This is a genomic window from Methylophilus sp. TWE2, assembly GCF_001183865.1.
GTDB lineage: Bacteria > Pseudomonadota > Gammaproteobacteria > Burkholderiales > Methylophilaceae > Methylophilus.
The window spans coordinates 855,062-968,644 of sequence record NZ_CP012020.1; the positions used below are offsets into that span (position 1 = coordinate 855,062).

Below are 113,583 nucleotides of genomic sequence, written 5' to 3' on the forward strand. Positions count from 1 at the left end.
TTAAGGATGTTCTAATGTGATTGGCGTAAACGAAGCCCCGTCGGAGACGAGGCTTCGTTATACTTCAACCATGAATCATTCACTTGCTGTTAATGGGCGGCAGCTTCTGCACGCGCGGCATCCCGCAAGCGTTTGACCTCATCATGGTTGCGTTTGGCGCCTTCAAGCTGGCGCACCACGACAAAGCGTACATGGGTAGGCAAGTCTTTTTCAGCTGCCCTGCGGTAAGTGGCCAGCGCCACATCTTCACCGCGCTCTGTTTCATTCAAGACTGCCAGGGTATCGTTACTGGTGAGGGCCGTTTTGATATCTATCCAGCGTCGGTGCAATGCACCGCTCAAACTGGTAGAGGAAGCGGGTTCACCCCCCAGTGAGCGCACCAGTTCCTGTAACTCCTGCACACTGGCAGCCACTTCCTGTGACCGGCGAAGGAAGAAGGCTTTTAATTGTGGGTCATCGACATTTTCAGCCGAAGAACGGAAACCTTCTTCCCCATCTTTGGATACCTCGATCAAGTCATTGAGGGTGGAAATAATCTCTTCATTGTCCATCTTGCGTCTCCAAAACTATTTAGAATGATAATGAAGTTTTAGTATGCCTACGGCGCCGCTAAGCCTGCATCGGATGAATACGTAAATGGGTGTAGGAATTGCTTTATGCCCCTCATCTGTTTACTGTTTGGCTGACCCACTTTTCCGCCTTGATGGATGGCCGTGCTGTGTTGTTTTGAGCATTGTCCCTGGGCAGCTCAGGCAGGTTGATGGTCATGGTTGGGAATGCAAAGTCAACCCCGTGTGCCTGGAACGCTTTCATGAGGTAAAGGTTAATGCTTTGCTGGACATCCATATACACATTAAAGTCAGTGGAGGTAATGAAGTAGACAATTTCAAAGTCTAGCGAGCTGGCGCCGAATGCCTTGAAGTGGGCCCGGTCAAAACGGGTATTGCTGGAAGCCTCTACCGCTTTGCGGACGATGCCGGGGATGTCGGCAATCGTCTCTGGCGGCGTGGCGTAATTAATGCCAAAGGTAAATACCACGCGCCGTTCTTCCATGCGCTTGTAGTTGTGGATGGTATTTTTCAACAGCTCTGTATTGCCGCAGATGACCTGCTCACCGCTGATGCTCCTGATCCGGGTTGTTTTCAAGCCCACGCGTTCAATCACCCCGGCAATCTCCCCAAACACCACAAAGTCACCGACTTCAAAAGGTTTGTCCAGGCCAATCGATAAGGAAGCAAACAGGTCACTTAGGATATTTTGCACGGCGAGGGCAACCGCCACACCGCCCACACCAAGACTGGCAACAAATGCCGTGATATTGACGCCAACATTGTCCAGCACAGTTAACAATGCCACTGACCAGATGAAGACGCGTAGTATCCATGACAATACCGTCGTCATCACCGGATTAGCCCCGGGCGCGGGGCCATCAATGGACGACAGGTGTTCACGCGCCCAGATGCCGACGCCCCTGTTGAGCCAAATCGCTACCTGGATACCGATGGTGATAAATAACACATGGTCCAGTCGCGCCGCCCATTTTTCTGGTAACTCCAGCACGTGCAGCCCCATCAATGTGGCCAACAGTAATAATGTCAATTGCTGTGTGCCTTGCAGAACCTCTATGGCGATGTCATCCAGCCTGGTGGAGGTGCGTTGCGCTATTTTAGACAGCCTGCTGATGGCTATTTTCCATCCCTGGTAGAAAACCAGGTAGAGCAGGGAAGAAATCAGTGCGGCATATAACCATTCATAAAGGGGGATGCCTAACCAGGCATGTGTGTGTAACCATTGTTCCATGAGGTTTCCTTATTTAAATCAATAGGCAAGTAGTTAAATCAATAGGCAAATCAATTCGTTGGTCAGTCAATGCATCACATTTTAAGTAACTGGGTGGGGGCAGGCCGTAGGAATAGGCTGATTTGGTTATCAGACCTTTCCTGGGGCACTGCTGCGTTTTCCTACAGCCAAATCAGTCATTGACTTGTAGTGTCTGCTGCTGCCCTCTCTACATAATGGGACGTGTCTGTGGCCGCTTGGTTCGCCACAATTGAATTTATATCAATATTTTAATTGATGAGAAGGAGCACGACATGAATCCTATTCGCCTGTTTTACTTTGTTTCCCCAAAAAGCCATGACGCGAAGCTGCTAACTGCCGACAAGCCGGATGTTTCGCAATTAATGCTGCTATATGTATTGCCGCTGTCATTGATTCCTTGCCTGATGATGTATTTGCGTCTTTACAATAGCTATCCGCAGTTGTTCTTTGACAACTTGCCGGGTAACCGCTTGATGGTGGTCAGCCTGGAGTTATTGGTGTTGCAACTGGTGGTGGTGCTGACCATGGCTTGGATCACGCAAAACCTGGCCGAAATGGTCAATGTCAAGCCCAGTTTCCGCGATGCCTTGCTGGTCATGGCGCTAGCAACCACACCATTGTGGCTGACCTCCTTGTTTTTTTTGGTGCCCAGTTTAAGCTTTAACGTGGTGGTGCACGCGGCCGCCGTACTGATCTCTGTCCTGCTAGTCTATCGCGGTGTAAGATATATTTTTGGTATCCGCGAGCGGGGAGCCCTTTTTAGCTTAAGCCTGGCTATTGTGTGTACTGCCGGCCTGGGGTTTGCAGTAATTCTGATCGGTTCCCTGATCTCCTGGGAAGCCATTGAGCAGCTACAGTTTGCGATCAAAAAGATGTAAAGCCTGCCTCAGGCAGTCAGCCTAATAGATTTGCTGGCTGCCCCCATGGGCGGAATCAGCTGGTGAGCCAAGGCATAATGGATGAGTGCAGCATTATTGGGCACCTCCATTTTTTTGAGTATTTTCGAGCGGAAGACACTCACCGAGCCTGGGGCAATTGCCAATTCTAAGGCAATGGCGTTGACAGCCTGGCCTTTGATCAGTTTGAAGAACACCTGCAGCTCGCGTAATGACAGCCGCTCATGCACCATGGGATGCCTGTTGCTTAATGTTTCCTGCTCGGGTAACAAATAAGGACGGCCATGCGCAATGGTTTTAATGGCTGCCTGGACTTGATGGCTGCTTGCCGTGTAGGGCAGGTAGCCCGCACATCCCAGGCGGATAAAGTGAGCCATGCGATCCATGTGGTCACTGCCGTTGATCACCAGAATGGCAAGTTCGGGCGCCCGTTGCTTGAGATCGCAAAACGTTTCCAGCCCATTTTTTTCCGGGGCTGACACATCCAGGATCACCAGGTCATAGCGTTGTTTGCGTATATTCGCAATGGCTTCACCGACGCTGCCCACTTCATCGGCCAGGTGCAGGCTGGGATCGGCATTCACCAGTTCCCGCAACGCACAATGGCTAAGTGCATGGCCGTAAACCAACAATATGTTTTTCATGACATTCTCATCTTCCAGTGATGTACTTCATCAGAAATTATCTTTGTTGTAATAATCGCAGCATGCTTTGCTCTGCGGGACTCAATGCAGGCCAGCCATCCTCGCTCTGTTGTCCCGGCATGTTCCATTCGCGGCCAGCCAGATAGCTGTCAATAATGTAAGGATGCACATAACTGTTGCGACAAATGGCCGGTGTGTTGCCCAGTTTGGAGGCTGCTAGCCGGATAGCCTCCACCACGTTCTTCTTGCCCTCGGTTTCATTGCTGCAAGGCGGGCATTCACTCAAGGCCTGTAACACATGCAAGCTGCCAAACCAGGTGCGGAAATCCTTGGCCGTGATGTCGTCGCCTGTCACCTGTCGCAAATAATCGTTCACATCTGTAGAGCTGATTGCATGCTGTTCACCATGCTCATCCACATATTGGAATAATGCTTGGCCGGGTAGCTCACGCAAGTGGCGCAACATGCGTGCCAGGCGCCGGTCATGCAGGCGTATGCGATGCATTACCCCGCTCTTGCCACGGAAACGAAACCGTACCTCACTAGACTCGATCACCACGTGACGGTGACGCAAGGTGGTCAGGCCAAATGACTGGTTGCTCTTTGCGTAGGCGTCATTGCCTACCCGGATCAAGGTGTTTTCCAGCAGGTACACCATCATGGCCAAGACCTTTTGCCTGCCAAGGCCGGGGGCTTTCAAATCTTTATCCACTTGCTGGCGGATGAGGGGCAGTTGTGCGCCAAAAGCGAGCATGTGCTCGTATTTTCTGGCCTCACGTAATACCCGCCATTGGGCATGGTAAAGATACTGTTTGCGGCCTTTGGCATCGCGACCGGTGGCCTGGAGATGCCCATGCGGATGCGGGCATATCCAGACCGATTGCCAGGCCGGTGGAATCTTCAGGCCAGCAATCCTTGCCAGATGCAGTTCACACTGAATGCATTGGCCATCTTCATCCAGGTACCTGAACTTGCCCCTCACCCGCTTGCGACTGAATCCCGGGGTGCCGTTTTCCTGGATGTAGTGCAGCTTGTGCGGATGAATGGTGGCTACCCGCTCAGTTTTCTGTGATGTCGATGTCAGTGTGTTCGGCTTCGCCAAGGGTTTGCCGTTCCAGCGCTTGTTGTGCTGTCTTGCGGCTGTTATTGTTGCCTTTGACATTCCAGATCACATTGCCTACATCATCTGCCACTAACAAATGGCCTTTTTTATCCACCAGCACGCCGACCGGACGTCCTTGTGCCTGACCATCCGCATTGAGGAACTCGGTCAGAACGTCAATCGGCTGGCCCGCCGGTTTGCCCTCTTCAAACGGCACAAAAATCACCTTGTAGCCGCTATAGGGACGGCGGTTCCAGGAGCCGTGCTGGCCGACAAACATGCCATTCTTGAATTGTTCCGGCAACTGGTTGCCCTTGGCGGGTGTCAGGCCCAGGGAAGCAGTGTGCGATCCCAGGGCATAATCCGGTTTGACCGCCTTGGCGACCAGTTCGGGTTTCTGCGGCTGAATACGGTCATCCACATGCTGGCCGTAATAGCTGTAAGGCCATCCGTAGAAGCCCCCTTGCGTCACAGAGGTCATATAATCAGGCACCAGGTCGCTACCCAGTTCATCGCGCTCATTCACCACGACCCATAACGCGCCACTGTCTGGCTCCCAGGCCATGCCATTAGGATTGCGCAGCCCTGACGCATAAATGTTGTGCTGGCCGGAGTTGGGGTCCACTTCCCAGATGGCAGCCCGTTCTTTTTCAATCTCCATGCCGTTTTCGCCCACATTGCTGTTGGAGCCGACCGTGACATAGATTTTGCTGCCATCCTGCTTGGGCAGGATATTCTTGGTCCAGTGATGATTGCGCTCAGCAGGCAGATCTGTCACTTTGATCGGGGCCGCCTTGATTTCTGTTTGCCCTTCCTCATAAGGAAACTTCACCAGCGAATCGGCATTGGCAACATAGAAAGTATCGCCAACCAGTGCCATGCCAAACGGGGAATGCAGATTCTCGATAAAGATATGACGCTCATCGGCGACGCCGTCGCCATCGTTATCGCGCAACAGGAGGATACGATTCATGCTCTCTGCCTTGGCACCGCCGTCTTTCATAAACTTGCTGGCAATCCAGCTCTTGAGCTCGAATCCCTCACTTTTTTCATGATGGTTGGTTTCCGCGACCAGGATGTCGCCATTAGGGAGCTCATACAACCAGCGTGGATGCTTGAGGTCACTGGCAAAGGCAACGACATTGGTGCCTGGCGGCGAGGTGGGTTTCTTGCCTTCTGGCCAACCTACTGCCTCAGCTACGTGTATCGTCGGGAACCAGCTTTTATTGTAGGCAGATAAATCGGGGTCTGGTCCATAGCCGGCACTTTCAGGTAATTTTGCCGGTTGCGAACAACCAGTCAAGACGATGATGCACGCAGAAGCAATCAAAGAAAGGGGTGGGTGAGAAGGTGATTTCAATGGCATCATTCGCTCCTTGTCATTTTCATCGGCGTGTCGCCACAATTTGGTGGATGCCTGTCACACCCTGTTCAAACTGAATGGCACTGGCTGTCATATACAGGCGCCAGAGTCGGTAGGTCCTTTCACCGACGATGCTGGCGATGGTTTCGTGATTCGCCTCCAGTCCGGCCAGCCACTGGTGCAGGGTCATCACATAATGCCGACGTAGTCCCTCGACATTGAATACGTCAAATTTGGCTGCATCCAAGTGCTGTAGCAGATGGGGGAACGTGGTCAGTGCTCCCTGCGGATACAGCTGGCGGTTGATAAATTCGCTGGAAGCATCCTGGGTAGATTCATTGGTAATGCCATGTGTCAGGAACAACCCGCCTGGTTTAAGGGCGGCATGCACTTTGGCCAGGTAATCGGACAAAGATTGCTCGCCAATATGGTCGGCAATGCCAATGCAGGCGGCTTTGTCGTAACTACCCGTGGCTGGCAAGTCGTGGTAGCTAGCGAGTTCTATCTTGACCAGGTGTTCCAGGCCTTGCCTTTGCACTTGCTTGACCGCATAGGCATATTGGCTGGGGTTTTGGGTGATGCCATGGACAAACACGCCGTAATGTTTGGCAGCCCAGCAGGCGAGCCCACCCCAGCCGCAGCCAATATCCAGCAGCGAGTCACCGTGCTGTAAATGCAGCTTCAGGCAAATCAGGTCTAGCTGGTTGCGTTGCGCTTGTGCCAGTTCACGTGTGTTGCCTGAAAAATAAGCACATGCATGCAACATGTGCTCGTCTAGCCAGCACTGGTAAAAATCTTCGGGGACTTCGTCATAACTCAGGGCGATGGATAACGCGTCTTGTGTTGCAGGTGAGACGTTGTGGTATAGGCTACTGCCTTGCGGAAGACTGTCCTTAGGGGCATTGGAAACATCCCCATCAGTCGCCAAGGTTAATGCCCTAAAGACCAGGCCTAATTTTTCATGCAGCGGCAAGGAGAGGGATTCAAAGTGTTCACGTAATTGCATGGCGGCATGAAAGTCACCCAGAATCTGGAGCTGACCGGCAAGGTAAGCTTCTGCCAGATGTTTGGGATCAGTGAACCAGACCATATTGCGCAGTACGGATGCTTGCTCCAGACAAACGGTAAATGCTGGTGTGCCTTCGCCGATATGGAGCATGGTGCCGTTCCACAATCTCACGGCAAATGCGCCACTGTAATCCTGAAATAAACGGTTGAGAATAAAGCGGGCTTGTGTGGTATCACTGTCAGTCTGTTGTGGGGCAGTGGATTGTGAGGCTGAGTCCTCCCTTGTCCAGAATGGATCCCGTACAGTCTGGTTCAGCAAGGCCTGATCAAGAATCGTTTGATCCAGCTGCAAGGGATTCACGGGATATTGACTCATGGTGCACTCCTACTCAATAAAACAAAAGACGCAATTTTTAAAGTGGCCAGCGACATCCGCAAGGGATTCGCCAGCTTCAGAAATATATAGTCATCAATGGACTGTCTGGGACTGAAGTGTAAGAACTGACCCTGTTGTCAAACATCGGGGAGTGGCTGATTGTGTTGTCAGACCTGTCTGACAGGAGAATGGAAGCGACACCTTGAAGCGGGTGGTGTGAAGCAGACAGCGCCTTTATTGCATTTCTGACGCTTTGTTTGACACATGTCCTACAGTCAAATCAGTGCATTGCCTACGGCCTTTCTGCCAGGCCTGCCATACAATGAATTCATCAACGTGCATCACTCAGCGTGGATTGAGCCACGCACGAATTCAGTGTCACGTTTAGCTGTATGGTCAAAACTATTTCTTAAACTGAAAGGAGTAGAAGGTATGCAAAAACCGATATCTCTCTTATTAGTAATCAGTGCGTGTTATGGCATGAGTTTGAATGCAGTGGCAGCGCCCCCGGTCAACAATGCAGTGCCTCCCTGTGATGAGGCGGCACGTTCCACCAAACCATCCTGCAACATAGACTCGAATAGTGTTAACCAGCCGCCAAAAATGCCACATGAACGCGGGGTGATTGTGCCGCCAGAAGTCCCGGCAGAGGGGTTGCCCAATCAGCAGCAGCGCCAACAACAGCGCACATTGCCGGGCGATCCAGCCCCAGTGGATCCAGCCATACCGGGAAACAATTTGAGAAACTAGCCATTTTGCAAAAGGCATGAACATGCCAGCAGTGCATCGTGCAAAAGGAGTGAATATGGAAGCCGTTGAAGAAAAAATTAATCCGCCCCAGCATCAATACGTCCAGCCTGGGCGGGAATCTGATATGGAACCGCAACCGAAATATATCGAAGACGAATATGTCGGGAGCGACAAACTAAAAGGCAAGGTGGCCATTATCACTGGTGGTGATAGTGGGATTGGCCGATCGGTCGCCGTGCACTTTGCGGCCGAAGGGGCGGATGTGGCCATTGTTTACCTGGATGAACATGAGGATGCCGCAAAAACCAAGCAATTAGTGGAGTCGTATGGCACCCGCTGCCTGCTAATTCCTGGTGATGTGGCTGATGAAGGTTTTTGTGAGCAGGCAGTGCATGACACGCTGCAACAATTTGGCAAGCTGGATATTGTCATTAACAATGCGGCACAGCAGTTTCCGCAGACCAGTATTGTCGAAATCAGTCAGCGCCAGCTGGAACACACCTTCAGGACTAATATTTTCTCTATGTTTTATATGGTCAAGGCGGCGTTGCCTCACTTGCCCAACAAAAGTCATATTATTAATACCGCCTCGGTCACTGCTTACCGGGGCAGCCCGGAATTGCTTGATTATTCCGCCACCAAAGGGGCGGTGGTTTCTTTTACACGGTCCTTGTCAAAGCAGTTGGTGCATAAGGATATCTACGTCAATGCCGTGGCCCCCGGCCCGGTGTGGACGCCCTTGATTCCTGCCAGTTTTGATGAGAACAAGGTGAGCGAATTTGGTAACCAGGTGCCCTTAAAGCGGCCTGCCCAACCATGTGAGATCGCCCCGGCCTATGTGTTCCTGGCCAGTCAGGCCTCTTCTTATATGACCGGCCAGGTGATTCATCCCAACGGCGGCGAAATTATTAATGGTTGAGCCTTCCAGCTTTTAAAGCTGAGGAAAGTCACAAGGAGAATACCCATGGTAAATTTACACAAGCATCAACCCTCCAATGAGGGTGAAGCCGTGCAGATTCTGCAGGATGAGCTGGACCATCAAGCTCTGGCACCGAATCAAAACCAGATCATGCCTGACCAGTCCCACCAGAACCCGTTGCGCAACCAAGCCCGCCAGCAGGCGCAAGATCTGGAAGAACAACATCAGTCACGGCTCTGTCGATTAAAAGAGGATACCTTGGACGAAGGCGGCTTGGACCAAGAAGGATTGCATGAAGCCGAGCTGGATAAAGACGGACTGGATGAAGGGGATTTAAGGCATGTGAAGCTGGACGAAAGCAAACTGGACCCGCAGGAAAGGCAAGTAAGCAATACCCAGCGCTACGCCCCTGGGCCCGACCATGCCAGCCCTGAACAGCAGAAGCAGGATCAGCTTAACTTGGAAAAACATACGGCTAACGAACAGGTGGAGGAAGCCAATAAAATGGAACAGGCCGACAAGAATCCTCAGGTGCTGGGTAATCAGCAACATCAATCGCCGGGCAGTGCGCCGCTCAATGATGTCAAGCAACAGCAGGGTATAGATACCTTGATCGATAACACCTAGTGATAAAACTGCTAGCAGAAAAAGTCTGGTTTTTGACCAGACTTTTTTATTGCTTACTGTCCGAATAATCCTACAGCAGATTCCGCCATTGTTACATGGGCGCAAGTTTTCCTTTTATTCATAATGGGTCGCACTCAAGAACACTCAACCATTAAGGAGAATATGATGAACCATACTTTAGGATGTAGCCTGCTTTTGCTGGCATTCGGACTGACTGCGTGTGACAAACAAGCAGATACCAGCGGCCCGGCTGCGGATACTGCTGCCAGTGGCGAAGCGATCCAATTTGTCAAAACCCAAGATGGCTCACCGCTTGAAATCAAGCATGAGTTGTTTGATACCCCTGCCGCCAAAGAATTTTTAGCCACGGGTAAAAACCCTTATATCGGAAAAGAAGATGCCATCGCTGAAGGGAAAAAGATTTTTCAGCTCTATTCATGTACCCAATGCCACGGCCCGGACGCAGGTGGTCAGGTAGGGCCTGCATTGACCGGGCCGAACTATAACTATGCCAAGGATGCGACCAATAAAGGCATGTTTGAAACCGTCTGGAACGGGACTAACGGCGGCATGGGCGCCAAAGGCAAAGGTCTCATGGATCCTTCAGATCCTAACAACGGCATTAGTCCGGACGAGTTACTCAAAGTGATCGCCTGGATCCGCAGCCACAACAGTAGCCTGACAGGCAATGAGGATGCTTCGTGATTATCCTACAGTTAATTTGTAGGACGGCCGACATACAGGGGTAGTAGAGACCAGTAGCATAAAGTTAATCCTGCGATATAAGCAGGTCATTCAAATGACGATTGAGGAGACTTTATGATGAAGAAACTACTACCTATGTTGTTAGCCAGTACGCTGGTGTGTTCTGTCAATATTGCCACGGCGGCGCCACAAGATAATGCGCCACCGGCACACCAGCAAAAAAATCAGGTGCCAGACACCACCCAGAACGGTAACTACCTGGAGCAGCAGCAAGATAACAATAACGATACCAAAGGCTCTGCCAATACCCAGCAACAGAACTCCACCAATAAGCCATCCAAAGCTGGCAACATGGAGAAAAGCAAACGCTTTCATCAAAAACCGGATGAGGGTGGTACAGGTGTGAAACAGCCATAGCCATCCTTAAACACTCCCCACCCGGGGAGTGTTTGTTTCTGCTGGTAAAATGAATAGATGAGGAGAATGGAAATGACTGATCACGACTTGAATATGTGTATGGAACTCTGTAAAAAATGTGCAGATGCTTGCGAAGCTTGTGCGATTGCCTGTGAAAAGGAAGCCAATCCTATGCTCAGGACTTGTATTGAACTCGATATGGACTGCGCGGATTTTTGCCGCTTAACCGCTTCATTTATTGCGCGCCGTAGCGACTTTACGGAGTTGGTCTGCCAGGATTGCGCCGAAATTTGTACCACTTGTGCTGTGGAGTGTGAACAACATGGCTATGGGCATTGCCGTAGCTGTGCCGAGGCTTGCCGTCGTTGCGCCGAAGAGTGCCTCAAAGTGGGCGCAGCTGCCTTTGCTTAATGAAAGAGGCTCTCGAATCAGGCAGCGGATTGTTTCTGCTTCATTCTCAATACCATAAATTCGGCTGGCCGTACGACGGCCAGGCCGATCTCAATCAGTAGCAAGCCTTGCGCAATATCATTTGACGTCATGGTTTTTCCCAAGCCGACATGAATAAAAAAAGCGTGCTCAGGTTTGCTGCCTTGCAAGGCGCCTTGCCGCCAAAGCAAGTTTAAAAAGTTTTCTATCATGGCTTGGGCACGCATCCAGGTATTGACGTCATTAGGTTCAAATACCAGTGCCTGCAAGCCCTTGCAGGCTGAGGCTTCTATCCAGCGGCAAAATCGCCGCACACTGATATAGCGCCACTCGTTATCATTGCCTGCTAGCGTCCTTGCCCCCCATACTCGCGTGCCTTTGCCCTGAAATATGCGGATCAGATTGATGGATTTACCGCTGTTAACATCCACATTGTACTCAGCCTGTTGCTGGTCATTGAAGTTAAACACAGGATGACTCACCTGTTGTAGCGATTCATTGGCAGGCGCTTTCCAAATGCCGCGCGCCTGGTCAGTGAAAGCATACACTCCGGCCACGGTCCCACAGGCTGGGAGGGTATTTAAGGCGGTATTGGCTGCATCTATCCATTGCCTGGCCTGTGCGTGCAAGGCATACAGTTGCTCATTTAACAGCGCGCATTTGGCGCTTGTCTCTGGAGAATTCTCTACCTCACGAATTTGCACAATCAAGGCCCGCATGCTTTCATCCTGGGCCAGGCTTTCAGCAGTGACAATGGAGCCCTCCAGTTTAAACGTCAGCTGGCTCAGGAGGGTGGTTCTTGGCAAACTCGTGACCAGCCAAGGGCCATATGCGGCACCATTGTTGAGATAATCGCTGCCCACGCGTTGTTTAAAGCGGGTGGCTTCTTGCGCGAAGTCCACTGTATTCTGGCAGTGACCCAGGTCAAAGATGGCAAAACGATTGGGCGATTGTGCACACTGCGCGAGTACCTTTGCCTCCAGCGTATGCGGCTCAGGGCAAAGCGTCAGGTCGGGCATGGCGATGAGTGTGGGGGCGGGAAGGGGGGCGATGGCACTCAAACCATATGCCAAGCTTTCGCTAGAGACCGCATTGCTGTAGTCGCCAACTGAAACGATCATGCATTGAGTGCCTCCATTGGCAAAAAATAGCCGCACGCTGTCGTAAAGATAAAAGGGCTGGTCTATCGTGGTGTTGGAGATATGCTGTGCCGCATCGAGCCATAGCGTGACTGTGCTGGCAGGCCCGGCCCCAAACAAGGCCTCATACTCAAGCAAAGACGTCACCGTGGTGGGGATGCCTACTAATGGTGTGTCCTGCGTGCCGGTTTTTTCCGTATAGCCTATGAACGCGGGCAAGGAAGTTTCAAGTGACGGGATAGAGGGTGGGAAGCTGCTGACTTCCTCAATATAAACGCCAGGCGTTTTGTAATCAGGCATTGTGCTCTCCCCAGTGGCCAGCAAGCGCTGAAATGTATGATTACTACCAATGTGCATTATAGGCGGATTATCACCCGGCGAGGGAAGACGGAGGGAGGAATATGGGGGCTGAAAATGAAACTGCCCATAGGAATCGCGACGATTCCTATGGGCAAGATACACGGGCGGCAAATTTATTGCGCAACCACAATATCGTCTTTTACGGCAGTCACACCTTTCACTTGTTTGGTCAACTGCACCGCTTTATCTGCTTCAGCACGTGACTTGGCATGGCCTGTCAATTGCACCAGGCCATTGCTGTCGGTTTCCACTGAAATGTCTGTTGCGCTCACTGCTTTGTCTTTGGCAAATGCCGCTTTTACTTTGGCAGTGATCACGGAGTCTTCCACTTTAGTCCCAATGGAGTCGCCATCCGCGGCAAAGCCAGCCATTGGCATTAACAAAGCACTAACCAGCAACATAGATTTGAGTGTGTTTTTCATGATTCTTTCCTTGTTTGAATTTAACGAGACCTCATTATCAAAAAATCAAAAAAATCGGGGTATACATCAAACTCTGATACTGTCGTAGGAATGGGCTGACTTAAAAAAGTGAGCGTTGATTACAAACCGTTCTGCCTGTATTCTTCACTAGCTTATTCCGCCTATACTGGTCATTGAAACGTACAACATGCAGCTTCATTTTTTGTCAGCCCTTGCCATTTTTATTAGTGGATATGCCCCACTCGGCTTGATTCTGGTGGTCAAGGATCTCAATGAAAATACGGCCTGGTTTGAACATCCAGCCAGGGCTGCTGCGATTGCGGTATTGTTTGTCGTCTGCGCGCTAATTACATTAAGTGCGGCGAGAAATATCAAGCAGGGTGTGCCGGTCAAAATCAATCGGGTGTCCAATAAATCTGCCGATATGTTTACCTACACCATTCCTTACATGATGTCGTTTTATAAATTTGACCTTGGCGACTGGAAGCTGCTGGTCTGCCTGTTTATTTTCCTGGCACTGTTGTTCGTTTTGTCTTACCGCACGCAAAATGTATTTGTAAACCCGGTGCTGGCACTGGCAGGGTATGGATTATATGATTGCCAGTTCAAAGAAGGGGCGCAGGAAAAGCAGGGCCTATTATTGTCCAAAGAGCATTTTCAGGTGGGCGACTATTGCGCGATCAAACGGCTTTCAAACTTGATGTATTTTGTCACACAGGTAGAAAAGAAAGGAAATGACAGTGACGACTAGTGCCAATCAAAGCTTGCAGACACTACGCGGCACTGATTTCAAACATTGGCTGACCACGTTTTGGCTGGTGAAAAGGAAATTGAGCCAGCAACAGGCCAAATACTCGGTATTTAAAGTCGATACGGATGCCAGGCTGGAGCAGAAACTCAAGCATGCCGTCACCGCTAAAATAAGCGATCAAGGCTATCAGCTGGATGCCTATGACTTTCTGACCGCTGACCAGGATAATGGCTTATTGACCATAGAGTCCGCTGCCACCGATGTCACCTTGATCCAGGCCGAGATCGATAAAGGCACCGCCAATCCCAAAGTGGAGAAATATGAGGATTTGCTCGATTCCTGGGCCATGGTCATCAAGCTGGAGCACCAGGATAAAGCCTTGTATGCCTACCGTAAAATCCATAAATTCACCAACCCTGCCAAACTGGCGCATGTTTCTTTCCTGCAGTTTAAGGACCAGGAACTCAAGGACCTGGATCAGCAGGAGATTTTTACGATTGATACGCAGGTCGATTTTTTCAGCTATGAAGGCACGACTTTTATCGCCAACAAGAAAGAATTCGAGAGCACGCTCAATTTCCGGGCTGGCATGGAAAAAAACCGCGATGTGGTACTACAGGAATTTGTGGACCTGAACATATTCAGCGATGCCAGTTTGCTCAAAGAGCATATAGGCACCAATTTAAATTACCTGCGCAAAGTCTCCTCTATCCAGAAAAGCGGCTATTACAAAGATGCCAAATTTCTTGAGGAACTGGTCAAAGTCAATGCGCAAAAAGGCTGGGGCCTGGTCATAGAAAACGGGGCGATTGTCATCAACGAAGCGTCTATCGATCTCGTCCTCACCTTACTCAATAACGGCCGCCTGGAGTCACCCATCAACCATGAAATGTTTGATGCGCCAGTCAAGAAAAAAGTCACCTAGTCACCAATTCCTGGTTTTAAAACATGCAATTACATTACCAAACACTGGGCCAAGGCCAGCCGCTCGTCCTGTTGCACGGTTTATTTGGCTCTGCTGATAACTGGGGAAGTATCGCCAAACACTTTGCGCAGCACTACCAGGTGATCAGTGTTGATCTACGCAACCATGGCCGCTCCCCGCACAGCGACTCGCAAACGTACCCTGAAATGGCAGATGACTTGTCAGCGTTATGTGACGCATTAGGGTTAGCGCAAATTCATTTGCTCGGCCATTCTCTCGGTGGCAAAGTTGCCATGCAATTTGCCACGCAATATCCCAAAAAAGTCAGCAAGTTGATTGTCGTGGATATGGCGATGCGTGCTTATCGAGACAGATATACGCAGCTCATGGATCACATGCTGGCCGTCAATCTTAGCCTAATGGCATCACGTAATGAGGTAGATAAGGCCTTAGCAGATACTATCCCTAATGTGAGGGTGCGGCAGTTTTTACTGACCAACCTGGTCAACAACGAAGGGCAGTTGCAATGGCGGATTAATTTGCCGGCGCTTAAAGCGAATTACGCAACATTGATCGCGGCGGTGAACGTGCACTTTGACCAACCTAGCCTGTTTATTCGTGGGGAACGCAGTGATTATGTGAATGATCGTGACATCACCGAACTGCAACAGCATTTCTCCCAGGCACAGTTTGTGACCTTGCCCACGGATCATTGGGTGCATGCAGAGCAGCCGCAATTGTTTATACAAACGGTAGAAGAATATTTACGCTGAGTGCCGACGATTAAACTGCTTAGCGTGTGAATAAGCGGGTCCGAAAGCTTTTTGTAGTGCGGGCAATATGATGGTTTAAATGCTCTACCATGGTTTTTTCAGAGCCTGCTGCTGCCATATGGCTGATTTCATGAGTCGTTTCATCAAGCTTGTCTGCCAGCGAATTCGCAATCTGCTCCGCAATTTTGAGCACATACTGGGGTTTAAATCCCAGTTGCCTGGCCATGTTGACTATATGTTCCTTTTCTATGCTCGATGGTGTGCTTTCACCGCCAATGCTAAAGGCGAACCTGCGTGAGAGGCCTGTGTATATTGAGGTGGATAACAAGTCATAAAATGGCGTCAACCTGGTGCCATGTTGTGGCAAAAGGTAAATTGAGAGATTTTTTGCATGGCTATCGTTATTGCCAACATACAGGTTAAAAAATACCCATTGTATAAATCGTTTGGTATCTGCTGCAACCACGCCACTTTGGCCGATCAACTCGCGACATCTGGCTAATGTTGGTCCACCATCTGCTTCATATTTGATGGTGGATGGCTTGCCATCCAGCTGGCAGAGATCAAGCTGGTGTAGTCTTTTAATTTGTCCGTCGTGACTTGTTATCCGGTCATATCTTTTAATCACACATGCTTTTGCTGTTGGCTGGTAGCTCACCTCGGCTACCCCCAACCCTAGCGTGGCGGCTAATCTCATCACCATGGTTTCATTGATAGCAGACGCCCACACGCCGTCTATTCCCTGAATATCCGGTTTAACGATATAGGTAGAAGGTGAGCTTTCTAATGGTAATAGCGGATTCCCCGCCGCATCCATACAAATGCTGAGTTTTCTCTGGGCGCCTGCTAACGAGATCCTGAGCCCGGTTTCTTCTTGAAGATGGCGGATCACACCTGGTTTTTGTGTGAATTGATCTGCAATGTCTTGCCAGGTAATGGCTTGATAAGATGGCGGCTTGGGGGTCTCACCTTCGGGTAATATTGTCAGGTCACTGGCGGTATCGCCACCGGTGGCATTCAGCAAACCAAAGGTGCTTGTGACCTGAAATTTGAATTTTAATAGCTCCCGGATGCCAGCTTCTGGCAGCAGGTTCTCAAAGTAAGATTCCACCGCCATCCCAGTATGCTCTGCTTGAGTCACACTAATATGCGGTGAAATAGACCCCGACTCACGTTCGCGCCAAGCAGCGTCATAAATAAACTTGAGTGGCACTTCGTCCAATAGTGTCCCGACCAATGTATGGTCTCTATACACCGCCAGTTTTTTCACGGCCATTAGAAACTACCTTTTTTCTGTACCACTAATTCCAGGCCAAGCACATCCAGCACGTCCAGCACTTTTTGTAGTTGCACCGTGGGCTTGCCACTCTCCAGTTCAACGATAAACCGGTTGCCCGTATTGGCCAAGCCTAGAATATCTGCCTGAGTGAGGCTTTGTGACGTCCTGAATGCCCGCACAAAATCCCCCAAGTCTTTGCTTGATTTGATAGTGACAGCGTCAAATATAGTCTGTGCTGAAGTCATGAAGATGTCCTTTAATTACCTTTCGGTAATATATCATAGGATTTAATCCATTTTTCAATAAAATATTACCGAAAGGTAATATTTATGGTGTAACTGTGCCTGTTTTGGTTAAATATTACCTTTCGGTAATATTTCTATGATGGGTACAAATAGCCGCCATTCTGCACAATATGTCTTTAAAAAAGATATTTCAAAGGCCGTACAATATTTCCACACCTGAAACGTCTACACAGCATGGACATACATTTAGAAAACAATTTACTCATGACGCAGCAAGATTCTGTGATCACAGAAACCTTCAATAAAGAAAAAGCGAGGTTACGCAATTTCATCCGTAAAAGCGTACCGAATACCGGGGATGCTGAAGATATTTTGCAGGATGTGTTTTATGAGTTTGTCTCTGCTTACCGCCTGCCAGAGCCACTGGAGCAAGTCGGCGCGTGGCTATACCAGGTCGCCAGAAACCGCATTATTGACCGATTTAGAAAGCAAAAGCAGAAGGTCAACCTGGACCCCGACGAGGATGAGGATTCCCTCTGGCTGGAGTCTATCCTTTCAATCGAACATGAAACCCCGGCCACGCTTTACGAGAGAAAACGCCTGGTTGAGCAGGTGGTAGAAGCACTCAATCAATTGCCTCTCGAACAACGTCAGGTATTTATCGCCCACGAACTGGATGGCAAAAGCTTCAAGCAAATTGCCGCAGAGACGGATGTTTCTATCAACACCTTATTAGCCAGGAAACGGTATGCAGTTTCGTTTTTAAGAGAACAATTGCAATCCTCTTACTAAAATCAATCAATTGGAGAAATAAATGAAAAGATGTAGAAGTAAATGTGCTGCCATCGCAGCGTTGATGGTCGTCGCAATCGCCGCTTTATCTTATGTCGTCATGCTGTTGTGGAATCATGTGGCTGTTTCATTGGCCGAAGGTATTCATGCGATTGATTACGGCCAGGCAGTGGGGCTGTTAATCCTCAGCAGGATTCTTTTTGGCGGATTCAGAGGCCGTCATGGACATCATCACAAGCATTGCTGCGATGGCGCTATGACAGCAGAGGAGGCAGAAAAAGTACGTTGTGGCCTGTTCAGCCGTTTTAAATCCAAACAAGATGACGCGTAACGCCCACGGCAGCACTTTTGATTTTAGTCGTGATCGTCACCTCGATTGATAGATTCATGGCCGTTAACTCACTCGACATGGTCTGCGTCATGCATGGATGCGTTTTATTTCTCTAAACTGCATCCAATTAAAGCTGTTTGTCGTACTTAACATCGGGTGCAATTTAAATATCAAAAGAAAATTTGGAATGAATTGTGAAAGATGACATCGAGGATTTGATAGCTCGAATAATAGATAGGCATGAGGATGCTTTTAACGAGTTGTATGAAGCTACTTTTAGCAAAATCTATAGTTTGGCTTTGAAAATCACCAAAGATCCGAGTACTTCTGAAGAAGTGGTTGAAGATACTTATTACCAGGTATGGCAGGAAATTTATCGCTACGATTTCAACAAATGCCCGCTGTATAACTGGATGTTAATCATTTGCCGTTCTCGTGCCATTGATGCGGTAAGAAAGCGTAATGCAGTGCCTGAAATGGTGGTTAATTTCGATTGGGAAATAGAGTCAACAGACTTGTCAGCAGACGATAGGCTGCAGGGTAAACAGGCGTCGCTGGCAGTCGTGAAAGCTTTGTCAGAAATTAAACCCTTGCAAAGGCAGTTGTTGCATCATGTTTTTTATTATGGATTATCGCATCAAGAAATATCTCAGTTGATGAATATGCCGCTCGGATCCGTGAAATCAACCATTAACCGAGCACAAAAATCATTAAGAGAGAAACTCAAAGGTGAACAGTTTTGAATAAAGAGATGACAACCAATAAACCTGAATCATTGGATTTTGATTTATTTCTTGAGCTGTTTGAGGCGACGCCAGATTTGGCACCTAAGCACGAGACGAAAAACCAGATCAAAAAGAAATTGATGCAACGGGTTTCACAAAGCCGTGACGCACAATTTTTTGTATTTTCAGAGCAGGGTCAGTGGAAATCTATCAAGCATGGCATTCAAATCAAAGTATTGAAAAGCGATGACGAGGCCAAGTCATTTCTGCTCAAACTCGAACAAAATACGAGTATTCCTTATCACGATCATCAAAAAAATGAAGAAACGTTTGTGATTGATGGCGAGGTATGGCTGGACGGGATTCATTGTAAAAACGGTGATTATCACTTTGCAGGAGCTGGGACCTATCACAAAGAAATCCGCACTGAAAACGGCTGCACATTGCTGATCAAGACTTATTGATGCGCCAGCCACCTAAACTAATGAGGGTAATTTATTTAATCCTGACCATGGCAGCATGTATATTTTCTGCTTCAACCTGCTTGGCAGCCAATGAATTTAAGGCGCCGATATGGCAAGTCGGAGGGCATCTGCAAACCATCGTTCCCTCACTGTTCCCGCAGGTTGCAAAGCTGTTGTATGTCAGGGAGCGCTGGGAATTGCCGGATGGAGACTTTGTGGATGTTGATTGGACCGAACCGCCCGAGAAGTTGGATCGCACGCAGAATAAACCAGTATTGGTGTTATTTCATGGCCTGGAAGGGAGCTCGCAAAGTCATTATGCGCGGGTGATCATGTCCTCTGCCAAACAACGCGGATGGATTGGCCTAGTTGTACATTTTCGCGGTTGCTCTGGCGAGCCCAATCGGCTGCCCCGCGTATACTATGCCGGGGATGCTGAAGAGATCAATACCTTCATTTCAATCATTCATCAAAAACTCCCCGAAAAGACTCTTTATGCGGCAGGCGTGTCATTGGGAGGCAATGCACTCTTGAAGTGGCTAGGTCAATATCCGAATGAGGCGCGTCAGTTAGTCAAAGCGGCGGCGGCCATTTCAGCGCCTATCGATTTGAAACAAACAGCTCACAGCCTTGATAAAGGCGTTAATTATTTGTTATACAGCAAACACTTTGTCGCGACGATGAAGCCAAAAGCATTGCTAATGGCCGAGCGCTTTCCGGACTATTTGGATGCCAGACGTATACGGGCAGTCAGTACAGTTCAAGACATGGATAACGCTGTTACCTCAGTGCTGTTTGGTACAAAGAGTGCAGACGAATACTATGACGTGAATTCCTCCAAGCCCTGGTTGCATGCCATACAAACGGAGACGCTCATTTTAAATGCCAAAAATGATCCTTTTGTCCCCTTTGAAAGCTTACCCTCAGAAGCAGAGGTATCAAGCATGGTTCACTTGGATTATCAAGCTGAGGGTGGGCATGCAGGCTTTTACGGGCGTGGCGATAAAGAATCGCCATGGCTTGCAGAGCGCATCTTCAATTTTTTTGATGCCTCCGACCATACGCAATTAGACGCTGTGGTCGATCCACTAATGTATTTTCATCCTGCCTCGCTTTATTAGTAATCTCTCAAAATCAACAATCTGGCTCACCGGTTCGCGAGGTCATCTCTTCGATCTCATTTTCTAATGATTAATCAACACTAGGCTAAATAATGTAGTGCTGAGTGCATCCATTTTCAGATGCATTACGTATATCTGGTACGAGAAAAGTTTTTCACTTTACGAAGTAAGCATTGGGTGAATTAGCGCATTTATGCGCACGATTACTGCTAATTTGTTAATGCGATAATTTGTTACGTGGGAATCTTTATTGAAGGTGTTCTCTCTAAGCCGTTCAGGAATTGATATAAAAACGGTTTTTTGTACTGGTTGTTGGGAGCGTAAGTGGTGTGTGTCCTAGCTTGGTTGGGTTTGTTTGGATAAAGCCAGTCCTAGTTTAGGTCACACGGTTTTGTAAGTCATTTTAATAACTGAAAATATATTTTTGAGAGGTTAGCATGAAGAAAAGTGTAATTTACAAGGCAATATTGGGCACGAGTTTGCTACTGGCGGCTTCCCAGGTATATGCGGATACATTGTATGGCGTGAATAGCAGCAGTATTGCTGTGATTGATACCTTGAATTTAGGTGCAGTTTCCTACATCAATATTTCAGGGTTGGCAGCGAATGAAAGATTGCTGGGCGTTGACCTCAGACCAACAGATGGCTTGGTTTACGGGCTCACCAGCCAGAACAGGTTGTATACCCTCGACACAACTACTGGTGCAGCAACCTTCAAGAGCAACCTCACAGGGGCTTCCCTGGCTGGGCAATCTATCGGTATCGACTTTAACCCGGTTGCAGATTTTGCTGGTAATGCTTCGCTACGTGTAGTCACAGGGACTGGCAACAACTATGCGGTCAATGCCAATACAGGCGTGGTAGGCAATACCGCTGGTGCAAACATTGGCAGTGGTTATACCGCCGTTGCTTACACTAATTCAGAGCCGGGGGTTACCCCTGCCAGCACTGGGCTGTATTACGTGAATTCGACCACAGACTCGTTAAACTTTCTCGCGAGTGGGTTTAATAATCCAGCCGGTGCGGGTGGCATCCAGACAGTCGGTACATTGGGCGTAGATGTGTTGTCTGCGAACGGCTTTGACATTCTTGGCAACGGTAAGGCCTATGCCTTGTTTAACCTGGATAATGGTACCCTGGATTCCCAGTTGTTTTCGATTAACCTGATGACTGGCGCTGCGACATACATCACCACTCTAAACGGCACTTTCAATGGTTTGACCGGCGTAGCCGCCGCTGTGCCTGAACCGACAAACTTTGCATTCCTGCTGGCAGGCTTGGGTCTGATGGCTGGCGTGGTCACACGTCGCGCTCGTCAACGCGCATAATACACAGCTAAATCACTAAGCCTTAACAGGCCGATGCTTACTGGCATCGGCCTTTTTTATGTGGATGTGACAAGATCTACAACAGTCCAAGTGAGTAATGCCTGGATATACGGAAAGCAGCAGAGGTTAGGCTGGCGTAAAGAGCAAGGGTTTGTTTAATGTTACTCTGCCCCCAACTATCTGCCCCTGTCATGAAATTCTGCACGGATAAATGCAAACCCTTCTTTTTGCTTATTAATGTAGCCAATCCCTGGATACGGCAAGTGTGGTGCCGCAATCATGGAGCCGCTTTTAGCTAATTGTGCGAATTGAGCTTGGCGCTGTTTTGCGGCGCTGGGCTGGTCAACATCGTAAGTAATCGTGATGTCAGGATGAGGAAACTGCACCGCTTCCACATGCACGGAGTCGCCAATAAACGTGATGGACTGACCCTGGCTTTCCAACCGGTAGTAGTAATGCCCAGGCGTATGGCCGGGTGTAGGGTAGGCATTAAAATCATCCAATATCTTTTGTGCGCCACTTAATGGTTTTACGTGGCCCAGCGCCACATAAGGCTGCATCGCAGTTTGTGCCTGCTGGAAATAGGCTTTCTCATAGCCTTTCACCCCGTTTTGATTTTTAGCATCCAGAAAAAAATCTATATCAGCTTTACCCACGTAGATATTTGCATTGGGGAAAACCGCTTTGCCCTCATGCACCAGGCCGCCCGTATGGTCGGTGTGTATATGCGTGATCAAGATGTCCGAAATATCCTCTGGCTTAAGCCCCAACTTGCCTAAACGCTCACTAAATTTGCCGCCAAACCCTTTGCCAAAGAAATCCCCCGCGCCCGTATCTACCAGGATGAATTTTTTGCCTGTGTTAATCAAAAAAACATTGATCGAGGCTTCTACAGGGTTATGTAAATGCGCTTGGTTTAGCAGGCCATCGACCTGTTGCGGCGCAGCCCCCTTTAGCAATACATGTAAATCTTGCGGCACCGTGCCATCTGAAATCACGGTGATGTCATACGCGCCTAATTTAAAATTGTAGTAACCCGTTTCCGCCTGATATTGAGCCACTGAAGGTGTGTGGGTTTCACCGCCAGCCATCGCAGTGTGGGAGATTGGTTGTAAAAGTAACGCAATCGCTAACAGCGTGTGTTTAAGTGCAGCTGCTTTTCCAAGTGCAATATTCTTCATTCGTATACTCCGTCTGATTTAAATTGCTATCAGAATAGATATAATTAATGATTATTTAAAATTGAATATTTGTATTGGATGTATAAATATTATGGATATTAAAAGAGCAGACTTACCTTTATTGATTTCGCTCGATATTCTTCTTGAAGAAAGAAATGTCACCAAGGCAGCGCAAAGACTCAATATCAGTCAACCCGCGTTATCTACGCAGTTAGCAAGGCTTAGGGTGTTGTTTGATGATCCATTATTGGTTCCGGCGGAAGTAGGGCGCGGCATGGTGCTGACTGAAAGAGCGCTAAACCTGCAACATAAATTACGCGCATCGATTAACGAGCTGAAATTTGCAGTTAACTTCAAATCCAGCTTTGATCCGCTCACCTCACGCCGCAAATTCACCATTGCCACCAACGATAGCGTGTTCACAATTCTCGGCCTGCCAGTCTTGAAAAAAGTGCTTTCCTTTAATAATCCAGGCCTGCAAATTTCATTTGTGTCCGTGTTTGGCGTCAACGTGAAAGAAGACCTGGAAAAAGGCAATATTGATTTATACATAGGCGACATCAACAAAATGCCAGACAGTGTCAAAGTCAGGTATTTAATGAAAGACAGCTTTATCATGGCCCAGAAAAAAGGTCATGCCAGAGGCAAAAAGAAACCAACGCTCAATGAATATTGCCAGTTGGCGCATGTGATTGTATCGGCAAAAGGTGACCTATCCAGCTCAATTGATCACTTGTTATCCGAACAGTCGCAAACCCGTAATATTGTCGCTTCAGTCCCTAGCTACAATCAGATTGCTTTGGTGCTCACCAATAGTGATTGTGTCGCCACCTTACCTAAGCAATTACTCGAAAAGTATGAAGACACGTTGGATTTGATAGAGCTGCCATTTGCAATTCCGCCTTTCGAGCTGGGCATGGCGTGGCATACGAAATCACAGGATGATGAAGCGATGATTTGGTTAAGGCAACAGTTTGTGAGTGTGTAGTTGAAGTATTTAGCTATGCGCAAAGTTGTGTGCCAGACAATGCCATCAAAATGTTATTTTGCAAGACTTCACCCTCAAGATAAATGCGTAAAAAGGAATGATTTAGTGATGTAATGAAATTTTGTCATCATTTTACCAGCTTCAATTTACCCGCTGGTTTATTGGTCGCTAATTTAGAGGAGTCGCTGGTGCTGCTTAAACCTGTCAGCACGAGTCCAAAAGTTAGAGAGTCCAGATCTTCGGGCAATATTGAGAGATCTCGAGCAATATCTATCTTTGAAGTATTTTCAGCTTTCATCATCTCAAAAACTTTGGCTAGCATTTTTGAGGTTTCTCTCTGCATGGGATTAGGTTCTTCTGTCCTATAACCGTTCGTTGCTATTTGTATGCACAACGTCCTATGAGTCCACTCGGTAAACAATCCTAGCTGATTCATCCTATAAACAAGAGCTGCTAGAGATACGCCCCAAAAAGATTTTAATTTAATAAGGGTAGATAGATCAGTAGATATTGGCCTATGTCCGATTACACTGTTTCGAGGCATGAGAAAAGCAGATGCAAAAGCATTCGCAGCTTTTTCCATTTCTGGATTGTGTGCTGCTTCTGCATGCATCATGCTGTAGCTATCCCTAACCAAGTGGCCTAGCTCATGAGCAGCATCAAAGCGACTATGCTCTGCTGACTTAAAGGTATTTAGAAATATAAATGGTTGATTTTTATGCCATACGCTAAATGCGTCAACCTCTCTTGCCTCCAAAGCTAAAGAAAATACTTTAATACCTTTTGACTCAAGTAAGTGGATGAGATTAGGAATGGGAGCCTCACCCAAGCCCCATATTCTTCTCAAGGTAATTGCAGCATCTTCTGGAGAGAGGTCATGTAGATTAGGGACATTAACATCAGGTAATGTGAATCTATCACCAATCCATTCATTCAAAAGAAATGCAACAGACCCTGAGCTTAGTGCACTTTGCATTAAGCTCTTGGACATTTTGGACATTGAACGAAAGCTTGCTGTGTGCTCTGCGATAGTAGGCAAATCTTCACCAAAGAAAAACGAAATGGGGAACCTTAGTTTCTCAGCGATTTGCTCTAATTTTTCAATTTCAGGAATGTACTCCCCAGCTTCATAACCCTGTACCGATCTTACATCTACTCCCAATTCGCTTGCTAATCTAGCTTTAGTCCATTTGCGTCTGATACGCGCGAATTCAATCCTAGTTGGATTTAAAACATTCATTTGAATACTCTTTAAACCTTTTTACGTATTACGTCAAAATCTAAATCATCGGTTGGTGAAATCGGAAACACATCAGGCTGTGAATTAAACTGCATTGAACCAAGCAAGATTCTTTCGGACCATCCAGTAATTTTCCCCCTGTAGAATGAGTTGGGGATAGATAGTTCTCTTCGTACTTCAGCTCCGACGACATGATAAAGCAAGACCCATAGTTGGGTGCCATCCTTATTAGCTTTATTTTTTGCAGAGAAAAGTTCTAAATTTTTTTGTATTGCGCCACTAAGAACTGTACCTTTAGCACCTTGATTTCTTGGATCGCCAAACTCCATTCCTGTGTCCTTATCACCAGTCATGATTGCTATCATTATGTTTTTATCAGGAGATACAATAAGTGGGCAGTTTCGAGTATCTACAATACGCCACTTTCTTAAAGCAAGCTGTGTTCTAAGAGCGAATACGGTTTCATGCCACTGCAAACTTCCTGCTGCAGTTGGCGCATGCGCAGGCGTTGCTTCGAGGCGGGCTGTAAATCCAGCATCACTAGCCTCTTTGAATACATCCTCATTAAGTGTGTCATGCAATTGTCTTAACCGTCGCTGTACCAAATCACCTTTCACGATTATTGGATTTGGGGAATATGATGGCGTAAGAAACATTTTGAAAATCTCCCTTTTTACTTCCGGATAATCTACCACAACATGAGGTAAAAAAACCAGAAGTTTATGAGGTCTTAGTAAAAAAGTTAAATACGATCTGGAATAAGCAATAGTTGGATCAGAGTAAGGTTTAGTGAAAAAATAATCTGCTTGTTATGGCGAAAATGAAAAAATCTCCAAGTAGGCGTAGCCTGAATTAATAAATGGAACCAGAGTGGAGTTTCGTGCAAGTCCAGTCCTATGTTGATGGCGGACAAGCGCAGATTCAGGTCTGTTTAAAAGGTATAAATGAAAAACGGCTCCAATCAATGGAAGCCACTTTTGTATTTGGCGGGGAAAGAGGCACTGCACCCTCGATCCCAAAATTAATAGCGCTTAAAAATACTTACCAGTGATGTGAAATTATGTCCGCCAAGGATGCTTAGGCACATCACAAACACCAGCGACATTCACGCCAGCCTGCGCAACTAAGTGATCATTTTCAACTGTGTCACCACTGACGCCGATTGCGCCAATCAACATTCCCTCTTCATCCACTATCGGTAGTCCACCAGGGAAAGTGATTAAGCCATCATTTGAGTGCTCGATGCCATATAAAGGCGAACCAGGCACTGAAAGTTTGCCGATTTCGCCAGAAGGCATGGCGAAGTAACAGGCGGTTTTGGCTTTTTTGATGGCAACATCGATACTGCCGACCCACGCATCATCCATTCGAGTGAAGCTTTTCAGGTTGCCACCAGAGTCCAGTACGGCGATACACATCTTGACGCCAATTTGTTTGGATTTCTCCACTGCTTTTTCAATGATTTCTTGTGCGACTTCAAAGCTTACGTGCATGTGATTCCTTTTTGTTTAATTGATTGGTATAAATGTGACTCTGGGCGCAGGTTTAAATTCATTTAAACTTTGCATTCGCTGGAAATAAGCTGCTTTGCAGACGCAGCGCACAAATAAAAACGGCTCCCATTGCTGGAAGCCGTTTTTGTATTTGGCAGGAAAGAGTCAACAAAATACCCGCAGTGAATAAGCATCATGATGCGTTAGTCACTGCCTGCTGACGGCTTAGGCATTGTTGTATGCGCGTCTTCAATGCGTGGCTTGCGCCAAAATGATCAGCGATATTCATGAGCTGATGATGGATGGTTTCATGAATCGTGCGAATGATATCTTTTGCCTCATTTGAACTCAGCCCGAAGTGTGGCGCTGCATTCAGTGCTAATCCTAAACTGGAGTTGTGATTACCTGGTGTGATTGCGAGCTGCTGATAGCCTAGGTTGGTGAGTTGCATGACAACATCAAATGCCGGTGCCAGTTTGTACTGACCTTGGCTCACATGCAGCATGCCATGGTTTTTCACGTGATCGTCAGTATTGTCTACCATCAAATTGAAAATCAACCTTCTATATAATTGATCTAAATCGTGCGTCGGATGGATTGAAATCTTTCGAATGGTCTGGGCCAATTCAATATAACTTCCGCCATCGCTCTCATAGGGCACATTCAAGATTGCAGAGGCAGATAAGTAATGGATACGGCGCTCACGATGAATATCGCCCTCACGGTCAAAGCGCTTCAGCAGCAGTGCGTGCCCATGCTGAATTTTTTCAAGACGAGCCGGGGAGACTTCAATCCCGCACAGTTCAGCGAGTTTTAAGAGGCATAGCTCTAGTAACTCAACATCATGGTCATCGCCTTGCGCAGGGAATTTTGCAATCCATCGTTGATTATCGTGCACAAAAGTCGCTTTTGGTCTGGCACCACCAAGCGTCCCCCCGCGTTGAAGTAGTCGACGCATTTCTGGCGTCACTTCCATTGAAAGCTCAAGCATCCTTACCGCAGTAGACATTTCCTCAAGAGTAATCAACGTGGGTTCAGGATCGGACGCACTAAATGGGAGTGCTTCACTAAAACACATGGCACCCACTCGATTGGTGTTTGTAAGTAGCAAAGCATCAACATCACTTAGTGCATGACCATATTGTGCCTCTAGCACTCTACGGCCCCAGCTATCAGGTAATGCATCGCGAAGAGTCAGCGGCAAAGCACCACCATCTCGAATCCGGCGCTCAGGCAATGCCATAATCGCACCACTCAACGGCATGAATTCATTATTTAAGGCAATGGCGTGGGGGGAGGCGAGGTATTGTGACCCATACGCATACTCCCCTGATTCAATCACGCCTCTACGAACTATTTTTAGCAGGCCTACCGGAGTAGGCGCTTGGTTCGGTTCATTTGCCAGACCTACATATATCCTGCGATCAGAAGTTTCGCTCATCATCTGAGATCACTCCTGCAATCGGTTTCGTTTTAGATTTTCTAACGCGAGTCGTTGAATTAGCGCTCAAAGGTAATGGTGCCACTGCGTTTAAAGAGTCAATCTGACCAAATAGCCATAAAGCATTGGCTATGATGCCAATGCTCGCCGTTGGCTTGCCAGCCTCAATCGCTCGGTAAGTGTTTTGAGAGCAAAAGAGACGGTCTGCCATGTCTTTTATTGTCCACCCTTGTGCTACGCGGCTAGCGCGAATTCTGAGCCCAAGATTTTCCAAAGACTTAAGCGTCTCTGGGTGTGCAGTAATTATTGAATTTGAGTTTTTAGGCATCAATAAAATGATATTAAAAGCATTTAATGTTCATTTTATTGAGTATTTATTGAAAAGCAAGCTGATTCGTAAAATACCATCAGCTTGCCATGGTTGAGTGATGTTTTGTTGGATTTATATCACTTTGAGGTTAAGTTCTAGACCTAATTTAAAATAAGAAGCGTTCGTACAACATTCAGTCAAATAGTCTATTTGTCATGAAGTTTTGCAAGATATAGATTTGGAACGTAGATGTGAGCAAGGGCTTACATTTCTGTAAGCCCTTGCCTGTATTGGTGGTGAAAGAGGGACTTGAACCCTCGACCCCAGGATTATGAATCCTGTGCTCTAACCAGCTGAGCTACATCACCAGATTTGAAAGACCGCGATTATAGCAGTTGTATCAGGGCACGACAACAATCCTTTGTAGCCTTTTGCTACGCATTTTCTTGAATTGTGGTTGTTAGGGTTTTCAGGGGAATAATTTTGGGAGTATGCTAAACCGTATAATCAATTAAAACTCGGGAATGCGATGAGCGAGGCTGTTAGTAAACACAGCGGGGTATTGCATTTGGGCAAGGTCTTTGCCGATGCTTTGCGTATGCGCGATGCTTATACCCGCTTGCATAGCGACCGTGTGATGGCGCTTTCTCATGGGATCGGACTGGATATTGGTTTGACTCGCCAGGAACTGGATGCCTTGGAGCTGGGCGCTTGTTTGCATGACATTGGCAAGATTGTGGTGCCGGATGCGGTGTTGATGAAGCCAACCCGGCTGGATGCTGATGACCGGGCAATCATGCAGGTGCACCCTGAGGTGGGGGCGAATCTGATTGCAGCTTACGCGCATAATGAGGCGAATAAGGTTGCGCAAGTCGTGCGTCATCACCATGAGTGGTTTGATGGTAGCGGTTATCCTGATCGTTTGGCTGGAGAGGCGATTCCGTTATTGTCACGCATTGTGACGGTGGTGGATAACTATGATGCAATGGCGGTGCGGCGCGTGTATCAGGAGGCGCGGCCACACGATGAAATTTTGCGCATTATGGAGAGTGAGTCTGGCAGCAAGCTGGATTCCGAGTTGTTCCAGCGGTTTGTTAAGGTGATTCATGATCCAGGCTATGCCGAGTTCAAGGCGTCGTGAGGCATAAAAAAGGCTGGAAATCTCCAGCCTTTGATTTTTAGCTTGACACTTGGTTAGACGTTGAATCTGAAGTGCATGACGTCGCCGTCTTGCACAATGTACTCTTTGCCTTCGAGGCGCATTTTACCGGCTTCTTGCGCACCTTTTTCGCCTTTGTATTGCACGTAATCGTTGTAGGCAATCACTTCGGCGCGGATAAAGCCACGTTCAAAATCGGTGTGGATAACACCAGCGGCTTGCGGGGCAGTGGCACCTTTTTTCACGGTCCAGGCACGGACTTCCTGCACACCTGCAGTGAAATAGGTTTGCAGGCCCAGCAGGTCATAGGCGGCGCGAATGACGCGGTTGAGGCCTGGCTCTTCCTGGCCGAGTTCTTGTAAGAATTCGAGTTTATCGGCATCGTCCAGCTCAGCGATTTCGCCTTCAATTTTGGCGCAGATGGTGACGACGGGGGCTTTTTCGGTTTTGGCCAAGGCAAGCACTTTGTCTAAATGCGGGTTGTTTTCAAAGCCGTCTTCGGTCACGTTGGTGATGTACATCACGGGTTTGACGGTAATCAGGCACAGCGGTTTGAGTAAGTTGAGTTCTTCGGCATCCAGATTGAGGGTGCGCACAGCTTTGGCTTCGTTGAGGCAGGGCAGCACTTTATCCAGCACTTTGATCAGGGCAATGGCGTCTTTGTCGCCGCTCTTGGCTTTTTTGCCTTCGCGCTGCATGGTTTTTTCGACAGTTTCCATGTCGGCCAGCGCCAGCTCGGTGTTGATCACTTCAATGTCGGCGAGTGGGTCTACCTTGCCTGAGACGTGAATCACGTTGCCGTCTTCAAAGCAACGCACCACGTGTGCAATCGCGTCCGTCTCACGGATATTAGCCAGAAACTTATTGCCCAGGCCTTCACCCTTGGAGGCACCTGCGACCAGGCCGGCAATGTCTACAAACTCTACAATCGCCGGTTGGGTTTTTTGCGGTTTGACAATATCAATCAGCGGTTGCATACGCTGGTCGGGCACTTCAACAATGCCGACGTTAGGCTCAATGGTGCAGAAAGGATAGTTTTCTGCCGCAATGCCCGCTTTGGTGATGGCGTTAAACAGGGTGGATTTGCCTACATTGGGCAGGCCGACGATACCGCATTTCATAGTGGATGAACCCTAGCGTGAGTGTTGCCGCCGTATTAGTTGCGGCAAAGATTGAATAAAACCAATATTTTACCGTTAGTAAGGAGATAGAGCCAGAATGAATCTTGATCTGTATTAAATTGTATGAAAGATTTAAGTTTTATTATAAATTAGAAAACGCATGCTAGCGGGGGCATAATTGTTATCGTCATGCGCCTTCCTGCAAAGGATGAGAAATGTTAGGTTTCAATATGGCATCATTACAACCGTTGTTGTCGTCACGATGGATTGCCGCGCTGATATTGTTTTGCGCATTGCAAGCCTCATTTTTGCTATGGCTGAGCGAGCGCCATCACGCCGAAGCATTGCAGGCTGTTAAATTCAAGCAGTACACATTGTCTGCTTCCGAGAGTGTGCAGCAACGCCTGAATGCCTATCGGCAAATTCTCAAGGGCGTAGAGCAGCTCTATATTTCCTCCCAGTTTGTATCGGCTGAAGAGTTCAGGCTGTATGTTGAAGACTTTACCCAGAGTACTGAATACAACAGCCTGAATGCCCTCGGTTTTATCAAGTATATCCACTTGCATCATCCGGAAACGTTTAATGATCTGGAGGTGCCCGTCCAAAAATTGCTCAAGCAGCTGGAGTTTGTCAAAGGTGAGAATGAGGTCGCCCCTGTGCTGTATGTGGAGCCTAGGAACGATGCCAATCGCGAGGTCTTGCTAAAAAACGCTTTTCTGGATGCGCAGTTGCGTGCTGATTTGCTGGAGGCGGGCGATGGCGACCGCTTGGTTATGTCACGGCATTCCGCGGTTAGCCGTGATATCCAACCTTATAAGAATTATATTTTTAATGCCCCAGTGTATCGTGGCAAGGCTGAAGCAAACACAGTGGACAGGCGTAGTCGCCTGAATGGCTGGGTCTTTTTGCGGTTTGACGTGAATACCATGCTGGCGGAGGCTTTGCATCCAGTCGAGCAACGGTTGATACATTTTGATGTATTCGACATGGGAGAAGAAGAGGGGCAGGTGCCTTTGTATCACAGTGGTGGAGATGATGGCGCAAATGCCCACGACAACGCGGCGGCATGGTCCAGTGTGTATACCTTGAATGTGAATGGCCAGGTATGGCGTTTGCAGGCACGTTCGACCGCAGCATTTGAGTCGGCCACTGATTATCAGGATGCCAATGATAGGGGTATTTTAGGGGTGGTGGTGAGCCTGTTGCTGGCTGGACTGGTTCAATTCGCTGTCATGCGTCATCGCACACGCCATACGCTTGAACAATATAGCCAGGCCCTTAGCAGCAGTGAGCAGCGCTGGAAACTGGCCATGGAAAGTACGGGAGATGGTGTGTGGGACTGGAATGTTACCGAGGCCAAGGTGGTGTTTTCAGAGCGCTGGCAAAAGCTGCTCGGTTTTTCGTCTCAGGAGCTTGCGCACAACCCGGCTACCTGGCATCAACGTATTCATGCGGATGATGCTGGCGCGGTCACCGAATTGCAACAGCAGGTGCTTGAGGGGGAGCGTGATCAATACGCGGTGGAATATCGGCTGCTATGCCATGACGGCAGCTGGAAATGGGTATTTGACCGTGGCAGGGTATTGATGCATGACGAACACGGTAAGCCAACACGCATCCTGGGCACGCTGGCGGATATTTCAAAGATCAAGCAATCGGAGGAAGTGGTTTGGCAGTATGCCAACGTGGATACCTTGACGGGTCTGCCTAATCGGCGCCTGTTTTTTGACCGCCTGGATCAGGCGTTGCAAGCAATTAAAGTGACTAACCAGAAACTGGCCATTGTATTTCTTGATCTGGATCGTTTTAAAGAGGTCAACGATGCCCAAGGACATGACCAGGGTGACAAATTGCTTTTACAGGCCGGTAAACGCCTGGCAGGGTGTGTGGGTAACAAGGATCTGGTCGCAAGATTGGGGGGGGACGAGTTTGTACTCATGCTCAGTGAGGCGACGGCGAGTTATGTTGAGGCACTGGCACAGCGGGTGATTGATGCCTTGTCCCAGCCTTTCCAGTTGGATGAGACACATGCCTATGTGTCTGCCAGCCTGGGGATTGCGATCTTCCCGGACGATGCCGCAAACAAGGAAGACCTGATGAAACGGGTAGACCAGGCCATGTATGCTTCCAAGCAAAAAGGCGGTAATTGTTTTACCTACTTTACCCCGCGTATGCAGCAGAATGCAGAGCAGCGCATGCGCCTGTCACATGATTTGCGCCAGGCAATCAGCAACGAGGAGTTTTTCCTTGAATATCAGCCGGTAGTGAATTTACAGACCAACCTGGTGGTGAAGGCAGAGGCATTGCTGCGTTGGCAGCATCCGGTCAAAGGCCTGATTCCACCGATGGATTTTGTTTCCATTGCCGAAGATAACTTACTCATTGTCCCCATCGGTGAATGGGTGTTCCACACAGCAATTGAACAATGCCGGCAGTGGCGCCAGTCATTGCATCCCATGTTCCAGATGGCCATCAATAAATCGCCGGTGCAATTCGCCACCGAATATAGAAAGCAGGATGACTGGTTATCCAAAGTATCTAATGGCTACTATGAAGGTAATATGGTGGTGGTGGAAATCACCGAGCGCTTATTGCTGGATGGCAATAGCCAAATTAGTGAACGCTTGAGCCAATATCAGCAGGCGGGGGTGCAGGTTGCGCTGGACGACTTTGGCACGGGTTATTCTGCTTTGTCTTACCTCAAAAAATTCCCGATTGATTACGTCAAGATTGACCGTTCATTTGTGCGGGAGTTGGGCGTTTCTGGTGAAGATGAGGCATTGTGTCGCGCCATTATTGTCATGGCGCATAGTCTTGGCATGCAGGTGATTGCCGAGGGGATAGAGAACCAAAGCCAGTTAACCCTGTTACAGGAGATGGGCTGTGATTTTGGCCAGGGATATTATTTCTCTCCACCATTGCGTCCAGACGCCTTTATCCGCTGGCATCAGGCGTGGCACCAAAAATCGGGGGTATTGTCACGCAGACGCTAATTCAAATAAAAATGGCGCAATCGCGCCCTTTTTATTTGCTGTGCAGTTGCAACATGGCTTTTTCAAACTGGCCCTGAGCCAGTAGCTCACTGACAGTGGTCGCCTTGATGATGCTGTCATCGATGGCTTGCTGCTCATCTTTGCCGGCAGCTTTCAGGACAAAATTGACCACTTCTGCCTTGTTGCCAGGATGGCCGATGCCTAGGCGCAAGCGCCAGTAATCTGCGGTGCCCAATGCGGCATGGATATCGCGCAGGCCATTATGGCCGCCATGGCCGCCACCGAATTTGAGTTTGGCCTGGCCGGGAGGTAAATCCAGTTCGTCATGAACCACCAGGATTTCGGCGGGCTGGATTTTGTAGTAATTGGCGATCGCCGCGACCGACTTGCCGCTGGCATTCATAAATGTGGTGGGTTTGAGCAGCCATTTGTCACTATGCGGCTGCCACTTGCCAGCAATGCCAAACAACTTGGCTTCGGCGGCCAGGCGACTGCCGGATTGTTGCGCCAGTAGATCCACAAACCAGAAACCTGCGTTATGGCGCGTCATGGTGTATTTGTCGCCGGGATTGCCCAGCCCTACAATCAATTTGATACCAGTCATGGTGTATTTATCATTCAGACAAAGAAAAAACGCGCACTCAAGAGTGCGCGTTTATTGTAGCGGTTTTCGCTGCGTCAGCCGATTATTCAGCAGCTGGTGTTTCTTCAGCGGCTTCATCACTGCCACCACGTGGTTTCAGGATGGTCGCGACAGCCGCGTCATCGTTGTGAGCCAACTGTACGAACTCAACGCCTTTTGGCAGTTTGATTTCAGACAGGTGGATAGAGTGGCCAGCTTCCAGTTTGCCCAGGTCTACTTCGATGAACTCTGGCAGGTCTTTCGCCAGGCAGCTGATGTCAGCTTCAGTTTGGATGTGAGAGATGCTGCCACCGCCTGTTTTCACGCCAGGCGCTACGTCTTCGTTTGTGAAGTGGAAAGGCACTTTTACGTGGATTTTCTCAGTCGCGGAAACGCGCTGGAAATCGATGTGCTGAATCGTGTTGCGCACTGGGTGCAGCTGATAGTCACGCAACAGAACGCTTTCTGCCTTGCCATCGAGCACCAGGCTCAGGATAGAGGCGTGGAATGCTTCATGGCGGAACTCCATGAACAGTTCTTTGTGGTTCAGCTCGATAGACACAGCGGCTTGATCACCACCGTATACAACACCTGGCACGCTACCGGCGCGACGCAGGCGGCGGCTCGCACCCGTACCTTTTACGTCACGTTTGACGGCTTTAATTTCGATACTCATTTGAAACTCCTAAAAATGGCCATGGGAAGCTCTGAATAATTGGCTATGCGGGTAAATTGCTGCGTTGCGCGGTACTCATAACCAAGCCGTACTTCAGTACTGTCTTGATTCCTGCGTTCCGTGCGCCTTGCACTTTATCCCGCTCGCTCAATTCTTCAGTGTTTCCCGTCGGCGGTACTGCACTAAAATCCACCTGCCGCGACCAGCAAGTGGTGTAAAACTTAATCCATGCTTTCTAATTTATATGTATGGATTAATCCATAAATAAAGAAGAAACTGATTCTTCCTGGCTGATGCGCTTGATGGTTTCTGCCAGCAATGGTGCCGCGCTCAGTTGGCGGATTTTGCTGCAGGCCTGCGCGCCAGCATTTAATGCAATGGTGTTGGTCACCACCAGTTCATCCAGTGCGGAGGCGGTAATGCGCTCACCAGCGCCGCCTGATAATACCGGGTGGGTGGCATAAGCGACGACTTTGGTTGCGCCACGGTCTTTCAAGGCGGCAGCCGCTTCACACAAGGTGTTGGCAGTATCTACCATGTCATCCATGATGACGCAGGTACGGCCTTCGACCTCACCAATAATATTCATGACCTTGGCCACGTTCGCTTTAGGGCGGCGTTTGTCGATAATGGCCAGGTCAGCATTCAATTGCTTGGCAGCGGCGCGCGCACGCACGACACCGCCAACATCTGGTGAAACCACCACCAGGTTTTCATGACCTTGCATTGCCAGATCATCCAGCAAGATTGGCGTTGCATAAATGTTGTCGACCGGGATATCAAAGAACCCCTGAATCTGGTCAGAGTGCAAGTCCATGGTCAGCAAGCGGTTCACGCCCACGCTGGTCAACATGTTTGCCACCACTTTAGCGGTGATTGCCACCCGGGCTGAACGCGGACGTCTGTCCTGGCGTGAGTAACCCAGGTAGGGGATCGCTGCGGTAATCCGGCCTGCCGAGGAGCGACGGAGCGCATCCACCATGACCATGACTTCCATCAGGCTATCATTGGTGGGGTAGCTGGTGGACTGCAACACAAACACGTCGCGGCCACGCACATTTTCCAGCAGTTCCAGCATGATTTCACCGTCAGAAAAACGGCCAACATCCGCACGCCCTAGTTCAATGCCCAAATGCTTGGCAACTTCTTGTGCCAGTACCGGATTGGCATTGCCGGTAAATACCATCATGTTGGCGTTACTCAACGTTGTACCCTTTTTAGCGATGACGATGTCTTGAAACCTGAAACCATGCCTGTGGCTGGAATCTATAAAAAATTTAAGCGTGTAAATCGTCAAATCTACACGCTTATGTTTGGCTGAGGAGGAAGGATTCGAACCTTCGCATGCCGGAATCAAAATCCGGTGCCTTAACCAGCTTGGCGACTCCCCAAAAAACTTGTCTTAATCACACTTGTTGTGTGGCTTGGTCACCATCAGCAACCGAAGCAAAAAGCGGATGGTATTCTAACCCTTTTGCCCAAAAACCAGAAGTGTTTTCTGGTCGATTTGCAATCAATTCATCCGCTTTTTCTGCACTATCCACGGCAACAAACACAGAAGCACCGGAACCACTCATACGGGCATCGCCGTATTGTTTTAACCAGGCCAACGTTTTGCCGACTTGAGGATAAAGCATACAAACAACCGCTTCCATATCGTTCCTGGCTTGTTGCCAGAACGCGCCGGAATTAGCGCCGTTTGAAAAGTCCGCTATTCTCAATGGTTTCGAGTCTCTTGTCAATGCTTGGTGCGCAAAAATTTGTGCTGTCGGCACTTCTACTTGCGGCGTGATGACAACATAGTATTTTTCCAGCATGGCGGCTGGTAGGGCGACCGCCACCAATTGCTCTCCTACACCTTCTGCCCAGGCCGGCTGGCCAAAAATAAACACGGGCACATCTGCCCCCAGGCTTAGGCCTATGGTCATGAGTTGTTGCCTGGAATAGCCCAGTTGCCATTGCTGGTTGAGCGCCATCAGTACCGTGGCGGCGTCTGAGCTGCCACCCCCGAGACCGCCACCCATGGGGACCCGCTTGTCGCAATAGATGTCGGCACCCAGCGTACAGCCGCTGGCTTGTTGCAATGCGCGGGCGGCGCGGATGGTGAGATCTTTTTCTGGCGGCACCCCGGGTAAAGGGTTCCTATGCACGAGTTGCCCATCTTCGCGCAAGCGTATGCGCACTTCGTCACCGTGGTCCAACAACAGAAAAAGGCTTTGCAGGGTGTGATAGCCGTCAGGGCGCCGACCGGTAATATGCAGGAACAGGTTGATTTTACAGGGCGCAGGATAGGTAATGAATGCCATGGCCGCTATTGTAAAGCATGCCCGAATATTTCAGGCATGCTTGTTCAGGTGAAGGTTTACTCCAGGATCATGCGGCCCTGGCCATCTTGCAACGGGCGCTGGTTAGGCTCGCCTATGGCTTGTTGCAAACTGCCCAGCTGGAACTTGGAGATTTTGACCGCTTCTTTCATGATGACCCACTGTACTCCTTCTGTACAAGGAGGGGCTGTCAATGAGCCGCTGTAACGGTAATAGGCAGGTTTGGTCGGCATTAGGTCACCCGGTGTAACGCGTATCGCCAGCGGTTTGCTCTGCTCTTTTTCCTTGGGCACGCTGCCGAGCAGTTTCTCAAAGGCTGGGTTTGCATTGCCTTCTTCCAGCATGACCGCAATAATGACGCGATGACCGGTTTTATCTTCATGCACCATATGCAACTCTGCAGCATAGGACTTTTGCTTGATCTGGTGTTCGCTGGGCACATGCACGCTGATATATTTAAGCTGGTAGGGTTTCTGGTCCAGCACCATCATGTTGCCGGTCCCGGCATCCAGGATCAGGCTATGATCCTTCAGGGCTATATTTTTCAGTGGAAACTTTTGTAAGCGCTTGAGCGGTTTGAGTGCGGCCGTAATCGTGTTGTCGATATTGATCGGCGATTGCTGGCTGCCTGCATTACATAACGCAAAGTCAGGATTCAGGCTACCCCATTTGTCCGGTCCGTGCGGGCCGCTATAGGCCCAGGATGGATCATTGGTCTTATCTTTTTTAGCCGGTTTGTCTTTTTCCTTATCCGCAGCACCCTTGTCTGTTTTGCTGGCGGAGTCTGGCTTGCCTGTAGCGGTTTTATCTGAGGCTGGTTTTGTTGCAGGCGATTTAGTCTCGGCTGGTTTTGTCTCCGCAGGTTTGTTTTCTGCGGCAGGTTTTTCCTGCGGCTTGGCATTGTCAGTGGCAGCAGGAGCAGGTTCGGTAACGCTGTCAGGGGCTGCGGGTTTGTCTTTACTGCTGGCCACAGCCGGGACGACAGGATTGGCGGCGCGTCTCGCGGCAGCTTCCTGGCGCTGTTTTTCTTTGGCTTGCCATTTGCACACGTATTGCTGGGCAACCTCTACTTCGGACTCAGGCAAGGGCTCAATAAAGTCTGCCTGCTTGGCCGTGGTGCCGGCTGAGTAGACCAGCTCATCATCTTCGTACTGGAACACCTGAATGGTGGCTGCCTTGCGTTTGTCGCAATCAAAATACCATAAGGCTTTGGCGTGGTTATACACGCGGTCAACGGATTCCACATTTTTTTGCGGTGTGCTGTAATCCACCTTGACCCAGGCTTTGATATAAGGTTTTTCCTCCAGCAGGGACTGCTTGTCTATCATAAGCTGGTTGTGGTCTGTTTTCTTGATCGACAACCATTGTGATGCCTGGCTGTGACCAGGCGCAAGGCATAGCGCCAGCCATAAGCTACAGGCCAGCCAGTTGCGATAGTAGGTAGGGGTAAACAGATAACAGCTCATACAGCCATTATCGACGCCATGGACTGAATCTTTAATCAGCGCATGACGGAAAACAGGGCAGGCTAAGGCGTGTTTACCAGTGTTGAATCACCAGTTTGAGGCGCACATCCTGCTGCTGCAGGCGCGTAGTGTAAGGTAGCTGCTCCAATGCCCCATTCAGTGCTGTCTGCTGGTAATCGCCGTAATTAATTTGCCATTGATCCTGCACCAGGCTGGCGGCCGCGCCACTCTCCAGGTAATTGGCCTCGAAGGGGCTGGCAGGGTGCGGAATGCCCAATATCCACTGGCTGAGGCCTGCCAACGGCAAGCGCCAGCCCAGCAGGCGTTCAGTCAGGCTGGCCACATCGGCTGCTTCGTGTTGTTTACCGCTCTGGTCGGTCAACGTCACGGTATGCGGTGTGCGATGAATCAGGGCCACTTGCTGCCCCAGCGGGCTGAAAATCCGCATGGTGTCTTCCTGGGCCTGATGCTGCCATTCCATGCGCGCCGTATAGCCCTTGCCTGCATATTGCACGGCCATTTTTGCTTCCAGGCTAAACTCTTTGACCTCCTGCAGGCGTTGGGTACGCTGCTGCGATGCCTTACTGGCCGTGGTTTGGGTGGTGGGGGCGGGCAGAGAGGCACAGCCAGCCAGAATGAACCCTAGCATCCCGGCGATGACCTGGCCGCCGGAAGGCAGCCTCCACTGTATCGGTATCGATGGCATTAAAGCTCAGACTTCAGTTTCTTTGCGGTAGCCATCAATACTTCGTTATCCGGATTGCTGGACAATGCCTGGTCCAGTATTTTTTGCGCTTCGTCGCGCTGGCCCTGTTTCCATAATACTTCTGCCAGGTGGGCAGCAATCTCAGGATCCTGCTGTATCGCATAGGCATGGCGCAGCTCTTCTGTCGCGCGTGCCAGGTCTCCCAGGCGGTAATAGACCCAGCCCAGGCTATCCATGATGTAATGATCTTCCGGTGAAAGCTTGGTGGCGGTTTCAATCAGGCTCTTGGCTTCCATGAGCTTGATGTTGCGGTCAGCATAAGAATAGCCCAGGGCGTTATAAGCGGCCGCCATGTCTGGTTTCATTTTGATCACCTTGTGCAAGGTGTCTTCCATGATGTCAAATTTTCCTTGTCGCTCGGCATTCAATGCATAGTCATACAGCAGTTCAGGGCTGTCGGGAAAGCTTTGCACAGCCTTGCCCAGCAAGGCATAGGCTTCATCGTTGCGCTTGGCCTGGTTCAGCATCAATGCCTGGTTCTGGATGACCAGCGCCTGCTGATCTGGTGTCAGGCCGTCAACATTGTCCAGCATGGTGATGGCGGCATCTATGCCATCACGGCGCGCGATAATGCTGGCAGCAGCGAGGCGGCCAGCCAGGAATTGTTCGCCTTCACCTATCTTGTCGAACCATTGCAAGGCGCGGGTATCATCCTTTTGCTCGGCTGCAGAACGGCCCAGGTTGAAATAGACTTTGTTTGGCTCCTTGAAGCCGACCTGCAGTGCATGCTCCAGACGCTGGTCAGCAAAGCTGTATTCTCTCGCGTCCAGTGCCAGCAGGCCGACAATCACATTCATTTCAGGATTGTTTTGATGACGCTCCAGCAATTTGGTGAATTCTACTTTGGCATCGGTGGTGTTTTTTTGTACCAGTAAGGCACGTGCCAGTGCCAGGCGAATCTGGTCAGCCTCGGGGTTTGTTTTTAAAAAATCATGATAGAAGGCTATCCCTTGTTGCGGATCTTTCTCGCTGAGCATTTGTCCGCGAATTTGTGCAGGGGCTTCCCAGCCTGGGCGCAATTTTGAAGCCTCTTTTAATTCCGTCTCCATCAGCTTTTCGTTATGGGCAAAATAAGCGGCTTGTGAAATGGCAAAGTGAGCTTCCGGTAGCTTGGGATAAGGTTTTGCCAATTGCTGGATTGCTTCCAGAACGGATGTTTTGTCCGTGACACGCATCATCAGGCTGTTGAGTTCCATAAAGGCGTTGGGGCGGATGCTATCATTGGCCAGCACCTTCTGGATTTGTGGCACGGCTTTTTTAAGATTGCCATTGGCAATTAACAGTTGGCTGGCGGCCTGGGCTGCCGGAATAGAGTCTGGTGCCAGTTCTGCCCACAGCTCTGCCGAAGGCAGGGCGAGTTGCGGGGTGCGCGCAATGGTGGCTGCCTGTGTGGCGCGTTCTGCCAGCAACGGGTCGCGCGTTTGTTTTGCCAAGTCCAGGAACAGCTGCCCTGCCAGTACGAATTCCCCACGTTGCGCAGCCACCTCTCCGAGCAGGTATTTGTAAACAAATTCAGCCGTGGGGGCGGTCATGGTGGGCGAACTGCTGGCCGACCAGGCCGGAGTTGCCAGTAATGCCAGCCAGAGCGCTACCGTCGTACGGCGCTTTGCGGTGGGTTTAAGCGTAAATCGGCTGGTGTGAGGCATACGGGATTCCTGTTTAATTGGTCTGTTGATGAACAGTGTCATGACTGTGATGTGAGGGTTGATATGCAATACTGAATTTTTGTTTAGTCCGTGACAGTTGCTGCAAGTTCATCCATAATGTGCGATTTGTAACTGAATTGTAATTGGCGGTTTGGCACGCGCTAAAACGTCATGAAGCAAGAGTGTTTTAGCACTATAACTTTTTGATGAAATCTTTGTCTAGGGATTTGCTGGTTAGCGCTTGCTTTGCCAGTGGTAAACAGTCATCTTTAGTGAGTAGGTGTGTGAAAGAATCATGGCAAATTTAACAGTAGAAGCAATCGAATTGACGCGTATGTATGGCGGCCGGGCCGCGGTCAGTGATGTGACGTTTAGTTTGCAGCAAGGGCAGGTGCTGGGTTTTCTCGGCCCGAACGGGGCTGGTAAGTCAACGACAATGAAAATGCTGACAGGGAACCTGGCCCCCAGTGCTGGTAGTGTCAGAATCTGTGGCATTGATATGATTGAAAACCCCAAGGAAGCCAAAGCCTTGATTGGCTACCTGCCGGAAATGCGACCTTTATATAAGGAGTTTACCGTTGATGAATACCTGACCATTGCGGCCAGGTTGCACAACGTTTCTGGCAAACACCTCAAAAAAGCCGTGGAGCATGCCAAAGAGCGCTGTGGCCTCATGCACATGAGCAAGCGCCTGATTGAGAACCTGTCTAACGGTTACCAGCAGCGTGTGGGCATCGCCCAGGCGATTATTCACAATCCTATGGTCGTTATCCTCGATGAACCAACCGTGGGTCTGGACCCGATCCAGATTCGCGATATCCGCGCACTGATCAAGGAAATCGGCCAGGCGCACAGCGTGATTGTCTCTACCCACATTTTGCCGGAAGTGGAAATGGTCTGTGACCATGTGCAGATTATCGATAAAGGCAAGCTGGTGTTTAATGGCGGCATCGATGTCCTCAAACAACAGCGTGTCGGTAACAAGCTACTGGTTGGTTTGCGTCATGCGCCAGAGGCATCACAGTTGGCCGCGATTGCCGGCGTGGCTGACGTCGAACCTGCGGATGGCATGTGGCGCATCCGTTTCCAGGAGGGGACGCAACCGCATGAAGCGATCGTGCAGGCGGCTGTGCAAAATGGCTGGGGCTTGTATCATATTGCGCCTGACCAGACCAGCCTGGAAGATGTGTTTGTACAGCTGACTTACCAGGAGCCTGAGACTGCGGCAGACCTTGCCAAGGCTGCTTAAGCGGAGTGAAAGATCAAGTATGTTGAATATTGCAAGAAAAGAACTCAAGAGTATGTTTGCCTCGCCTATGGGGTGGATTATTCTGGCGCTGTTGACCTTCTCGTTTGGCACCTATTACCTAAATGGTGTAAATAATTACTTTGAAGTCATGTCCGGCTCCATCCGCCCGGCTGAGCGCATAGGTGTGACCCAGTTTGTGGGGCAAACCGTGTATGGCCTGGCCTCGTTTATTATGCTGTTTGCGGTACCCTTGCTCTCCATGCGCCTTATCTCTGAAGAGCGCCGTAGCCAGACCCTGCCGTTTTTATTCAGTGCACCACTCTCTATCAGCGAAATTGTACTTGGCAAATTTTTAGGCCTGGTTGTATTTCTGAGCTTCCTGGTTGTTTATATTGCCGCCATGCTCTCTACGCTGAATATCTGGGCTGACATTGATTTTGGCTATATTTTTGCCAATTCTCTCGGCCTGTTACTGCTGGTGTCCAGTTTCGCTGCCTTGGGGCTTTATTTTTCCAGCCTGACTGCGCAGCCCATCATTGCCGGTATCCTTAGTTTTATTGCCTTGTTTGTGCTGATGATTCTGGACCGTTTTTTTGCCGGTGACCCCACCAGTACCATGCTCAAGTTTTCCCTGATGCGTCATTTCCAGTCTTTTGCTGGTGGTTTGATTGATACGGCTGACCTGGCTTATTTTGGCCTGTTTATCCTCACTTTTATTACCCTGACGATACGTCGTCTGGATGCAGATCGTTTGCGCGGCTAACCCCGCATTGTTGTCGAGTTTGAAAGCATTATGAAAATTAACCGTAAGTTTAGATGGCAATTGCTCGCACAAAACTGGATGTTTGTGCTGGTATTTTTGGCGCTGGTGGTGATGCTGGGTTATTTATCCAGCCAGTACCGCTGGGCCAAGGATATTACCCAGGCGAATCGCAATATCCTGACTCAGGGCAGTGTCAATGTGCTCAAGCAGATGGACGGTGATATCAACATTACCGTCTATGCTACCAATGATGATGCCAACAATGGCGATACTTTCCGCAAAGGCATGCTGGATTTTGTTGCCCGCTACCAGCGCGAAAAGAAAAATGTCTTTATCAAGTTCATCAACCCCTCTGAAGAACCAAAGCTGGCGCAAGAGGCTGGCGTGAAGGTCGATGGCGAGACGATTGTCGAATACAACAAACGCTCCGAACACATTACGCCACCGTTTGCCGAGCAGGAAATGACCAATCTGCTGGTGCGTTTGTCACGCACCAACAACCAGCCGGTCATGTATCTGGATGGCCACGGTGAGCGTTTGCTGCAAGGCCTGAAAAACCATGACCTGGGCGAGTTTGGCAAACAGCTGGAAAGTAAGGGCTTCAAGTTTGCCAACCCGGATCTGACCATTGCACAAGCGGTACCTGCCAACGGAGCCATGCTGGTGATTGCGGCGCCGCAGGTGGATATCACCGACGTTGAATCAAAAAAAATCAAGGCCTATATCGAGGGCGGTGGCAATGTGTTGTGGCTGCTGGATGATGATAATTTGCATGGCTTGCAGGAAGTGGCCGACTACCTGGGCATTAAAGTATCACCCGGGATTGTGGTGGACCGTGCGGCCGAGCAATATGGCGCGGATCCGAAAATGGCGTTTGCCAGTCTGTATGGCGATCACCCGATCACACGTAACTTCATGCTGCGTACCGTGTTCCCCGAGGCGCATCAGGTGGATGGCCAGGCGTCTGACGACCTGGGCTGGAAAGTCGGCCGGCTGATTGATGTGGCGCCTAATGGCTGGCTTGAATCAGACAAGATCCCTGCTGGCGCGCAAAACCTCAAGGTGCGTTTTGACCAGGGCAAGGATAAAGCCGGACCGATTAATATTGGTGTTGCGCTGGAGCGTACTTATGGCAAAAAAGGCCAGCGTGTGGTGGTGATAGGCAATGCCAATTTCCTGGCGAATACTTTTATTACCAATGGCGGCAATCTTGATCTGGGGATCAATATTATTAACTGGCTGGCGGGAGATGATCGCCTGATCACGATACAGCCAATGCCACTCAAGGATATCAATGTGACGATTCCGGCGACAGATCAGGGTCGACTGGTGGCCTGGAGTGTATTTCATGCGTTCCAATATTTTATTCCTTTAGGTTTGTTTGTGGCTGGCCTGTTGCTGTGGTGGAAGCGCCGCAAGGCTTAACTGCCAGGCTGGCCGGAGTCGTATTATGAAAAAAAGATGGATTCTGAATCTCTTGTTGCTGGTCGTTGTGGTTGGCATTGCTGCGTTTTTACACTTAAAACCACAAGAGCAAGCATTATCAGCCAGGTTTGAGGTATCCAACCTGAAGATGGCGGATTTTGAGGCGGTGAAAGCCGAGTTTCCCGCCAAGGCGCCGACGGTGTTTGAAAAGCAGGATGGATACTGGATGATGCGCAAACCTTATGCCGCACGTGCAGACCAGCCTTCAGTACAACGTATCATCTCTATCATTGCTGCCACGACTGCGACCAGGCTGCCATTGCAGGATGCGGCAAAATATGGACTGGACCAGCCTGTGCTAAAACTCACCTTGTCAGGTGCAAAAGGCGATCAAGTATTTACCTTTGGTACGTTCAATCCTGTCACTGAAGAGCAATATGTCGGTTTTGCCGGACAAGTGTATTTATTGCCTGGCCAATATGGAGAGGCTGCTTCTACACAACCCATTGAAATGGTGGATAAAACCCCATTGTCCCCGGCAGAGCGCAAGCAACTGGCTGGTTTTGACCTGGCTCACCTCGAGCAATGGGAAGAAAATGCCCTCAAGGTAGAGTTATCCAATGAAGGCAAGTGGTCTGCCAACGACCCCAAAGCAAAACCTACCCAGAACGATATGAACGAGTGGAGTGATTTTAGCTGGGTACAGGCACAAGCGGTTTCAGTAGAGTTTTACACCCCTGATCGCAAGCAGTCCTATCCTTCATTTGAAGTATTGTTGCGCAATGGTAAAAAAGTGCATTTTGATAAATTGCAGGAGTCACCGGAGTACCTGTTGGCACGCCCGGATGAAGGCATTATTTATCACTTCAGCAATGACACCGGCTTTACCATGGTCAATCCACCGGTCAATATCCAGACGCCAGGCAGCAAATAATTACCATGCCTGAATTGCCCGAGGTTGAGGTGACGCGACGAGGGTTGTTGCCTGTTGAAGGTGCACTGATTGAGCAGGTAACCATTCGTCATCACGGCTTGCGCTGGCCCATTCCAGCCGATTTGCCGCAGCATTTACAAGGCCGCCGGGTACTCAAGCTCAAGCGCCGTGCCAAATATATTCTCGCCGAAATAGGGTCCACGGAAGTGGAAGGTGTATTGCTGCTGCATCTAGGGATGTCTGGCCGTTTGTGTCTGCTGGAGCGCGATTTCCCCGCTGAAAAACATGACCATTTTGATATCCGCTTTGTTGATGGTCGCGTGATCCGTCTGCGTGACCCGAGGCGGTTTGGTGCCGTATTGTGGCTGGACCAGGACCCCATGCAGCATGTCTTGCTCAATAGGCTTGGGCCAGAGCCATTAGAGCCAGCCTTCAACGCGGATTATTTGTACCGGCAATTGCGTACCCGCAATGCAGCGATTAAAACCACCATCATGGATGCGCACCTGGTGGTGGGTGTGGGGAATATTTATGCCAGCGAGTCTCTGTTTCGTGCGGGTATCCATCCAGAAACACCCGCCAAGTCATTAAGCCTGGCACAATGTGAGTTGCTGGTGCAGGAGATTAAGGCGACGCTGAATGCAGCACTGGAGGCCGGTGGCAGTAGTCTGCGGGACTTTTTTGGGGCGGATGGTAATCCTGGCTATTTCCAGCAGACTTATTTCGTCTATGGCCGCACCGGCGAGCCTTGCCGTGTTTGCCAGCAAGCCATTTTCACGATACGGCTAGGACAGCGTTCAACCTTCTATTGCCAGGTTTGTCAGCCACGTGACACACGTGTTGCAGGTCGTGCCGCAAACAAGTAAAAGGCTTATTCTTCCTCATCCACCTCTGGCCTGATGCAGTTTCGCCCCGCACGTTTGGCGGCATACAAATGATGGTCTGCCCGCTCTACCACCTGACCCAGCAATTCATCCGTGTGCATTTCTGCCACGCCAGCACTCACCGTGATGTGTACAATTTCGTTATTGAAATGAAATTGCATGCTAGCAACCGCCGAGCGGATGAGTTCGGTAATGTCCCTGGCATGTTGTATATTGCAGCCAGAAAGTAGCAATAAAAACTCTTCTCCACCCCAGCGGCAGACCACATCCTCTTCCCGAATGTGGGATTTGATCAGATTCGCCACCCGGGTCAATACCAGGTCGCCCGCCTGGTGGCCATAAGAGTCATTGATTTGCTTGAACAGGTCAATGTCGAGCAACACAAGTGATACCGACTCATCGCGGCGTTTGTTGCGCGCGACTGCCTGCTTGAAATAGAACTCAAATACCTGGCGGCTGGTAACGCCTGTCAGTTTGTCCTGCGTCGCCATCATCTCCAGCTTGTCGTGGTAACCGCGCACGGCAAAGTGCGCCAGGGCCAACACAATCATGCTGATGACGACAGCGACCGCCAGGTTGATTAAGAAAGCAGTTTCGATACGTTCGGAGCTTGGGTCATTCACTTGCTCTACAATCAGGTACCAGTCAAATTCAGGCACCAGGCGGCTATTAAGGTATAGCGTATTACCACTGCTGGTTTTGAATGAAAACGAAGCACTGGGAGAGGTCAGCACTTTAAGAAACGCTTTGTCCAGCCCGGCTTTGTCCTGTAAATGCAACTCTGAACGATAGTGACTGCTTTGTAGCATGACTTCGCCTTGACGGTTCACGAAGTAAATTTCGCGCCCATAGCGCTTCTGGTAATTTTCGATCAGTTCAGCAACCGTTTGCAGCGATAAGCCTACCCCGATCACGCCAATAAACCTGCCGGATTTATCTTCAATGCGGTAGTTAACAAAAATGCTGAGCCGACGCTTGTCTGCGGTATCCCGATCTATATTGATGACGTAGGGACCGGCAGAGTTCTTCGCGTCAAAGTACCAGTGATCATCCGGGTTTTTGCTGGAAACACGTTTCAAGACGCCGCTAGGGTGATAATAGTTGCCAGAGCTTTCTGACACAAAAAAAGCGGTGATGGTGTTATATTTTTTCTGGATCTGCGCCAGGTAGCTGGTCATCTTGCTGGCGTCTTTCTCGCCATCATTGACCCAATCAAACACAAAGACATCATTTGCCATCAGGGACGAAATCAGCAAGGGTTGCAGTAGGTCGCGCTGAATTTCAGAGTAAATGTTGTCACTGGTGAGCGGTAACATTTCCTGTTGCAAACGTTCCGTCAAGGAGTCTTTAGCGACAAAGTAGCCAATCAGGCTGGTCGCGATAAAGCCGATGAGCACAATAGCGCTTAGAAGTAGGGTGTAGTGACGCTTGTTAACGACCATGAATATTTAATTTTCTCAAAACAGATGATCCCAGAGAAACATTATCATCAATATAAAATGACTTTATTTATTTGAAAAGTTGCCATTTTGGAGATGTATTCCACTGATTGCCAGGTGAGTGGGGCTGATTTAATGTGGATGACTGCGTGCTGCGTGTTCGTGCAAATAACCGGAAGGGCTATGAGGCGTTCCGCCAATCTTTTGTGGCAACAATGAGCCGATGACCATGGCTGCCGCACTGATCACCAACCCTGCCAGCTGTGCGGGTATCAGGCTGTCTTCGCCTACTAGTATTTCAATCAGTACCCAGCTGGCAATGCCGAAAATGATGGCCGCCAGCGCGCCCTGACTGGTTGCCCGCTTCCAGAATGCGCCAAAAAGCAAGGGGATAAATGCGCCCGCCAGCGTGACTTTGTACGCACTTTCCACCATGCCAAAAATAGACAGTTCGGAGTTCAGCGCGTACAGCAATACCATGCCTGCAAAGCCTACCAGGCAAAGCCGCATCACGCGCAGGAAGGCATGGTCATTCATCTGTGGCATAAACCCTTTCACCACGTTTTCGGCAAAGGTGACTGACGGCGCCAGTAAAGTGGCTGACGAGCAGCTCATGATGGCAGAGAGGATTGCACCAAAAAAGATGGCTTGGGCCAGTAGCGGCGTATGTGTCATTACCAAGGTAGGTAACACGCGTTGGGAGTCAGTGTTGACTAATGTGCCAAAAGTGGCCGGATCGATCAGGGTGGCTGCATAGGCAATAAACATGGGCACAAAGGTAAAACAGAAATAAATGCTTGCGCCAAAAATAGAGCCCCACAAGGCTATTCTGGCAGTTTTGGCCGAGGTGATGCGCTGGAACACATCCTGTTGCGGAATTGACCCCAGCATCATGGTCAGCCAACCACCGAGAAAGGTCAGCCAGACGCTCCAGTTTGTGGATTGCGGGAAAAAGTGCAGTTTGCCGGCATGACGTGCGTGATCGATCACAGGGGTGATACCGCCCGTCTGGTCAGAGACGATATTCGCGATATACAACAAGCCGCCGATGACCACGATCATTTGTACAAAGTCCAGAATCGCGACGGACAGCATGCCGCCTAATGTCGTGTAGGTCAGCACAATTGCCGTACCAACGATCATGCCAGTTTCTTCCGAAATGGCGCCATGACTGATCAGGTTGAAAATCAGCCCCAGCGCCTTGATTTGGGCAGCGACCCAGCCCATGTAGGAGATAACAATGGCTATAGTGGTGAGTACTTCTACCGAACGGTTATAACGCATGCGGTAGAAATCGCCCAGGGTCAGGATGTTGAGTTTGTACAGGCGGCTGGAAAAGAAAATGCCGGCCAGTATCAGGCACATACTGGATCCAAAAGGGTCAGCCGCCACCCCGGTCAGCCCTTCACGCACAAAGGTGGCTGAGACACCAAAGACCGCTTCTGCGCCAAACCAGGTGGCAAATACCGTGGCCATGACCACAGGCAGTGGCAAATGGCGGCCTGCGACGGCATAATCTTTGGTGTTGTGCACGTTTCTGGCGGCAATCAGGCCTATGCCTATTGAGACCAGTAAATACGCCACAACAAACCAGATCAGCACAGCCAGTTTCCTTTGATGGATTGCAAAAGGCCGATTTTAAAACAAAACCATCCCTAAGCATGGTTTTCTTGCAGGAATGGAGACTAAAAAGGCCTGAAAATCAGGCCTTTTTACAATTATGCACAATTTACTCTATCCGCTTCCAGGTCTGAGAGCGTCCCAGCAATGAAAATCCGATAAAGCCGCGCACTTCCAGCTCGTTTCCGTTGGGGCTCAGGGTCATTTTGCATTTGTAGGTTTTGCCATTTTCCGGGTCCAGGATTTCACCGCCCTCATATACATTGCTTTTGCTAGATGATTTCAAGTGTTTGGCTATTGTCATGCCCACAATTTTCTGGCCTTTACGTTCGTCAGTACACTTGTCGCAGACGGCATCGCCGGTGTCAGTCGCGAGTAGACCTTTTTCAACAACCGCATTGTATTCACCGGCATTCTCTGTGATACGTATCAGTGATCGCGGTTTGCCGGTACGGTCATCCGTGGTTTGCCAAAGGCCGACCAGGTCTGCCGCATGTAAGGAATAAGAGAGCAATAAGGAAACGATTGCCAGCAGTATTTTGATGTGGCGCATGGTTGATCTCCCCTTAGTGGTTAAATAGCAGGAACAAACTTGCAAATTGTATTAATACCAGCACGATGATGGCAGTGGTGGCCCACTTTTGCCAGGTTGCCTGTCGGTGCTGTGAGACGAGCAGCGCGTCAATGCGGTTTTGTTGTTTGCCAAGCTCGGTTTGGTTGCGCAAATATTGTTCAAACAAACGCGGCATTTCAGCGGCATGCGTCAGAATATAAGGAAGTTCTCGTTTGGCAGACTTGAGCAGACTGCGCCAGCCAATCTGTTCGCTCATCCAGCGTTTGAGGAAAGGTTTTGCGCTATGCCAAAGGTCAATGTTCGGGTCGAGTTCACGGCCCAGCCCTTCGATATTGAGCAGGGTTTTTTGCAACATGATGAGCTGTGGCTGGATATTGACACCAAAGCGGCGTGACATCTGGAACAAGCTCAGCAGCGTACGGCCAAAAGAAATATCCTTGAGCGGTTTTTCAAAGATCGGCTCACAAATAGCACGTACGGCGGTTTCAAGAGCTTCCACATTGGTGTCTGCCGGAACCCAGCCAGATTCAATGTGGGCCACGGCCACATCTCGGTAATCGCGGTTGAAGAATGCAAGAAAATTACGCGCCAGGTAATACTGGTCGGTGGGTGTCAGGCTACCCATGATGCCAAAGTCCAACGCAATAAATTTGCCTTTATCCGGCCCTTCGGTGACCACTTGGATATTACCTGGATGCATGTCGGCATGGAAGAAACCGTCCCGGAATACCTGTGTAAAAAAGATTTCCACGCCTTCGTGTGCCAGTTGGGTCAGATTAATGCCGTAAGCCGCCAGCGAGGCCGTATCGCGCACTGGCGTACCATGCATGCGCTGCATGGTCATGACTTGCTTGTGCGAGTAATCCCAATACACTGCGGGGACCAGCAGGCGGCGGTCACTGAAGTTGCGGCCTAATTGGGCGCAGTGTGCAGCTTCCAGCGTCAAATCAAGTTCATGCTCGGTATGGCGGGCAAATTCATCCACCATTTCTTCGGGTTTGAGGCGGCGGCCTTCGCTGGAAAGCTTTTTAACCCACCAGGCCAAGGTACTTAACAGGGCAATGTCGCGGTGAATAATGGCCGCAATGCCTGGGCGCAGTACTTTAACAGCGACCTGATCGCCACTGTGCAGCCTGGCAAAATGCACTTGTGCGACTGAGGCGCTGGCGACAGGCGTCGTATTAAACTCGGCATAGACGATTGCCAGCGGTGCACCAAATGCCTGATTGATGATAGCTTCAACCTGTGTATAGCTAAACGGGGGGACCTGATCCTGCAGCTTGGTGAGTTCGTCAGCGACATCTGGCGGCAGCAGATCACGGCGGGTGGAGAGCATCTGGCCGAACTTGACGAAAATGGGTCCTAGTCTTTCCAGTGCCAGCCGCAGGCGTACTGCGCGCTTTTCTGGCGCATGCCGCCAGAAAAGCAGTATATTGAGCAGACGGGAGGCGATTCCCGGCCGTTCATCACGGATAAAGAAAACATCAAGGCGGTACCAGATAAGTACACCGATAATATGAAAAAAACGTAACCAATGCATGCTTACTGACTTTCAGGAGGCGTGGCGGCAGCAAGCAGTTTCTCAACGCGCTGTTCCAGTCTGTCAGTGTCTTCACGCAGACGGTCAACAGAGCGGTTAAATTGCTTGATATGGATTTTTTTGGCAATGATGGGGCGTTCTTCCTGCCAGTATTCCACCAGCATTTCACCCAGATTTTTGGCCTGGCCGTGCCAGCGTTGCAGTTTTTCCTGCCCTAACTGCACGACTTGGTAAGCCGCAATGTCACCTACGATGTTGCTCAGGTCGTCTTCAACGTCCCAGCGGATAGCAGAGAGTATCTTGCCAACTTCCATGCCGAGAGTGGCATCGCCTTCAATTTTGATCAGGCTGTGTGCCAGCGGGTCTTGCCGCAGTAAGCGCATCGCCAAACTAGGTGGCAGATGTATGGTAGCGTCAGCGGTGGCCGAGTCGGCTGCAATAGCCAGTTCGCCGCTATTGAGAATTGTCAGCATCACTTGGGCGACCTTGAAGTCAATGCGCAGGTTTTTCTGTGCGTAGGGCTGTAACAATGGCGCCGTCCAGCTGTTTTGCTGCATCAGGTGTTGCAGCACAAATTGAATCAATGGTTTAAACATGGCTTAAAGCTTGATGCCTTTGTGCAGGGCAACAACGCCGGCAGTCAGGTTGTAATAATCCACTTTGCCAAAGCCAGCCTCATGCATCATGTGTTTGAGCGTTTCCTGATCAGGGTGCATGCGTATGCTTTCCGCCAGGTAGCGGTAGCTAGGCTCATCGTTTGCGATCCATTTACCAAATTTGGGCAGTAATTTGAATGAATAGGTGTCGTACAGTTTTTCCAATGGCTGCCAGACTTTTGAGAACTCCAGGACCAGCAAGCGCCCGCCCGGTTTAAGCACGCGTTGCATTTCACGCAACGCAACGTCTTTATGGGTCATATTACGCAAGCCAAAGGCGACGATCACGCAATGAAAAGTTTCATCTGCAAATGGCAGGATTTCGGCATTACACTGTGCGGCCGGGATATTGAGCCCGGCATCTATCATTCGGTCGCGGCCCACGCCCAGCATGGAGGCATTGATGTCGGTCAGGATCACAGTTCCTGGATTGACCGCTGATTGCGTACCTACTTTTTTTGCAAACAGGCGGGACAGGTCGCCGCTGCCGCCCGCGATATCCAGCACCTTGTCGCCTTGCCCAACCCCGCTGATATCGACCGCAAATCGCTTCCACAAACGGTGCATGCCAGCGGACATGACATCATTCATGATGTCGTATTTTTGCGCGACCGAATGAAATACCTCACCGACTTTTTTCTGTTTGTCTGACTCCGCTACCGTGTCAAAGCCAAAATGGGTGGTTTTTTCCTGATCAGTGTTTTGCTGCATGTATCGGTTCCTTACGGGTATGGCCAGCGATGGTCAGTTTAGTGACGTAGTCTTGCCACAAACTCTCATAATGTTGTGCCAGGTAGTACAAATAATCCCATGAATACAGGCCAGTATCATGACCGTCATCAAAGATCAATTTGATAGCATAACGGCCAACGGGTTCAATCCCGGTGATGTTCACATTTTCTTTGTCCAGCTGTAGCACTTCCTGACCTGCGCCATGCCCGCGGACTTCGGCTGACGGAGAGTAGACACGCAAAAACTCACAAGACAGCATGCACTCGGTATGGTTGTCGAAGTGTATTTCCAGCAAGTGTGATCCCTGATGCAATTGGATCAGGGTAGGGGTAGGACAATCGGGGTGAAGACCGCTCATAGCATTGAAGAAAGTCGTGGGTTGAGTCGATAACTTTGATTATGCGCATGATAGCAGATGCACGCATGCAACGCATGAGCCTAGGTTGTTGTATCTTATGGTTGATAATTCATTTTATTTGTGAATTAATAGCTATACCTACATGATTTATTTGAACTTTTATTATTTCATGATAGATTACTGTAAAACAGACAATCATGAATAGGTTACCTTATAACAATTAAGCAGGTCCTATGGAAAACAACAGACTGGCACAACAATTTGATTTGTACACACGCTGGCGTCAATCGATTGCTGATGTCTTAGGGGAGTATCGGCGCTGGTTGGCCGATAAACAGCTCAGCGATGTGCAGATTGAAGAGCGCATACAGCAGCAATTAAACCGCCTGCGTGAAGATAAGCTGAATGTGGCATTTGTCGCCGAATTCTCGCGCGGCAAATCCGAGCTTATTAACGCGATTTTCTTTTCCGGTTACGGCCACCGTTTGCTGCCATCCGGCGCCGGGCGCACCACCATGTGTCCTACTGAATTACGCTATGACAATGGCAAACCGGTGAGTTTGTCATTACTGCCAATTGAAACCAGCACCCACCAGATTTCCATTACTGAATACCGTCGTACGCCTCAGGCATGGTCTGTAGTTGAATTTGATGCGCACTCACGTGAAAGCATGGTGGAGGCCTTTAAAGAGGTGAGCCGCACGCGCCGTGTCACCGTAGAAGAAGCCCAGTCTTTAGGTTTATACCATCCGGAACAGCCGGATGATGCCATGCTCATTGGTCAAGATGGCTTGCTGGAAATCCCTTGCTGGCGCTACGCCGTGATTAATTTTCCACATCCTTTGCTCAAACAGGGTCTGGTGATTCTTGATACGCCAGGCTTGAATGCGATTGGTGCAGAACCTGAGTTGACCATGAGCATGTTGCCCAATGCGCATGCTGTATTGTTTATCCTGGGCGCCGACACCGGCGTCACCAAATCTGAAATGGAAGTCTGGCGCCGTTATATCAGTGGCGCACGCTGGAAGCAAAAAGGCCGCATGGCGGTGCTCAATAAAATCGATGGTTTATGGGACCCATTGAAAACTGACGATGAAGTCGAAACCGAGCTGTACCGCCAGTTGCAAAATACTGCCGAATTACTCGGCTTGCCGCGCGACCAGATTTTGCCGACCTCTGCCCAGAAAGGCCTGCTGGCCAAGGTGAAGGGTGACCAGGTACTGCTGCAAAAGAGCCGCTTGCTGCAACTGGAGAGAAACCTGTCTGACGAGCTGATCCCAGCCAAGCAGGAAATTGTGCGTGAAAGCATACAGGGCGAAATTGAAGACATGATGCAGCAAACGCGTATTACGCTGGAAACGCGTTTGCAAAGTGTGCTTGACCAAACGGACGAGCTGCGCTGCCTGCAAGGCAAAAACGAAGATGTGATTGCGCAGATGATGCGCAAGGTCAAGCAGGATAAGGTGAATTTTGAAGTGGGCTTGCAACGCTACCAGGCGTTGCGTAGTGTATTTTCTGTGCAGTCCAACCAGTTATTCCACCATCTGGGGATGCCAGCCCTCAAAACCAAGGTTCGTGAAACCCGCGATACTATGATGAAAGCGGCGTTTACTAAAACCATGCGTCAGGCCATGGATGACTTTTTCAGTGATCTCAAGCGCCGCATGATGGATGCCGATGTGCATGTGCTTGAAATCAAGAAAATGATGGAGGCCATGTATGAAAAATTCTCCAAAGAACATGGATTGCTGCAAAAGACGCCGCCACCATTCTCTACTTCACGCTATTTAAAAGCCCTCAATAAACTGGAAACGATTTACCGTGACCAGTTTAATACCACCTTCAATATGATTGCCCACGAAAAACTGACGTTGACCAGCAAGTTTTTTGAAACCCTGGCCAGTCATGTGATTCTGGAGTATGAAGCGGCAAACCGCGATACTGAGAGCTGGCTTAAGGCAGTGATTGCACCTATGGAAAGCCAGATGCGTGAACATCATGTGCAGCTTAAGCGGCGTGTAGAAAGTATCAAGCGTATTTATCAGGCGACAGATACGCTAGAAGAACGGATAGCCGACCTGGAGCAAGTGGAACTATCGATTCGCCAGCAACTGGCTGAACTGGATCAGCTCAATGGCAAAGCCATGTTTGCGTTAGCGCATGAAGAAGTGATCGTGCAAGCGGCCTAAAGGCACTTTTATCAATTCAACTTTCGTCGCCAATAAAAATAAAACCATGAAACAAAAACGGGTGCCTAAGCACCCGTTTTTGTTATTTGCTTTCCAGCATATAGGTTTTAATTTTCTGCATCGCTTTTTGCTCAATCTGGCGGATACGCTCAGCCGACACATTGAATTCTGCAGCCAGCTCATGCAAGGTGGCTGAATCACCTTCGGTCAGCCAGCGTGCCTGCAATACGCGGCGGCTACGCTCATCCAGTTGCTGCAATGCGTTGCTTAAGCCTTCAGTCTGCATGTGCTCATTCTGCAGATTTTCCAGCAGCGTAGAAGGCTCAGGGCCTTCATCCTCCAGGAAGGAAATAGGGCTATATACTTCTTCGCCATCTTCATCGACCTGCGCATCCAGTGAAATTTCCTGGCCATTGAGACGGTATTCCATCTCGGTCACTTCTTCCGGTTTCACATTGAGCTCAGTCGCAATGCGCTGTACATCATCCTGGCTCAGCGTTTCAAAGCCTTGCTTCATGCTGCGCAAATTGAAAAACAGTTTACGTTGTGCCTTGGTGGTCGCGGTTTTCACCAGCCGCCAGTTGCGCACAATGTATTCGTGAATCTCGGCTTTGATCCAGTGCATGGCAAATGAAACCAGGCGCACGCCACGATCAGGGTCAAAGCGTTTAACCGCTTTCATCAGGCCAATATTGCCTTCCTGAATCAGGTCAGATTGTGGCAAGCCATAACCGCTGTAACCACGCGCAATACTGGCGACCAGACGCAAATGCGACACAATCAGTGCGCGCGCAGATTCCAGGTCACCGCTTTCTTTCAGGCGGGTAGCGTAACCATACTCTTCCTCTGCCGTGAGCACTGGAAACTGCTTGATGGTCTGCAGGTATTTATCCAGGCTGTCAGCCGATGAAACAACAGGTAAAGTCAAAGCGTTAATAATAAACTCCTTAAAAAAAAGAAGATGCTTAAAATGATTTTAGCACTCAAAGCATGAGAGTGCTAGCCTATTTGAAAGTTCCAGAGGATTTAGATAAGAGCACTTTATTTTCCTGTCATTTTGGAAGTGGGAGCGGTTGCGGAAAAATAGGCGGATACTCGTCAGGCGGACAGGAGACTGCACTTTGAGCAGAGGTGAGTAAGGAATGTAATAAAAAAAGGTGCAAAATCCTTGCCCTGATAAAACAACGTTCTGAACAAGGGGCATTCCAGGCGCATCATTTATAAGACGCGTGTTGAAAGCGAACGCTTATCAATCGGTTGTTACGGTTAAAATTAATGAAGTCAGCAAGACTATAGAATAGCAATCCTGGCTGACTTCTTCCTTACACAGCAGTGTTTTGGGCAATCATCAATGCATTAATCTTTACCATGGCCGTGGCCACGACCATTGCCAGGGCCACCACCTTTACCGGGCCCGCCTCCATGTCTGTGATCGTCATGATGATCCCATCTGTCAGGGCCTCCAGGTCTACCTGCATGCGCATTGTAGCGAGGGACGTAGACATTTTGATACCAGCTGTCTTGCACAAAATATACTTGTCTACCGCATGCGCCATAATTTCCACAATAACGGCCCCATTTTTTCATATGGCCGGGGGGTACATGTAAATACAAAGGCGGTTGTACGACGGCGACTGGTGGCGGCTGGATGATCACTGGCTGGGGATAAATGACTTGAGGCGCGGGGTAGGCATCCCCAAGAACGATTTGCCCATAAAAGCCAGGCTGGCCGACTGTCACGGCCACGCCTGCACTGGCAGTCATTGAGCCCGCCATCAGTAATGCACTCACCAATAAATTTTTCATGATTTGTTCGCCCTTATTTAAATGAACACGCTTTAAAACGCATAAAAGTTTTACGCGCTGACATTCTAAAAAGCGGGTTGTGTAGAGGGCAGTCTCATCATTCTGATAGCGATGTCAGAATGTTCTGACGCAAGCGAGGGACTTTTTCCGGTAGATTTTTGCATGAATTTCAACGACCAAGTCGCAAACCTTAGTTCCATTTTAGAAGCGCTCAGTCTTCCGGTTTCTAATGAATTTCTGACAAGGCAATCAGCCATGAGCGGATAATTTTACGGCTTATCGCGTTTTAACATGGCCTCACACATTGCTTAATTCACTTTAAATTTCCGGATATCGGTGCAATGTGGCGGTCATCCGGAAGCGAAAAGGAGATAGTTATGGCTTCAAATCAAAACAGTACCCGTGGAGGCTCTAGTGAACAACATGCAAAAGCTGGTAGCCAAAGCCACAAGAACCAAGGTAGTAACCAAGGGTCTTCCACCCGCGGTGGTTCCAGCCAACAACACGCCAAGGCTGGTAGCCAAAGTCATAAAAATAGTTAATTGATGACGATGCCCGGCGAAGCATTGCTTCACCGGGTAATTTTTTGAGCTGTCGTGCCAGCCATTGACCTTCATGGAAGAAGGCAGATGGCTTACCTTCATTGCAATGCGTGACCTCATAGGAAAGCGGTGATAAGCCATGATTAGACGGTTCCCTATCGGTGCAGAACCTCATCCGGAAGGTGGCATCCACTTTCGTATCTGGGCGCCTAAGGCCCATACACTTTCCCTCGTATTAAACGATCATCTTACCTCACCAGTGAGGTTGCAGCCTGAGAGCGATGGCTATTGGTCGGTGCTATTGCCTCAAGTCCAGGCGGGCGATAAATACCAGTTCCAGATCAATGATGACACATGCTTGTATCCTGATCCTGCTTCGCGATACCAGCCGGCAGGGCCACATGCAGCTTCTTGCATTGTCAATTCTGCGTTGTTCCCTTGGACAGATGGCGCATGGACTGGCCTCCCCTCTGGTCGGCATGTATTGTATGAAATGCATATTGGGACTTTTACGGAAGCAGGGACCTATGAGGCCGCAGCAAAAGAATTAAAAGAGTTGGCGCGGCTGGGGATTACAACCATAGAGCTGATGCCGGTGGCAGAATTTGATGGCGATTTTGGCTGGGGTTATGATGTGGTGGGCTTTTTTGCACCTTATCATGGTTATGGCACGCCCGATGATTTTCGTGCGTTTGTGAATGAAGCCCATGCCCAGGGCATGGCAGTGATCTTGGATGTGGTCTACAACCATGTCGGTTCAAGTGGCGCTTATTTCAGCGTTTTCAGTGACCACTATTACTCGGAGCGCTATAGCAGCGACTGGGGGGCGGCGATCAATTTTGATGGCCCAGCATCGGCTGCGGTGAGGGAGTATTTCATTGCCAATGTCTGCTACTGGATACAAGAGTTTCACCTCGATGGCTTGCGCTTTGATGCCACCCATTTTATTCATGATGCGTCCCCGGTACATATCATTGCAGAAATGGTCAACCGCGCCAGGCAGGTGGCGGCGCACAAAACACTTTATTTCATTGGTGAAAACGAGTCCCAGCAGGCATCTGCAACCGCGCCTGTTGACCAAGGAGGCTTTGGCCTGGATGCAGTGTGGAATGATGATTTTCACCATGCAGCCAATGTCGCTGCACGCGGCAAGCGCGAGGCGTATTTTCACGATTACAAAGGTAGCGCACAGGAACTTATTTCACTGATTAAGTGGGGCTACCTGTACCAGGGGCAGTATTACGCCTGGCAGAAGAAAGTACGTGGCACACCTGTGCTGGACAAAGCAGCAAGCTGTTTTATCCATTATCTGCAGAATCATGATCAAATCGCTAATTCCGGCTTTGGCAAACGGTTGCATCAGCATATCCATCCAGGTGCCATGCGTGCCATGACGGCATTGTTATTGCTGGGGCCGCAAACGCCCTTACTGTTTCAGGGGCAGGAGTTCGGCGCTTCTGCACCTTTCCTGTTTTTTGCCGACCATGCGCCGGAAATGGCTGCCAGCGTAGAGATTGGCCGGACAGAGTTTCTATCGCAGTTTCCAAGCTTGCAAAGCCCCTTGAGTCTTGCCTATATGCACAGGCCAGAAACCCGCAAAACCTTTGAGCGTTGCAAGCTTGATTTTACCGAGCGTGAACGGCACGCAGGTATTTATCAGTTGCACCATGACTTGCTGGCCTTGCGTCGCGAAGATCCCGTATTCGCCGACCCTTACAGCATTGATGGTGCCGTCTTGTCTGAAGACGTGTTTCTGATGCGATTCTTTGCTGAGAGTCCTGATATGGACCGGTTACTCGTCGTGAACCTGGGTATAGATATGTGGTGTGAGTCCATCGCAGAGCCACTTCTTGCCCCCACAGCCCATTGCCAGTGGCAACTTATCTGGTCAAGCGAGCATCCCAAATATGGCGGGGAGGGGATTCATGGTATTGATTTGAGCCATTCTTTTGTGATTTCGGGTCACTCGGCGCAGGTGTTTATCGCTGTCACGAGTGCTGTGGAGGGTTGAGCATGTCGTCTTTACAAATAAACCGAGTGTTGCAAATCCAGGATGATCCTTATGCATTGCTGAGCCAGGAGTGGCTGGTGACCAATGGCTTGGGCGGCTATGCTTCAGGGACCATTTCTGGCGCCGTGACCCGGCGTTACCATGGGTTCTTAACAGCCTCCTTACCTGCGCCGCTAGGCCGTATTGTCATGTTAAATCATCTTTCCGAGCAGGTGATCCGTTCGGATGGCATGCGTATTGACCTCACTGCCGAGGAGTTTAGCGGCCGTCGGCTGCATATGCCGGGTTCTCAATATTTAAAGGAGTTCCGCCTTGAAATGGGGTTGCCAATCTGGCGCTATGATATGGATGGGGTGATTCTTGAGAAACGGGTGCTGATGCCTTATGGGCAGAATACTGCCCACATTACTTACGAACTGATTGAAGGTGATCTGCTGCAACTTGAACTGCGGCCTTCTATCCACTTCCGTCCTCAGGAGGCCACAGTAGATCGGGAGTTCGCCAAGGATTACACGCTGGTCGTTAAAGACGACCTGTTTGAAATCCACGGTGGTGACCCTTATCCTCCGGTCCGGCTCTGTATTTGTGGCGAGCATGCTATTTTTATCATGGACAGGCGCAAACATTCGGATATTCACTTCCGCGTCGAAGAAGCGCGTGGCTATCCGCATACTGGCCATCACTGGAGCCCGGGCGCGTTTGCGTTGACCATGGTCAAGGGCAAGCCATCTACCCTGATTGCCTCGACCGAATCCCTGGAGGTCATGCGTTCAAAACTGCCGCAGGAAGCCAATGAGGTGGAAATTCGACGTAGACAGGCGTTATTGCAATCTGCTTCGCCAGTGTTGCAACACGGCATGGGGGCAGAGCTTGTCCTCGCAGCAGACCAGTTTATTATCACACCGGCAGGCAGACCCGATGAGTCTGTGAGCGCGAAAGCTTCTGGCAGTGACGCCAGGACCATTATCGCTGGCTATCACTGGTTTACCGATTGGGGACGCGACACTATGATCAGCCTAGAGGGCTTGACCCTGGCAACTGGCCGCCAGCAAGAGGCAGGGTATATTTTGCGCACGTTTGCCAATCATGTGCGTGATGGCCTTATCCCCAATATGTTTCCCGAACACGATAAAACCGGCGTGTATCATACGGCTGATGCCACGTTGTGGTTTTTTCATGCCTTGCATCGCTATGTTTCCGCCACGCAAGATAGAGAGACTTTGCGTGCCATCTTGCCCAAATTGATTGATATCGTGAAGCATCATTTACGTGGCACGCAATTCAATATTGGCATTGACCCTGCCGATGGTTTGCTGAAACAGGGCGCAGAAGGCTATCAACTGACCTGGATGGACGCTAAGGTTAATGGATGGGTGGTGACGCCCCGCCGTGGCAAGGCCGTGGAACTGAATGCGTTGTGGTATAACGCGGTGCGCCTGCTGGCTACCTGGATCCGCCAGGAAGATGGCGAACACGCCACGGCGTGGCTGCAAGAGGTCGCCGAGCAAGCCTATGACTCATTCAATACACGGTTCTGGTATGCCAAAGGCGGTTATTTATACGATGTTGTCGATGGCGAAACCGGAGACGATACTGCCTGCCGGCCCAACCAACTGCTCGCGATCTCGCTTGATCACGAAGTGCTGCATCAAATCAAATGGCAGCCGGTGTTTGAAACTGCAAAAAGGGAATTACTGACGCCTTATGGCTTGCGTTCTCTATCCAAGGACCATCCAGACTATAAGCTGGCGTATGTGGGGGACCTCATGGCCAGGGATGCCGCTTACCATCAAGGTACCGTCTGGGGCTGGCTTATCGGCCCCTATATTGACGCCTGGTTAAAAGTAGACCCTGACGCCGGGCCACAAGCGCATCAGTTACTTCTGGATTTTGACCGGCACCTGAATGAGGCCGGCATAGGCACCATCAGCGAAGTGTTTGATGCCGAAGCGCCTTACACCCCAGGCGGCTGCATTGCGCAAGCCTGGAGTGTGGGTGAGGTCTTGCGTTGTCTGGCTAAAACCGCCTCTCCACCCACTCTCATCCAGTAACTAAAAGTGTCCCTACTCGCTTTACTTATTGATATTCCTGATCGCCATCCAGCCTGATTCGTGCATGCAGGCCACGAAAGCGCGTTTATAGGTTTGTGTCTTGTAATCCGGCAGATATGTCGGCCCCAGTTTTTTCTCACAGGCGACCTGATCCCGTTTTAACTGTTCAGGAAATGCCCCCATTTTCCACCACGAATTAATTGAATACTCCACGTCAGGGCCGTCATTAATCGTGCTGTGTGGCGCGGCCTCTGTCGCAGGCTCTTTTGCCGGAATTGCTTGCACTGACGTCGGCGCAGTCTTAGCGGCAGTAGCTTGTGGTTTTTTTGCAACGGCCGCTGACTCTTCTTTTGCGATTGAGTCTTTTGATAATTCAATAAAAGGACTAGATTTAGTCTGCGTCGCTTCGCGATTATCAGTGGCTTCTATGGTCGCAAACAAGGGGTCAAACGCATCTACCTTTGGTTTTTTCCAGCCATGCTCAGCGAGGCAAGCTGAGAGCTGGTCCCCACTGCCGCGGCAAGCCTGGTGCGCGCGGTCTATTTCCTGCTGGCTACCGCCTTGCTTGTAAGAAAGCTCTCCACACCCCGTTAATAAAGCGATTAAACCTACGTAAGTTAAAAGACGCATTGCGAGTCCTGTTCATGATTTGGTATGCGCAGTCTAGCGGGCTTTGACTGACATCGCCACTACGCAAATTGACGTATTTGTCCTACACACCCCTCTCGTTAAGCTGAGCGCAAGTTTTGATCAACTGTGATTGTTTGAATTTAACGAGAAAGGGAGTTTTTGATGAACAACTTGAAAAAATGTGCCTTACATACTGCAGTAGTAATGGCTTGTGGCCTGGGTGCACAACTGGCAAATGCAGGTGCCACCATCAGCTTTGGTGAAGATAAGTATATCAGTGCTGGCTTTGGTTTTATTACCAGTTATAACTCTGTTGAAGATGCAGCCAACAACGGTAGCGATCGTTCAAAAGATTTCACGCTTGACAGTGCACGTTTGTATTTGTCTGGCTCTTTCAATAAATACATCAAAGGGATGCTGAATACCGAAAAATCTGGTGGTGGCTCCGCTGGTAGTAACGTAGAAGTGATTGATGCCAACGTCCAGTTTCAGTTGACGCCAGAAGTTGCGATCTGGGCAGGCCGTTTCCTCTCACCTAGTGACCGCGCCAATATGGCTGGCCCATACTACTCTATGGGTGGTGGCTATTGGGCAAATATCGCGTCACGCTACGGCTGGAACGGTGGTGTGATTGGCCGTGATGAAGGTGTCGCTGTGGTGACAAGTTTCCTGGAAGACCATCTGGCAGTTTCATTTGGTGCTTTTGAAGGCGATAACATTTTCCGTTTTAGCGGTCCAGCAGGGGCGCGGTTGGGTGCTCAAGAGAGTGCCACTGTTAAAGATAACCTGATGTATGCGGGCCGTGTGCAATATAACTTCTGGGATGCTGAACCAGGTTATTACGGTACAGGTAATTACTTTGGCGCAAAAGATATCCTGTCTATTGGTATTGCTGGCCGTATGAAGAAAGATGGCGCAATCAGTTCAATTGCTGGGGTGGTCGGTGATTATAAGTCCTACAGCGTTGACTTCTTGTTAGAGAAGAAAGATGTGGGTCCAGGTACATTCTCCGCAGAGGCAGCCTACTACTACTACGATACAGACAATGTCTTCCTGGCTGAGCAAGGGCATGCTTATTCCGCAGGTTTGGGCTATCTGTTCAACGAGCCTGTTGGCTGGGGTAAGTTCATGCCTATCGTTCGTTACCAGAAATTTGATGCGGATGGTTTGACCAGTGGCGCTAGTGTAAATACACGCCGGGATGCCGATACCAAGCGTTTCGAAATTGGTGCCAACTACGTTATCGCTCCTTACAACTCTGTGATTACCGCCACATACGGCAAAACAGATGCACCTACAACAACTGGATCCACAAGCGATAACTTCTTCAAAGTCGCATTACAGATGCAGTTCTAATCAACACCTTATAACCCTTTCCCACAAAGGAGATGAGCGTAATGAAAACAATAGTGAAGTTGGATTTGGATAAGAAACCCTGGGAGCAGGACGGCCAGATTCATAACCGCTGGCACCCCGACCTGCCAATGATTGCCATGGTGAAGCCAGGGGATGAGTTCCGCGTCGAGTGCATGGACTGGACAGGTGGCCAAATCGGCAACAACGATAGCGCCAATGATATCCGTGACGTAGACCTGACCCAGGTGCACTACCTGAGCGGCCCGATTGGTGTTGAAGGTGCCGAGCCAGGTGACCTGATGGTGGTGGATATTCTGGATGTAGGGACTTTTGAAGACCAGCAATGGGGTTTTAACGGCCTGTTTGCCAAAGAAAATGGTGGTGGGTTTCTGACAGACCATTTCCCTGAAGCAAGTAAGTCTATCTGGGACTTCCACGGGGTTTACACGACTTCCCGACACGTGCCAAAAGTACGTTATGCCGGCATCATGCACCCGGGTTTGATCGGCTGCCTGCCATCACGTGAATTGCTGGAAAAGTGGAATGAGCGTGAAGCTGCGCTGATTGCCACCGATCCTAACCGTGTGCCAGCACTGGCGTTGCCACCCGAGCCACAGTCTGCCGTGATGGGCAAACTGACTGGTGACGCTGCCAAGAAAGCTGCGATGGAGGGTGCACGTACGGTGCCACCTCGTGACCACGGCGGTAACTGCGACATCAAGAACCTGACCAAAGGCTCCAAGGTGTACTTCCCGGTCTATGTGAAAGATGGTGGCCTCTCCATGGGTGACCTGCACTTCTCACAAGGCGATGGCGAAATCACATTCTGTGGTGCGATTGAAATGGCCGGTTACCTCGATATCAAGGTAAGCCTGATCAAGGATGGTGTGAAGAAGTACGGTATCAAGAACCCTATCTTCCAGCCTAGCCCGATCACACCAACTTATCGCGACTATGTGATCTTCGAAGGTATCTCTGTAGATGAAGCAGGCAAACAACACTACCTGGATGTGCATGTGGCTTATCGCCAGGCTTGCTTGAACGCCATCGAGTACCTGAAGAAATTCGGTTACAGCGGTGAACAGGCGGTTTCCATCCTGGGGACGGCACCGGTAGAAGGGCATATCAGCGGCATTGTCGATATCCCTAACGCTTGCGCCACCTTGTGGATCCCGACCGAGATCTTTGAGTTTGATATCCGTCCTAATGCGGAAGGACCGAAGATTATGGTGCCTCCAGGCGTAGATGTTTCATTTACCTCATAAGGAGTTGCGCAGATGCCTTTGTATGAATATGAGTGTGACAGTTGTGGCGTGTTTACCGCGCTACGCAAAATGAGTGAGTCCAGCTTGCCTGCCGAATGTGACTGCTGTGGTGCCGAGAGCCCACGCATCCTGTCGGTGCCCAAGCTGGCCATCATGGACAAAATGCAACGGTCCGCGCATGAACGTAACGAGAAATCTGCGAACGATCCGCGTACAGCCAGACGTTCCAGCTGTGGCTGTACCGGATCACACACTTGTAAAACCAAGCCGCCGGTGAACCAGGATACAGGCAAACCAGGCTTGCAAATGCAGACCAAGAAAACGGCCAGGCCGTGGATGGTCGGGCATTAATCAGCGATATCAATCCCTTAATCATTGATTTTTATTGATTTATCCATAAAGGAGAAGAAGTAATGAGTACCTCAAACAGACGCGGTTTTATGAAAGGCGCATTAGTCGGTGCCATGATGGCCGCAGGCCTTATCAGTGGTCATGCTTTTGCAGCAGATTATCCAACAGCAAAAGTGAATACAACTGGCTTGGCAGTGACTGATTCGACAGTGAAAGTAGGTATTCTGCACTCAGCCACTGGCACCATGGCGATTAGTGAAACAGGTTCTATCCAGGCTGAAAAGCTGGCGATCGAGCAGATCAATGCCATGGGCGGTATCTTGGGTCGCAAAATTGAAGTGATTCAGGAAGACGGTGCTTCTGACTGGCCGACTTTTGCCGAAAAAGCGAAGAAATTGCTCGAAAAAGACAAAGTGGCTGCTGTAATGGGTTGCTGGACTTCAGCTTCACGTAAAGCGGCATTGCCAGTGTTTGAAAAAGACAATGGCTTGCTGTTCTACCCAACCTTCTATGAAGGTCTGGAACAATCCAAAAACGTGTTCTACACAGGTCAGGAAGCGACACAGCAAATTCTGGCAGGTCTGGACTGGATCGCTAAAGAGAAAAAAGCGAAAACTTTCTACCTGATTGGTTCTGACTACATCTGGCCACGTACTTCCATGAAGATTGCCCGTAAACACATCGAGCAACACTTGCATGGCACTGTGGTGGGTGAAGAGTACATCGCTTTGGGCGACACTCAGTTCGGTTCCGTGATCAACAAAATCAAACTCAAAAAACCTGACGTGATCTACGCAGCGGTTGTGGGTGGCAGTAACGTGGCCTGGTTCAAACAATTGAATGCGGCTGGCCTCAACTCCAGCAAACAAACCATGCTGACCATCTCTGTGACTGAAGATGAAGTATTGGGCATCGGTGGTGAAAACCTGGCTGGTTTCTACTCTGCTATGAAGTACTTCCAGTCCCAGGACAACCCAGAAAACAAGAAATTTGTTGAAGCGTTCAAAAAACGCTGGGGTAAAGATGCTGTGATCGGTGACGTGACACAGGCTGCTTACCTGGGCCCATGGTTGTACAAGGCTGCGGTTGAACGCGCAGGTAGCTTCGACGTAGATAAAGTGCAAGCTGCATTGCCAGGCTACACCTTCAAAGATGCCCCAGAAGGTCCTGTGACTGTAGAAGCTAACCATCACCTGACGACCAAACTGCGTATCGGTCAATGGGGTAAAGATGGTCAGGCAAAAGTGGTTTACACCTCTGACTACATCAAACCTGATCCATTTCCAAAAGGCTACCAATAAGATCGTAGTGTCTTGAAATGCTAGAGCGGTAGCCGGTTTTACCGGCTACCGTTTGGCGCAAGCAGTAAACATTCTTTGTAGTACAGATTCCCTGTAGTAAAAATTTCATAGAGAAGTGATGTTTTAAGGAGACCGATATGTTTGGTTATTCGATGGCAGATATAGGCAATATTGTGGTGATGCAGGGCTTTTCCGGCCTGAGCATGTTTACAGTGTTGCTGCTGATGGCACTTGGTCTCGCGATTATTTTCGGGCAGATGGGTGTGATTAACATGGCACATGGCGAGTTTATGACCATAGGCGCCTATACCACAGTACTCATTTCAAAAGTAGCAGCCAGTTACGGCTTCACGGATTACTACTTCGTGTTTGCCATTGCGATTGCCTTCTTGCTGGCCTTCGCGGTCGGTTACTTTGTTGAATTCATTATGATCAGGCACTTGTATAAGCGGCCATTGGATACGCTATTGGCCACCTGGGGCTTAAGTCTGGTCATGCAACAAATTTTCCGTTCTTCATTCGGCGCCAAAGAAGTGAGTGCCGAACTGCCTGAGTGGATGCTGGGTTCTTTCAAGCCAACTCCTGATATCGATATCCCGATTAACGGCGTATTCGTGATGGTGCTGGCGGCTTTAGTGACTTTCGGCGTCTACATGTTTATGTACAAATCCCGCTGGGGGCTGCGCGTACGTGCTACGGTGCAGAACCGTACCATGGCTGGTGCGGTAGGTATCAATACGGCCAAAGTTGACCGTGTGACCTTTGCGCTTGGTTGCGGTATTGCCGGGATTGCCGGCGCTGCTTTCACCACGATTGCTTCTACCGGCCCGACCACAGGTACCTTGTACATCGTCGACAGTTTTATGGTGGTTGTCTTTGGCGGTGCTGCGAGCATTGTCGGGACGATCGCTTCAGCTTTCGGTATCGCACAGGCGCAATCTATCCTGCAGTTCTTTATGACCAGCTCCATGGGTAAGGTCTCCACCTTGCTCGTCATCGTCACTATCCTGATGATGAAACCGGAAGGTCTGTTTGCCTCCAAACTGCGTAAATAAAGGGTATGGCAACACATGGGAGTTTTCTCGCGTGTTGCCATAAGTAAGAAGACGTATTAAGTCTTTTCCCCCTCCGCAATAGAATCAACGCATCAACAGAGGAGAAATCTTGATGACTTTATGGGAAAAAATGAAAGCCAGTCCTGTACTGGGTGGTAAGGAAGGAGTGATCGGCCTGGCAGTGCTTGCCGCGGTGATCTTCGTGATCTTGCCGTTGAGTGTAGATATTTTCCGCCTGAACCTGATCGGTAAATACCTGACCTATGCGTTCGTCGCAGTCGGCCTGGTTATGTTGTGGGGACACGGCGGTATCCTGAGTTTAGGGCAGGGAATTTTCTTCGGTCTGGGTGGGTACGCCATGGCCATGTTCCTCAAACTGGAAGCTTCCGATCCGGAAAGTACCAAAATCCAGTCTACGCCAGGCATTCCTGACTTTATGGACTGGAACCAGCTGACCGCCTTGCCATGGTTCTGGGAGCCGTTCAAGAGCTTGCCGTTTACGCTGATTGCGGTTTTGACGATTCCAGCCCTGTTTGCCTACATCATCGGCTACGCCATGTTTAAACGTCGTGTCGGTGGGGTATATTTCTCCATCATTACCCAGGCGATTGCGCTGATTCTGAGTATCCTGATTGTCGGGCAGCAAGGCTACACTGGTGGTGTGAACGGTATGACAGATTTGCGCACCATGCTGGGTTGGGATATTCGCAGTGATTCTGCCAAATATATTCTCTACTTTGTGAACGGCCTGTTGTTGTTTGGCGCGATTTTCTTGTCCAAATACATCATGAGCAGCAAGTTCGGCATGCTGTTGCTGGCGATGCGCGATAAAGAAGAGCGTGTGCGTTTCTCTGGTTACGATGTATCCAACTTCAAGATCTTTATCTTCTGCCTGGCCGCCATGATGTCTGCCGTGGGCGGCGCCATGTTCACCTTGCAGGTTGGTTTTATGTCACCTTCTTTTGTCGGTATCGTCCCGTCGATTGAAATGGTGATCTTCTGTGCCGTGGGTGGCAGAGCCTCACTGATCGGCGCTGTCTATGGCACCTTGCTGGTCAACTACGGCAAAACCGTGTTCTCAGAAACCTATCCAGAGTTGTGGCTGTTCCTGATGGGCGGGTTGTTTATCTCTGTGGTGATGTTCTTTCCTAACGGCCTGGCCGGTATCTGGGACAAACTTGCAACCAAATACGGCTGGTTCAAAGACAAAGCCGAGGTTGCAAAAAAGCCTGAGGTAAGTACTTCCGGGGTAGAAGCACAAGTCGTACTTACCGAAACCACAGAAACAATGTTGGCTGCTGACTCTACCAATACAGCCACCAAAGCACCACGCAAGAGAGCCAGTAAAAAAGACACTGGGCTCGAAAGTAGCAAAATGAGAGGAGCAGAAGCATGAGTAATACCGACTTCGTCTTGGCTGTAGAAGATTTGACCGTCTCCTTCGATGGCTTTAAAGCGGTGGATAGCCTCACCATGTATATCGACAAAAACGAACTGCGTGTGCTGGTGGGCCCTAACGGGGCTGGCAAGACCACGGTGCTGGACCTGATTTGCGGCAAAACCAAATCCACCGCCGGGTCTATCAAGTTTAATAACACGGAACTGACCAAGCTGTCTGAGCACGAGATTGTGCGTTCAGGTGTGGGCCGTAAATTTCAGAACCCCTCGATTTATGAAAACCTGACTGTGTACCAAAACCTGGAGGTGTCTTATCCAAAAGGTCGCGGTGTGTTTGGCAGCCTGACCTTTAAGCGCACGCAAGAGGTAGAAGACCGTGTACGCAAAGTGGCAGAAGACATCATGTTGACCGAGTTTCTCGATATGGAATCTGCTTTGCTGAGTCATGGCCAGAAGCAATGGCTGGAAATCGGCATGTTACTGATGCAGGAGCCAGAGCTGTTGATGCTGGACGAGCCAGTCGCCGGCATGAGTGCGAAAGAGCGCGACCAGACGGCCGATCTGCTGAACCGTATCTGCCAGAACCGCTCGGTGATTGTGATTGAGCATGATATGGAGTTCGTGAAGAAAATCGCGCACAAGGTCACTGTGCTACACCAGGGTAAGATCCTCGCCGAAGGGCCGATGGAAAAAGTCCAGGCCGACGAAAAAGTGATTGAAGTCTATTTAGGCCACTAACTTAAGCGCCATTACTTGAGGAGTATCGCATGTTTGAAATTGAAAATTTGCAGGTAAGTTATGGCCAGAGCCAGGTGATCCATGGCTTGAACTTTAAAGCCAACAAAAACGAAACACTGGCCATCATGGGCCGTAACGGCATGGGTAAAACCACGCTGTTCAAATCGCTGATGGGTATTTTGCCGAGCAAGGCCACTAAAGCCACTGTGGATGGCGTAGACCTGCAAGGGTCGGCTACGCATGATCGTGTGATGAAGGGGTTGGCCTATGTGCCGCAAGGCCGCTGGATTTTTCCTAATATGACCGTGCAGGAAAACATTGAGACCGGCCTCGAAAAGTCGTCTTCTGGCGAGATACCGGACGATATATTTGCCTTGTTCCCAGTGTTGCATGAAATGCGCAAACGCAAGGGCGGTAACTTGTCAGGTGGTCAGCAGCAGCAGTTGGCGATTGCCCGTGCGCTGGTGACGAACCCAAAAGTGTTGTTGCTGGATGAGCCGACTGAAGGGATTCAACCGTCCATCATCAAAGATATTGCCAAGGTGCTCAATGAAATCCGCAAAATGCGCGAAATCACCATCATCGTCTCCGAACAGGTGTTGAGTTTCACCATGGAAGTGGCAGACCGCATTATCGTTATCGACAAAGGCCGCTTTATCCATGAGGATACCCGCGACAACGTGGATGCCGCCAAGGTGAAAAGTTATCTGTCTGTGTAATGGTCTGCTGCCCATCAGGGCAGCGCTTGTGGCATGATGCCGGTATGGATGATTTAAAGCCTGCGATTTCATCGCCACCTCAACGTATGACGGTCAAACACTGGCAAGCCAGACTCGAACTTGGTTTTTCCAGACGTGATGATCGCTCTTATCTGGCGCACCGGTTACACAAGGGGCCATTGGTCGTACAAAAAAGCCTGCACCCTGAAGGGGACGATGTATGCCATGCTGTCGTCGTACATCCCCCGGGAGGTGTCGCTGGTGGAGATGCCCTGCATTTGCAGGTCACCGTGGATGAGGGCGCCAAAGCCTTATTGACCACGCCGGGCGCTGGTAAGTGGTATAAAGCCAATGGCACCATTGCCACGCAAAAGCTGTCATTTCAGCTGGCATCCGGGAGCGGTCTGGAATGGTTGCCGCAGGAAAATATCTTGTTCGACGCGGCTGAGGTAGGTTTTGGTGCCGAGATTGATTTGGCCGCTGATGCCACATTCGCTGCCTGGGATATTGTCTGCCTGGGCCGTCAGGCGCAACAGGAGGTCTGGCAGCGCGGTGTGTACAAGTTAAATCAACGCATCTCGCGCAATGGTCGCCTGATCTGGAATGAATGTGCCCACATGCAGGCAGAGGACTTGGTCAAAATAAGTCGCGTGGGCTTGGGTGGTGCGGTTGTGTTCGGGACCTTTGTCGTATGTGCCGGAACCGTGCCAGCTGAAATCTTGCAAGCCTGCCGAGATATTCTAGTATCGGATGCTAAAACGGGCATCACAGCATTGCCCGAAGTATTGTGTATTCGTTATGTCGGCAATGCTTCACAGCAAGCCAGGCAGTATTTTGAACAGTGCTGGCAGATCTTGCGGCCATGGTATTATCAAAAAGACGCCGTCAGGCCGCGGATATGGAATACCTGATTTGAGCAAACAAAAAGATCAACCGAGAATACATCTATGGAACTCACCCCAAGAGAAAAAGACAAGTTACTCATATTTACTGCGGCGTTGTTAGCTGAAAGGCGCAAGGCGCGTGGTTTAAAGCTGAATTACCCGGAAGCCGTGGCGTTTATTTCTGCAGCCATTATGGAGGGGGCACGTGACGGTAAAACCGTGGCCGAACTCATGAGCTACGGCACCACGCTGCTGAACCGCGATGAGGTGATGGAAGGCGTGCCGGAAATGATCCCAGACATACAAATCGAAGCGACCTTCCCCGACGGGACCAAGTTAGTCACCGTCCACCACCCAATCCCATAGGAGCATACTGATGCAGACGCAGATGGCGGTGTTGCACAACCTTGCCGTACTCATTGTACTGTCTGCGGTTGTGCGCCTTGCCCTCCACGCCTGCATCAATATGCTTGCGAGTGTCGGTTTGAACCGATTTAATAAACACAATCATACTCACTGGAGATATCAATGATTCCCGGCGAAATGCAGGTCGCAGCAGGCGACATCGAATTAAATGTTGGGCGTGATACGGTCACGCTGGATGTGGCAAACAAAGGCGACCGGCCGATTCAGGTCGGTTCGCATTACCATTTTTATGAGACCAACGACGCTTTGTCGTTTGATCGGGCGTTGGCTTATGGCTACCGGCTGAATATTGCTGCGGGCACGGCGGTACGATTTGAACCAGGGCAGACGCGTACTGTACAGCTGGTCAAGCTAGCTGGGGAACGTAAAGTGTACGGTTTTGCCGGACGTGTGATGGGGGCCCTGAAGTAGGGGAAATGCAATGACGATTAAGATGGATAAACGCGCCTATGCCGAAATGTTCGGTCCGACGATTGGCGATAAAGTGCGACTGGCGGATACCGAGCTCTGGGTAGAGGTGGAAAAAGACTTCACTATCTATGGTGAAGAGGTCAAGTTTGGCGGTGGTAAGGTCATCCGCGATGGCATGGGCCAAGGTCAGGGGCTGGCAGCCGAAGTGGCGGATACGGTCATTACCAATGCATTGATTATCGACCACTGGGGCATCGTGAAAGCCGATATCGGCATCAAGGGCGGCTATATTTCCGGCATCGGCAAGGCCGGTAACCCGGATATCCAGCCTGGCGTGACCATTGCGATTGGCGCAGGCACCGAGGTGATTGCCGGCGAAGGCATGATCATCACGGCCGGTGGCATCGATACCCACATCCACTTTATTTGCCCGCAACAGATTGAAGAAGCGTTGATGTCTGGCGTCACCACCATGGTCGGTGGAGGCACGGGGCCAGCCACGGGGACATTCGCCACCACCTGTACGCCCGGCCCCTGGCACATTCACCGCATGTTGCAGTCAGCCGATGCTTTCCCGATGAACCTTGGCTTTTTGGGCAAAGGTAACGCCAGCCTGCCTGAGCCGTTGCGCGAGCAAGTCCGCGCCGGGGTCATTGGTCTCAAGCTGCATGAAGACTGGGGCACCACGCCTGCGGCGATTGATAACTGTCTGAGTGTCGCGGATGAAATGGATATCCAGGTCGCCATCCATTCCGATACCCTGAATGAATCCGGCTTTGTCGAGACGACGATAGGTGCGTTCAAAGGCCGTACCATCCACACCTTCCATACTGAGGGCGCAGGCGGTGGGCATGCCCCAGATATTATCAAGGCGGCCAGCCAGCCCAATGTGTTGCCATCCTCGACCAACCCGACGCGGCCATTTACCGTCAACACCATAGACGAACACCTGGATATGTTGATGGTGTGCCATCACCTGGATCCGGCGATTGCTGAAGATATTGCGTTCGCCGAAAGCCGTATCCGCCGCGAAACGATTGCCGCTGAAGATATTTTCCATGACCTGGGTGCGTTTTCCATGATGTCATCCGACTCACAAGCCATGGGCCGTGTCGGTGAAGTGATTATCCGCACCTGGCAAACTGCGCACAAAATGAAAATTCAGCGCGGGCCATTGGCTGAAGATGCGGCCGGTAACGATAACTTCCGCGTCAAACGCTATATCGCTAAATACACCATTAATCCGGCCCTGACACATGGTATTTCACATGTGGTAGGTTCGGTTGAAGTTGGCAAGCTGGCGGATTTGGTGGTGTGGAAACCCGCATTCTTTGGCGTCAAGCCATTCACCATTATCAAAGGCGGCATGATTGCTGCAGCTGCGATGGGTGACCCAAATGCGTCTATTCCTACGCCGCAACCAGTACATTACCGCCCCATGTTTGGTGCTTATGGCGGTGGACTTAAGACTGCAGTGACTTTTGTCTCGCAAGCCGCATTGGAAAACCCCGAGATCAAGGCATTAGGTCTGCAAAAAGCATTAGTGGCCGTGAAAGGCACGCGTGATGTACAGAAGTCAGATATGGTACACAATACCTGGATGCCAAAGATCGATGTAGATCCGGAAACCTACGAAGTGCTGGCAGATGGCATGCCTTTAGTTTGCGAGCCAGCTGAAGTGCTGCCAATGGCGCAACGTTACTTCTTATTTTAATCAATGGCTATGCGGGCAAATTGCAGCGTTGCGCGGTTTTTTAGTTACGGCATAACCTCAAGGTTAGCCTGCACTGAAACTGCGTTTTCAAAATCCTCATGTACTACATGTACATTCCGGTTTCTGCGTTCCGCTCGCTCATTGATGGCGATTGAAATTTAACCATGATCCATTTAACCGAACGTATCACTGTCAGCGGCCATATCGACGATCAATTGGAATTGCCCTTTGACCAGCGCCAGAAAAGCCGTTTGCGCGTCACGCTGGCTTCTGGCAAAGAAGCAGCATTATTTTTAAGCCGTGGCATTATTTTGCGTGGCGGAGATTTGATTCAGTCTGAAGACGGTAGTGTCGTAGTGCAGATTGTCGCGGCGCAGGAACCTGTTTATAACGTGATTGCGCCTACCCCGCGTGACTTGATGCGTGCAGCGTACCATTTGGGCAATCGTCATGTACCTTTGCAGATTGGTGATGGCTGGTTACGCCTGGAACAAGACTATGTGCTCAGAGATATGCTGCTTGGTTTGGGCATGCAAGTAAGTGAGGTACATGCGCCGTTTGAACCGGAAGCCGGTGCTTATGGCGGTGGTCACCGTCATGGGCATGATGACGATGCTTTGCAGACCTTACGGCCACGGCTGAAAGGACAGGGGCACTAATGGCAAATGCACTCGCACTTAGCCGTTTGTTGCAATTGGCCAGCCCATTGTTGCCCGTAGGGGCTTATTGCTATTCACAAGGGTTGGAATGGGCGATTGAGTCTGGTGAGGTCAAAGATGTGGCCTCCGCACAAGCCTGGATAGGTGATAGTTTGCAAATATACCAAGCGCGCTTTGAGTTGCCAGTGCTATACAAGTTATATCAGGCCTGGCAAGCGGGTGATCTTGTACAGGTGCAGGAGTGGGATAGCTTCTACCAAGCCGGGCGTGACACCTCTGAAGGCTGGGCAGAAACACGTCAAATGGGCTATTCTTTACGCCGGTTATTGAATGACTTGAAGCCCATGTCTGAAACATTGGTGGCACAGATCAATACCTTGCAATCACCCGCTTTTCCAACCTTGTTTGCGGCCATTGCACAGCATTGGCAGATTCCACCAGAGCAGGCACTTCAGGGCTATGTCTGGGGTTGGCTGGAAAATCAGGCCAGCGCTGCCATGAAAGCGGTTCCGCTCGGCCAAGTGGCTGGGCAAACCATTTTGCTTGCCTTGGGCGAGCGATTGCCGCAAGTCGTTGCGAGCGCCATGCAGTTACCAGAAGGTGAAATGAGTAATTTTAATCCTTTACTTAGCATCGCCGGAAGTCAACACGAAACACAATACAGCAGGTTATTCAGATCATGAAAATACATACCCAATTTGCATCACCCACCCCTGAAGTCACTGACTATAAGGAGCCCTTGCGTGTTGGCATCGGTGGCCCGGTCGGTTCCGGCAAAACCGCGCTGACGCTGGCGTTGTGCCAGCGTTTACGCGAGGTCTACAACATTGCGGTGGTGACCAATGATATTTACACCAAGGAAGATGCGGAGTTTTTAACCCGTAACGAAGCGCTGGTGCCTGAACGTATTATCGGTGTGGAAACGGGCGGCTGTCCGCACACTGCAATCCGTGAAGATGCCTCCATGAATCTGGAAGCCGTCGATCAGCTCAGCAAGCGCTTCCAGACGCTGGATATCGTGTTTGTGGAAAGTGGTGGCGATAACCTCGCGGCAACGTTTAGCCCGGAATTGTCTGATTTGACGATTTATGTGATTGATGTCGCTGCCGGTGAGAAGATCCCGCGTAAAGGCGGGCCTGGCATTACCAAGTCTGATTTGCTGGTGATCAACAAGATAGACCTCGCGCCCATGGTGGGTGCCTCGCTGGAAGTGATGGATCAGGATGCCAAGCGCATGCGTGGCGAGAAGCCTTTTATTTTCAGTAATCTGAAGAGTGGCCAGGGGTTGGAAGACATCGTCGCATTTATCGAAAAGCAAGGCCTCATGCTTTAATCAAGCAAATGCTATGCGTCCGTGGCGGTGTTGCGCGGGCTTGCCGTACTAGTTTGTGCTGTCTGCGCCCGCACGCCTTGCCACAAACGCATAGCATTCGCTTGATGATTTGAAGGTATTTCATCTTGAGTAGGGATGAATACCAAATACAGACTAGGTGGTTTAGACCACAAGTATCCCGAAATTAGAACGGAGAAGATTCAATGAGAAAAAGTATTCTTTTATTTTTAAGTGCGCTCGCAGCTTCGACCAGCGCGGTTGCCCATCCTGGTCACGGCCTGGAATCAGGCTTTGCTGCAGGCTTTATGCATCCATTCAGCGGCTGGGATCACCTGCTGGTGATGTTTGCGCTGGGCATCTGGGCCGCTCGTCGTCCTGCCGCCCAAGGTTGGCAGTTGCCCGTGCTGTTTGTTTCTGTCATGGCAGTCTCAGCTTCATTCGCCATGGCCTGGTTGCCGGTCGCATTGGCTGAAGTGCTGGTGGCGGCCAGTGTGGTGGTCATGGGCTTGTTACTGATCAGCGATTTAAAAGTGCATCGTGCTGTACAAATTGGCGTCGTCAGCATCGCCGCCGCGGCACATGGCTATTTGCATGGCATGGAAATCGGCAACCAATGGTCAGGCTTGGCGGGCATGGTGCTGGCAACGGCTGTCTTGCATGCGCTGGGTTGGGTCTTGGGTCGTCAGAGCCATCCAAGCTTGCAAAAGGCCATCCAGCTGTTGGGTGGTGTGATGCTGGGCTTGGGCGCAGTGTGGATGCTGGCATAGCTCAATCAGAGATGTATCGTTAAGGCGCTACGCTTATTCAGCAGGATTCTCAATTGCCTTATGCACCATAAAAGCCAGCGTCAGTGCTGGCTTTTATTTTTGCATCTACACACACAGTTCGTCTTGCATGCAAAGTAATTCAAGTAACATAGCGCATTCATCAATCACATTCAGTGTAATGACACCCCCTAAAACCCAAGACGACACGCTCTCCCAGCTCAAGGCAGGCAAACTGCAAGGTAGCACATCCCTCAAATTAAGTGCGCAGTTAACCGAGTTTCCGTCTGAGATTTTTGAGTTAGCCGATAGCCTGGAAATTCTGGACTTGTCCGGCAATGCACTCACTGATTTGCCTGCTGATTTATATCGCCTGAAAAAACTGCGCATTCTTTTTTGCTCAAACAACCAGTTTACGCACCTGCCAGAAGTGCTGGGGCAATGCGAAAACTTAAGTATGATTGGTTTTAAAGCTAACCAGATCAAACACATCACTGAAAGCGCCATCCCCACCCACACCTTACGCTGGTTTATCGTCACAGATAACGCGCTGACCCAGGTGCCGCATGCCCTGGGTGAGTGCAGCAAGCTACAAAAACTCATGCTGGCAGGGAATCGGCTCAGCAGCTTGCCCGCCAGCCTGGCAAATTGCCACGCCTTAGAGCTATTGCGGATTTCTGCCAATCAGTTTGAGACCTTGCCTGATTTTTTATTCGACTTACCCAAACTCACCTGGCTGGCTTATGCTGGCAACCCTTTTTGTAACACTATCGAGCAAGCTTTAATCAGCCAACATCACATACAGCACATCGACTGGCAAGCCCTGACGTTGCAACAGGTACTAGGTGAAGGGGCCTCTGGCGTCACCTATCAGGCGTTGATGCAAGACGAGGGTGAGCATGAGCCTGTGGCGGTAAAACTCTTTAAGAGTGGACTCACCAGCGATGGCCTGCCGCGTTGCGAAATGCACGCCAATCTGCTGGCGGGGGAGCATCCCAATTTAGTCGGCGTTACGGGCGTGATACACAATCACCCGCAAGGCATACAAGGTTTGGTGATGCCATTGCTGAATCCCCATTTAAAAGTACTGGCAAAGCCCCCGAGCTATGAAAGTTGCACGCGCGATGTCTACGCGGATGACTTAAAACTCACGCTACAACAAGCCGAATTTATTTTAAAAGGCATCACGCAAGCTGCAGAGCATCTGCATGCTAATGGCCTTATGCACGGTGATTTATATGCGCACAATATTTTGTGGGGCGCTGAAAAGGTTGTGTTAAGTGATTTGGGCGGCGCCTCATTTTTACCTTTAGATAACCCAGCACTTACGAAAAAAATACTTAAACTGGAAGCCAGGGCATTAGCGGTGTTGGCTGAAGAATTGGAAGCGGTTGTAAGTGAGCGGTGATGAGGGAATACAGGCATAGCGTTGTGTCGAATTTTAATCACTCTGGCGCTGTGCTTTTATGGCGCATTCCCTACGTCAATTAACGTAGTGATTGCATGAACGAACTCTCCTAGTATATGCTCGGGAAAAAGCTGGCCTTGTTCCCAACCTGGCTATTGATACTTAAGGATTGTTGATTGTCTACCCCGTCCACTTCTGTATTATCCACCGAAATACGTGCTGAGCCGATACAGCGTATCGTGAAGATTCGTCGCGACTATAACAATTGGGTGGCGAATGAAACGATAGAGGATTATGCCTTGCGCTACACGCCACGGGCGTTCCGCAAGTGGTCTATTTTGCGCGTTTCTAATACGGCGCTGGGGGCAATTTCGTTTTTGGTGCTGGAGGCGATTGGCGGCACGATTACCATCAATTATGGTTTTCCGAATGCCATGTGGGCGATTCTGGCCGTTGGCCTGATGATCTTCTTAACGGGCTTGCCCATCAGCTATTACGCGGCCAAGTATGGCCTGGATATGGACCTGCTGACGCGTGGGGCTGGTTTTGGCTATATAGGCTCGACCATTTCCTCGTTTGTGTATGCCTCGTTTACCTTTATTTTGCTTTCGCTCGAAGCGGCGATTATGGGGTATGCGCTTGAGCTGTATTTCCACTTGCCGCTTTACCTGGGTTACCTGGTCAGTGCGCTGATTGTGATTCCGCTGGTCACGCATGGGGTGACGCTGATTAGCCGGATACAAATGATTACGCAACCGATCTGGATTGCCTTGATGTTTTTGCCCTTCCTGGCGATTCTCAAGATGGACCCAGGGATCTTTGACAGATTAAGTCATTTTGCCGGTATTTCTGCCAATGGCGGAGAGTTCAATTGGATGTTGTTTGGCGCGGCAACGGCGGTGGGTGTAGCCCTGATTCCACAAATTGGTGAGCAGGTCGATTTTCTGCGTTTTATGCCGGAGCGCAACAAGGAAAATTACTGGCGCTGGAACCTGGGGGTATTGATGGCCGGGCCTGGGTGGGTGATTCTGGGCATGCTCAAAATGTTTGCCGGGGCTTTGCTGGCCTATATGGTATTTAATCGGGATATGCCGCTGTCTTCTGCGATCAATCCGACGCATATGTACTGGGTTGGATTTGGGCATGTGTTCAGTAACCCCGAAGTCGCTTTGGCAGTGACTGCGCTATTTGTGTGCGTATCGCAAATCAAGGTCAATATGACCAATGCCTATGCCGGTTCTCTGGCGTGGTCTAACTTTTTTGCCCGCCTCACGCATAGCCATCCTGGCCGGATTGTCTGGGTGGTGTTTAACGTGATGATCGCCATTGTGCTCATGGAGCTCAATGTCTTTCAGGCGCTGGAAGAAATATTAGGCTTGTACGCCAATATTGCCATTGCCTGGATTGCAGCTGTGGTGGCTGACCTGGTCATCAACAAGCCTCTGGGTTTGAGTCCCAAAGGGATTGAATTCCGGCGTGCTTATTTGTATGACATCAATCCGGTGGGCGTCGGTGCCATGTTTGTAGCCTCGGCCGTGTCCATTGTGGCTTATACCGGAGCCATGGGTCCGTTGGCACAGTCTTTTTCGACCTTTATTTCCCTGTTTACAGCCTTAGTGCTGTCACCGTTGATTGCATGGGGCACCAAGGGTAAGTATTACCTGGCGAGGCCACGCCCCAAGTACTTGCAACCCAATGCGACCAAGCAATGTGTCATTTGCGAGCGTGAATATGAGGTCAGCGACATGGCACATTGCCCGGCTTACGGTGGTGCGATTTGCTCCCTGTGCTGCTGCCTGGATGCCCGCTGCCATGATGCATGCAAGCCACATGGTCGCCTGAGTGCGCAATGGGAGGCATTAAATAAAAGGATTTTACCCAAACAATTATGGCCACATCTCAATGGCGGCGTTGCGCACTTTTTGTTATTGATGGTCATTGCTGTGCTTTTATTTGGGGCCACGATCAGCCTGATTTACCTGCATGATGCCTTGACCATCGGTCGTGAGTCTCCGGAATTGATGCATCATTTCAGGCTGGGTTACCTGAAGGTGTTTGTGGCCATGCTGTTTTTGGGTGGAATTGTGGCCTGGTGGCTGGTATTAACCTCAGCCAGCCGGCGTGTGGCACAGGAAGAATCGAACCGGCAAACGGGTTTGTTGCTTGAGGAAATTGAGTCACACAAGAAAACCGATGCGCAGTTACAAAAGGCGCGCCGCTTGGCAGAGGAGGCCAACCAGGCCAAGAGCCGTTACATTACCGGCATTAGCCACGAGTTGCGGACACCCCTGAATAGTATTCTGGGCTATGCGCAATTGCTGACCAATGATGATAGCATCCCGGAACATCGCAGGCAGGCAATCAGGACCATCAGCCGCGGCGGCGAACATTTGCTGTCATTGATTGAAAGTACGCTGGATATCGCGCGTATTGAGAGCGGCAAGATGGCGTTTGATGTTAAGCCGTTGCATTTCCCTGAGTTTATTGGCCAGATCGTCAGCATGTTTGAAATCCAGGCGCAAAACAAGGGGCTGGCGTTCTATTTTGAGCAGCAAGGTCATTTGCCTGAATATGTACGGGCAGATCATAAGCGGTTGATGCAGATTCTGGTGAATATCCTGGGTAATGCAGTCAAATTTACAACCAAGGGTAGTGTGACTTTCCGCGTGAGCTATGCACGCGAGATTGCACAAATTGATATTGAAGATACCGGCCCAGGCATTGCGCCTAATGAGGTGGAAAAGATTTTTGAACCGTTTGAGCGTGGCAGTGCTGCGGATGTGGTTGGCATTGGTGGTACTGGTCTCGGGTTAACTATCAGTAAACTACTGACCCAGCTCATGGGCGGTGAAATGCATTTTGACAGCGTGCTGGGCCGCGGCACCCGCTTTGAAATTCGCCTGTTCTTGCCGCAAATCCGGGAGACGGCGCATCTATCCAAAAAAGCGGTGCGTCAGCGTATTGGTTACGAAGGGCCGATACGCACCATACTGGTGGTGGATAATGAACAGGTTGACCGCGAGTTGTTACGCAATACCTTGCAACCACTCGGCTTTATTGTGCATGAAGCCGGTAACGGTCAAGCGTGTGTCAACCAGTATCAGATGATTCATGCCGACCTGATCCTCATGGATCTGGCGATGCCGGTCATGGATGGCTGGGAGGCGGCCTATATTATCCGCCAGGTACATCACGCCAAATTGCCGATAGCGATTATTTCGGCCAATGCCTATGACCGTAGCCTGGATAATCAGGCCAAAATTCCGGCGCAGGACTTTTTTGTCAAACCGGTTAACTTGAACGAGGTCCTGGACTGGATAGGCAATCAATTGGGTCTGACCTGGCGTTATGCCGACAGTGCAGAGAACAAACTGCTGCCAGCGTCCACCGCAGCCGAATCTTCAGCCGATGGGGTATCATTGCCGCCGATTCCTGATGTGTTGCTGGAAAACCTGGCACAGTTCGCACGCATGGGGTATGTCAAGGGTGTGCGTGAGGTGCTGGCTACCCTCAACCGTGAACATTCACAGCATCAAACCTTGATTAATGCATTACAACAGGCCATGGAACGTTTTGATTTTGCTAAACTGCAAAGCTTGCTTGAGGAGCACGCCAAATGACTACCAGTCCAAACCATACCGTGTTAATTGTGGATGATGTGCCAGAAAACCTGGCCTATCTGCATGATGCACTGGATGAGTCCGGCTACCAGGTCTATGTCGCGAACTCGGGCGAGATGGCATTGCAGGTGGCACACCTGATGCAGCCGCATGTGATTTTAATGGATGCCATGATGCCGGGGCTGGATGGTTTTGCCACCTGCAGGCGCATCAAGGCTGCGGCAGAAACGCAGCATATCCCGGTGATTTTTATGACCGGCCTGACAGAAGTGGAGCACGTGACCATGGCGTTTGATGCAGGTGGTGTGGATTACGTGACCAAGCCGGTACGTCCGGCAGAAGTCTTGGCCCGCCTTAAAGTCCATGTCCAAAATGCGACGAAAATGCACCAGGCAACTTCAGCGCTGGATGCTTTTGGCCAGGCAACGATTGCGATCCTGCCTACTGACAAACGCCTGGTGTGGCAAACCCCGCTGGCCAAGCAATACCTGGAGCAGTATTTTGCCGAGTGGGCCGCCAAGGAGGCCTACAGTGCGGTCCAAACCTTGCCTCCCATGATTTACCTGTGGCTGGAAAGCTGCATCCAGCAGTTTTCCAGTGGTCAGTCCATGCAAACGCTCAACGTCAACCAGGGCAATGCCCGCTTAAGCCTGACGGTAGCCAATACCAGCGAGGAGCAATGGGTGGTGGTCTTGCGTGAATACTCTGACGAAGCGCAGATTGAGTCGCTGGGAAAATTGTTCCAGCTCACCAAACGCGAGTCCGAAGTGTTGTATTGGACTGTCAAAGGCAAAACCAACAAGGATGTGGGTGAAATTCTGGGTACCAGCCCTCGGACCATCAACAAGCACCTTGAGCATGTATTCCAGAAGCTGGGCGTAGAAACCAGAACCGCTGCCGCCTCGCTAGTGGCGTCTAAAATCAAGTTTTAGCGGCATTCCTGAACAAATGATTTGATATGAGGAATTCATCCAATATCCAGTGTGGGTATTTGGAATCCTTATCGCGAATCAGGAGATGCCGCAAACTGACTTTCATTTATTTCAACTTGCTTTGAGCCAGTTTTAACCCTTCTTCTACTTCTTGTTTACGTCCAGAATCTGCATCTTCACGGCCTGGTCGTGCGGGTGCCTGCAACGCTTTCTGGTAGTAGGTCACGGCCTGGCTGTAATCGCCCTGGGCACGCAAAAAGTCAGCATAGAAATAATTGCTGTCTATACCATTCGGGTTCAGTTGTAGGGCTTTCTCAAGATATTCTCGGCCTTTTTTCTTGTCGCCAAAGCCTATGGGCCAACCAGGCACGCGGAAATAGAGTGACCCCAGTGTGGTATAAGCCGACCCATTTAATGCTTGCGGATTGCTTTTAATACTTGCCAGCAACAAGTCGCGCGCTTGCTCCGCGGCTTTAAGGGCATTCATCGGGTGTAATGGCCCCATGCTTTTTGCGTATCCACTCAGTACAATCGCCTCCCAAATCATGGCTTCACTGGCTTCGGGATTTTTTGCTGACAGTTGATGAGCTTGTTCCGTGAGTGCTTTGAAAGCCGTCTCTTGCTGGTCTTTAGGGGTTTGGTAAGTGGCTTTTGCCCAGGCATGTTGCAGGCTGGCCAGTTCACTATCCAGAATTTCATCTGCCAAGGCGGATTGGGTCAAGAAAACCAGGCAGGTATATAACATCCAACGTTTCACATTCGCTCCTCGTTTAAATAAATGACTTTTTGCAATAACAATGCCAGTTTGCAAAGGCAGATGCACTTGGAAGATTGTTTATAAAAATCAATTGGTTGAGATTGGATGTTTGTTCTGTTTTAATGTCAGGCAAAAATGATTGGACTAGAACCCTGCTTTTTTTGCGGGGTCTCAACGAGTGACCCTGCAAAAGATGCAGGCCCTAGTCTCCTGATATATAAAACTTTTTGAATATATGCTCCTGCAAACACAAGCACTCACTTTTGAAGTCCTGAATCAGCGTTATGGCGAACGCTATAAATGGATGGTGTTGCTGATTGTCGGTTTGGGAACGATTGCGGGGGTGCTTTGTACGTCTAGCTTTAATGTGGCCGTACCTGCGTTGACACATGCTTTTCATCTGGGACAAGACCATGTGCAATGGGCGATGACGGCTTTTCTGGCGGCGATGACCATAGGCATGTTGCCAGCCGCGTGGTGGCTTGAACGCTATGGCTTGCGTCGCATATTTATGGTCGCGCTGTGGTTGCTGATTGCTGCCAGCGTCGCCGGATTTTATGCGCAGACTTTTGTACAGGTAGTGATTGCGAGATTGTTGCAGGGCGTGGCTGCGGGGGTGTTACAGCCATTGGGTATCATGGCCTTGATGCGTTTATTTCCGCCTCATATCCAGGGGCGCGCCTCCGGCATCCTGATTGTTGGTATTGCGTTTACGCCTGCCATCGCACCTTCCATCAGTGGCTGGTTGCTCGACCAGTTTGGCTGGCATGCGATTTTTTTACTGGGTGTGCCATTTGCCTTGCTGGCGCTTGTCAGTGCGCAGGTCTGGTTGCCAGCCCCGCGTCCAAAACGGGTGCCGCTGTTTGACTGGCCTGGATTAGGCTGGTTGTCTGCGGCAACGATAGGGCTGATCGAATTCGTGTCCAGCTTGCATCATAGTGGCGTGGTCGCCATCTGGACTTGGGGTTACGGCCTACTGACGGTTGTCTCGCTAATCTGTTATATCCGCCATGCACATCGGTTGCCGCATGCCATTATTCAATTGCACCTGTTTTCCAGGCCCACGTTCAGCCGGGGTACGTTTGTCGCTTTTGCCTATGGGTTTGGCCTGTTTGCCTCCACCTACCTGATCCCTGTATTTTTACAAAATGCTATGGCTTTTAGCGCGACCGATGCCGGTTTGCTGCTATTGCCTTCAGGTATCGCCTTGGTGCTGACCATTCCGCTGGCAGGCCGTATGGCAGACAAATTCTCTCCCCGACGCATTACCCTGGCGGGCCTGGCCATATTCGGTGCCTCGTTTTTAGTCTTTGTCGTGGTGGCAACGCGGGTGCAATACTGGGAAATTGTTGCGGCGACAGTGGTTGGGCGCATTGGATTGGGCCTCATCTTGCCTGCGTTAAACCTTGCGACCTTGCACGAAATGGAACCACAACACCTTGGGCAGTCATCCGTGGTGGTCAGCTATGCGCGGCAATTGGGTGGTGTCGTCGGCGTGACTTTGATGGCGGTGTTTATGGAATGGCGTGAGCAGATATGGGGTACGGTTGCCCCTGGGGTATTCCAGGCCTATGCACAGGGCTTTTTATTGCTGTCGGTGGTTTTTGTGCTGGCGATACTGGTGGCTATCGGCATGAAGGATGCCAAACGGTAAACTAGATCAATAACCGACAAGATTGCATATTCCATGTCTGGAAGACATGTTTCTGCTAAAGCAGGGGCGCGTCATCATTGTCTGTGAATCGTATTCCTGAGAAATAATGCAGCAAGTATTCCGGCTAAGGCAGGCAAATCAAGTAGGTTTGCCGTTTTGAAGGTGAGTTGGACGATGGCTGTCACGGCGATAGTTTCATCATGACAGCCAGCGAAAGATGTGATTATTTCTCGACAAATGCTTTTTCAATCACATAGTCACCCAGTTCGCCAATGCGTGGCGAAACTTTGAAACCACGTTTGTCCAGCATGGCGGCCGTGTCGACCAACATGGCCGGGCTGCCGCAAATCATGGCGCGGTCTGTTTCCGGATTCAGTGGCGGCAGACCGATATCGGTAAACAGTTTGCCGCTTTCCACCAGGTCTGTCAGGCGCCCCATGTTTTTGAACGGCTCGCGGGTCACAGTGGGGTAGTAAATCAGTTTGTTGCGTACTTCTTCGCCAAAAAATTCGTTATTCGGCAAGTCTTTGGTAATGAAGTCTTCGTAGGCCAGTTCATTGACGTAACGCACGCCGTGAATCAGGATGACTTTTTCAAAACGGTCGTACACTTCGATGTCCTGGATCAGGCTCATGAACGGCGCCAGGCCAGTGCCGGTAGAGAAGAAATACAGGTTTTTACCTGGCTTGAGGTCAGAGGTAATCAGCGTGCCAGTCGGTTTGCGGCTGACTAACAATGGATCGCCTACTTTCAAGTGTTGCAGGCGTGAGGTCAGCGGGCCATTCGGCACCTTGATACTGAAAAACTCCAGGTGTTCTTCATAGTTTGGGCTGGCAATACTGTAAGCACGGGTCAATGGCAGGCCGTCTACTTCCAAGCCTATCATCACAAACTGGCCGTTTTCAAAGCGCAGGCCAGGATCACGGGTGGTTTTGAAACTGAACAGCGTGTCATTCCAGTGATGCACGCTCAACACTGTTTCGGTGGAATATTTTTTACTCATGAGATGAACAGGTTTCTGAATTCAAAAAGTTAATCGGTCAACGTTCAATTATAACGCAGCTGTCAATTGCGGCACGGCTTCAAACAAGTCGGCCACCAGGCCGTAGTCGGCAATCTTGAAAATCTGTGCTTCCGGATCCTGGTTAATCGCGACCACCACTTTGCTGTCCTTCATGCCATAGGCATGCTGGATGGCGCCGGAAATACCGACCGCGATATACAGCTCTGGTGCCACAACCACCCCGGTTTGACCGACTTGCAAGTCATTTGGAGCATAACCAGCATCCACAGCGGCCCGGCTGGCGCCAATGGCAGCATGCAGTTTGTCGGCCAATGGTGCCAACACGTCTTTAAATGCTTCGGCGCTGCCCAGTGCGCGACCACCGGAGACCACCACTTTTGCGGCAGACAGGGGTGGACGCTCGGATTTGTTAAAGGCTTCAGACACCCAGCGGCTACCGGCTGGCGCAGCAGGCGTTGCAACGGCTTTAATCTCGGCAGTGCCGTCTTTGGCTGCCGCCGCAAATTTGCTGCCACGGACGGTCAGTACCTGTTTGCTGTCGCTGCTTTGTACAGTCGCCAGCACGTTGCCCGCGTAGATGCCACGTACATAGGTGTTGGCGCTGACGATCTGCAACACGTCAGAAATCATGTTCACATCCAGCAAGGCAGCCACGCGTGGCAATATGTTTTTGCTGAAAGCGCTATGCGCGGCCAGTACGACAGTATAGTTCGCAGCTAGCGGCACAATGATTTCAGCCAGGTGTTCTGCGGTTGGGTGTTGCAAGGCGGCATCGCTGGCGACCAGCACATTGCTCACGCCTTGCAAGCTTGCAGCCTGTGCGGCCAAAGCGTCAGCCTGGGCGGCGGCAATCAGCACGTCTACCGGTTGCTGCCATAACTGTGCAGCCGTCACCGCGCGTGCGAATTGTTCGTTCAAATGCTGGCCGTCGTGTTCGGCAATAATCAGTGTTCTCATGCAACGATCCCCTCATGCGTACGCAATTTGCTCAATAACTCATTTACATCTTTCACCATGACACCGGCAGGTCGGGCAGGCGGCGTAGCCACTTTGAGTTGTTTCACGTTGTGGGACAGCGCAACACCCAAGGTGTCCAGCGCGACATTTTCCAGCGGTTTTTTTCTGGCCATCATCAGGTTAGGCAATTTGACATAGCGTGGCTCGTTCAAGCGCAAATCTGCAGTAATCACGGCTGGCAGGTTGATTGCCAGTGTTTCTGTTCCGCCATCAATTTCGCGGACCACGGTCGCCTGGTTGCCTTCAATGGTGATTTGCGAAGCGTAGGTCGCTTGTGGCAGCTTCAGCAAGGCTGCCAGCATCTGGCCGGTCTGGCCAGCGTCATCGTCAATCGCTTGCTTGCCCAGCAAAATCAGCGTAGGTTGCTCGCGCTCAACAACGGCTTTCAATACTTTGGCGACGCCCAAAGAATGCAAGTTTTCATTGGTTTCTACCAGCATGGCGCGGTCAGCACCCATGGCCAGAGCGTGACGCAGAATGTCCTGGTTGGCAGCGTTGCCTATGGTCACGGCAACGATTTCAGTGACAATGCCTTTTTCCTTGAGTCGAATTGCTTCTTCAATCGCATTTTCGTCAAATGGATTCACGCCCATTTTGACGCCATCAATATCTACATCTGAACCATCCGCTTTGACGCGAACTTGAATGTTATAATCAACGACCCGTTTGATCGCTACCAGTGCTTTCATAAAACGTTTGCCTTTGTTGGAGGTTTTATTCGTAACCCGCCATTTTAAGCCAGTTTGTAATATTTATTAAATTGATTATTATAATAATATATATCTATTTTGTAGATTGATTTTGATGCGGCTCAAATGCCGTGTAAATTCCCCTCATCAATGAAATACACGCTCAGGCAACTGGAAATTTTCGTGGCGATCAGCCGTACCGGCAGTGTGTCCCGTGCCTGCGACCAGCTTGCTTTGTCACAATCCGCTGCTAGTACCGCTTTGATTGAACTGGAAAAACAATTCGATATTCGTTTATTTGACCGGGTGGGCAAGTCGTTGCGGATTAATGAAAGTGGTCAGCAACTGTTGCCTAAAGCAGTTGAGTTGTTGGACCGCGCACGCGAAATCGAGCGCATGTTGCAGGGCCAGCAGGGTTATGGCAACCTTAAAATCGGTGCCACATTGACAGTAGGTAATTACCTGGTGACGTTGCTGGTCGCCAAATTTTTGCAGCAATATCCGCAAAGCCATATCCAATTGCAGGTGCAAAATACTCGGACCATTGTCGAGCAGATTGCCAACCATACCCTTGATTTGGGCATGATTGAGGGTGAGTGTAATCACCCTGAAATTGCGGTCGCCCCGTGGATTGCGGATGAACTGGTGATTTTCGCGGCGCCCACCCACCCGTTGGCACAACTGGCGCAAACCGGCAAAACCATTCACAAGTCAGATTTATTGCTGCAACCCTGGATCGTCCGCGAGAAAGGGTCAGGCACGCGCGAGACATTTGACCGTGCCTTCAAGCAGGATTATTCACGGCTCAATATTACGCTGGAGCTGGAGCACACCGAGGCGATCAAGCGCGCGGTGGAGTCTGGCCTTGGCATCGGCTGCATTTCGCGGCTGGCCCTCAAGGACGCATTCAGGCGCGGCAGCCTAGTGCCGATTGAGAACCACAGTTTGCAGTTTCACCGCAATTTTTATTTTTTATGGCACAGGCAAAAATATCAGACCGGTGGCATTCGGCAGTTCCTGGCGTTTTGCCAGGCGTTCACCCAAGGGGCGACGCGTAGCGACCTGATCGATATCCCGGCGATTGTCTGACGAAGGAGCAAGTATGGACAGAGATGTCATGGAATATGATGTGTTGGTGGTGGGGGCAGGCCCGGCGGGCTTGTCTGCAGCCATCCGTTTAAAACAACTGGCCCAGGCGCAAGGCCAGGAGTTGAATGTCTGCGTATTGGAAAAAGGCGCCGAAGTCGGCAGCCATATTTTCTCTGGCGCCGTGCTGGACCCCAAAGCCTTGCAGGAGTTGTTTCCTGACTGGCAGGCCTTGGGCGCCCCGCTCAACACGCCCGTCAATCAAGATACATTTGTGGTGTTGGGCGAAGAAAAAGACTGGGCCATGCCGGAATGGTCGTTGCCCCCGCTGATGCGCAACCACGGCAATTACATCATCAGCCTGGGCGAGGTCTGCCGCTGGCTGGCTGGTAAGGCTGAAGAGCTGGGTGTAGAAATTTATACCGGGTTTGCTGCGCAATCCCCCAGCTACGATGAGCAGGGCCGCATGATGGGCGTGATCACCGGCGACATGGGCCTGGACAAGCAGGGTAATCCCACCGCCAATTACACGCCAGGCATCGAAATCCGTGCCAAGTATACGCTGGTGGCCGAGGGTACCCGCGGTTCGTTGACCAAACAGCTGGAAGCCAGGTATGGCCTGCGCGCAACCTCCAGCCCTGCCAAGTATGGTTTGGGCTTTAAGGAAATCTGGCGCGTCAAACCGGAAAATCACCAGAAAGGCCTGATTGAACATACCCTGGGCTGGCCACTGGATGCCAATACTGGTGGCGGTGGCTTTATTTATCACCACGGTGAAAACCTGGTCTCTGTCGGCTATGTCGTGCACCTGGATTACAGCAATCCTTATCTTTCTCTGTTTGATACCTTCCAGACCTATAAAACACACCCTAAATTAAAAGCCTTGCTTGAAGGCGGTCAGCGTATCAGTTACGGTGCCCGTGCGATTTCTGAGGGCGGCATACAGTCACTGCCTGAAATGGCCTTCCCTGGTGGCGCATTGCTAGGCTGCAGTGCAGGCCTGGTTAATGTGCCTAAAATCAAGGGCACGCATTACGCCATGAAATCCGGCATGCTGGCGGCAGAGTCCGTGTTTGAAGCCATCCAGCAGGGTGCGCCTGAGCTGCTGACCAGTTATCCGAAAAAGTTGCGCGCCTCCTGGATCTGGCAGGATTTGACTGCAGTACGCAATGTGAAACCTTATTTATCACGCTACGGCACCTGGGTAGGCACTGTATTGGGTGGCATCGAAATGTGGCTGTCCGGTTGGGGTTTGACCATGCCCTGGACGCTCAAGCATATCAGCGCAGACCATGCGACGCTGGCTGAGGCCAAGCAAAGCCGCCAGCCCAACTATGCCAAGCCGGATGGCGTGCTCACGTTTGATAAACTCAGTTCGGTCAGTTTGTGCAATATTGGTCATGATGACCAGCAACCTTGCCACTTGAAACTGTCGGTGGCTGATATACCGGAACGCGTGAACTTGCCGAAATATGCGGGGCCTGAGCAGCGTTATTGCCCGGCTGGGGTGTATGAGTTTATTGAGCAGGCAGGCAGGGAAGTATTGCAAATCAATGCGCAAAACTGCATTCACTGCAAGACCTGTGATATTAAAGATCCTACTCAGAATATTACCTGGGTGCCACCAGAGGGGGGCAGTGGGCCGAATTATGTTTCGCAGTGATGAGCGAAATTGGCTAGCTGTTTTCACACAGGGGTAGCAGTATACGACACAGGAACTTTGTGCCTGCGGAATGACTTCTTTTTGCAAAAGTAAGTGCTCTGCAACAAGGCGGTTATTCCGGCGTAGGCCGGAATCCAGGCGGGTTCAACACTTCAACTTGGATGCAATCTAAGGGCAGATACTTAAACTGCTGCGAGTAATTTTAGATATTTCTTCTGATATCCACCTTTCTTTTTCGCCCCTCGGCGAGTTACTTTTCTTTGCTTGCCCAAAGATAAAGTAACCAAAAGAAAGTGCACCCTAGCTTCCGCTTGTTCCCTGCGTTGCTCATCAGCTCGGGCGGCCATCGAAACTCGCCCTAGCGGCCTGCACACTGCGCAAGCCACCGCGGAACTCAGACAGCCGCTGGCCGACACCTCCCACGCTGATTGCGCTACTAGGCGCGTCAGATAGGGGGCCGTTCAAACCCACCACGATGAAACTTTGGTTGGGTATCTTAGATTCAGGGCGCTAGAAAACTTTTTTATAACTCAAATTCAATAAACTGTTTGGTTAATTCTTTTGTGCCACCCTTGATCAAGCGTGATGCAATGCAAAGAATTTCACTAAAGGACAAGCGTGTGGTTTTGTGGGCCCCTATCTGCCGTGCCGAGTAGCGCAGTCAAAATAAGATGAAGCGAGCGGCTGTCGGAATCCCGCGGTGGCCTGCGATTTGTGCAGGCCGCTAGGATGAGTTTCGCGAGCGCTTGTCCTAAGTCCGGCAAAGCAACGGACGAAAGTCCTAGACTGAGCAACGCAGGGAACAAGCGGAAGCTAGGGTGTCTTGTTCTTTGCCTTCTTTCTTATGGACAAGCATAAGAAAGAATGGTCGCCTAAAGGCGAAAGAAAATGTTGCGTAATTCGTAACTTCAACGTATAAAAATTCTTTTAGATTCTCTCTGCGTCCGATGCTATATCAACGAATGAGATTGCTATCGCTTCTGCGTCAACGCAATAAACGCCGCAATCCACCCGATGGCAGTGGTTGCCACCAGCATTAGCCCACCCACTTTAAACAGGTGAAACACCAGTTGAAAATTACTTTGGTAGTTATTGGCCAACAACTGCACCGGCTGCTTTAAATTCCACACAATCACAAACAGCAAGGCAACCGCAATCACACCGCCTCCAAACCCGTAAGCCCCGCCCATATATAAAAACGGCCGGCGGATAAAACTGTGCGTGGCGCCTATCAGTCGGCTAACCTCAATTTCTGCCTCGTGCGTGAGCACCTGCATGCGTACGGTGTTGCTGATCACCGTAATCATGGCAATACCTAGCAGGCTGGCAAAGATAATGGCAATGCGTTTACCGAGTACGAGCATGGAATGCAGGCGCTCTATCCAGACGCTGTCGATGACCAGTTCTTCGACCTCGCTGCGTTTTTGCAGTAATTCCTGAACAGGTTTGACAGAGGCTGGTTGGGTATCGGTCAAGGTAATGAACAAGGCATCCGGCAAAGGGTTTTGCGGCAAATCTGCCAGCAGGTCCTTTTGGACGAACTGTGCGCCCAGCTGTTTAATCGCTTCCTCTTTGGGCACGTAACGTACTTCTTTAACCTGTGGCAATGCTTCGACGTCATTAATCAGGCGTTGAATCAGGTTGGCATTGACGGACGGCTTGAGAAACGCGCTGATTTGCGCATCTTGTTTAATTGAGCGGGACATATCCTGCAAGTTATCTAGCGCGACAAAAAGCAAGCCGGGCAGGGTGACAGTGATGCCGATCACCATGCAGATGGTGAGCGTATTCAACCAGTGCGATTTCAGTCGTTGCAAGACCAGGTCTATGGCCAGTGCGTGTTGGTTAAGCCAGTTTTTCATGCAGCTACTCTCCTCAATCTGGCTGTTATAACATGGCCGTTTGTGCCGGCATGGCGCTGATGGTTTGATGGTCTATATGCAAAGTGCGGTAGGCGATGGTGCTCACCTGCGCAACATCGTGCATGGCGATCACTACAGTGACACCGACATCGTTGAATGCTTTGAGTAATTGCATGATTTCCAGGGACGCGACCTGGTCCAGGCCGCCCGTCGGTTCGTCAGCAATCACAATCGAAGGGCGGCTGACCACGGCACGTGCAATCGCCAATCTCTGTTGTTCGCCACCAGATAACGTGATCGGCATGGCTTTTTCTTTATTGAGCAGGCCTACTTTATCCAATGCAGCACGCACACGACGCGCGGCCTCCTCACCAGTAATGCCCTGTATGCTCAGCGGCAGGGCAACATTTTCAAAGCTGTTACGGTCGTAGAGCAGTTTGTGGTCTTGGAACACCAGGCCAAAACGGCGGCGCAGATAGGGCACAGCATTAGGGTGTAGCTGGCTGATGTCTTGTTCGTTGATCAGGATATGGCCACTGGATGGCGGCTCTATGCCGGCCATGAGTTTGAGCAGGGTACTTTTGCCTGCCCCCGAATGGCCGGTGACCAGTACAAAATCGCCTTTGTCTATATGAAAGCTGACCTGGCGGAATAAATGCGCGCTATTGGGATAGCGCATGCTGACATTTTTAAAAGTGATCATCGTTTAGGAACAGCCATCTAGTCATCAATTAAAGCATCAACAAAATCATTGGCGTTAAATGGACGTAAATCGTCTATGCTTTCACCTACTCCAACAAAACGTACCGGCGTTTTGCTTGCAGATTGTTGGCTCAGGTGGGCAATCGCGGCGATGACGCCACCTTTAGCTGTGCCATCCAGTTTGGTAAGTGCCAATCCGGTGACCCCCAGGGCTTCATGAAAGGCCTTGAGCTGGTTGACGGCGTTCTGGCCCGTATTGGCATCCAGTACCAGCAGGATTTCATGCGGTGCTCCTGGCAAGGCCTTGTCAATCACGCGTTGTACTTTCTTGATTTCATCCATCAGGTGTAACTGCGTAGGCAGTCGGCCCGCCGTATCCGCAATTACCACATCAATTTTCCTGGCGATGGCGGAGTTCACGGCATCGTAAATAACGGCAGCAGGATCACCGCTTTCTGAGGCAATCACATGTACATCGTTTCGCTCACCCCAGACTTGCAACTGCTCGCGGGCGGCTGCACGGAAAGTATCACCCGCGGCAATCAGCACACTATGGCCCTGTGCCTGCAGGTATTTAGCCAGTTTTCCTATGGTGGTGGTTTTGCCTGCGCCGTTCACGCCCACCATCATCATCACGTAAGGCTGGTGACCGCGTACATCCAGCGGCGACTCCAGTGGCTGCAGCAGTTCGAGCAAGGTGTCTTTGAGGGCCTGTTTGAGCGCGATGGTGTCTTGCAAATCCTGCTTCTTGACACGGTTACGCAATTGTTCGAGTAGATACTGGGTGGCATTTACACCAACATCTGAAGTAAGCAAGATGGTTTCCAGCTCTTCATAAATATCTTCATTAATTTTCCCGCCCCCAAACAGTGCGCTCAGTTGCCCGCCCAACTGTTGGCGGGTTTTGGACAAGCCATTTTTCAGGCGTTGCGTCCAGCTCAGGCTGGCAGACTCTGCGGGGGCTGGTGTGTCGGGATCGGACTTTTTAGCAAAAGGATTAAACATGGCGGCTGAAAACTCGGTAATATGGTTATTTTAAGCCGAATCGACGATTCCCGCCACGGCAAGCTTTTGCTTACAGTGCGCGGACGTCGTCCATTCAAGCAATCGCGAACTTAGTCATTGATGCATCAGTCACATACAAGGTTTCAAATCCCAACTCTTTAATTGATCTCAGAGAGATAATGTATCCCATGAAAAAAACGGTTTCCCTGGCTGGATTGCTCACGCTTTACATGAGCACGCATGCGGTGCTGGCGCAGGCTGACATTGAACAAAAAACGTTAAAAAATGGCCTGAAGGTCATTGTGCAGGAGGATCACCGTGCACCTGTGGTCGTTTCCCAGGTTTGGTATCGTGCCGGTTCGCTGGATGAAGTGAATGGTAAAACAGGCGTTGCACACGTCCTTGAACATATGATGTTCAAAGGCACCAAAAAGCTCCCCGCTGGCATGTTCTCACGGCAGATTGCCGCTGCAGGTGGCAAGGAAAATGCCTTCACAAGCAAAGACTACACATGCTATTTCCAGCAGCTGGAAAAATCCAGGTTGCCGCTGTCTTTTAAACTGGAGGCTGACCGCATGGTCAACTTACAGATTACAGATGCCGAATTTGCAAAAGAAATTGAAGTGGTGAAAGAAGAACGCCGCTGGCGTACAGAGGATAAGCCGCAATCGCGCGTCAATGAGCAGTTTGAGTCTTCGGTTTACCGAGCGCACCCCTATGGCCGTCCGGTGGTCGGTTTTATGAATGACCTTGAAAACATGACGGCAGATGATGCGCGAGAATGGTACCGCACCTGGTATGCGCCAAATAACGCAACGGTGGTGGTAGTGGGTGACGTCAAGGCGCAGGAGGTGTTTGCACTCGCTGAAAAAACCTTTGGTCAACTGAAAGCCAAGCCGTTGCCAGTACGTAAACCACAGGTCGAGCCAGCACAAATTGGTGAGCGCCGTGCCATTGTCAAGGCGCCTGCCAAGTTGCCTTATTTTGTCATGGGCTTTCATACGCCAGCATTGAAAAATGGAGAGGCTTATAGTGAGCAGGACTGGGAACCTTATGCGCTGGAAGTCTTATCCAGCATCCTCAGTGGCAATGATGCTTCTCGCCTGAACCAGAAACTGGTGCGTGAGCAGGCGATTGCACTCGAAATTGATACAGGCTATGACAGCACCAACCGTGGCCAGACTTCCACCTTTGAAGTGGCGGCCTCTCCGAGTGAAGGTGTTTCGCAAGAGGATCTGGTCAAAGCGATCTGGACCCAGATTGAAGACGTTAAAAACAAAGGCGTGACTGCTGCCGAATTACACAGAGTGAAAGCAGCAGTGATTGCGGCCGATGTGTATAAACGTGATTCGATGTTTTACCAGGGCATGCAGATCGGCCAATTGGAAACCATGCGTTATCCATTATCACTGTTGCAGAATAACGCCGCCAGGGTGCAGGCTGTGACCTCTGAGCAAGTGCAGGCTGTGGCGAAGAAGTACTTGGTGCCGGACCAGATGACCTTGGTCACCCTCGATCCGCAACCGATAGACCCCAACCAAAAACCAGCTGGTCGCCCGCATCAGCATTGATATTGTTTTTGTAGTTATCACTATTTGCAGTCACCTGGCAGGCAGGTGAATCAAGGAATCACATGAACGTATTTGTTTTATTTAGAATAGTTTTGCTGGCAATGACCTTGCAGCTTTATGCCGTGAGCGTGTTTGCTGCGCTCAATATCCAGCATTGGACCACAGCAGAGGGCAGTGAAGTCTATTTCGTAGAGAACCATTCACTGCCCATGATGGATGTCAGTATTAACTTCCGCGCCGGTAGCGCTTATGACACGCTGGCAACCAGTGGTGCGGCGGCGGTGACGCATCACTTGATGACGCTGGGTGCAGGTGGCCTGGACGAGGAAACCCTCACCAACCGATTTGCCGATATTGGTGCTGTGCTGGGGGGCAGTTTTGATGCTGACCGTGCCAGCTTTAAAGTGCGCACATTAACCAGTGAACAACAGGCCGCCCTGGATAGTTTTATGCTGGTATTGCACAAGCCCGATTTTCCACAAAGTGTGCTGGCTCGTGAACAGGCACGTATCATTGCTGCTCTGCAGGAGGCTGAAACCGAACCGGACAGCATTGCCCAAAAGGCCTTTATGCAGTCTGTGTATGGCATGCATCCGTATAGCATGGACCAGAATGGTGAAATCTCCACCGTGCAATCACTGACAGTGGACCAGTTGCAACAGTTTTACCAAACGCATTACACGGCCAAGTCAGCCGTGATTGCCTTAATGGGGGATTTGACCACAGACCAGGCCAAACAGATTGCCGAGCGATTGAGTGCAGGCTTGCCGCAAGGGCCTGCGGTCGCGGCTATTCCACCGGTCACAGAACTGAAGGCGTCCAGTGTCAAGAAATTCCCCCACCCTGCCATGCAAGCACATATTCTGTTGGGCCAGCCTGGCAATATGCGCGGTGATCCAGATTTTTTCCCCTTGTATGTAGGCAATTATATTCTGGGCGGCGGTGGTTTTGTGTCGCGCCTGACAGAAGAGGTGCGCGAGAAACGTGGTCTCGCTTATAGTGTATATAGTTACTTTATGCCCATGAGTCAGTTAGGTCCGTTCCAGATTGGCTTGCAAACCAAGAAAGAACAGGCGGATGAGGCATTGAAGCTGGTCATGGAAACCGTACAGACATTTGTCGAAAAAGGTGTCACCGAGAAAGAACTCGCGGCTGCCAAGGATAACCTGATAGGTGGTTTCCCGCTGCGCATTGATAGCAACAGCAAGATTCTTGAATACCTGAATATGATTGGTTTTTACAAGCTGCCTTTGGACTACCTGGATAATTTTAACCAGCATGTGGGACAGGTGACAGTCTCACAGATCAATGATGCATTTAAGCGGCGCATCCATCCTGATCGTTTTGCCACCGTGATTGTGGGGGCAGAGTCACAGCAATGAAATAAAAGCCGACAAAATGTCGGCTTTTATTTGGCAGTTGTGTTAATTTTAAGCCAAGGGTGAGATGCGTTTTTTGCGTGCCAGCAGGTAGTATAAAAACGCACCCAACAGGTTAAGGAAGAAAATTACCAGGAACCAGACCAGTTTGTCTTCGCTTTGATTAGCCAGGCAATCTACCAGCATCCATACCCAGAATAATCCCAGTGCCAGTGCAATCAGGCTGCCCAGTATTCCAAACCCAAATAAAAATTCCATATTGTTTTCCTTTGCCAGTTGTTTTGCTTGTTGGCGTGAATCATAGCATAAGGACTGGTACACTCAGTCTCGCCAACATGACTGATCAGGTTAAGCCCCTTATAATCATGCTTTGTCACCACAATTGGATTGAACGCCATTCATGAATCAAGTTCGCCTCAATGCCGGCATTTGGCGTAGCCGGGTACTCAAGTTTCCAGATGCAGAAGGCTTGCGTCCGACGGCTGACCGGGTCCGCCAGACGCTGTTCAACTGGCTAGGGCAGGATATGACCGGCAAGATATGCCTGGATTTATTTGCCGGGACCGGAGCGCTGGGGTTTGAGGCCTTGTCACGCAATGCCAGGCAAGTGACCATGCTGGAACTGGCCAAAGCGCCTTTCCAGGCATTGTTGCAAAATCAGCGCCTGCTAGGGGCAACGCAAGCTGATCTGCGCCAGGCTGATGCCTTACAGTTTTTGACACAAAACAGGCAACGTTATGATGTGATTTTCTGCGACCCGCCTTACCATAAACAATGGCTGGATAAATTGCTGCCACTGCTGTCGGCTCACTTGACTGAAGATGGTGTGCTATATGTGGAAGCGGAATATGCGTTAAAATCTGACCCGGACTGGCAAGTGGTCAAGTCCGGCAAGGCAGGGCAGGTGTTCTATCACCTGTTGCGGCCAGAGCAAGCAAACATAACAGCGCAAGCAATAATAGACACACCTTAAAAAATATCGGGGTAAAGGTGCATGAGTAAAGTCAGAATCGCAGTGTATCCGGGCACGTTTGACCCGATCACCATGGGGCATGAGGATATTGTGCGCAGGGCCGCCAACCTGTTTGACGAGGTGATTGTGGCGGTGGCAGGTAGTACCAGTAAGCAAACCTTGTTCAGCCTGCAAGAGCGCGTGGCATTGGCGCAGTCGGTATTTGATGGCGATAATATCCGTGTCGTTGGTTTTGATGGCCTGCTCATGCAGTTTGTGCAGGCACAAGGCGCGCAGATGGTGATTCGTGGCCTGCGAGCAGCCAGTGACTTCGAGTATGAGTTCCAGCTGGCAGGCATGAACCGCAAACTGTACCCCAAGCTGGAAACTTTATTTATGACACCGGCAGAAGAGTTTATGTTTATTTCATCCAGCCTGGTGCGTGAAGTCGCCCGCCTGGGGGGGGGTGTGAACCAGTTTGTCTCGCCCGGCGTCGAAACTGCGATCAAGCAAAAACTCGCAGCGGCTTAAGCAGTTGCAATCTTATAGCGTATCCGCATCTAAGAGTCATGGCTTTATTTATTACAGATGAATGTATTAACTGCGACGTGTGCGAGCCCGTTTGCCCTAATGAGGCGATTTCGCAAGGCGCAGAAATTTATGAAATCAATCCGGATTTGTGTACGGAGTGCGTCGGCCATTACGATAAACCACAGTGCCAGCAGGTGTGCCCGATCAGCTGCATTCCGCTCGACCCGGAGCGGCGCGAAACACAAGCGGAACTCATGGAAAAATATCAGCGGATCACTGCAAACAAATAATTAAAACAATCATTAAAAAATAATTCAGATCATCAAGGAGTGAATAATGCGAGTGTTACATACCATGTTGCGCGTAGGAGATTTGCAACGATCGATTGACTTTTATACCGGTGTGCTTGGCATGAAACTCATCCGTACCCAGGATTACCCGGATGGCGAATTTACGCTGGCCTTCGTTGGTTATGGCAATGAGTATGACAATACCGTGCTGGAACTGACTTATAACTACGGCAAAACCGCTTATGACATGGGCACGGCCTATGGCCACATGGCGATAGAGGTGGATGATGCTTATAAAGCTTGTGAACTGGTGAAAGCCAAAGGCGGTAAAGTGGTGCGCGAAGCGGGACCGATGAAGCATGGCACCATTGTCATCGCATTTATTGAAGACCCTGATGGTTATAAAATCGAGTTTATCCAGAAGGGGACTATTGAGTACCCGGTGAATGTCTAACGCCAGCCATTTGTTGCAAGCGGTCACGCTGGCGCAAGCTGGTGATTGGGATGCTGCCCACAACATCGCCCAGGATTATAGTGATACCACGGCGAACTGGATTCATGCCGTGCTGCACAAAATTGAAGGCGATGCCTGGAACAGTCATTACTGGTATGCCCGGACTGGCGGGCACCAGTATGACGATTATGGGGCGGACGTCGCTGGTGAACTGGCGGCCATTCAGCAGCAGCTGATCGCGGCAGGTTCCAAATAACACAAGGCAATGACTATTTCTGCTCTTCGTCCAAATGACGGCTAGAAATAAAAATCCCCCATAGCGATTGAAAAAACAGTCCGATCACGGTACCGGTGAAGAACAGCAGCAGGCAGGCAATGACGCATACCAGCAACAGGAAAGCATCCTGCTGCCACACATGCGCTGACAGCGACTGCCAGACTGTGAGCACTTGCTGGAGCCAATGATCAAGGTTAATGAGAATCATCCGCTTATTATGCCTGAGTAAAGGCATTCTGAGTCACGCTCTGCCATTCACGATTTCTGCTGTCAGAAGTCATGTCCAATTTCCAAAATAATTATTTGAATTAAGTCACCCTCAATGCGTCTAGCATGAGAGGATTGAAATGTTCTTCACGACACGCCAGTATGTTGCAGCCTGGGCCAAATCGGTGCAGTGTTTGCACCGCTGGCGATATCAATGACCGATTGCTTTTCTCAACGTCATGATTTTAAAGTAAAAAAATCCTGCTTAATGATGGCCTGCTTGTTGCTAGAGTAAGGCTGAGCTTGAGGAGAAGCATCATGATAAAAAAACTGGCTGCCAGCGCGATGGTTTCAGCAGAGGCGCAACTGGCCGAAAATATACAGTTATTGGGTGCACTGCTGGATAAAGCAGTTCTGGATGTCGAAGGCGAAGAGGTCGCACAAAAAATTGCTGCTATCCGCCAGGCGGCGTTGCGTTTTCACCAGACGCATGATCAGCAGGCTTCTTTGGATCTCGAACAGTTACTGGCCAATCTGAGCCTGGAGCATACGGTGCGTGTCGTGCGGGCACTGGCTTATTTCAAGCATCTGGCCAACTTAGCCGAAGATTTATATGGCCAGCAATTGGGGCATTGCCAGCAGAATACCCCGGCGCCCGGCATGCTGTCGTATACCCTGGCGAAAATCAAGACGGCTTCTATCCCAGCCGAAACGATTAAAGCGTTGTTAGACAGTGCACTGATCTCGCCCGTGCTGACAGCACATCCTACCGAAGTGCAACGCAAAAGTGTGCTGGATATTGAGCGCCAGATTGCCGAACTACTGGCTGAGCGGGCACATCTGGTGTCCGAGCGTCAATTGGCGCGCAACTCCTTGTTACTGCAAGGGGCAGTCTCGGCACTATGGCAAACACGCATGATGCGTTATTCCAAGCTCAGTGTGCAAAACGAGATTGAAAATTCGCTCACTTATTATGAATCGACTTTCCTTAATGTGATCCCGGAAATATTGCAGGACATCGAGCGAGACCTGTCTGACCTGTTGCCGGATGTGACGCTACCGGGCTTTTTGCGCATGGGTAGCTGGATCGGTGGCGACCGCGATGGTAACCCGTTTGTGAACGGCACGACATTGCGGGACAGTGTGCGTTTGCAGGCAACGACTTTGTTCAGGTTTTACTTGCAGGAACTGGCAGCCCTTAAACGCGAACTGGCGGTATCTACCCGTGTGGTCGGCGTCAGCGACGCCGTATTGCAGATGGCCAGGACCTCGCGTGACCAATCGCAACATCGGCTAGACGAACCTTATCGCCTGGCGCTCAATGGCATCTATGACCGTTTGCTGGTCACGGCAGACCAGTTGTTGCCGGGAGAGGGTTGGGTGGTGGATGAAAGTATCGCTACCGACCCCTATGAAAGCGCAAAGGATTTGCTAGAGCCACTGGAAGTCATCGCCGAGTCTTTACGCCAGCATCAGGGCGAAGCCCTGATTTACCCGCGACTGGGCAAGTTGATCAAGGCCATCCATAGCTTTGGTTTCCATCTGGCCACGGTGGATATCCGCCAATCGTCCGATGTGCATGAAGCGGTCATCACCGAGTTATTGCATAAAGCAGGCCATGATTTTGATTATGCCGGGTTTAATGAGGACGAAAAAATCGGCATCCTGCTCGAGGAGCTCAAACAGCCGCGCCTGCTGTTTTCGCCATTCCAGCAATATTCTGAGCTGGTGCATAAGGAAATCGGCGTGCTGGTTGCAGTACGTGAAATGCGTGAGCGCTTTGGTGAGCATGCCGTGCGGCAATATATTATTTCGCATACTGAAACGCTGTCTGACCTGCTTGAAGTCGCGCTGTTACAACGCGAAGCCGGTTTGCTGCGAGGCGTGTGGGGTTCGGCCAATATACAGGTAGATTTGCATATCGTGCCGTTGTTTGAAACCATTGCTGACTTGCGTGACGCGCCCATGATCATGGGCAAGTGGCTGAGCCTGCTTGGCATCCGCCATATTATCCGTTACCAAGGCAGTGAACAGGAAATCATGCTGGGCTATTCCGACAGCAACAAGGATGGCGGATTCCTGACATCGAACTGGGAGCTGTACAAGGCAGAAATTTCGCTTGTCGAATTATTCAATCAGGCCAACGTGAAGTTGCGCCTGTTCCATGGCCGCGGTGGCACCGTGGGCCGGGGAGGGGGGCCTACTTACCAGGCTGTGATGGCGCAACCCAGGGGGACAGTCGATGGTCAGATACGCCTGACCGAACAAGGTGAGATCATATCTACCAGGTATGCTGACCCCGTGGTGGGCCGCCAGCATCTAGAAACACTGATTGCAGCGACGCTGGACGCCACCCTGTTTCCGTCTGATCAGTTGGAATCCTCCAAACGCCGAGCCTTCGAAAGTGTGATGGAAACATTATCAACCACGGCCATGACCAGTTACCGCAGCCTGGTATATGAAACGCCAGGGTTTGCCGAATACTTTTTTAATACTACTCCGATAGACGAAATTGCTGGCTTGAACCTTGGCAGCCGCCCGGCTGCGCGTAAATCCACTCGGCGGATAGAGGACTTGCGCGCGATTCCCTGGGGATTTTCCTGGGGACAATGCCGCTTGTTATTGCCCGGCTGGTATGGGTTGGGTAGTGCTATCCAGCATTTTTTGCAGCAGGATCCTGCTTTGAAAGACGTGCGCCTGGCGATGTTGCATGACATGCAGGCACACTGGCCGCTGTTCAATACGCTGATCAATAATGTGGACATGGTGCTGGCCAAGACTGACCTGATTGTTGCGCGACACTATGCGCATTTGCTGGAAGACCGCGAGCTGCGTGAAGAGATTTTCAGCCGCATAGAACATGAGCACAAATTGACAACGGATGCCATCAACTTGTTATTGGGCACCACGCAGCGTTTGGCCAGTCAGCCCGTGATTGCAAAATCCATCCGCGACCGACTGCCTTACCTGGATCCTTTAAATCATTTGCAGGTAGAAATGATTCAACGATATCGCAAGGGCGAAACGGATGAAAAACTGAAATGGGCTATCCCGTTAACCATTAATGGCATTGCGACCAGTTTGCGTAATACGGGTTGATACGTATGCCTTGCTATTAAGGCCCATTAAAAAAGGACAAGCCATGCTTGTCCTTTTTTATTCACAGAGCAAAATTAATGTCTGTGTTTGCTTTCCCAGGCTTCGATTTGTTTTTCAGCTTCATCTTTAGTGATGCCATAGCGCTCCTGGATTTTACCGGCAACCTGGTCTCGTTTGCCTTCGATCACATCCAGATCATCGTTGGTTAACTTGCCCCATTGCTCCTGGACTTTGCCTTTGAGTTGTTTCCAGTTACCTTCGAAGATATCTTTATTCATGTGGAGTTCTCCTCAATTGATTTAAGTAATCAGGTCACTGACCTTGTGTTGCATCTTAAAGAGAAATGGCAGGGGATTCAGTCGGCCATTGGACTAACTTTGGGTCAGATTAGACTGACAACCAGGAATTGTTGAAGTGATTTACCCAGGTCCGGTTCCGCATTCATATTAAAAGCTGTTAAGATTCGGGCATGAAAAATACTCTTTCTGCGTTGGCCAACTCGCTGGTGCAACGTTTACCGTATGAATACTGGATAGGCTGGCGCTATACACGCGCCAAGCGCAACAACCATTTTATTTCGTTTATTTCACTGACCAGCATGGTAGGCATTGCGCTGGGTGTGATGGCATTGATTGTCGTCCTCTCGGTCATGAATGGTTTTCAGGATGAGTTGCGCAAACGCATTCTGGGCGTGGCCTCACATATCGAAGTGCGCAGTTTTGATATGGGGCTTGCTGACTGGCAAGGCTTACAACAGCAGATTGAGTCCATTCCATCCAAGGCAGTTTCCAGCCCGATTGAAGGCGTGGCACCATACATCATGGCGCAAGGCATGTTGACGCATGACCAGGCTGTACAAGGTGTGCTGATCCGGGGGGTATTACCTGGTGAGGAGGGCAAGGTCTCTGAGCTTTCCAGCCAGATGAAACTGGGCCAGTTGAAGGATTTGCAGTCCGGGCAGTTCAATATCGTGCTGGGATCAGACCTGGCGATGGCACTCGGCGTGCACGTCGGCGAGAAAGTCGTACTCATGGCTCCGCAAGGGCAAGTGACTCCCGCTGGACTGGTGCCGCGCATCAAGCAATTTACCGTGGCGGGTATTTTCCAGGTTGGCATGTATGAATATGACGCCGGGCTGGCACTGATCCATCTTGATGATGCCGCCAAACTCTATCGCCTGGGTGACCAGGTGTCCGGCCTACGGCTGAAACTGGCAGATCTGTTTATGGCGGACCGCGTGAGCCGAGAACTGATACAGGCATTGGGCCCCAACTATTACATTACCGACTGGACCCAGCAACATGCCAATTTCTTTAAGGCAATTCAGCTTGAAAAACGCGTGATGTTTATTATTCTGGCGCTGATTGTGGCCGTGGCGGCTTTCAATATTGTGTCTACGCTGGTGATGGCGGTGACGGACAAACGTGCGGATATTGCCATTTTACGCACCATGGGTGCGACGCCGCAGGCGATCCGCAAAATGTTTGTGGTACAGGGCGCCATGATAGGCATCATAGGCACCGTTTCCGGCGCTGTGTTAGGCGTGATTCTGGCTTTGAACATAGAAACCGTGGTGCCGTGGATAGAGCGCACCTTTAATGTACAGTTTTTATCCAAAGATGTTTATTACATCAGCGATTTACCTTCCAAACTCATGTGGTCAGATGTGACGGCGATTGTGGGTTTGTCTATTTTATTAAGCCTGGTGGCTACTTTGTACCCAAGCGCACGCGCAGCCAGCATCAATCCTGCGGAGGCCTTGCGTTATGAGTGATTGGATATTGGAATGCCAAGGCCTGGCAAAAACCTATGAGGGTTTGGATACCTCGGTGTTAACCGCTGTAGATTTGCAGTTGGCGGCGGGCGAGCATGTGGCGATTGTCGGGGCTTCTGGCAGTGGGAAAAGTACTTTACTCCACTTGCTAGGAGGACTGGATGCGCCTACCCAAGGCGAAGTTCAGTGGCTGGGCAAGTCACTGGCTAGCTTGTCTGAGCAGGACAAGAGTGCGATGCGCAACCAGTATTTGGGCTTTGTTTACCAGTTTCATCATTTGCTGCCCGAGTTTAGCGCACTGGAAAATGTGGCCATGCCTTTGTTGATACGCCGTATGCCTCGTAGTGAAGCGCTGGCGCAAGCTGAACATTATTTGTCGCAAGTAGGCCTGTCACATCGGTTGGAACATACGCCAGGTGAACTCTCTGGCGGCGAACGGCAACGCGCAGCCTTGGCAAGAGCTCTGGTGACGCAGCCTCGCTGTGTGCTAGCAGACGAGCCTACCGGTAACCTGGACCGGCAAACGGCAGAGCAGGTGTTTGAGCTGTTGTTGAATATTCAGTCGCAGCATGCCACGGCACTGGTGGTAGTCACGCATGACCTGTCACTGGCGGCCCGCATGCATAGGCAATATCACTTAAAAGATGGCAGCTTGCAGGCCATAGAGTCCACCACAACGCAAGGCCAACTCGCCGATTAAATCATCTATGCTGCCGGGCGCCACAGTCGGATTACTGTTTGGGGTTTGGCTGTTTCAGCAACAACCACGTCTATGGTCACTGGCAGTTTGGGCCGCCTGGTTTGCTGCCCTGGCACTGCTTGGCTTGTTGAGGTACACAGGCAACATAGCCGGTTTTTCTTTATCTCACCGCTACCACGCCCTGTTACGCAAGACATGGATGATTGTGTTGATTGCGGCCTTGGGGTTTGCCTGGGCGCAGGCCAGAGCCTGGTGGCGGTTGCAGGCAGCTTTACCCGCCGCTTGTGAGCAGCAGGTGATTTCTGTGCAAGGCGTGATCGTCAGTGTGCCTGAGCGCGATGCGCGTGGACAGCATGTGGATTTCGCGATTGAGCGTAGTTTTAATCCAGAGTGTCCGATCCCTGCAAGAGTGCGGCTTCATCTTTATGAGCAGGCTTATCGTGGAAAACACTCACAAGATAAAGCCGTTCAGGGTGAGTCCGAAGCAAAGTCTTCAGCGCAGCCACGTTTGCGGGCTGGAGAGCGCTGGCAATTCAGTGTCAAACTTAAGCGACCGCATGGTACACGTAATCCACACGGGTTCGATTATGCGGCCTGGTGCCTGGCGAATAAGATCGGGGCAAGTGGCTCTATTGTCAGCAAAGCCGCCATGCAAAGAGTAAGCTCACTGGCCTGGCAGCCGGCCGCACTCATTGCACGCTGGCGATCTCAGGTGGGTCAGCGTATTCAACATGTATTGGGCACCACGCCATCCAGCGCAGTACTGCGCGCATTGGTTATCGGTGATGACAGCCAGATTGCGCCGCCAGACTGGCAGTTGTTTGTGGATACCGGCATCAATCACCTGGTCTCAATATCAGGCTTGCATATCACCATGCTGGCTTCATTGGGCTATTTATGTACAGGCTGGCTATGGCGTCTGCGACCACGTTTGGCGTTATATTTGCCCTCTACCCTGGCTGACAGTGCAGGTGGGGCAATGGTTGCAATTGCCTATTCTGCATTGGCTGGTTTTTCCATTCCCACCCAGCGTACGCTTTAGATGTTGCTGACGGTCTTGGTGATGTTGAGTCTCAAGCAGCGTTTCCCATTTTCATGGATACTGAGTGTTGCCATGTGGATAGTCTTATTGCTTGATCCCTGGGCGGTACTGGCCCCAGGCTTCTGGTTGTCATTTGGGGCAGTGGCGATCCTGGCATTTGCCATGGGTGGCCGTTTGCAGGCAGCACCTGGATGGCAAAATGCTATCAGTACCCAGTGGGTAGTGACCCTGGCTTTTGTGCCAGTGGTCATCATGTTTTTCAATCAATTGTCATTTGTTTCACCGTTGGCAAATGCATTGGCGATCCCCATGGTCAGCCTGGCAGTCATACCGTTGGCGATTGCTGGTGCCTTGTTGCCTGTTGACTTACTGTTACAGCTGGCGGCAGGAATATGGGAAGCCTGTGCACATGCCTTGCAGTGGTTGCGTCAATGGCCATGGGCAGTCAGTTATTTGGCAACGCCACCTCTTTGGGCATGGTTGATTGGATTGCTGGGAACACTGGTATGGCTGATGCCGCGCGGCTGGCCGTTGCGTTGGGCCGGTTTGCTGTTGTGGCTGCCATTGTGTGTATCCAGGTTTCCCGACTTGCAAATAGGCCAGATGCGGGTAACCATTCTTGATGTGGGCCAGGGCTTAAGTGTGCTGGTGCAAACGCCGCGCCATGCCATGTTGTATGATGCAGGCCCTTCCTACCATGAACAGAGCGATGCCGGCCAGCGTATAGTCTTGCCTTATTTGCGGCATTTGGGGTTAAAGAAGCTGGATATTGTCGTGATCTCGCATGATGATAATGATCATGTCGGAGGTATGGCCTCAGTCTTGGCTGGCGTCAGTACCGTCAATATCCTGAGTTCATTAACCCCGGACGCTAAATTTTTTGGGCAATTACAGCCTTTGCCCCATGCAGCTGCTGCTCGGCGCCAGGCCTGTCAGGCTGGCCAAGTGTGGGAGTGGGACGGCGTGACTTTTCGCGTCATTTACCCCAGCCAGTCATTACCGGCGGGCATCAAGGATAATGACAAAAGCTGTGTGATTCAGATCGTATCGGCTCATGGCAGCCTGTTGCTGACAGGCGATATCGAGCAACTTGCTGAGCAGGCCTTGTTGGCATCAGTGCAGGCATCTTCAACTGCTAGCCTGGCCTCGAATGTGATGACCATGCCGCATCACGGCAGTAAAACTTCATCCAGTCTGGCATTTGTCCAAGCCGTGCAACCTGAAATCGCGATTGCAACGGTAGGTTACCTGAACCGGTTTGGTCATCCCAAGCCTGCAGTGATGGCGCGTTACGAAGCGCTGGGCAGCGAGGTGTTGCGTTCGGACAGGGATGGTGCCATCCTGCTGGATTATACGCAGGGACAGCGACCACATGTTGCTCGCTGGCGGGCGATTGAGCCACATTATTGGGAACAGTAAACAATAGTAATTGTAACCTGATGGATACCGCGCAAAACTTGCCCTAAGGGCTGGTTAACGCTAAAGTAGCGGAAGTTTAAAAAACAACTGGAGTATTTGCTGTGTGGGAAATTATTTTAGCGGCCGGCTGGCCTATCTGGCCTCTGATTATTGCCTCCGTGATTTCTTTGGCGATTATTGTTGAACGGTTCTGGGCATTGAGAGCCTCAGTGGTGACGCCTGAGCAACTGCTGCCAGAAGTGCAAAACTGGTTAAAGCAAGGCGGTGTGACCCGTGAAACCTTGAGCCGTCTTGAGGCGCATTCTTTACTCGGTAAGGTATTTGCCAGTGCCCTGACTAACATGAACAACTCTCGTGAGGTGACCAAGGAGGCGATTGAAGAAACCGGCCGTGCCGTGGCACACAAACTGGAGCAATATCTGCCTACCTTGGGCACGATTGCAACCGTTTCACCGTTGTTAGGCTTGCTGGGTACCGTAATCGGTATGGTGGAACTGTTTGGTTCTTTCACCAACAGTGGCCATGACGTTGCGCAATTTGCCCGCGGCATCTCGGTGGCCCTTTACAACACGGCGGCCGGTATTGTTGTGGCAGTGCCCTCAATGATTGCCTACCGCTATTTCAAAAGTAAGGTGGACGGTTTTCTGGTCGACATGGAGCAACAAGCCATCAAGCTGGTAGAAATCATCCACGGCGACCGCGGATAAGCAATCATTATTGGCGACAGGATATAAAGGCAGTCTCATGAATTTTAAACGTGGTAGCCACGACGAGGAACTGGAAATCAACTTTATCCCGTTGATTGACGTGTTGCTGGTGATTATTATTTTTCTTATCGTCAGTGCGACTTTTTCACGGACCAGCGAGTTGCAGATCAACCTGCCGACTGCAGATGCCAATGCGCCACAAGAAAAACCGCTGACGATTACAGTTGAAGTGGATGCCAGTGGCCGTTACCTTGTTAACGGTAAAGAAGCGAATGGGGCGGTGGTTGCTGATTTGTCAGCGGCACTGACACAAGCCGGTGCAGATGGTCCAGCAGGCAAGGAGCCGACCATTATTATCAATGCCGATGCCAAAGCGACACATCAATCAGTCGTGAATATCATGGAAGCAGCACGCATGGCGAATTACACACATATCACTTTTGCAACGCAGGTGAATTCCCGTTAATGCATTGTTTAACATCAGGCTGTATTGAGCCTTACCAAGCCCGCCACATTTGGCGGGCTGTTTGTTTCAGTTGGGCCGAGGAAGCCAATGGCGCGAAAAAACAATTCTGACACTCTCATCACCACAGCTCCCAAGGTGTTGTATAAGCGGCTATTTGCTTATGCTTGGCAGTATAAGTTGCACTTTGCGCTTTCTATTTTTGCAACAGCTGTCCTTTCATTCAGTAATACGGCTTTTCTCGCACTCATCAAGAAGGTCACTGATGAGGGGTTTGTACAACAGTCTGCCCAACAGGTTTATATCCTGCCATTGATGTTATTTGGGTTGATGACGTTGCGTGCGATGGCTGGTTTTTTCTCAAGTTACAGTCTGCGCATTGTTGCTAGACGGGTGGTTGAGACCATGCGTAAGCAGGTGTTTGCAAAGCTGATGATGTTACCTGTTAGCTTTTTTGATGCGAACTCCAATGGCTATTTAGTCTCCAAAATGACCTATGATATTGAGCGCTTGTCAAACGTCGTTACTCGCTCTGCCCTCAATGTATTGCGTGATGTATTGACGGTGATTGGTTTGGTGGCCTATATGCTTTATCTTGATTGGCGATTGACGCTGGTGTTTGCTGCCGTCACACCGTTGATGGGCATGTATTTGGGGCGAACAACTCCCAAGTTGCGTGCAAACGCCAAAAAAGTGCAGCAGGCGGTTGGGGAAATTACCAAAACGGCAGAAGAGGCAATTGCCGCGCAACGTATCGTCAAGATTTTCGGTGCGCAAAGCTTTGAGAATCAGCGCTTTGGTGAGGTTGTCTCCCGCAACAGGCAGCTTGAGTTAAGGACTGCCAGAATCTCCGGATTGAACAGTTTTGTGATTGAAGTCTTATCTGCCATTGCGTTGGGTCTGGTTGTTTTTTATGCACTGGGTCAGTTCACGGTGGGTGAGTTTGCCGCTTTTGTAGGCGCCTTGATGATGCTGATTGCACCTGTCAAGCATATCACTGCCGCTAATGAAGACCTGCAGACAGGCTTGGCTGCCGCACAGAGTGTATTTGATGTGCTGGATATGCCAAATGAAGATAATCGTGGCGGCTATCGTAGTGACAGGGTTAAGGGTAATCTTCGTTTTGAGGACGTCACTGTTCGTTATCCTCAAGCAAAAAAAGATGCATTGTCTTCACTGAGCTTTGAAATTAAGGCGGGTGAGAAAGTGGCATTGGTCGGCCGTTCAGGCAGCGGTAAAACGACGCTGGTCAATCTGCTACCGCGCTTTTATGAGTCACAACACGGTGCAGTCATATTGGATGGTATTGATGTTAAAAATTACGATCTAGAGAACCTGAGGTCTCAATTTGCGTTGGTCAGCCAGGATATCGTCTTGTTCAATGACACCATTTTCAACAATATTGCCTATGGTGCCTTGCGGGAGGCCAGTGAGCAGGAGGTCATCGAGGCTGCCAAGGCGGCGAATGCCTGGGAGTTTATCCAGCAAATGCCAATGGGCTTGCAAAGTGAGATTGGTGACCGCGGTGTGCGCTTGTCTGGCGGTCAGCGCCAGCGTCTTGCGATTGCAAGGGCCATTCTGAAAAATGCACCTGTGTTGTTGCTTGATGAGGCCACCTCTGCACTGGATAGCGAATCAGAATTGCATGTGCAGATGGCGCTGGACCGCCTCATGAGTGATCGCACAACCATTGTGATTGCACACCGGCTGAGTACGGTTGAAAACGCTGACAGGATTTTTGTCATGGACCACGGCAAGATCATAGAAACCGGTTCGCATCAGGCACTGCTGGCTGAGAGTGGTTATTACAGCCGGCTGTATCATAAACAGTTTCAAGATGACTGATGTTGCGGCGCTGGTTTGAACGACAGTGGCAAACAACAGGCTGGGCGCAAGGCATTTTGCTGCCTTTGTGCTGGTTGTTTGCCTTGCTGGCAGCAGTGAGGCGTTGGGGCTACAAGGTTGGCCTGCTTTCGAGCCAGGCCTTGCCAGTGCCGGTGATTGTTGTGGGTAACCTTTCCGTAGGGGGTGTTGGTAAAACCCCATTGGTGATTTACCTGGCTCAGCAATTAAAAGCAGCTGGATATACTCCTGGTGTGTTGAGCAGAGGCTACGGAGGAACACACACCGGAGAAGTCATGCCAGATAGCCCGGCTGAGGTGTTTGGCGATGAACCGGTATTAATCACCAGGCGCAGTGGCTCCCCTGTTTGGGTAGATGTTTCAAGGGTGGCAGGCGGGGCAGCGTTAATAAAGGTGCATCCCGAGGTCAATGTATTGATTTGCGACGACGGTCTGCAACATTACGCCTTGCAGCGTGATATCGAAATCGCTGTCGTACAACGGCCATTGGGGCTGGGAAATGGCAGGTTGTTACCTGCCGGGCCATTACGTGAGCCAATTGGCCGCTTAGAGCAGGTGGATATCGTGGTGGAAAGCGGTCAGTTACCGGTAGCGCTATCACATGCTGTGAGTTACCAACTCAAACTCAGAACGGAAGAGTGGATTTCTGTCTCTGACTTTAATAGTCAAACATCCACTGAAGTATTGCGTGATCAAACCCTGGTGGCCATGGCGGGCATAGGGCATCCACAGCGGTTTTTCGATGTATTGGAGGGCATGGGCTTGCAGGCAGAGCAACGTCCACAGGCCGACCATTATGCTTACACGCAGGCTGATTTTGCTTCACTGCATGGAAAAACCATACTGATGACTGAGAAAGATGCCGTAAAATGTCAGCATCTTCGATTAGACAATGCCTGGTTCTTGCGTGTGAGCGCTGAGCTTCAGTCTGTGGGCCATGATACGCCCCTGATCGCGCATGTCACAGGCTTGTTGCAACAACGCAAAGGAAGTGAACATGAATCCTAAATTACTGGAAATTCTGGTGTGTCCGGTGACCAAAGGGCCGCTGGTATACGATAAGCAAAAGCAGGAACTGGTATCAAAAGCCGCACGCCTGGCTTATCCGGTACGCGACGGTATCCCGGTCATGCTGGAAGATGAAGCACGCCGACTTGAAGAACATGAATACAGTGAGTCATGATGTTTAAAGTGGTTGTCCCCGCCCGTTTTGCCAGTACCCGTTTGCCGGGTAAACCGTTACTGGATATTGCAGGCAAACCCATGGTGATCCGGGTGGCTGAACAGGCTGCAAAAAGTCATGCGAATGAAGTGGTGATTGCAACTGATCATGAGGGTATCATGCAGGCAGCTCAGTCATATGGTGTTGCGAGTGTCATGACGCGTACGGACCATGCCTCTGGTACCGATCGTATTGCTGAAGTGGTTGAGAAAATGGCTTGGCCAGATGACATGATCGTGGTGAATGTGCAAGGAGATGAGCCGTTAATTGATCCGGTATTGATTAATGACGTTGCACAGACCCTCGCAAATGATGCACAAGCAGTTATGTCGACTGCCTGCCATCCCTTGCATACATACGAAGCGTTTCAGAATCCAAATGTGGTTAAGGTGGTTTTGAATGCCAAACAGCAGGCCTTGTACTTCAGTCGCGCTGCGATTCCATTTCCACGCGACAGTGAGTATCGCGAGCAACGAGCGGCCCACCGTCATATAGGAATTTATGCCTATCGTGTCGGTTTTCTCAAGCAATATGCCAGTTTGCCGGTCACTGAATTAGAAAAGATTGAAAGCCTGGAACAGTTAAGGGTGCTATATCACGGTTATCAAATTGCGGTGACAGTGACGGCACATGCGCCTGCCAGCGGTGTGGATACAGCGGAGGATTTAGCCGTGGTGAGAGCAGTATTTGCCGGATAGTGCTTAATAAAACAAAAAAGCCTCGCAAATAGCGAGGCTTTTTATTGAAGCTTAACCAGAGATTAGCTGTTTTTCTGGCGACGGAAAGCAATCACGCCCATCAAAGCTAAACCTACAAACATCATGCCGGAAGTTTCTGGTTCTGGCACTGGCACGGTGATTGGGTTGATGCTATATTGACCAGAGAACTGGCTGCCACCAATAAAATTGAACTGAAGCGTATATGTGCCGGCGGCCAAGTTCTTGAGATCAAAGGAATAGCGTGTTATATCCGCATCACGCAAGGGGCGCGCAATAGGCGCCCAGTCAAAAGTATCCCATCTGTCACTAATCTCTTGGCCATTCTTGTATAAGCCAGAGTTATTGCTTTGCATGAAAGCTAAAATACCATCAGGGTTAACAAAACCGGTTAAATCAAAATCTGTTGCAGAGGTGAATGTTACTTTTGCCGTTCTGGCAGGACCTGTACCAGATAGGTCGTCGCCACTAAATGAGACAGTTGTAACTGCTGCGAAAGCAGAGGTGCTGGCTAACAGTGAAGCCGCGATGAAGAATTTTTTCAACATATTTTTCCCCGATGAATATTATTCAGAAGTTGCTGG

At 50.3% G+C, this 113,583-nt stretch carries 111 protein-coding genes, 2 tRNA genes and 1 pseudogene; 67 read left to right on the forward strand and 47 right to left on the reverse strand.

Annotation, left to right across the window (positions count from 1 at the left end):
• Nucleotides 1-89: 89 nt before the first annotated feature.
• Together ACJ67_RS04070 and ACJ67_RS04075 are read right to left on the reverse strand one after the other, a co-directional pair.
• Nucleotides 90-551 carry a PA2169 family four-helix-bundle protein gene (locus tag ACJ67_RS04070; protein WP_049637987.1) on the reverse strand — a complete coding sequence of 154 codons (462 nt, stop codon included), beginning with the start codon at nt 549-551 and terminating at the stop codon, nt 90-92.
• Between the two features lie 112 nt (nt 552-663).
• Nucleotides 664-1,800 carry a mechanosensitive ion channel family protein gene (locus tag ACJ67_RS04075; protein ID WP_049637988.1) on the reverse strand — a complete coding sequence of 379 codons (1,137 nt, stop codon included), beginning with the start codon at nt 1,798-1,800 and terminating at the stop codon, nt 664-666.
• Nucleotides 1,801-2,093: 293 nt separating this feature from the next.
• On the opposite strand from ACJ67_RS04075, the gene ACJ67_RS04080 reads away from it, so the two are divergent.
• Complete coding sequence (locus tag ACJ67_RS04080) at nt 2,094-2,699, forward strand: YIP1 family protein (protein ID WP_049637989.1); 606 nt, start codon at nt 2,094-2,096, stop codon at nt 2,697-2,699.
• Nucleotides 2,700-2,707: 8 nt separating this feature from the next.
• On the opposite strand, the gene ACJ67_RS04085 is transcribed toward ACJ67_RS04080, so the two are convergent.
• Genes ACJ67_RS04085 through ACJ67_RS04100 form a run of 4 tightly spaced genes read right to left on the reverse strand, consistent with a single transcriptional unit; the run spans nt 2,708 to nt 7,210 of the window.
• Nucleotides 2,708-3,361 carry a response regulator transcription factor gene (locus ACJ67_RS04085; protein ID WP_049637990.1) on the reverse strand — a complete coding sequence of 218 codons (654 nt, stop codon included), beginning with the start codon at nt 3,359-3,361 and terminating at the stop codon, nt 2,708-2,710.
• Nucleotides 3,362-3,398: 37 nt separating this feature from the next.
• Nucleotides 3,399-4,463, reverse strand: coding sequence for a DNA topoisomerase IB (locus ACJ67_RS04090; protein ID WP_231587249.1), 1,065 nt, complete (start codon nt 4,461-4,463; stop codon nt 3,399-3,401).
• Nucleotides 4,420-5,829: a sorbosone dehydrogenase family protein gene (locus ACJ67_RS04095; RefSeq protein WP_049637991.1), complete on the reverse strand. Its 1,410-nt coding sequence runs from the start codon at nt 5,827-5,829 to the stop codon at nt 4,420-4,422. The genes ACJ67_RS04090 and ACJ67_RS04095 overlap by 44 nt, the downstream gene beginning before the upstream one ends.
• Before the next feature lie 19 nt (nt 5,830-5,848).
• Entirely contained in the window at nt 5,849-7,210 is a 1,362-nt protein-coding gene (locus ACJ67_RS04100; protein ID WP_049637992.1) for a cyclopropane-fatty-acyl-phospholipid synthase family protein, read from the reverse strand.
• Between the two features lie 432 nt (nt 7,211-7,642).
• Between ACJ67_RS04100 and ACJ67_RS04105 the strand changes: the two genes are divergently transcribed.
• The 6 genes from ACJ67_RS04105 (at nt 7,643) to ACJ67_RS04130 (ending at nt 11,039) form a co-directional block, all read left to right on the forward strand.
• Nucleotides 7,643-7,960 carry a hypothetical protein gene (locus ACJ67_RS04105; protein WP_049639763.1) on the forward strand — a complete coding sequence of 106 codons (318 nt, stop codon included), beginning with the start codon at nt 7,643-7,645 and terminating at the stop codon, nt 7,958-7,960.
• Nucleotides 7,961-7,982: 22 nt separating this feature from the next.
• Nucleotides 7,983-8,879: an SDR family oxidoreductase gene (locus tag ACJ67_RS04110; RefSeq protein WP_231587250.1), complete on the forward strand. Its 897-nt coding sequence runs from the start codon at nt 7,983-7,985 to the stop codon at nt 8,877-8,879.
• Nucleotides 8,880-8,924: 45 nt separating this feature from the next.
• A complete protein-coding gene (locus tag ACJ67_RS04115; RefSeq protein WP_049637993.1) occupies nt 8,925-9,506 on the forward strand; it encodes a hypothetical protein in 582 nt (193 codons plus the stop codon).
• 165 nt (nt 9,507-9,671) lie between these two features.
• A complete protein-coding gene (locus ACJ67_RS04120) occupies nt 9,672-10,211 on the forward strand; it encodes a c-type cytochrome (RefSeq protein WP_049637994.1) in 540 nt (179 codons plus the stop codon).
• A 114-nt stretch (nt 10,212-10,325) separates the two neighbouring features.
• Complete coding sequence (locus ACJ67_RS04125; RefSeq protein WP_231587251.1) at nt 10,326-10,628, forward strand: hypothetical protein; 303 nt, start codon at nt 10,326-10,328, stop codon at nt 10,626-10,628.
• 72 nt (nt 10,629-10,700) lie between these two features.
• Nucleotides 10,701-11,039 (forward strand): four-helix bundle copper-binding protein, encoded by a 339-nt coding sequence (locus tag ACJ67_RS04130; RefSeq protein WP_049637995.1) that lies wholly within the window; start codon nt 10,701-10,703, stop codon nt 11,037-11,039.
• A 17-nt stretch (nt 11,040-11,056) separates the two neighbouring features.
• Here ACJ67_RS04130 and ACJ67_RS04135 read toward each other — a convergent pair whose 3' ends face one another.
• Nucleotides 11,057-12,496 carry a phage tail sheath C-terminal domain-containing protein gene (locus ACJ67_RS04135; RefSeq protein WP_049637996.1) on the reverse strand — a complete coding sequence of 480 codons (1,440 nt, stop codon included), beginning with the start codon at nt 12,494-12,496 and terminating at the stop codon, nt 11,057-11,059.
• A gap of 173 nt (nt 12,497-12,669) precedes the next feature.
• Entirely contained in the window at nt 12,670-12,978 is a 309-nt protein-coding gene (locus ACJ67_RS04140) for a BON domain-containing protein (protein ID WP_018985982.1), read from the reverse strand.
• Between the two features lie 187 nt (nt 12,979-13,165).
• On the opposite strand from ACJ67_RS04140, the gene ACJ67_RS04145 reads away from it, so the two are divergent.
• The 3 genes from ACJ67_RS04145 to ACJ67_RS04155 are packed head-to-tail and all read left to right on the forward strand — an operon-like array spanning nt 13,166 to nt 15,427.
• Nucleotides 13,166-13,729: a hypothetical protein gene (locus ACJ67_RS04145; RefSeq protein WP_049637997.1), complete on the forward strand. Its 564-nt coding sequence runs from the start codon at nt 13,166-13,168 to the stop codon at nt 13,727-13,729.
• Nucleotides 13,713-14,654 carry a Kiwa anti-phage protein KwaB-like domain-containing protein gene (locus ACJ67_RS14805; protein ID WP_049637998.1) on the forward strand — a complete coding sequence of 314 codons (942 nt, stop codon included), beginning with the start codon at nt 13,713-13,715 and terminating at the stop codon, nt 14,652-14,654. The genes ACJ67_RS04145 and ACJ67_RS14805 overlap by 17 nt, the downstream gene beginning before the upstream one ends.
• Nucleotides 14,655-14,677: 23 nt before the next feature.
• Nucleotides 14,678-15,427, forward strand: coding sequence for an alpha/beta fold hydrolase (locus tag ACJ67_RS04155; RefSeq protein ID WP_049637999.1), 750 nt, complete (start codon nt 14,678-14,680; stop codon nt 15,425-15,427).
• Nucleotides 15,428-15,446: 19 nt separating this feature from the next.
• Here the strand turns inward: ACJ67_RS04155 and ACJ67_RS04160 are convergent, their stop codons facing one another.
• Together ACJ67_RS04160 and ACJ67_RS04165 are read right to left on the reverse strand one after the other, a co-directional pair.
• Nucleotides 15,447-16,703, reverse strand: a complete 1,257-nt coding sequence (locus tag ACJ67_RS04160; protein ID WP_049638000.1) for a type II toxin-antitoxin system HipA family toxin — start codon at nt 16,701-16,703, stop codon at nt 15,447-15,449.
• Entirely contained in the window at nt 16,703-16,951 is a 249-nt protein-coding gene (locus ACJ67_RS04165) for a helix-turn-helix transcriptional regulator (RefSeq protein WP_049638001.1), read from the reverse strand. Before ACJ67_RS04165 ends, ACJ67_RS04160 begins: the two co-directional genes overlap by 1 nt.
• Nucleotides 16,952-17,215: 264 nt before the next feature.
• Here ACJ67_RS04165 and ACJ67_RS04170 point away from each other — a divergent pair, with 264 nt between their 5' ends.
• From ACJ67_RS04170 to ACJ67_RS04195, 6 genes are all read left to right on the forward strand, one after another.
• The gene (locus ACJ67_RS04170; RefSeq protein ID WP_231587252.1) at nt 17,216-17,743 is read left to right on the forward strand and encodes an RNA polymerase sigma factor; all 528 of its coding nucleotides are present in this window, start codon (nt 17,216-17,218) and stop codon (nt 17,741-17,743) included.
• Between the two features lie 22 nt (nt 17,744-17,765).
• Nucleotides 17,766-18,074, forward strand: coding sequence for a hypothetical protein (locus tag ACJ67_RS04175; protein WP_049638003.1), 309 nt, complete (start codon nt 17,766-17,768; stop codon nt 18,072-18,074).
• A gap of 194 nt (nt 18,075-18,268) precedes the next feature.
• Nucleotides 18,269-18,817 carry an RNA polymerase sigma factor gene (locus ACJ67_RS04180; RefSeq protein WP_049638004.1) on the forward strand — a complete coding sequence of 183 codons (549 nt, stop codon included), beginning with the start codon at nt 18,269-18,271 and terminating at the stop codon, nt 18,815-18,817.
• An 8-nt stretch (nt 18,818-18,825) separates the two neighbouring features.
• The gene (locus ACJ67_RS04185) at nt 18,826-19,263 is read left to right on the forward strand and encodes a cupin domain-containing protein (RefSeq protein ID WP_049638005.1); all 438 of its coding nucleotides are present in this window, start codon (nt 18,826-18,828) and stop codon (nt 19,261-19,263) included.
• On the forward strand, nt 19,263-20,384 hold the full coding sequence (locus tag ACJ67_RS04190) for a YheT family hydrolase (RefSeq protein WP_053092881.1): 1,122 nt from the start codon (nt 19,263-19,265) through the stop codon (nt 20,382-20,384). The genes ACJ67_RS04185 and ACJ67_RS04190 overlap by 1 nt, the downstream gene beginning before the upstream one ends.
• A 437-nt stretch (nt 20,385-20,821) precedes the next feature.
• A complete protein-coding gene (locus ACJ67_RS04195; RefSeq protein ID WP_082163907.1) occupies nt 20,822-21,712 on the forward strand; it encodes a DUF4394 domain-containing protein in 891 nt (296 codons plus the stop codon).
• Nucleotides 21,713-21,888: 176 nt separating this feature from the next.
• Here ACJ67_RS04195 and ACJ67_RS04200 read toward each other — a convergent pair whose 3' ends face one another.
• On the reverse strand, nt 21,889-22,893 hold the full coding sequence (locus ACJ67_RS04200; protein ID WP_053092882.1) for an MBL fold metallo-hydrolase: 1,005 nt from the start codon (nt 22,891-22,893) through the stop codon (nt 21,889-21,891).
• Nucleotides 22,894-22,984: 91 nt separating this feature from the next.
• Between ACJ67_RS04200 and ACJ67_RS04205 the strand changes: the two genes are divergently transcribed.
• Entirely contained in the window at nt 22,985-23,881 is an 897-nt protein-coding gene (locus tag ACJ67_RS04205) for a LysR family transcriptional regulator (protein WP_049638006.1), read from the forward strand.
• Nucleotides 23,882-24,008: 127 nt separating this feature from the next.
• Here ACJ67_RS04205 and ACJ67_RS04210 read toward each other — a convergent pair whose 3' ends face one another.
• The 6 genes from ACJ67_RS04210 to ACJ67_RS04240 all read right to left on the reverse strand — a co-directional run bounded on the left by ACJ67_RS04210 (nt 24,009) and on the right by ACJ67_RS04240 (nt 28,733).
• On the reverse strand, nt 24,009-25,121 hold the full coding sequence (locus ACJ67_RS04210) for an ImmA/IrrE family metallo-endopeptidase (RefSeq protein ID WP_049638007.1): 1,113 nt from the start codon (nt 25,119-25,121) through the stop codon (nt 24,009-24,011).
• 11 nt (nt 25,122-25,132) lie between these two features.
• Nucleotides 25,133-25,777, reverse strand: coding sequence for a hypothetical protein (locus ACJ67_RS04215; RefSeq protein WP_049638008.1), 645 nt, complete (start codon nt 25,775-25,777; stop codon nt 25,133-25,135).
• 402 nt (nt 25,778-26,179) lie between these two features.
• Nucleotides 26,180-26,614, reverse strand: coding sequence for a heme-binding protein (locus tag ACJ67_RS04225; RefSeq protein WP_049638010.1), 435 nt, complete (start codon nt 26,612-26,614; stop codon nt 26,180-26,182).
• 193 nt (nt 26,615-26,807) lie between these two features.
• Complete coding sequence (locus tag ACJ67_RS04230; protein ID WP_049638011.1) at nt 26,808-28,058, reverse strand: type II toxin-antitoxin system HipA family toxin; 1,251 nt, start codon at nt 28,056-28,058, stop codon at nt 26,808-26,810.
• A complete protein-coding gene (locus ACJ67_RS04235) occupies nt 28,039-28,383 on the reverse strand; it encodes a helix-turn-helix domain-containing protein (protein ID WP_049638012.1) in 345 nt (114 codons plus the stop codon). Before ACJ67_RS04235 ends, ACJ67_RS04230 begins: the two co-directional genes overlap by 20 nt.
• A gap of 273 nt (nt 28,384-28,656) precedes the next feature.
• Nucleotides 28,657-28,733 (reverse strand) — tRNA-Met (locus ACJ67_RS04240).
• A 161-nt stretch (nt 28,734-28,894) separates the two neighbouring features.
• Here ACJ67_RS04240 and ACJ67_RS04245 point away from each other — a divergent pair.
• On the forward strand, nt 28,895-29,506 hold the full coding sequence (locus tag ACJ67_RS04245) for an HD-GYP domain-containing protein (protein WP_049638013.1): 612 nt from the start codon (nt 28,895-28,897) through the stop codon (nt 29,504-29,506).
• Nucleotides 29,507-29,559: 53 nt separating this feature from the next.
• Here the strand turns inward: ACJ67_RS04245 and ychF are convergent, their stop codons facing one another.
• Nucleotides 29,560-30,645: a redox-regulated ATPase YchF gene (ychF, locus tag ACJ67_RS04250; RefSeq protein ID WP_049638014.1), complete on the reverse strand. Its 1,086-nt coding sequence runs from the start codon at nt 30,643-30,645 to the stop codon at nt 29,560-29,562.
• Nucleotides 30,646-30,875: 230 nt separating this feature from the next.
• Here ychF and ACJ67_RS04255 point away from each other — a divergent pair, with 230 nt between their 5' ends.
• Nucleotides 30,876-33,638: an EAL domain-containing protein gene (locus ACJ67_RS04255; RefSeq protein WP_231587253.1), complete on the forward strand. Its 2,763-nt coding sequence runs from the start codon at nt 30,876-30,878 to the stop codon at nt 33,636-33,638.
• Nucleotides 33,639-33,669: 31 nt separating this feature from the next.
• Here the strand turns inward: ACJ67_RS04255 and pth are convergent, their stop codons facing one another.
• The 8 genes from pth to ACJ67_RS04295 form a co-directional block, all read right to left on the reverse strand.
• Entirely contained in the window at nt 33,670-34,242 is a 573-nt protein-coding gene (gene pth, locus ACJ67_RS04260; RefSeq protein WP_049638016.1) for an aminoacyl-tRNA hydrolase, read from the reverse strand.
• An 82-nt stretch (nt 34,243-34,324) separates the two neighbouring features.
• Nucleotides 34,325-34,936, reverse strand: coding sequence for a 50S ribosomal protein L25/general stress protein Ctc (locus tag ACJ67_RS04265; protein WP_018985957.1), 612 nt, complete (start codon nt 34,934-34,936; stop codon nt 34,325-34,327).
• A 253-nt stretch (nt 34,937-35,189) separates the two neighbouring features.
• The gene (locus ACJ67_RS04270; protein ID WP_049638017.1) at nt 35,190-36,125 is read right to left on the reverse strand and encodes a ribose-phosphate pyrophosphokinase; all 936 of its coding nucleotides are present in this window, start codon (nt 36,123-36,125) and stop codon (nt 35,190-35,192) included.
• Nucleotides 36,126-36,250: 125 nt separating this feature from the next.
• Nucleotides 36,251-36,327 (reverse strand) — tRNA-Gln (locus tag ACJ67_RS04275).
• Nucleotides 36,328-36,342: 15 nt separating this feature from the next.
• Nucleotides 36,343-37,242, reverse strand: coding sequence for a 4-(cytidine 5'-diphospho)-2-C-methyl-D-erythritol kinase (gene ispE, locus ACJ67_RS04280; RefSeq protein WP_049638018.1), 900 nt, complete (start codon nt 37,240-37,242; stop codon nt 36,343-36,345).
• Nucleotides 37,243-37,298: 56 nt separating this feature from the next.
• Nucleotides 37,299-38,726, reverse strand: coding sequence for a carbonic anhydrase (locus ACJ67_RS15170; protein ID WP_197080663.1), 1,428 nt, complete (start codon nt 38,724-38,726; stop codon nt 37,299-37,301).
• A 73-nt stretch (nt 38,727-38,799) separates the two neighbouring features.
• Nucleotides 38,800-39,432, reverse strand: coding sequence for a lipoprotein insertase outer membrane protein LolB (gene lolB, locus ACJ67_RS04290; protein WP_049638019.1), 633 nt, complete (start codon nt 39,430-39,432; stop codon nt 38,800-38,802).
• Nucleotides 39,432-41,138: a tetratricopeptide repeat protein gene (locus tag ACJ67_RS04295; RefSeq protein WP_231587254.1), complete on the reverse strand. Its 1,707-nt coding sequence runs from the start codon at nt 41,136-41,138 to the stop codon at nt 39,432-39,434. The genes lolB and ACJ67_RS04295 overlap by 1 nt, the downstream gene beginning before the upstream one ends.
• 295 nt (nt 41,139-41,433) lie before the next feature.
• On the opposite strand from ACJ67_RS04295, the gene ACJ67_RS04300 reads away from it, so the two are divergent.
• The 5 genes from ACJ67_RS04300 to mutM are packed head-to-tail and all read left to right on the forward strand — an operon-like array spanning nt 41,434 to nt 46,375.
• Entirely contained in the window at nt 41,434-42,387 is a 954-nt protein-coding gene (locus tag ACJ67_RS04300) for an ATP-binding cassette domain-containing protein (protein WP_049638021.1), read from the forward strand.
• Between the two features lie 19 nt (nt 42,388-42,406).
• Nucleotides 42,407-43,150: an ABC transporter permease gene (locus ACJ67_RS04305; protein ID WP_049638022.1), complete on the forward strand. Its 744-nt coding sequence runs from the start codon at nt 42,407-42,409 to the stop codon at nt 43,148-43,150.
• 30 nt (nt 43,151-43,180) lie between these two features.
• Entirely contained in the window at nt 43,181-44,575 is a 1,395-nt protein-coding gene (locus ACJ67_RS04310) for a GldG family protein (RefSeq protein ID WP_049638023.1), read from the forward strand.
• A 25-nt stretch (nt 44,576-44,600) separates the two neighbouring features.
• Nucleotides 44,601-45,509, forward strand: a complete 909-nt coding sequence (locus ACJ67_RS04315) for a DUF4340 domain-containing protein (protein WP_049638024.1) — start codon at nt 44,601-44,603, stop codon at nt 45,507-45,509.
• A gap of 5 nt (nt 45,510-45,514) precedes the next feature.
• On the forward strand, nt 45,515-46,375 hold the full coding sequence (mutM, locus tag ACJ67_RS04320; protein WP_049638025.1) for a bifunctional DNA-formamidopyrimidine glycosylase/DNA-(apurinic or apyrimidinic site) lyase: 861 nt from the start codon (nt 45,515-45,517) through the stop codon (nt 46,373-46,375).
• Between the two features lie 5 nt (nt 46,376-46,380).
• On the opposite strand, the gene ACJ67_RS04325 is transcribed toward mutM, so the two are convergent.
• The 7 genes from ACJ67_RS04325 to ACJ67_RS04355 form a co-directional block, all read right to left on the reverse strand.
• Nucleotides 46,381-47,835 (reverse strand): sensor domain-containing diguanylate cyclase, encoded by a 1,455-nt coding sequence (locus ACJ67_RS04325; RefSeq protein WP_049638026.1) that lies wholly within the window; start codon nt 47,833-47,835, stop codon nt 46,381-46,383.
• Nucleotides 47,836-47,964: 129 nt separating this feature from the next.
• A complete protein-coding gene (locus ACJ67_RS04330; RefSeq protein WP_049638027.1) occupies nt 47,965-49,434 on the reverse strand; it encodes a sodium:solute symporter family protein in 1,470 nt (489 codons plus the stop codon).
• Nucleotides 49,435-49,561: 127 nt separating this feature from the next.
• Nucleotides 49,562-50,005: a DUF2147 domain-containing protein gene (locus ACJ67_RS04335; protein ID WP_049638028.1), complete on the reverse strand. Its 444-nt coding sequence runs from the start codon at nt 50,003-50,005 to the stop codon at nt 49,562-49,564.
• Between the two features lie 13 nt (nt 50,006-50,018).
• Complete coding sequence (gene ubiB, locus ACJ67_RS04340) at nt 50,019-51,566, reverse strand: ubiquinone biosynthesis regulatory protein kinase UbiB (RefSeq protein ID WP_049638029.1); 1,548 nt, start codon at nt 51,564-51,566, stop codon at nt 50,019-50,021.
• A 2-nt stretch (nt 51,567-51,568) separates the two neighbouring features.
• Nucleotides 51,569-52,162 (reverse strand): SCP2 domain-containing protein, encoded by a 594-nt coding sequence (locus ACJ67_RS04345; RefSeq protein ID WP_049638030.1) that lies wholly within the window; start codon nt 52,160-52,162, stop codon nt 51,569-51,571.
• A 3-nt stretch (nt 52,163-52,165) separates the two neighbouring features.
• Nucleotides 52,166-52,933, reverse strand: coding sequence for a bifunctional demethylmenaquinone methyltransferase/2-methoxy-6-polyprenyl-1,4-benzoquinol methylase UbiE (gene ubiE / locus ACJ67_RS04350; protein ID WP_049638031.1), 768 nt, complete (start codon nt 52,931-52,933; stop codon nt 52,166-52,168).
• Nucleotides 52,917-53,312, reverse strand: coding sequence for a gamma-butyrobetaine hydroxylase-like domain-containing protein (locus tag ACJ67_RS04355; protein WP_026295312.1), 396 nt, complete (start codon nt 53,310-53,312; stop codon nt 52,917-52,919). Before ACJ67_RS04355 ends, ubiE begins: the two co-directional genes overlap by 17 nt.
• 233 nt (nt 53,313-53,545) lie before the next feature.
• Here ACJ67_RS04355 and ACJ67_RS04360 point away from each other — a divergent pair, with 233 nt between their 5' ends.
• Nucleotides 53,546-55,501 (forward strand): dynamin family protein, encoded by a 1,956-nt coding sequence (locus ACJ67_RS04360; RefSeq protein ID WP_049638032.1) that lies wholly within the window; start codon nt 53,546-53,548, stop codon nt 55,499-55,501.
• 82 nt (nt 55,502-55,583) lie between these two features.
• Here the strand turns inward: ACJ67_RS04360 and rpoH are convergent, their stop codons facing one another.
• The gene (gene rpoH, locus ACJ67_RS04365) at nt 55,584-56,429 is read right to left on the reverse strand and encodes an RNA polymerase sigma factor RpoH (protein ID WP_082163909.1); all 846 of its coding nucleotides are present in this window, start codon (nt 56,427-56,429) and stop codon (nt 55,584-55,586) included.
• A gap of 428 nt (nt 56,430-56,857) precedes the next feature.
• The gene (locus ACJ67_RS04370) at nt 56,858-57,307 is read right to left on the reverse strand and encodes a hypothetical protein (protein ID WP_049638033.1); all 450 of its coding nucleotides are present in this window, start codon (nt 57,305-57,307) and stop codon (nt 56,858-56,860) included.
• Between the two features lie 377 nt (nt 57,308-57,684).
• Here ACJ67_RS04370 and ACJ67_RS14910 point away from each other — a divergent pair, with 377 nt between their 5' ends.
• The 3 genes from ACJ67_RS14910 to ACJ67_RS04385 all read left to right on the forward strand — a co-directional run bounded on the left by ACJ67_RS14910 (nt 57,685) and on the right by ACJ67_RS04385 (nt 61,911).
• The gene (locus tag ACJ67_RS14910; protein WP_197080664.1) at nt 57,685-57,849 is read left to right on the forward strand and encodes a hypothetical protein; all 165 of its coding nucleotides are present in this window, start codon (nt 57,685-57,687) and stop codon (nt 57,847-57,849) included.
• Between the two features lie 139 nt (nt 57,850-57,988).
• Nucleotides 57,989-59,860, forward strand: coding sequence for a malto-oligosyltrehalose trehalohydrolase (treZ, locus tag ACJ67_RS04380; RefSeq protein ID WP_049638035.1), 1,872 nt, complete (start codon nt 57,989-57,991; stop codon nt 59,858-59,860).
• A gap of 2 nt (nt 59,861-59,862) precedes the next feature.
• Nucleotides 59,863-61,911: an amylo-alpha-1,6-glucosidase gene (locus ACJ67_RS04385; RefSeq protein WP_049638036.1), complete on the forward strand. Its 2,049-nt coding sequence runs from the start codon at nt 59,863-59,865 to the stop codon at nt 61,909-61,911.
• A 21-nt stretch (nt 61,912-61,932) separates the two neighbouring features.
• Here the strand turns inward: ACJ67_RS04385 and ACJ67_RS04390 are convergent, their stop codons facing one another.
• A complete protein-coding gene (locus ACJ67_RS04390; RefSeq protein WP_049638037.1) occupies nt 61,933-62,541 on the reverse strand; it encodes a hypothetical protein in 609 nt (202 codons plus the stop codon).
• Between the two features lie 162 nt (nt 62,542-62,703).
• On the opposite strand from ACJ67_RS04390, the gene ACJ67_RS04395 reads away from it, so the two are divergent.
• The 19 genes from ACJ67_RS04395 (at nt 62,704) to ACJ67_RS04485 (ending at nt 82,875) form a co-directional block, all read left to right on the forward strand.
• Nucleotides 62,704-63,897 carry a hypothetical protein gene (locus ACJ67_RS04395; protein ID WP_049638038.1) on the forward strand — a complete coding sequence of 398 codons (1,194 nt, stop codon included), beginning with the start codon at nt 62,704-62,706 and terminating at the stop codon, nt 63,895-63,897.
• A 41-nt stretch (nt 63,898-63,938) separates the two neighbouring features.
• The gene (fmdA, locus tag ACJ67_RS04400; protein ID WP_049638039.1) at nt 63,939-65,162 is read left to right on the forward strand and encodes a formamidase; all 1,224 of its coding nucleotides are present in this window, start codon (nt 63,939-63,941) and stop codon (nt 65,160-65,162) included.
• Nucleotides 65,163-65,174: 12 nt separating this feature from the next.
• Complete coding sequence (locus ACJ67_RS04405) at nt 65,175-65,513, forward strand: FmdB family zinc ribbon protein (protein ID WP_049638040.1); 339 nt, start codon at nt 65,175-65,177, stop codon at nt 65,511-65,513.
• 62 nt (nt 65,514-65,575) lie between these two features.
• Nucleotides 65,576-66,814, forward strand: coding sequence for an urea ABC transporter substrate-binding protein (gene urtA, locus ACJ67_RS04410; protein ID WP_049638041.1), 1,239 nt, complete (start codon nt 65,576-65,578; stop codon nt 66,812-66,814).
• A gap of 137 nt (nt 66,815-66,951) precedes the next feature.
• On the forward strand, nt 66,952-67,869 hold the full coding sequence (gene urtB, locus ACJ67_RS04415; protein WP_018985929.1) for an urea ABC transporter permease subunit UrtB: 918 nt from the start codon (nt 66,952-66,954) through the stop codon (nt 67,867-67,869).
• Nucleotides 67,870-67,981: 112 nt separating this feature from the next.
• Nucleotides 67,982-69,265 carry an urea ABC transporter permease subunit UrtC gene (gene urtC, locus ACJ67_RS04420; protein WP_018985928.1) on the forward strand — a complete coding sequence of 428 codons (1,284 nt, stop codon included), beginning with the start codon at nt 67,982-67,984 and terminating at the stop codon, nt 69,263-69,265.
• Nucleotides 69,262-70,005 carry an urea ABC transporter ATP-binding protein UrtD gene (gene urtD / locus ACJ67_RS04425; protein ID WP_049638042.1) on the forward strand — a complete coding sequence of 248 codons (744 nt, stop codon included), beginning with the start codon at nt 69,262-69,264 and terminating at the stop codon, nt 70,003-70,005. The genes urtC and urtD overlap by 4 nt, the downstream gene beginning before the upstream one ends.
• A 29-nt stretch (nt 70,006-70,034) precedes the next feature.
• Complete coding sequence (gene urtE, locus ACJ67_RS04430) at nt 70,035-70,724, forward strand: urea ABC transporter ATP-binding subunit UrtE (protein WP_049638043.1); 690 nt, start codon at nt 70,035-70,037, stop codon at nt 70,722-70,724.
• Between the two features lie 44 nt (nt 70,725-70,768).
• Nucleotides 70,769-71,635, forward strand: a complete 867-nt coding sequence (locus ACJ67_RS04435; RefSeq protein ID WP_049639770.1) for an urease accessory protein UreD — start codon at nt 70,769-70,771, stop codon at nt 71,633-71,635.
• A 36-nt stretch (nt 71,636-71,671) separates the two neighbouring features.
• On the forward strand, nt 71,672-71,974 hold the full coding sequence (ureA, locus tag ACJ67_RS04440) for an urease subunit gamma (protein ID WP_018985924.1): 303 nt from the start codon (nt 71,672-71,674) through the stop codon (nt 71,972-71,974).
• Nucleotides 71,975-72,136: 162 nt separating this feature from the next.
• A complete protein-coding gene (locus ACJ67_RS04445; protein ID WP_049638044.1) occupies nt 72,137-72,445 on the forward strand; it encodes an urease subunit beta in 309 nt (102 codons plus the stop codon).
• Nucleotides 72,446-72,455: 10 nt separating this feature from the next.
• Nucleotides 72,456-74,159 carry an urease subunit alpha gene (gene ureC, locus ACJ67_RS04450; protein ID WP_049638045.1) on the forward strand — a complete coding sequence of 568 codons (1,704 nt, stop codon included), beginning with the start codon at nt 72,456-72,458 and terminating at the stop codon, nt 74,157-74,159.
• Between the two features lie 164 nt (nt 74,160-74,323).
• The gene (gene ureE, locus ACJ67_RS04455; RefSeq protein ID WP_049638046.1) at nt 74,324-74,818 is read left to right on the forward strand and encodes an urease accessory protein UreE; all 495 of its coding nucleotides are present in this window, start codon (nt 74,324-74,326) and stop codon (nt 74,816-74,818) included.
• Complete coding sequence (locus tag ACJ67_RS04460; RefSeq protein ID WP_049638047.1) at nt 74,818-75,501, forward strand: urease accessory protein UreF; 684 nt, start codon at nt 74,818-74,820, stop codon at nt 75,499-75,501. Before ureE ends, ACJ67_RS04460 begins: the two co-directional genes overlap by 1 nt.
• Nucleotides 75,498-76,151: an urease accessory protein UreG gene (ureG, locus tag ACJ67_RS04465; protein ID WP_049638048.1), complete on the forward strand. Its 654-nt coding sequence runs from the start codon at nt 75,498-75,500 to the stop codon at nt 76,149-76,151. Before ACJ67_RS04460 ends, ureG begins: the two co-directional genes overlap by 4 nt.
• Nucleotides 76,152-76,354: 203 nt before the next feature.
• Nucleotides 76,355-76,918, forward strand: coding sequence for a HupE/UreJ family protein (locus tag ACJ67_RS04470; protein WP_049638049.1), 564 nt, complete (start codon nt 76,355-76,357; stop codon nt 76,916-76,918).
• A gap of 178 nt (nt 76,919-77,096) precedes the next feature.
• The gene (locus tag ACJ67_RS04475) at nt 77,097-78,323 is read left to right on the forward strand and encodes a leucine-rich repeat-containing protein kinase family protein (protein WP_049638050.1); all 1,227 of its coding nucleotides are present in this window, start codon (nt 77,097-77,099) and stop codon (nt 78,321-78,323) included.
• Between the two features lie 176 nt (nt 78,324-78,499).
• Nucleotides 78,500-81,943: an ATP-binding protein gene (locus tag ACJ67_RS04480; protein ID WP_049638051.1), complete on the forward strand. Its 3,444-nt coding sequence runs from the start codon at nt 78,500-78,502 to the stop codon at nt 81,941-81,943.
• Nucleotides 81,940-82,875, forward strand: a complete 936-nt coding sequence (locus ACJ67_RS04485) for a response regulator transcription factor (RefSeq protein ID WP_018985913.1) — start codon at nt 81,940-81,942, stop codon at nt 82,873-82,875. The genes ACJ67_RS04480 and ACJ67_RS04485 overlap by 4 nt, the downstream gene beginning before the upstream one ends.
• 106 nt (nt 82,876-82,981) lie before the next feature.
• On the opposite strand, the gene ACJ67_RS04490 is transcribed toward ACJ67_RS04485, so the two are convergent.
• Entirely contained in the window at nt 82,982-83,632 is a 651-nt protein-coding gene (locus tag ACJ67_RS04490) for a tetratricopeptide repeat protein (protein WP_053092911.1), read from the reverse strand.
• 235 nt (nt 83,633-83,867) lie between these two features.
• Between ACJ67_RS04490 and ACJ67_RS04495 the strand changes: the two genes are divergently transcribed.
• Nucleotides 83,868-85,286, forward strand: coding sequence for an MFS transporter (locus ACJ67_RS04495; protein ID WP_049638053.1), 1,419 nt, complete (start codon nt 83,868-83,870; stop codon nt 85,284-85,286).
• Nucleotides 85,287-85,509: 223 nt separating this feature from the next.
• Here the strand turns inward: ACJ67_RS04495 and ACJ67_RS04500 are convergent, their stop codons facing one another.
• The 3 genes from ACJ67_RS04500 to ACJ67_RS04510 are packed head-to-tail and all read right to left on the reverse strand — an operon-like array spanning nt 85,510 to nt 88,016.
• On the reverse strand, nt 85,510-86,289 hold the full coding sequence (locus ACJ67_RS04500; protein ID WP_049638054.1) for a ferredoxin--NADP reductase: 780 nt from the start codon (nt 86,287-86,289) through the stop codon (nt 85,510-85,512).
• A gap of 48 nt (nt 86,290-86,337) precedes the next feature.
• Nucleotides 86,338-87,267: an electron transfer flavoprotein subunit alpha/FixB family protein gene (locus tag ACJ67_RS04505; protein WP_049638055.1), complete on the reverse strand. Its 930-nt coding sequence runs from the start codon at nt 87,265-87,267 to the stop codon at nt 86,338-86,340.
• Nucleotides 87,264-88,016, reverse strand: coding sequence for an electron transfer flavoprotein subunit beta/FixA family protein (locus ACJ67_RS04510; RefSeq protein ID WP_049638056.1), 753 nt, complete (start codon nt 88,014-88,016; stop codon nt 87,264-87,266). Before ACJ67_RS04510 ends, ACJ67_RS04505 begins: the two co-directional genes overlap by 4 nt.
• A gap of 150 nt (nt 88,017-88,166) precedes the next feature.
• On the opposite strand from ACJ67_RS04510, the gene ACJ67_RS04515 reads away from it, so the two are divergent.
• On the forward strand, nt 88,167-89,105 hold the full coding sequence (locus ACJ67_RS04515) for a LysR family transcriptional regulator (RefSeq protein WP_049638057.1): 939 nt from the start codon (nt 88,167-88,169) through the stop codon (nt 89,103-89,105).
• Between the two features lie 13 nt (nt 89,106-89,118).
• Nucleotides 89,119-90,765: an electron transfer flavoprotein-ubiquinone oxidoreductase gene (locus ACJ67_RS04520; protein WP_049638058.1), complete on the forward strand. Its 1,647-nt coding sequence runs from the start codon at nt 89,119-89,121 to the stop codon at nt 90,763-90,765.
• Nucleotides 90,766-91,736: 971 nt separating this feature from the next.
• Here the strand turns inward: ACJ67_RS04520 and ftsX are convergent.
• The 3 genes from ftsX to ftsY are packed head-to-tail and all read right to left on the reverse strand — an operon-like array spanning nt 91,737 to nt 94,334.
• On the reverse strand, nt 91,737-92,627 hold the full coding sequence (gene ftsX / locus ACJ67_RS04525; protein WP_049638059.1) for a permease-like cell division protein FtsX: 891 nt from the start codon (nt 92,625-92,627) through the stop codon (nt 91,737-91,739).
• 25 nt (nt 92,628-92,652) lie between these two features.
• A complete protein-coding gene (gene ftsE, locus ACJ67_RS04530) occupies nt 92,653-93,330 on the reverse strand; it encodes a cell division ATP-binding protein FtsE (RefSeq protein WP_049638060.1) in 678 nt (225 codons plus the stop codon).
• 17 nt (nt 93,331-93,347) lie between these two features.
• Nucleotides 93,348-94,334, reverse strand: a complete 987-nt coding sequence (gene ftsY, locus ACJ67_RS04535) for a signal recognition particle-docking protein FtsY (protein WP_049638061.1) — start codon at nt 94,332-94,334, stop codon at nt 93,348-93,350.
• A gap of 188 nt (nt 94,335-94,522) precedes the next feature.
• On the opposite strand from ftsY, the gene ACJ67_RS04540 reads away from it, so the two are divergent.
• A complete protein-coding gene (locus tag ACJ67_RS04540) occupies nt 94,523-95,905 on the forward strand; it encodes a pitrilysin family protein (protein WP_049639771.1) in 1,383 nt (460 codons plus the stop codon).
• 62 nt (nt 95,906-95,967) lie between these two features.
• A complete protein-coding gene (locus tag ACJ67_RS04545) occupies nt 95,968-97,287 on the forward strand; it encodes a pitrilysin family protein (protein WP_049638062.1) in 1,320 nt (439 codons plus the stop codon).
• 48 nt (nt 97,288-97,335) lie between these two features.
• Here ACJ67_RS04545 and ACJ67_RS04550 read toward each other — a convergent pair whose 3' ends face one another.
• A complete protein-coding gene (locus ACJ67_RS04550; RefSeq protein ID WP_018985900.1) occupies nt 97,336-97,542 on the reverse strand; it encodes a PLDc N-terminal domain-containing protein in 207 nt (68 codons plus the stop codon).
• A gap of 142 nt (nt 97,543-97,684) precedes the next feature.
• Between ACJ67_RS04550 and rsmD the strand changes: the two genes are divergently transcribed.
• Genes rsmD through ACJ67_RS04575 form a run of 5 tightly spaced genes read left to right on the forward strand, consistent with a single transcriptional unit; the run spans nt 97,685 to nt 99,767 of the window.
• On the forward strand, nt 97,685-98,257 hold the full coding sequence (gene rsmD / locus ACJ67_RS04555; RefSeq protein WP_049638063.1) for a 16S rRNA (guanine(966)-N(2))-methyltransferase RsmD: 573 nt from the start codon (nt 97,685-97,687) through the stop codon (nt 98,255-98,257).
• Nucleotides 98,258-98,278: 21 nt separating this feature from the next.
• Nucleotides 98,279-98,767: a pantetheine-phosphate adenylyltransferase gene (gene coaD / locus ACJ67_RS04560; RefSeq protein WP_049638064.1), complete on the forward strand. Its 489-nt coding sequence runs from the start codon at nt 98,279-98,281 to the stop codon at nt 98,765-98,767.
• A 38-nt stretch (nt 98,768-98,805) separates the two neighbouring features.
• Nucleotides 98,806-99,057: a YfhL family 4Fe-4S dicluster ferredoxin gene (locus ACJ67_RS04565; RefSeq protein WP_049638065.1), complete on the forward strand. Its 252-nt coding sequence runs from the start codon at nt 98,806-98,808 to the stop codon at nt 99,055-99,057.
• 46 nt (nt 99,058-99,103) lie between these two features.
• The gene (gene gloA, locus ACJ67_RS04570; protein ID WP_018985896.1) at nt 99,104-99,511 is read left to right on the forward strand and encodes a lactoylglutathione lyase; all 408 of its coding nucleotides are present in this window, start codon (nt 99,104-99,106) and stop codon (nt 99,509-99,511) included.
• On the forward strand, nt 99,504-99,767 hold the full coding sequence (locus ACJ67_RS04575) for a hypothetical protein (RefSeq protein WP_049638066.1): 264 nt from the start codon (nt 99,504-99,506) through the stop codon (nt 99,765-99,767). Before gloA ends, ACJ67_RS04575 begins: the two co-directional genes overlap by 8 nt.
• 13 nt (nt 99,768-99,780) lie before the next feature.
• Here ACJ67_RS04575 and ACJ67_RS04580 read toward each other — a convergent pair whose 3' ends face one another.
• Nucleotides 99,781-99,996: a hypothetical protein gene (locus ACJ67_RS04580; protein ID WP_049638067.1), complete on the reverse strand. Its 216-nt coding sequence runs from the start codon at nt 99,994-99,996 to the stop codon at nt 99,781-99,783.
• A 317-nt stretch (nt 99,997-100,313) separates the two neighbouring features.
• Here ACJ67_RS04580 and ppc point away from each other — a divergent pair, with 317 nt between their 5' ends.
• The gene (gene ppc, locus ACJ67_RS04585; RefSeq protein WP_049638068.1) at nt 100,314-103,094 is read left to right on the forward strand and encodes a phosphoenolpyruvate carboxylase; all 2,781 of its coding nucleotides are present in this window, start codon (nt 100,314-100,316) and stop codon (nt 103,092-103,094) included.
• Between the two features lie 74 nt (nt 103,095-103,168).
• Here ppc and ACJ67_RS04590 read toward each other — a convergent pair whose 3' ends face one another.
• Nucleotides 103,169-103,372: a CsbD family protein gene (locus ACJ67_RS04590; protein ID WP_049638069.1), complete on the reverse strand. Its 204-nt coding sequence runs from the start codon at nt 103,370-103,372 to the stop codon at nt 103,169-103,171.
• 191 nt (nt 103,373-103,563) lie between these two features.
• Between ACJ67_RS04590 and ACJ67_RS04595 the strand changes: the two genes are divergently transcribed.
• The 9 genes and pseudogenes from ACJ67_RS04595 to kdsB all read left to right on the forward strand — a co-directional run bounded on the left by ACJ67_RS04595 (nt 103,564) and on the right by kdsB (nt 112,981).
• Entirely contained in the window at nt 103,564-104,868 is a 1,305-nt protein-coding gene (locus ACJ67_RS04595) for a lipoprotein-releasing ABC transporter permease subunit (protein ID WP_049638070.1), read from the forward strand.
• Nucleotides 104,861-105,568 (forward strand): lipoprotein-releasing ABC transporter ATP-binding protein LolD, encoded by a 708-nt coding sequence (lolD, locus tag ACJ67_RS04600; RefSeq protein ID WP_049638071.1) that lies wholly within the window; start codon nt 104,861-104,863, stop codon nt 105,566-105,568. The genes ACJ67_RS04595 and lolD overlap by 8 nt, the downstream gene beginning before the upstream one ends.
• A gap of 7 nt (nt 105,569-105,575) precedes the next feature.
• A pseudogene (locus ACJ67_RS04605) lies at nt 105,576-108,029 on the forward strand (DNA internalization-related competence protein ComEC/Rec2).
• A 101-nt stretch (nt 108,030-108,130) separates the two neighbouring features.
• A complete protein-coding gene (locus ACJ67_RS04610; RefSeq protein WP_018985888.1) occupies nt 108,131-108,736 on the forward strand; it encodes a MotA/TolQ/ExbB proton channel family protein in 606 nt (201 codons plus the stop codon).
• 37 nt (nt 108,737-108,773) lie between these two features.
• On the forward strand, nt 108,774-109,202 hold the full coding sequence (locus ACJ67_RS04615; RefSeq protein ID WP_049638072.1) for a biopolymer transporter ExbD: 429 nt from the start codon (nt 108,774-108,776) through the stop codon (nt 109,200-109,202).
• Between the two features lie 87 nt (nt 109,203-109,289).
• Nucleotides 109,290-111,044: a lipid A export permease/ATP-binding protein MsbA gene (gene msbA / locus ACJ67_RS04620; protein WP_049638073.1), complete on the forward strand. Its 1,755-nt coding sequence runs from the start codon at nt 109,290-109,292 to the stop codon at nt 111,042-111,044.
• Nucleotides 111,044-112,069 carry a tetraacyldisaccharide 4'-kinase gene (lpxK, locus tag ACJ67_RS04625; protein WP_049638074.1) on the forward strand — a complete coding sequence of 342 codons (1,026 nt, stop codon included), beginning with the start codon at nt 111,044-111,046 and terminating at the stop codon, nt 112,067-112,069. The genes msbA and lpxK overlap by 1 nt, the downstream gene beginning before the upstream one ends.
• Entirely contained in the window at nt 112,059-112,244 is a 186-nt protein-coding gene (locus tag ACJ67_RS04630; protein WP_049638075.1) for a Trm112 family protein, read from the forward strand. The genes lpxK and ACJ67_RS04630 overlap by 11 nt, the downstream gene beginning before the upstream one ends.
• Nucleotides 112,241-112,981 (forward strand): 3-deoxy-manno-octulosonate cytidylyltransferase, encoded by a 741-nt coding sequence (gene kdsB, locus ACJ67_RS04635; RefSeq protein ID WP_049638076.1) that lies wholly within the window; start codon nt 112,241-112,243, stop codon nt 112,979-112,981. Before ACJ67_RS04630 ends, kdsB begins: the two co-directional genes overlap by 4 nt.
• A gap of 62 nt (nt 112,982-113,043) precedes the next feature.
• On the opposite strand, the gene ACJ67_RS04640 is transcribed toward kdsB, so the two are convergent.
• Nucleotides 113,044-113,547 (reverse strand): FxDxF family PEP-CTERM protein, encoded by a 504-nt coding sequence (locus ACJ67_RS04640; RefSeq protein ID WP_049638077.1) that lies wholly within the window; start codon nt 113,545-113,547, stop codon nt 113,044-113,046.
• Between the last annotated feature and the right edge of the window lie 36 nt (nt 113,548-113,583).

Bases quoted from the DNA above. Each gene is read 5' to 3' on its own strand.
- ACJ67_RS04070 (WP_049637987.1), bottom strand. From the start codon at position 551: ATGGACAATGAAGAGATTATTTCCACCCTCAATGACTTGATCGAGGTA.
- ACJ67_RS04075 (WP_049637988.1), bottom strand. From the start codon at position 1,800: ATGGAACAATGGTTACACACACATGCCTGGTTAGGCATCCCCCTTTAT.
- ACJ67_RS04080 (WP_049637989.1), top strand. From the start codon at position 2,094: ATGAATCCTATTCGCCTGTTTTACTTTGTTTCCCCAAAAAGCCATGAC.
- ACJ67_RS04085 (WP_049637990.1), bottom strand. From the start codon at position 3,361: ATGAAAAACATATTGTTGGTTTACGGCCATGCACTTAGCCATTGTGCG.
- ACJ67_RS04095 (WP_049637991.1), bottom strand. From the start codon at position 5,829: ATGCCATTGAAATCACCTTCTCACCCACCCCTTTCTTTGATTGCTTCT.
- ACJ67_RS04100 (WP_049637992.1), bottom strand. From the start codon at position 7,210: ATGAGTCAATATCCCGTGAATCCCTTGCAGCTGGATCAAACGATTCTT.
- ACJ67_RS04105 (WP_049639763.1), top strand. From the start codon at position 7,643: ATGCAAAAACCGATATCTCTCTTATTAGTAATCAGTGCGTGTTATGGC.
- ACJ67_RS04110 (WP_231587250.1), top strand. From the start codon at position 7,983: ATGCCAGCAGTGCATCGTGCAAAAGGAGTGAATATGGAAGCCGTTGAA.
- ACJ67_RS04115 (WP_049637993.1), top strand. From the start codon at position 8,925: ATGGTAAATTTACACAAGCATCAACCCTCCAATGAGGGTGAAGCCGTG.
- ACJ67_RS04120 (WP_049637994.1), top strand. From the start codon at position 9,672: ATGAACCATACTTTAGGATGTAGCCTGCTTTTGCTGGCATTCGGACTG.
- ACJ67_RS04125 (WP_231587251.1), top strand. From the start codon at position 10,326: ATGATGAAGAAACTACTACCTATGTTGTTAGCCAGTACGCTGGTGTGT.
- ACJ67_RS04130 (WP_049637995.1), top strand. From the start codon at position 10,701: ATGACTGATCACGACTTGAATATGTGTATGGAACTCTGTAAAAAATGT.
- ACJ67_RS04135 (WP_049637996.1), bottom strand. From the start codon at position 12,496: ATGCCTGATTACAAAACGCCTGGCGTTTATATTGAGGAAGTCAGCAGC.
- ACJ67_RS04140 (WP_018985982.1), bottom strand. From the start codon at position 12,978: ATGAAAAACACACTCAAATCTATGTTGCTGGTTAGTGCTTTGTTAATG.
- ACJ67_RS04145 (WP_049637997.1), top strand. From the start codon at position 13,166: ATGCAGCTTCATTTTTTGTCAGCCCTTGCCATTTTTATTAGTGGATAT.
- ACJ67_RS14805 (WP_049637998.1), top strand. From the start codon at position 13,713: ATGACAGTGACGACTAGTGCCAATCAAAGCTTGCAGACACTACGCGGC.
- ACJ67_RS04155 (WP_049637999.1), top strand. From the start codon at position 14,678: ATGCAATTACATTACCAAACACTGGGCCAAGGCCAGCCGCTCGTCCTG.
- ACJ67_RS04160 (WP_049638000.1), bottom strand. From the start codon at position 16,703: ATGGCCGTGAAAAAACTGGCGGTGTATAGAGACCATACATTGGTCGGG.
- ACJ67_RS04165 (WP_049638001.1), bottom strand. From the start codon at position 16,951: ATGACTTCAGCACAGACTATATTTGACGCTGTCACTATCAAATCAAGC.
- ACJ67_RS04170 (WP_231587252.1), top strand. From the start codon at position 17,216: ATGACGCAGCAAGATTCTGTGATCACAGAAACCTTCAATAAAGAAAAA.
- ACJ67_RS04175 (WP_049638003.1), top strand. From the start codon at position 17,766: ATGAAAAGATGTAGAAGTAAATGTGCTGCCATCGCAGCGTTGATGGTC.
- ACJ67_RS04185 (WP_049638005.1), top strand. From the start codon at position 18,826: ATGACAACCAATAAACCTGAATCATTGGATTTTGATTTATTTCTTGAG.
- ACJ67_RS04190 (WP_053092881.1), top strand. From the start codon at position 19,263: ATGCGCCAGCCACCTAAACTAATGAGGGTAATTTATTTAATCCTGACC.
- ACJ67_RS04195 (WP_082163907.1), top strand. From the start codon at position 20,822: ATGAAGAAAAGTGTAATTTACAAGGCAATATTGGGCACGAGTTTGCTA.
- ACJ67_RS04200 (WP_053092882.1), bottom strand. From the start codon at position 22,893: ATGAAGAATATTGCACTTGGAAAAGCAGCTGCACTTAAACACACGCTG.
- ACJ67_RS04205 (WP_049638006.1), top strand. From the start codon at position 22,985: ATGGATATTAAAAGAGCAGACTTACCTTTATTGATTTCGCTCGATATT.
- ACJ67_RS04210 (WP_049638007.1), bottom strand. From the start codon at position 25,121: ATGAATGTTTTAAATCCAACTAGGATTGAATTCGCGCGTATCAGACGC.
- ACJ67_RS04215 (WP_049638008.1), bottom strand. From the start codon at position 25,777: ATGTTTCTTACGCCATCATATTCCCCAAATCCAATAATCGTGAAAGGT.
- ACJ67_RS04225 (WP_049638010.1), bottom strand. From the start codon at position 26,614: ATGCACGTAAGCTTTGAAGTCGCACAAGAAATCATTGAAAAAGCAGTG.
- ACJ67_RS04230 (WP_049638011.1), bottom strand. From the start codon at position 28,058: ATGATGAGCGAAACTTCTGATCGCAGGATATATGTAGGTCTGGCAAAT.
- ACJ67_RS04235 (WP_049638012.1), bottom strand. From the start codon at position 28,383: ATGCCTAAAAACTCAAATTCAATAATTACTGCACACCCAGAGACGCTT.
- ACJ67_RS04245 (WP_049638013.1), top strand. From the start codon at position 28,895: ATGAGCGAGGCTGTTAGTAAACACAGCGGGGTATTGCATTTGGGCAAG.
- ychF (WP_049638014.1), bottom strand. From the start codon at position 30,645: ATGAAATGCGGTATCGTCGGCCTGCCCAATGTAGGCAAATCCACCCTG.
- ACJ67_RS04255 (WP_231587253.1), top strand. From the start codon at position 30,876: ATGGCATCATTACAACCGTTGTTGTCGTCACGATGGATTGCCGCGCTG.
- pth (WP_049638016.1), bottom strand. From the start codon at position 34,242: ATGACTGGTATCAAATTGATTGTAGGGCTGGGCAATCCCGGCGACAAA.
- ACJ67_RS04265 (WP_018985957.1), bottom strand. From the start codon at position 34,936: ATGAGTATCGAAATTAAAGCCGTCAAACGTGACGTAAAAGGTACGGGT.
- ACJ67_RS04270 (WP_049638017.1), bottom strand. From the start codon at position 36,125: ATGATGGTATTTACCGGCAATGCCAATCCGGTACTGGCACAAGAAGTT.
- ispE (WP_049638018.1), bottom strand. From the start codon at position 37,242: ATGGCATTCATTACCTATCCTGCGCCCTGTAAAATCAACCTGTTCCTG.
- ACJ67_RS15170 (WP_197080663.1), bottom strand. From the start codon at position 38,726: ATGAGCTGTTATCTGTTTACCCCTACCTACTATCGCAACTGGCTGGCC.
- lolB (WP_049638019.1), bottom strand. From the start codon at position 39,432: ATGCCATCGATACCGATACAGTGGAGGCTGCCTTCCGGCGGCCAGGTC.
- ACJ67_RS04295 (WP_231587254.1), bottom strand. From the start codon at position 41,138: ATGCCTCACACCAGCCGATTTACGCTTAAACCCACCGCAAAGCGCCGT.
- ACJ67_RS04300 (WP_049638021.1), top strand. From the start codon at position 41,434: ATGGCAAATTTAACAGTAGAAGCAATCGAATTGACGCGTATGTATGGC.
- ACJ67_RS04305 (WP_049638022.1), top strand. From the start codon at position 42,407: ATGTTGAATATTGCAAGAAAAGAACTCAAGAGTATGTTTGCCTCGCCT.
- ACJ67_RS04310 (WP_049638023.1), top strand. From the start codon at position 43,181: ATGAAAATTAACCGTAAGTTTAGATGGCAATTGCTCGCACAAAACTGG.
- ACJ67_RS04315 (WP_049638024.1), top strand. From the start codon at position 44,601: ATGAAAAAAAGATGGATTCTGAATCTCTTGTTGCTGGTCGTTGTGGTT.
- mutM (WP_049638025.1), top strand. From the start codon at position 45,515: ATGCCTGAATTGCCCGAGGTTGAGGTGACGCGACGAGGGTTGTTGCCT.
- ACJ67_RS04325 (WP_049638026.1), bottom strand. From the start codon at position 47,835: ATGGTCGTTAACAAGCGTCACTACACCCTACTTCTAAGCGCTATTGTG.
- ACJ67_RS04335 (WP_049638028.1), bottom strand. From the start codon at position 50,005: ATGCGCCACATCAAAATACTGCTGGCAATCGTTTCCTTATTGCTCTCT.
- ubiB (WP_049638029.1), bottom strand. From the start codon at position 51,566: ATGCATTGGTTACGTTTTTTTCATATTATCGGTGTACTTATCTGGTAC.
- ACJ67_RS04345 (WP_049638030.1), bottom strand. From the start codon at position 52,162: ATGTTTAAACCATTGATTCAATTTGTGCTGCAACACCTGATGCAGCAA.
- ubiE (WP_049638031.1), bottom strand. From the start codon at position 52,933: ATGCAGCAAAACACTGATCAGGAAAAAACCACCCATTTTGGCTTTGAC.
- ACJ67_RS04355 (WP_026295312.1), bottom strand. From the start codon at position 53,312: ATGAGCGGTCTTCACCCCGATTGTCCTACCCCTACCCTGATCCAATTG.
- ACJ67_RS04360 (WP_049638032.1), top strand. From the start codon at position 53,546: ATGGAAAACAACAGACTGGCACAACAATTTGATTTGTACACACGCTGG.
- ACJ67_RS04370 (WP_049638033.1), bottom strand. From the start codon at position 57,307: ATGAAAAATTTATTGGTGAGTGCATTACTGATGGCGGGCTCAATGACT.
- ACJ67_RS14910 (WP_197080664.1), top strand. From the start codon at position 57,685: ATGGCTTCAAATCAAAACAGTACCCGTGGAGGCTCTAGTGAACAACAT.
- treZ (WP_049638035.1), top strand. From the start codon at position 57,989: ATGATTAGACGGTTCCCTATCGGTGCAGAACCTCATCCGGAAGGTGGC.
- ACJ67_RS04385 (WP_049638036.1), top strand. From the start codon at position 59,863: ATGTCGTCTTTACAAATAAACCGAGTGTTGCAAATCCAGGATGATCCT.
- ACJ67_RS04390 (WP_049638037.1), bottom strand. From the start codon at position 62,541: ATGCGTCTTTTAACTTACGTAGGTTTAATCGCTTTATTAACGGGGTGT.
- ACJ67_RS04395 (WP_049638038.1), top strand. From the start codon at position 62,704: ATGAACAACTTGAAAAAATGTGCCTTACATACTGCAGTAGTAATGGCT.
- fmdA (WP_049638039.1), top strand. From the start codon at position 63,939: ATGAAAACAATAGTGAAGTTGGATTTGGATAAGAAACCCTGGGAGCAG.
- ACJ67_RS04405 (WP_049638040.1), top strand. From the start codon at position 65,175: ATGCCTTTGTATGAATATGAGTGTGACAGTTGTGGCGTGTTTACCGCG.
- urtA (WP_049638041.1), top strand. From the start codon at position 65,576: ATGAGTACCTCAAACAGACGCGGTTTTATGAAAGGCGCATTAGTCGGT.
- urtB (WP_018985929.1), top strand. From the start codon at position 66,952: ATGTTTGGTTATTCGATGGCAGATATAGGCAATATTGTGGTGATGCAG.
- urtC (WP_018985928.1), top strand. From the start codon at position 67,982: ATGACTTTATGGGAAAAAATGAAAGCCAGTCCTGTACTGGGTGGTAAG.
- urtD (WP_049638042.1), top strand. From the start codon at position 69,262: ATGAGTAATACCGACTTCGTCTTGGCTGTAGAAGATTTGACCGTCTCC.
- urtE (WP_049638043.1), top strand. From the start codon at position 70,035: ATGTTTGAAATTGAAAATTTGCAGGTAAGTTATGGCCAGAGCCAGGTG.
- ACJ67_RS04435 (WP_049639770.1), top strand. From the start codon at position 70,769: ATGGATGATTTAAAGCCTGCGATTTCATCGCCACCTCAACGTATGACG.
- ureA (WP_018985924.1), top strand. From the start codon at position 71,672: ATGGAACTCACCCCAAGAGAAAAAGACAAGTTACTCATATTTACTGCG.
- ACJ67_RS04445 (WP_049638044.1), top strand. From the start codon at position 72,137: ATGATTCCCGGCGAAATGCAGGTCGCAGCAGGCGACATCGAATTAAAT.
- ureC (WP_049638045.1), top strand. From the start codon at position 72,456: ATGACGATTAAGATGGATAAACGCGCCTATGCCGAAATGTTCGGTCCG.
- ureE (WP_049638046.1), top strand. From the start codon at position 74,324: ATGATCCATTTAACCGAACGTATCACTGTCAGCGGCCATATCGACGAT.
- ACJ67_RS04460 (WP_049638047.1), top strand. From the start codon at position 74,818: ATGGCAAATGCACTCGCACTTAGCCGTTTGTTGCAATTGGCCAGCCCA.
- ureG (WP_049638048.1), top strand. From the start codon at position 75,498: ATGAAAATACATACCCAATTTGCATCACCCACCCCTGAAGTCACTGAC.
- ACJ67_RS04470 (WP_049638049.1), top strand. From the start codon at position 76,355: ATGAGAAAAAGTATTCTTTTATTTTTAAGTGCGCTCGCAGCTTCGACC.
- ACJ67_RS04475 (WP_049638050.1), top strand. From the start codon at position 77,097: ATGACACCCCCTAAAACCCAAGACGACACGCTCTCCCAGCTCAAGGCA.
- ACJ67_RS04485 (WP_018985913.1), top strand. From the start codon at position 81,940: ATGACTACCAGTCCAAACCATACCGTGTTAATTGTGGATGATGTGCCA.
- ACJ67_RS04495 (WP_049638053.1), top strand. From the start codon at position 83,868: ATGCTCCTGCAAACACAAGCACTCACTTTTGAAGTCCTGAATCAGCGT.
- ACJ67_RS04500 (WP_049638054.1), bottom strand. From the start codon at position 86,289: ATGAGTAAAAAATATTCCACCGAAACAGTGTTGAGCGTGCATCACTGG.
- ACJ67_RS04505 (WP_049638055.1), bottom strand. From the start codon at position 87,267: ATGAGAACACTGATTATTGCCGAACACGACGGCCAGCATTTGAACGAA.
- ACJ67_RS04510 (WP_049638056.1), bottom strand. From the start codon at position 88,016: ATGAAAGCACTGGTAGCGATCAAACGGGTCGTTGATTATAACATTCAA.
- ACJ67_RS04515 (WP_049638057.1), top strand. From the start codon at position 88,167: ATGAAATACACGCTCAGGCAACTGGAAATTTTCGTGGCGATCAGCCGT.
- ACJ67_RS04520 (WP_049638058.1), top strand. From the start codon at position 89,119: ATGGACAGAGATGTCATGGAATATGATGTGTTGGTGGTGGGGGCAGGC.
- ftsX (WP_049638059.1), bottom strand. From the start codon at position 92,627: ATGAAAAACTGGCTTAACCAACACGCACTGGCCATAGACCTGGTCTTG.
- ftsE (WP_049638060.1), bottom strand. From the start codon at position 93,330: ATGATCACTTTTAAAAATGTCAGCATGCGCTATCCCAATAGCGCGCAT.
- ftsY (WP_049638061.1), bottom strand. From the start codon at position 94,334: ATGTTTAATCCTTTTGCTAAAAAGTCCGATCCCGACACACCAGCCCCC.
- ACJ67_RS04540 (WP_049639771.1), top strand. From the start codon at position 94,523: ATGAAAAAAACGGTTTCCCTGGCTGGATTGCTCACGCTTTACATGAGC.
- ACJ67_RS04545 (WP_049638062.1), top strand. From the start codon at position 95,968: ATGAACGTATTTGTTTTATTTAGAATAGTTTTGCTGGCAATGACCTTG.
- ACJ67_RS04550 (WP_018985900.1), bottom strand. From the start codon at position 97,542: ATGGAATTTTTATTTGGGTTTGGAATACTGGGCAGCCTGATTGCACTG.
- rsmD (WP_049638063.1), top strand. From the start codon at position 97,685: ATGAATCAAGTTCGCCTCAATGCCGGCATTTGGCGTAGCCGGGTACTC.
- coaD (WP_049638064.1), top strand. From the start codon at position 98,279: ATGAGTAAAGTCAGAATCGCAGTGTATCCGGGCACGTTTGACCCGATC.
- ACJ67_RS04565 (WP_049638065.1), top strand. From the start codon at position 98,806: ATGGCTTTATTTATTACAGATGAATGTATTAACTGCGACGTGTGCGAG.
- gloA (WP_018985896.1), top strand. From the start codon at position 99,104: ATGCGAGTGTTACATACCATGTTGCGCGTAGGAGATTTGCAACGATCG.
- ACJ67_RS04575 (WP_049638066.1), top strand. From the start codon at position 99,504: ATGTCTAACGCCAGCCATTTGTTGCAAGCGGTCACGCTGGCGCAAGCT.
- ACJ67_RS04580 (WP_049638067.1), bottom strand. From the start codon at position 99,996: ATGATTCTCATTAACCTTGATCATTGGCTCCAGCAAGTGCTCACAGTC.
- ppc (WP_049638068.1), top strand. From the start codon at position 100,314: ATGATAAAAAAACTGGCTGCCAGCGCGATGGTTTCAGCAGAGGCGCAA.
- ACJ67_RS04590 (WP_049638069.1), bottom strand. From the start codon at position 103,372: ATGAATAAAGATATCTTCGAAGGTAACTGGAAACAACTCAAAGGCAAA.
- ACJ67_RS04595 (WP_049638070.1), top strand. From the start codon at position 103,564: ATGAAAAATACTCTTTCTGCGTTGGCCAACTCGCTGGTGCAACGTTTA.
- lolD (WP_049638071.1), top strand. From the start codon at position 104,861: ATGAGTGATTGGATATTGGAATGCCAAGGCCTGGCAAAAACCTATGAG.
- ACJ67_RS04615 (WP_049638072.1), top strand. From the start codon at position 108,774: ATGAATTTTAAACGTGGTAGCCACGACGAGGAACTGGAAATCAACTTT.
- msbA (WP_049638073.1), top strand. From the start codon at position 109,290: ATGGCGCGAAAAAACAATTCTGACACTCTCATCACCACAGCTCCCAAG.
- lpxK (WP_049638074.1), top strand. From the start codon at position 111,044: ATGTTGCGGCGCTGGTTTGAACGACAGTGGCAAACAACAGGCTGGGCG.
- ACJ67_RS04630 (WP_049638075.1), top strand. From the start codon at position 112,059: ATGAATCCTAAATTACTGGAAATTCTGGTGTGTCCGGTGACCAAAGGG.
- kdsB (WP_049638076.1), top strand. From the start codon at position 112,241: ATGATGTTTAAAGTGGTTGTCCCCGCCCGTTTTGCCAGTACCCGTTTG.
- ACJ67_RS04640 (WP_049638077.1), bottom strand. From the start codon at position 113,547: ATGTTGAAAAAATTCTTCATCGCGGCTTCACTGTTAGCCAGCACCTCT.